Source organism: Pseudomonas sp. E6002 (assembly GCF_013385565.1).
Taxonomy (GTDB): domain Bacteria; phylum Pseudomonadota; class Gammaproteobacteria; order Pseudomonadales; family Pseudomonadaceae; genus Aquipseudomonas.
Window position 1 is genome coordinate 1 of record NZ_JACAPT010000010.1, and the last position, 112,478, is coordinate 112,478.

A 112,478-nucleotide genomic window follows, 5' to 3' on the forward strand; every position below is an offset into this window, starting at 1 on the left:
CACTCAAGCCGGCCGGTAGGCCGCTGTGCTCTGCTTTTGATCTGCTTTTGATTTTGATCTGCGGGCCCCGTCAACCACGATGGCCGCAAGTAGGCACGGTGGAGCGGGTAAATCGGCAAGGATGCCGATTTAGCCGCGCCGGGCCATGGATGGCCCGTCGCGGCGGCCCGCGGAGCCGTGCCGGAGTGCGGGCATGCCGAGCCTAAGCGAGGCACCGAGTGGTGGGGCAAAGACCTTTTGGTTACTTTTGGGGCGTTTGCCAAAAGTGACCCGCTGTAAGAGCGGAACCATAAGCCGCCGTTACCGAAGAAACGGATATGTACTCGGTCCCCCTCCCTCAGGCCACTTTTCCAGCCGCCTGGCGCTCCCGCTCAGCCACCAACTGCCGAGTCAGCGGAATCAGCCTCTTCCCGTAATCAATAGCATCATTCAGCGGATCAAACCCACGAATCAAAAACGTCGTGATACCCAGGTCGTAATAATCCAGCAACGCCTCGGCCACCTGATCGGCCGTACCCACCAGCGATGTAGAGTTACCCTGGGCCCCCAGCAACCCCGCAATCCCGGTCCACAACCGCTTATCCAACCGCGACCCCTGGGCCGCCGCCGCCAACAGCCGCCGCGACCCCTCATTCGGCGGTTCACGCCTCACAAACCCATTCTTCTCAGCCAACGCCGTCGCCTGCTCCAGAATGCTATCCGCACGCTCCCAAGCCAGCGCTTCAGTCTCTGCCAGAATCGGCCGCAACGACAAACTGAAGCGAACCGTACGCCCATGCCTGGCCGCCTCAGCCCGCACCTGTGTGACTACTTCCTTCACCTGCTCGTAGGTCTCACCCCACAGCGCATACACATCCGCATGCTTGCCCGCCACCGCAATGGCCGCCGCTGAAGACCCGCCAAAATACAACGGTATATGCGGCTGCTGCGGCGACTTCACCGTCGAAAACGCACCCTCGTACCGGTAGTAAGTGCCGTGATGGTCGAAGGGCTTTTCACTGGTCCATTCCTGCCGCACCACGCTCAAGTACTCGTCGGTGCGCGCATAACGCTCATCCTTGTCGATATGACTGCCATCGGCCCGCAGTTCACGGTCGTCGCCGCCGGTGATGATGTGCACCGCGGTGCGCCCGCCGTTGAACACATCCAGCGTGGCGAACTGCCGCGCAGCGAGGGTGGGTTGGACGAAGCCGGGCCGGTGGGCAATCAGGAACTGCAGCTTTTTCGTCACGCTGGCCGCATGGGCAGCGATCAACGTACTGTCCGGGCTGTTGGAATGGAAGGCCACCAGCGCGCGGTCGAAGCCGGCCTCCTCGTGGGCGCGGGCCACGGTCTCCACGTAGTCGGGCTGCAAGGTCGGGCCGCTGCGAGGGTGGATCTCGGAGGCGTGGTGGCCGCCGATATAGCCGATAAATTCGATGCTCATGGTCAGTCCTTGTTGAGGGCAGGAATAAAGCTGCTATCGAAAATAGAGGCCGTACCCGAGCCTGTAAAATGCCGATTGGTTCTATCCTAATTATAAAAATACAGAATCATAGTTTTAGATTGTTATCAGTAATGCGCATTTTAATCGTATTAGGTTATTCCCAAATAGAATTTCACTGAGGTTTTTTATGCGAATAGCATGAAACCGCAGCGGCGCTCCTGGCCGTGTTCTTGATGAGGAAGGAAGCCCGATGACTGAAAAGTCCCTTAACGCCAGTTCGTTTTCCGTCGACAAGGCCGAGGGTCAAGCCGGCGTTGCATCCCGCTTGATTCCGCGCTGGCTGCGCAACTGGCGCACCCCCGATGTGTTGCTGCGGCTGGTCAGCCCGATTGTGTTGCTGTTGCTGTGGGAACTGGCCTCCGAGCTGGGCTTGATCCCGGCACGGATCATCGCCGCGCCTTCTCAGATTGGCGGCACCCTGTGGGCAATGATCGTCTCCGGAGAGCTGGGCAAGCACCTGCTGGTGTCCCTGCAACGGGCGCTGCTGGGCTTGAGCATTGGCGTGAGTATCGGGGTGGTGGCCGCGTTGATCACCGGCCTGTCGAAGCGCGGCGAGGTAATCCTCGACTCACCGATGCAGATGCTGCGCACCATTCCTTCCCTGGCACTGGTGCCGTTGTTCATCCTCTGGTTTGGCATCGGCGAGTTCACCAAGATCGCACTTATCGTTACCGGCACCACCTTTCCGGTGTACCTCAACCTGTTCGCCGGCATCCGCAACATCGACCCCAAACTGATCGAGGCCGCCAACACCCTCGGCCTCAACCGTCGCGAGCTGATCTGGCACGTGATCCTGCCGGGCTCGTTGCCTTCGTTTTTTGTCGGCCTGCGCTATTCCCTGGGCATCTCCTGGCTGGCCCTGGTGTTTGTCGAGCAAATCAACACCACCGCCGGTATCGGCTACCTGGCCAGTGATGCGCGGGACTTCATGCGCACCGACGTGATCGTGATCTGCCTGTTGATCTATAGCGTGCTGGGCCTGCTGATCGACGGCTTGATCCGCACCCTGGAACGTTTTGCCCTGGCCTGGCGCCCATCGTTTGTGAGGAACTGACATGTCGATTCTCGAAGCTTCAACAGCACCGGTGCAGTTGCGCAATGTGGTGCGCCAGTTCGGCCAGCAGCGGGTCATCGACGGCCTGGACCTGGATATCGCCCCGGGGGAGTTCGTTGCGTTGCTGGGCGCCAGCGGTTCCGGCAAGACCACCTTGCTGCGCAGCCTCGCGGGCCTGGACAGCATCGACAGCGGCCAGTTGCGCGTGCCCAAGGCTCGGGCGGCGGTATTCCAGGAGCCACGCCTGATGCCGTGGAAGCGCGCCTGGAAAAACGTGATTCTCGGCCTGCGGGTTCCCGACGCCAAGGCCCGTGCGGTGCAGGCGTTGACGGAAGTCGGGCTGGCCCATCGGCTGGAGGCGTACCCGGCGACCCTCTCCGGCGGCGAGGCCCAGCGCGTGGCATTGGCCCGCGGCCTGGTGCGCGAGCCCAAGCTGCTGTTGCTCGACGAACCGTTCGCCGCGCTGGATGCGCTGACCCGCATCAAGATGCATCGCCTGATCATCGAGCTCTGGCGCAAACACACGCCGGCCGTGTTGCTGGTGACCCACGACGTCGACGAAGCGATCCTGCTGGCCGACCGCGTGATCGTGCTGGCGGAGGGCAAGATTGCCGAGCAACTGCGCATCGACCTGCCCCGTGCACGGGATACCGGCCAGGACGGTTTCCAGGCGATTCGCGCGCGCTTGCTGAGCCTGTTGGGGGTTGAAGTGGACGCCCCGGCCGCCCAGCCTGCGAACGCCAGCGTCAGGCGGTTTGCCCATGGTTGAATTCAGAACCCTTTGTCTGTTGGCGGCTGCACTGCTGATGGGCGGCTGCGACAAAGCCGCTGAAGCGCCGAAGTCTGCATCGGATCTGTCGGGTGTGACCCTGATCCTCGGTGACCAGGCCAAGGGCTTGCGTACGGTGGTGGAGGCCGCCCACGCCCTGGATGGCATCGACTACAAGGTCCAGTGGGCCAACTTCCAGGGCGCCGCGCCGCTGTTCGAGGCCTTGCGCGCCGGCGCCGTGGACCTCGGCCCGGCCGGGGATACGCCGGTGCTGGCGGCTGCCACCGGAGGCACGCCGCTGCGTATCGTTGCGGTGCGCCGCAGTCAGGCGCGCAGCATTGCGATCCTGGTGCCGCCCGATTCACCGATCCACAGCGTGGCCGATCTGAAAGGACGCAATGTGGTGGTGTCGTCGGCCCGTGGGAGCATTTCTCAGTACCTGCTGATCCGCGCCCTGGCGAATGCCGGCGTGGATGAAAAGGACGTCAACGTCGGCTTCGTGCTGCCCACCGATGCATTACCTGCGTTCAACGCCGGCAAGATCGAAGCCTGGGCGACCTTCGGGGTGTACCAGGCGTTCGCCGAACAGCAGGGCGTGCGGGTGCTGATCAGCGGGGAGGGCATCAATACCGGCCTGACGTTTATTACCGCGTCCGATGAAGTGCTCACCGACCCGCTCAAGCGCCAGGCGTTGCGTGACGTTTTGCAGCGGTTCGCCAAGGCTTTTGAATGGGCGCAGCAGAACCCCGAGGAATACGCACGGGTGTTTGCCACGGTCAACGATATCCCGCTCAAGGTTTCACAGTTGCTGCGCACATGGGGTGATGAGTCGCTGCTGCCGGTAGAGGAGCGGGATGTGCAGGCGTTGCAGCAGGTGGATGATTTGTTTGTGGAAAAGAAGATTTTCCCGCACCGGGTAGAGGTACGGAAACTGACGGATACCGAGGTGTTTTCGCCGCAATCGCTGGCTGGCGCGCCCTGAAGTCGTTGTGTTTTGCCCGGACCTGAGGTCTCATGGGTCCGGGAAAAACTTGCGGGTAGGGAACAGCACTTGATACGGGAAGAACTGGCGCAATATGGCGGTATCACCGTCATGATTCCGGCCGCAGTGGTGATCGCCGTCTGGCTCTGGTATTCCCGGCCCCAGGCGGTCAAGTGGTGGCTGATGACCATCGCCTGCACCTATTCCATCGTGGCGTTCAGCAAGTTGCTGTTCAAGGGCTGGGGCGTGGCGCTCCAGCAGCTGGATATTGCGGTGCTCAGCGGTCACGCCATGAATACGTCGTTGATGGTGCCCGTGGCGATGAGCCTGGTGGCGCGCCGGGTCAACCCCGAGTGGCGCTGGCCCGCAGCTATCGCCGGGATGTTGATCGCCGGCTGGTTCAGTGCCTATTGCGTGGCACCCTATATTCACCCACTCAACGAAGCACTGGCCGGTGGCTTTTTGGGCGGCATGGCGGCACTGGCGTTTCTATGGCGCCTTGAGGTGGTTGAAGTGCGGGTTTCCCCATCGTTGATCGGTGGGGGAATGGTGATTCTGTTGTTAAGTGCGATGGCACCCAAGTACAACGCCGAGAAGCTGCTCAACCATGTGGCAGTGGCCGTATCAGGTGCCGACCAGGCCCATCAGGAGCCTTCCTGGCGGACCTCTTCCATGCAGTTGAACGCCGAGTAAGTGGCCAGGTCCAGGGCCAGGTTACTTTCCACCAGCAGCTCCAGCAGGACCGTCTGGCAATTGAAGCGCCGGGCATCGCCACGGCGCTGCGAACGCTTCATCTGCTTGAACAGCGTGTCGGTTATGTCCTGCGGTGAGATGCCGCGCAGCTGATCCAGCCAGTGGGACATGATCCGGGTGTTGCGCGCATATTGCTCCGCCGGCAGTTGTTCGTGCGGTGCCAGGCCCACGAAACCTTCAAACGTGTTCGTCAGCCTTTTCAAGGCGTAGGCCCGTTTCAGATCCTCATAAATGCTCATGGCCGCTCCTCGGTGCAGGAAATATTCGCCAATAGTTCGGCCGTCTTCATTTGCATCAGGTGGCTGTCGCCGCGGCTCTCCACGCACAGGCAGATGGACAGGGGATTGCTCACCTGCAACTTGAAGCGCCAGTCGGCAAACACCATTGAAAGCCCGGTACAGGATTCGTCACTGTCCAGGGAATGGCCGGCGTATAACACCTGCATGCGTTCTACAACGGTGGTTGAACTATTAACCTTGACGTGAATGTCTCCCGAAGAAGGAAACAGGCCGATACGCTCTACCAATAGCTTTGAACTTTTCATGGCCGTCCCTCGCTGTTAATTCACGTATTACTTTATTCTCAAGAGGTGAAAAAGTAAGCGGATGTTATTTTTAGTCTGTTATTAAATTGAATGTTATTTCTTGTCTGTTCAGCGCCGCTATCAGTCACTTCTTTGCACTCGGCTGATTTCTGCCAATGGCAAGTTGATGCGTTGTTCCCGTTGCAGGAAGTTCATCAGCAACACCACACGTTCCTCACCGTCCATGGCCAGGAAGACCGCTTCAAGTTCGGCAAACGGCCCTTCATTGATGCGCACGCTTTCGCCGGGCTGCAACAGGGCGCTCACCACGGCCTGGTGGTCGCGCTCCTGGAGTTCGTCCACCAGCGTGTCGCTGATGGGCAACGGGTGCGCGCCGAATGCCACCACCCGCGACACACCGCGGGTCGAGCGCAGTGAGCTCCAGCTGTCCTGCTGGCTCATTTGAATAAACAGATAACCGGGAAACAACGATTCACGGGTGGTCCTGCGCTGGCCCTTCAACAGCCGTTCGCGTTTATAGGTAGACCGGAAGCAGGTATAGCCCTGGCGCTGGAGGTGCTCCTCGGCGCGCTCGTCCTGCCGGGATTTGCACTGGACCAGGTACCAGGCTTTGTTGGCATTTGCGCTCATGGGAGTTCCTCTTCCTATATAAGGCGATACGTGACAAGGCTGTAATTTAAAGCCGATTGGGGTGATGAAGTAATGAATGTTATAAATTGTCGGGTTGAAGGCGGTGGTTGTTATTTTTCGTCCGGAGATAATTTTGGGGGAAGTAAGGGTTACGTGTTAATAAATACTGCCGTGAAGTAATGAAGTTGAAGAGGTTGCTTCATGGGGTAATGGATGGCCCGGGGATAGTGCCTTGTTTAAAAGAGTGTTGATTGTCTGTATTGGCAATATTTGCCGTAGTCCCACCGCGGAAAGTCTTTTGCGTGGCGCACTCCCGTGCTCCGATATCAAGATCAGTTCTGCAGGTATTGCCGCGTTGGTCGGCAAGCCGATTGAAACCACCGCGCGTGCGGTACTCGAAGCCCACGGTCATCCGGCCGACAAGCACCAGGCCACCCAGTTGGCGCCACAGGCGATCAGTGAAGCCGACCTGATCCTGGTCATGGAACGACAGCACATCAATGCCGTACTCAGCATGGCGCCCGAGGCACGAGGCAAGGTCTTGCTGCTGGGCAAATGGCAAAACGAGCGAGAGATCAGCGACCCGTACCGTCAAGGCAAGGCCGCGTTTGTGCACGCTTATGCGTTGATCGAAGAAGCTGTAAACGCATGGGCGCAGCGTCTTGCACGCTGATCGCCACTACTTTTTGAATCGAAATAAAGGCTAAGAATCCGACTTATGCAGCAAACGCCAGCAGTCACCGTACAGGAAGACGATAACGGGGAGATTGATCTCCTCGGTCTGTTTGGAACACTGATCGACCATAAATGGCTGATCGCTGCGGTGACCGGTGCCTTTATGGTCACTGGCGCCGCCTATGCGGTGCTGGCAACCCCGGTCTACCAGGCGAATGCCCTGCTGCAGGTCGAAGCGAAAAAGAACGACTTGCTGGGCTTCTCGGACATCGGCGGGATGCTGGGCAAGGAGTCGCCGTCGGCCACCGAGATCGAGCTGATCCAGTCCCGCTACGTGATTGGCAAAACCGTCGACAACCTGAAACTCGATATCGTCGTACAGCCGATGTACTTCCCGGTGGTGGGTGAGTTCCTGGCGCGCCGCTTCCAGAAGGCCAACCCCGGTGCAATCGCCGAGCCGCTGCTGGGCCTGGACGGCTTCGCCTGGGGCGGCGAGTCGCTGAAGATCTTCAAGCTGGACCTGCCCGACGGGCAATTGGGCAAGAAGCTGACCCTGACCGTGGGTGAAAACGCGCACTACACCCTGGTGGATGAAGATGACCAGGTGCTGGCGGCCGGCGAGGCCGGGCAGCCGTTCGAGCAAAATGGCGTGGCATTCCAGATTGAAGAACTGCGCGCCAAGCCCGGCACGCGTTTCCGGGTGATCCGCAATGCGCGACTGACCAGCATCCTCGACTATCAGGAGAACCTGGATGTGGTCGAGCGAGGGAAGGAGTCGGGCATGATCGGCCTGGCGCTGGAAAGCACCGAGCCGGACCAGGCGATCAAAATCCTCAATCAGATCGCGGCGATCTACGTGCGGCAGAACGTGGAGCGCACCTCGGCTGAGGCGGCGCAAAGCCTGGCGTTTCTCAAGGAGCAACTGCCGGAGGTCAAGAAGGACCTGGAAAAAGCCGGGAAGGCCTTGAATGAATACCAGACCCGCAGCAAGTCGGTGGACATCACCCTGGAAACCAAGGCGATTCTCGACCAGATCGTGGGCCTCGATACCAGCATCTCCGAGCTGAAGCTGCAACAGGCCGAGATGGACCGCAAGTTCACCCGCCAGCATCCCGCGTATCGCGCATTGCTGACCCAGATCGGCGAGCTGACCAGCAAGCAGCAGAGCCTGGCGAGCCGGGTCGAGAGCCTGCCTTCCACCCAGCAGGAACTGCTGAGCCTCACCCGGGATGTCGAGGTCGGCACGGCCATTTACACCCAGTTGCTCAACAAGTCCCAGGAACTCGATGTGATGCGCGCGGGCACCGTGGGCAACGTGCGCCTGATCGACACCGCAGACGTCAATTTCTTCAAGCCGATCAAGCCGAAAAAGATCCTCATCGTGCTGATCGCGACGCTGCTGGGCGGCTTCCTGGCGGTGACGCTGGTGCTGCTGCGCAAGGCGCTGAACCGTGGCCTGGAAAGCCCCGAGGCCATCGAGCAACTGGGCTTGCCGGTGTACGCGTCGATTCCGTACAGCACGCTGCAAAAGGTCGAAGAAGACAAAATCAGCCGCGGGCGTGGGCGTGCCGATGCCGGTTCTTCATTGCTGGCCATCAGTCACCCCACGGACCTGGCAGTGGAGGCCTTGCGCAGTTTGCGCACCAGTTTGCACTTCGCGATGCTCGAGGCGCCGAATAACCGGATCATGATTTCCGGCCCCAGCCCCGAGGTGGGTAAAACCTTTGTCTCGGTGAACCTGGCGGCGGTCATCGCGCAAACCGGGCAGCGCGTGTTGTTGATTGACGTGGATATGCGACGGGGCTACCTGCACAAAGTGCTGGGTGTGCCGGCCAAGGATGGGCTTTCCGACATCCTCTCCAATCAATGCACCCTTGAATCCGCCATCCACAAAACCGGCATTGAAAACCTCGACATCATCAGCCGCGGGCAAATACCGCCGAATCCTTCCGAGCTGCTGATGCACCGCAACCTGACCGAGCTGTTGGCGCAGGTCAGCGAACGGTATGACCTGGTGATTCTGGATACGCCACCGCTCTTGGCCGTGACCGACGCAGCCATCGTGGGACGGCAATCGGGGACCAACCTGATCGTCACCCGCTATGGCTTGAACCCGGCAAAAGAGATCGAGCACACCATGCGCCGATTTGCCCAGAACGGCATCGTGCTCAGGGGCGCGATCTTCAACGGCGTTGAAAAGAAAGCGTCGGCCAAATATGGCTACGGCAACTACGGGTATTACCAGTACGAGTACCAGGCTGATCGGAGCTGATTCACCACTGTAATTGCAGGATAGAGGTCACGTTTTCAGGAAATGAACGGAAAATCCTGGGGCGGTAGCGTGCCAAATTCAAATCAGCATAAAGAATACCCAGCCATGTTTTACCTGTTATCCCTTATCGCGCTGTCAGCGGGTTTGCTCGCGGCGAAAAATCCAAAATACTCAATCGTAGTGTTCGGGATAATGCTGGCTGTTATTCCCACGGGTAACTCCTACAGCGAAATAATCTCGCTCAAGGGTATCTACTTCTTTGACTTTTATATCGTGGGCGGGCTGGGCGCACTGCTGATCCGGCAGGTGGCTACACAGAAGAAACAATTGACGGTGCCGGGCGGCCTGCTTTTTGGGTGCGGGCTGTATGTGGTGTTACTCGCCTGCGGCCTGCTGGAGTCCTCGAACAAGTACCTGTTGAAGGATGTTCGGCCGTTTATAATGATCCTGTCATTTATCGTGCTCTCGAACATCGCGACCCTTGCCGCAAAAACGCTTAAGTTGCAGACAGTGCTCCTGCTATTGATCGCAATGACTGCCTTCAATGTGCTGGACATTGCCTGGTTACGCTTGGGCTTGTACAAGTTTCAAGACGTCTACTATGAAGAAAACGCCTACCGCTACCTGGACGGCGGTACGTACGCCGCCGTGGCCTATCTGATTTATTACTTCATAGACCCACGGCTGTTCGAACACAGGAAAAAGCTCGCAAGCATTTGCCTGGCCACTTCATTCATCTGTTTGTTCATTGCCAACTCTCGCTTCATCTTTGTCTCGGTGTTTGCGGCGATCATCATTCACCAATACACCCGGCCGGCCCGCATGATAGGCGTTGCCCTGGCCGGGGCGGTGGTGCTGATGGCGTTCATTGGCATCAGCAATATGATCGGGGCTGATCGAATCAATGATGGTTTGTCGTCCGAAGGCATGGCCGCCCAATTGGCCACACGCTTCAGCCCGGCGCTGGAGTTGATCCGCGGCATGAACCCGCTGCATTACTTTGTGGGACTGGGCGCGGGCACGCCGTTCGAGATTCCCTGGTTCGAGTACCGTGGCCTCGATGACAAGAACTCGAATATCGACAGTGCCTACCTAACCTACTTCGTTAAGTACGGGCTGATCGGCGTGTACTTGCTGTACGTGTTCATTACCTCGATTACCCAGCACATGAACAGCCGGGTGGCGGTTTCGATCGCCATCTTTCTGGGGGTGATGTTCGTTGTCTCGGCCACGCCTTATCAGCCGTACGCCATCGGTATCGCGTATGGCGCGATTGTGCTGCGGGTCTGTTCCGAACACACCGCCAGGCAACGCAAAAAGATCCTCAAGCCTGGCCAGCCGCTGATAACCACACCCTTGCAGGTGAATGCCGGATGAACAGCACACTGTTGAAAAAGTTCGTGTCCAGTACGGCATGGAGTTTCGTTTCTGCCGTGGCCACCAAAGTGTCGGTGGTCATCACCGGCATCCTGGTTGCCCGGGTATTGGGTGCGCAATCGTTTGGCGAGTATGGCTTGATCCAGAGCGCGATTGTGATGCTTGCCAACGTCGCCGCCCAAGCCACCACCACGGCGACGGCCAAGCATATCGGGCAGTTCAAGGAGACCTGTCCCGAGAAGACCGGCAGGGGCATTGCGCTGACGCTGCTGTTCTCGGTTGTGTTCAGCGGGATGATCATCGGGACAGCGCTGTTTTTCCCGCACTTTTTCTCCAGCGTTATCCTTGGGGCAGACAGCCTCAGCGCTGCATCGCTGATCGTATTGAGCACCATCACGTTGATTATCCTGTCGGGATGGACCCAGGGCTGCCTGACCGGTTGGGGCCAATACCGGACAATCGCGACCATCAATGGAATCATTGCGATTGTCGCGATTCCGGCGACGTACTTCCTGACCCTGCAGTTCCGACTTAACGGTGCGCTGCTGGGCTTGGCCGGTTCTCAATTGCTGATCGTGTTCTTCAGCGCACTGGCCTGCTGGAAGACATTGAAGGCCCGAAATACCACGCTGAGTTTCAAAGGTGCAATGACTGAAAAGCACGCAGTGCTGTCGGTTGGCCTGCCGGTATTGCTGACGGGGTTGATGGTCGCCCCGATGAACTGGTTCGCCAACAAGTTGCTGGCGGAAACAACTAACGGCCTTGCCGCATTGGGCATGTACGCCGCCGCGATGCAATGGAACGCGATCTTTTCCCATGTTTCCGTGGTGTTGGGCTCTGTGCTGGTGCCGATGCTGGCCGCCGCGCTGGGCGGTAAAAGCCGCAAGTTGGACGCCTTGAACTTTCTGTCGGGCTGGCTGGTGGTGTTGGTGATCATACAGCCGGTGATCATGTTCCCCGAGTTGCTGGCCAAACTGTATGGCAGCAGTTTCCTGGGGCGGGATTTTGAAGTGACATTAGTCCTGGTAATCCTGGGTTCGCTGCTCAGTGCATTCAAGTCCGGTATTTCAAGAAAGATGATCGTGATGAACCTGGCCTGGTTCAGTGTGATGAGTAACATTCTATGGGGAGTGTTATTCGTTGCCGGAGCACTGTGGCTTCGGGAAGAAGGTGCAATCGGGATTGCCAAGGCATTTATCGGTTCGCAGTTTATTCACTTCCTGCTGGGACTGCCGTATTTCGTCTACAAGAAGATATTACCTCTGGAGTTGCTCGTATCTCCCAGGATCCTGATCTTGTGGGCATTGCCTTTCATCAGTTTCATATCAAGCGCCTATGTCGAAAGTGTGCTGTATCGATTAATGATCATGGCGCTGATATTTATCTACATTCTCGCAACAACGTTTGCCTTGAATGCCGTGTTTAATGACCCCGTGGAAAATGGAAGCCCAGCATGAATGTCAGCAAAGTATATATCCGGGGGGCATACGGTCCTGGTAATTTGGGTGATGACGTATTAATGCTATGCGTGATCAATATTCTGAAAAAACGCTTTAAGGAATCGGATATAGCGGTGGGTGTCGATCATCCGCAGATCGCCAGGAACTTCAACCCGCGTATCAAGTGGCTGCACATCAAGGAGCCGGTCAAGGCTGACCTGGTGGTGTTGGGCGGTGGGGGCCAGTTCTTCTCGTTTATCCCGCCGGCCAAAGAGGCGGCTGCCAACAAAGGCATCGTGGCGAAGCTGTGCAAGAGCATCAAGGCGCAGACCGACCTGAAGTCCACGCTTCTGCGTTTGTATGTCGGGTTGCGCGGTGGTGTCGACAGGATCTATTTCCACCGGCGCCTGGCAGCGTTCTGTATTGGCCTGGGCCCCTTCGATGGCGGCGGCAAGCTGCTGACCCGCGCCGTCAGCGTGATCAATCGCTGTGACTACATTTCCGTGCGGGACGGTACCAGCCAGCAGCATTGCAAGGCCTTCGGAAAGTCCGACGTCGAGGTGTACACCGACCCCAGCCTGCTTTCCGACCTGTGGATCTCCAGCAAAGACCTGGAGGTCGGCAGCCTCAAGAAGGGCAAGTACCTGTCCTTCATCCTGCGCGACTGGCCCCATGACGCGAACGGGCAACAGTTCATCAAGGCGATGGTCCAGACCGCGGATGAGCTCGCCAAGCGTGGCGAGCAGGTACGCCTGGTCTCGCTGTACAAGGAACGTGACCAGCACCTGATCGACAAGTACCACACGTTCGAATGGTTGTGCTGGGACGCGGCGGGCGATACGCCCGAAACCTTCATGGCGAAACTGATCGTCGAGTCCGACGTGATCATCAGCGCCCGTGCACACGGTGTACTGCTGCCGGCTTCCCTGGGCTTTCCCACCATCGCGGTTGAAATCGAAAACAAGCTGAAAAAAGTCCATGAAATGCTGCCGCAGGGCACCCGGCTGGTTAGCACCCCAGACCCTGAGGTGATCAAGGCCACCATCAGCGAATTCCGGCAATCCAAGGCGCAAATGGCCGAGCACCTCAAGCAGGAGATCGCCCAGCGTTCTTCCCTTGCGCAAAAAGCGGTCGACGACTTTTTGAAATGGGTCGATGAAAAATAAAGTGGAGGGGCAACCGACGTGAAAAAGACAGCCTCGACGCTACTCATTGTGGCGTTCGCCCTGCAGGTGGCTGCCAGCGGCGCATCTGAGTTGAACGACCGTTGCGAGCCAGGCATCAAGAACATCTACCCGTCACTGCCGGACATTTCGCAGATGGCCGACGGGCCCCAGGCGCAAAGCAGCATAAAGGGCAGGGCCAATCTGACGAACAAGGCCTACAGCCAAAAGATCAAGGACATTGCCGTGCATTTTCCGGCCGGCTCCTATGACCCGGGTTCGATGGTGCGGCTTGGGTTGCCCTACGGCGGCATTGAATTCAAATCCCCATTGCCGCAACCGGGCAGGGAATGCCTGGTACTGACCTATGAGTTGAAGTTCGACAGGAATTTCGACTTTGTAAAAGGCGGCAAGCTCCCGGGCCTCTACGGTGGCACCGGCAATACGGGCGGCAAGATACCGAACGGCCATGACGGCTTTTCCACGCGCTACATCTGGAAAGAAAAGGGCGCCGGCGCCATTTACGCGTATTTGCCCACCAGTAAAACCTGGGGCACGGCAGTCGGGTTGGGTTCCTGGATCTTTACGGTGGGGCAATGGCACAGGTTGGAGCAACTGGTGAAGTTGAATACGCCGGGGCAGGCCGACGGTGTGATTTCCATTTGGTACGACAACCAGCTGGTGCACTCGGAAACCGGGCTGACGTTTAGAGACACGCCGGAGATCACCATCGACGGCTTGCTGTTTTCGACGTTCTTCGGTGGCAATAACCCGTCTTTCGCCACGCCGGTGAGTACCAATATCCGCTTCAGGAATTTTGTGATGAGTTCACAGCGCGTAACGGATACTTCAGGGCAGGGCGAGTAGATGAAGAACCTGAAACTGAACATCAAGAAGGCCGCTGTTGCGCTGTTCAATACGCTGCTCAGCCTGGCGTTGTTTTTCAATCTGCGACGCGCGTTGCTCCGGGCAACCGGATGCCGGGTGGGCGCCCGGACCACGATCCACCGCAACGTGGTGTTTTTCTCCTTCGGCAACTTCTCGGTCGGGAAAAACTGCACGGTCAATTACGACTGCTACCTGGATAACCGGGCGGGCATCCGCATCGGCGACAACGTCAATATTTCCCATAACACCCGGATTTATACGCTGGGCCACGATATTGATGACCCCATGAGTTGCCTGGTGGGGAAGCCGGTGTTGATTGAAGACAATGCCTGGATCTTTCCCAATGTGATGGTGATGCCAGGCGTCACCATCGGAACAGGCGCGGTTGTTTATCCGGGCAGTGTGGTCACGCGCAACGTTGCAGCGTATTCGATCGTGGGTGGCAACCCGGCCAAACATATCCGCTTCAGAAACAACACCATTCGATACAACGCCGACTTTCCGATCTGGTTTGCAGTGTAAGCAATCTCACTGGCCCCACCTTTATTTATGCAGGACTCTGACGTGAAATCATTAATGATTGCATGGATTGGCTATCAACGACGCGCCGATACCATGAAGCAATACTGGGCGTATGACATTCTGCATCTGCCCAACCAGTTCAAGAAGAAATCCGCGCGGCCGCTGGATTACTTGATCAAGTCGTTTAAAACCCTGAAGACCCTGTTGGCCGGTTCGCCTGACGTGCTGTGGGTGCAGTTGCCGCCGAGCCCGGTATTGCATATAGCACTGGCCTACAAGTTTATATTCAACCGGCGGCTGAAGATTATCGCCGATGCCCACAACAGCCTGTTGCGCAAACAATGGATAGGCTTTCCGGGCACGGTAGCGCTGTTGAATAGAATCGATGCCGTCGTCGTTCATAATTTTAAAGTCAAAGAAGAGTTGGCCGGCCTGGGCGTCAAGGACACCAATATCTTTATCCTGGAAGACTTGCCGTGTGACTTTCACGCGGCGCCCGCCAGTGAGCGCGAGACACCCTATGTACTGTTTCCGTGCTCGTTTGATATCGATGAACCGATCGAGATCGTGATCAACGCCGCCCGGGAAATGCCCGGTGTCGACTTCCTGATCACCGGCAAGCATCAGGGCAAGCTCTCCGAGGAGCTCGTGGCGTCACTCCCCGAGAACATCAAGCTGACCGGCTTCCTCAGCAAGGCGACCTTTGAACAGCTGCTGTGCCACGCGAATGTGGTGCTCGGCCTGACCACCCGCGACAACGTCCAACTGAGCGTGGCCAACGAAGCGGTCAGCGCCGGCAGGCCGATGGCGCTTTCGAATACCACGGTACTGCGCTCGTTGTTTTCCGAGGCGGCGGTGTTTGTCGACACCCTGGACCCGCTGTCCATCAAGGCCGGCGTCGCGCAGCTCATCGCCAATCAAGAAACCTATAAAGAGAAATCGGCCTTGCTCAAAGCCAAGCGAATAACCCGCTGGAAAGGCCAGGCCCAACTGTTAAGAACTGCCGCCACTATTTAATGATGTCTATTACACCTGACAGGAAGGGAACCGTCATGAGTCAATCAAGTGATGTTTTATTGATTTGTTCTGGAGGTGGGCACTGGGTACAAATGAGCAAGTTGCTGCCTGCCTTCGACGGTCAAAAAGTTACCATCGCCACCGTGGATATCAGCATTGGCTCGCAGTATCCAACCCATGCCTTCGCGCAAGTCCCGGACTTTAATCGCAGTGAACCGTTGAAGATCATCAAGGGCTTTTGCCAGATCTTTGCGATCGTTTACCGCAGCAAGGCCAGGTACGTGATCTCCACCGGGGCGGCACCGGGGTTGCTGGGGCTGGTCGCGGGAAAACTGATGGGCAAAAAGACCCTGTGGATCGACAGCATTGCCAATCCCAAGAAGCTCTCGTTGTCCGGCAGGATCGCTGTGTATTTTGTCGATGAGTTGCTGACCCAGTGGCCCACGCTGTCGCAAAACAGCCGCGCCCAATATAAAGGGAGGATTGTATAAATGATATTTTGCAGCGTTGGCACTCAAGCACCCTTTGAAAGAATGCTCGGCTACTTGCATGAGTGGAGTCATGCAAACCCGCAGGTCCCGATTGTTGCCCAGGTGGGCAATAACGAAAATGACCTGGGGCGCATTACGGCTTACAAGACCATCGCCGAGCCGCTGTTTTCCAAAAACTTCAATGCGTCAAAGGTGATTGTTTCCCATGCGGGCATGGGCAATATCATTCGCTCCCTTGAACTGGGCAAACCGATTGTTATTGTCCCGCGCGACAGTCGGCGCGGTGAACACATCAATAATCATCAGTACGACACCGCCGAAAACTTTTCAGACCTTCCCTCTGTGTTTATCGCCCATGATAAAGATGCGTTCTTTTCGGCGATTGATTCGGCGCTTAACTACAGCAGTGCCGAAAGTTCACTGGACTTTACCGAAAGGGACCGCTTGATCAGTTATGTGAAGTCATTCACTTCTTAAGTTTCGGCTGTTTGTCAATCCGCTCTTATTGCCTTTAATCATCGAGTAATCGTTATGATCCCAGTTATATTGTCTGGCGGTTCAGGCACGCGCCTGTGGCCGCTTTCAAGAGCGCTTAAACCAAAGCAGTTTATTGCGCTGCACGGTGACTTGAGTTTGTTTCAAGCCACCTTGGATCGCATCAAGAACCTGTCGATAGAGGGCGAGACCGTCAGCCCGCCGATCATTGTGTGCAACGAAGAACACCGTTTCATCGTGGCCGAGCAAAGTCGATCACTGGACGTGATCCCGCAGAAAATCCTCCTTGAGCCGACCGCCCGCAACACCGCCCCGGCGATTGCGGCGGCAACCCTGTCGGCGCTGGCGGATGGGGACGATCCGATCCTGCTGGTGCTGGCGGCGGACCATGTGATCGGCGATACCCAAGCCTTTAATGCGGCCTTGACGCTGGCCAAGGTGGAAGTCAACAAAGGCAAGATCGTCACCTTCGGGGTTGTGCCCACCAAGCCGGAGACCGGCTACGGCTATATCCGTACTCAAGCGGCTGCGGTGGACGGCGCCGCGCATGTCGATGCCTTCGTGGAAAAGCCCGACCTGGCGACCGCGCAAGGCTACCTGGAACAAGGCAACTACTTCTGGAACAGCGGCATGTTCATGTTCCGCGCCTCGGTGATGAAGGCCGAGCTGGAGCGCCTGAGCCCGGAGATCATGGTGGCCGCAGAACTGTCCCTCTCCAACGCGGCCCATGACCAGGATTTCACCCGGCTCAGCCAGGTGGATTTTGTGAACGCGCCCAGCGTGTCGATCGATTACGCGGTGATGGAAAAGACCCACATCGCGTCGGTGGTCATCCTCGATTCGCCGTGGAGCGACCTGGGCGCCTGGGACTCAGTGTGGGAAGCGGGCCTCAAGGATCAGAACCAGAACTGCACCCAGGGCGACGTGCTGCTGCAGGACGTCACCAACAGCTATGTGCATGCCAGCCACCGCCTGGTCACGGTTGCAGGGATCAATGATGTGGTGGTCGTCGAGACCGCCGACGCGATTTTGGTGACCACCAAGGACCACGCGCAAGACGTCAAGAAAATAGTTGCGCAGCTGACTGAAAAGCACCGGATCGAGAGCACCAGCCACCGCGAAGTCTATCGGCCGTGGGGCAAATATGACTCGGTGGACCAGGGCTATCGGTACCAGGTGAAGCGGATCACGGTGAAGCCGGGGCACAAGCTGTCGGTGCAACTGCACCACCACCGGGCCGAGCACTGGATCGTGGTGTCCGGCACCGCGAATGTGCAAATCGCCGACAAGCAAGTGCTGCTGACCGAGAACCAGTCCACCTACATCCCCATTGGCGTTGTGCACTCCCTCGAAAACCCGGGGCGAATCCCGCTGGAGCTGATTGAAGTCCAATCGGGCTCGTACCTGGGCGAGGACGACATCATCCGCTTTGAAGACCGCTATGGCCGCCTCGAGCTTGTTTAAAGGAAGATTGAAATGAATGTAACTGTATTTGGAATCGGCTATGTGGGCCTGGTGCAGGCAGCGGTGCTGGCCGACGCGGGGCATGAGGTGTGTTGTGTCGACGTGGACGCGACTAAAGTCGAGAACCTCAAGGCCGGCATTATTCCGATCTTTGAGCCCGGGCTGAGTGCGCTCGTCCAGAAGAACCATGATGCCGGACGCTTGCACTTCACCACCGACGCCGCGCAAGGCGTGCGGCATGGAGAGGTGCAGTTCATCGCCGTGGGCACCCCGCCTGATGACGATGGCAGCGCCGACATCAAGTACGTGCTCTCCGTTGCCGCGACCATTGCGCTCAACATGACCGAGCCGAAGATTATCGTTAACAAGTCCACGGTGCCGGTGGGGACGGCGGACAAGGTCCGGGCAAAGGTGTCCGAGGTGTTGACGTCGCGGGGGCTTGAGGTGGAGTTCCACGTGATCTCGAACCCCGAGTTCCTCAAGGAAGGTTCGGCGGTCGCCGACTGCACCCGGCCCGACCGGATCATCATCGGCAGCGACAGCAGTTACGCCGTGGACCGCATGCGGGAGCTGTATGAACCCTTCAACCGCAACCACGAAAAGATCATCACGATGGACATCAGGAGTGCCGAGCTGACCAAGTACGCGGCCAACTGCCTGCTGGCCACCAAGATTTCCTTCATGAATGAAATGGCCAATTTCGCCGAACGCTTGGGCGCCGACATTGAGGCGGTTCGTAAAGGCATTGGCTCCGATCCACGGATCGGCTACGACTTTATCTACCCAGGCTGCGGTTATGGCGGCTCGTGCTTCCCGAAAGATGTGCAGGCGCTGGAGCGCACCGCGTCGTCGATCGGCTATCAGGCAACGCTGTTGTCTGCCGTCGAGGAAGTCAACAAGCGCCAGAAGCAGCACCTGTTCGGGCATATTCACCACCACTTCGGCGGCCAGCTGGAGGGCAAGACCTTCGCCATCTGGGGCCTGGCCTTCAAGCCCAATACGGATGACATGCGCGAAGCCTCGAGCCGCGTGTTGATCGAACAACTGCGCAGCGTGGGTGCCAGGGTCCAGGCATTCGACCCCGAAGCGATGGCCGAGACCCAGCGCATTTACGGGATGAACGAAGACCTGTTGCTGATGGGCACCAAGGAAGCGGCGTTGCAAGGTGCCGATGCGCTGGTGATCGTGACCGAATGGCGGGAGTTCAAGGCCCCGGACCTGGACTTGATAAAAGAAAAACTGAGCACGCCGGTGATCTTTGACGGCCGCAATATATTTGATCCGCAGCGTATGAAAGCCAATGGTTTCGAGTATTACGGTATTGGTCGCGGGTTATCGGTACGCCCCGTTGTTTAATCCTGACGATTATTAACATTGGTGGTTTGAGCTATCCACAAGTGAGATGATTTCGAGGAGGTTAAGTGCGTGATCCAACAGGATCTTTGCGCAGTTTGCATAGCCTGTTTATCTCCGTTCCATCACTACGCCCTTATTGCATTATTTGATAAGGGGTAAATATCGAGAAGGAGTCTGATATGAGGAAAATACTGTTGGCCGGCGTGCTGGCCTTTAGCAGTACTGCGGCATTGGCGGCAGGTGAAGTCGCGAGCGAGGCCTTGAGCGATGCGGCCGGCGCGAGCGAGCCCCTGTCGTTGAGCACCCCGCTCGTGGGCGGCGTGACGCTCGGTGAAACCGTCGGGGTCGGTACCGCGGTAGTCGGCGCTGCGGCGGCGGCTTCCAACTCGGGCGGCAGTTCCAATGGCGGTACTTCCGGCACCGGCGGCACCACCGGTACAGGCGGTACCACCGGTACCAACTAATAACCCGCAATGTGTGTTGTTCAAGATCACCCGGAACTTCTGGGTGATCTTTTTTAGACTCGCCCTCGACTAGCGTAGTGCCATTATGATTCGTAGGTTACCTGTTCTTTTGCTGGCAAGTTTCAGCTTGCACGGCTGCATGTTTTCGCCTGGTCAACATATGGACACCAGTCAAATGTCCAGTGAGGGTTCTTCCGAAAGTACTCGGGTAGAGTTGATTCCCATCACCCCCAAATTGATTGCCATGGATGCCGCCACGCATGTTCGTGAATCGGTGCCGGCAGAACTGTTGTCTTATGTGCCCGGTGGCTATCGCGTCGGTGCCAATGACCTGTTGTTCATCACGGTTTGGGACCATCCCGAGTTGACGGCACCGTCCGGGCCGCAACAGCAGATCGACGCCAACGGGCGCCTGGTTCGCCCCGATGGCACGTTGTTTTATCCGTATATCGGCAACGTCCCGGTGGCCGGCAAGACCATCGAAGAGCTGCGGGCCTTTATCGCCGGGCGCTTGTCGCAATTTATTGAAAGCCCACAGGTCGACGTCAGCGTCCTGCGGTTTGCCAGCCAGACAGTGGTGGTGACCGGGGCGGTGATCAAGGCCGGGCAACAGCCGATCACCACCACGCCATTGAGCGCCGTCGAGGCCATTGGCGCTGCCGGTGTCGACCCCACGAATGCCGACCTCTCGAGCCTGACCCTGACGCGCGACGGCCGTGAGTACACGCTTGACCTGGACAGCCTCAATCGCCAGGGCTCGCAACTGCAGGGCATCTACCTCAAGGGCGGCGACCGGTTGTACCTGCCCTATAACGACCAGAAACGTGTCTACCTGATGGGCGAAGTCAATCAGCCCCGGGCCCTGAGCTTCAAGGGCAAGTCGATCAACCTGACCGATGCCCTGGGTACCGTAGGCGGCTTGAACCAGACCACTTCCAATGGCAATGCGGTCTATGTGATTCGCGGCGTGGACAACCTGGAAGCCGAACCGGCCAAGGTGTTCCAACTCGATGCCCAATCACCTTCCGCGCTGGTGCTGGCCACCCGGTTCGACTTGCAACCCCAGGACATCGTGTACGTCGGGCCGGCCGGCGTGACGCGCTGGAACCGCCTGATCAGCCAGTTGCTGCCGACCGCCAGTGCCATTGGGATTGGTGCCCGATCGGCCAATGACCTCAGTGAAGTCAACAGCAGATAAGGCGTTATCCCGTGGTGAAAATGTTGCCTACCAGCGCCTGCCTGTCGATGGCGCTCTTGTTGTGCGGGTGTAACCCGTTGATGAGGGCGTCGTGGTACACCCTCGAAACCTCTGTGACGGGCCCGGCCCCGATCAACGTGACCCGCGCCCAGGTCGACGCGGTGCCATACCCGCAGATCCTGGTGACCACCGCCGTCAGCGAGGGCGTGATGGCCATGGCCCGGCGCCGGGGCGACCTGCAGTTTTGGGTCGCTTCCGGCAAGCAAGTGGTGATGATGCGTGACGGCCTGGTGGTACGCACTGTCGGGCTGGGTGTTTCCCTGGATGGCACGCGTTTCAGTGGCGAATCGCCGTTCAAGCGCGGGCTCCAGCATCTGCCCGACGGCTACACCGGCACACGCTGGATCGACCTCTACGACGGCAACCGAATCGGTATCGCGGTCAACAGCCGTTTCAGCAGCCACGGTATCGAGACCCTCCGCATTCTGGACAAGGATTACGCCTTGCTGCGCATCGACGAGCAGGTGGACGCTCCCACCTTGAATTTCCGCGCCACCAACCATTATTGGGTCGACCCGCAGGATGGTTTCATCTGGCGCAGCGAGCAGCATTTGACGCCCCGGTTGGCCCTGAAAATCGTGCAGTTGCGTCCCGACCGGGAGGCAGCCCGATGAAGTGTTCGAAGCTTTTATGGCTGGGCCTGTTGCTGATCGGCCCCGGCACTGGCCAGGCGGCCGTTACAGTCAATGGCGATGTGCGCAGCCCCGGCGCCTTCGAGGTCAAGCCGGGGGCGCGTTTGCTGGACGTTATTCGTGTGGCCCAACCCAATGCAGAAAGCTACTGGTTGGGCGCCGCGTGGCTGCACCAGTCGTTGGTGAGCACGCAGGAACGCTTGAAGGCAGGGGTTTTGTTCGATCTGAAACTGCTGCAACGAGGGGCCTTGCTGGATGACCGTGGCTCCCGGGCGGACTTGAGTGCGCGTCTGTATCGACAGGTCGAACAGTTGCCGGTCACCGGCCGCCAAGTGCAAGTGCTGGACCCGATCGCCGTCGAGGCGGGGTTCGCGCGCAACGCGTTGCTGGATGACGGGGACCGGCTGGTCTACCCCGTGAGGCCGTCCACCGTGCACGTGCTCGGCGCGGTCGCGCAGTCCTGTGATGTGCCGTACCGAGCCATGCGCGAGGTGCGGGATTATGTTGGCGACTGCACGGTCCTCGATGACGCCGAGCGCGATGACCTGTGGCTGATCCAGCCCGACGGCCAGGTACGGCGTGTGGGCGTGGCGGCGTGGAATCGCGAGGACGGCGTGGTGGCGGCCCCCGGCAGCAGGATCCTGGTGCCGATCCGCAGCGACGACCTTGAGACGCCGACCCCTGATCTCAACCAACAACTGGCCGAGTTTTTCGCCACTCAACCGTTGGCTGAGGTGAACCCTTGAATTTACGTTTTGCGGCTGTACTGCTATTGCCTTGCGGGTTGGCTCACGGTGACCCCCGTTACACCCAAAATGATTTCGGCGGCGTGGGCCTGCTACAGACCCCCACCGCACGCATGGCCCCGGCGGGAGAGTTGAGCGCCAACGCCAACCGCACCGATCCCTACTCGCGCTACAGTTTTTCCCTGCAACCGTTCGATTGGCTGGAGGGTTCGTTTCGTTATACCGCCATCAGCAACCGCCGGTACGGCGCCGAGGCGTTGAGCGGAAGCCAGAGCTTTAAGGACAAGGCCATCGACTTCAAGGCGCGGCTCTGGGAGGAAAGCCGCTGGGCACCGCAGGTGGCTTTCGGTGCCCGGGACATCGGCGGTACCGGGCTGTTTTCCAGCGAATACTTTGTCGCCAACAAGCGCCACGGCAACCTGGATTTCAGCCTCGGCATCGCCTGGGGCTACCTGGGAAACCGAGGCGACTTCGGCAACCCGCTGTCGGTGTTCGGCAGCAAGTTCAACGACCGGCCCAAGAGCACTGCGGTCGTCGCCAGGGCAGGGGACGTGAACTCCAACGCCTATTTCAGGGGCCGCCCTTCGTTGTTCGGCGGGATCGCCTATCAAACGCCCTGGGAACCCCTGAGCCTGAAACTCGAATACGAGGGCAATGACTACAAGCACGAGCCGTTGGACAACCCGATCAAGCAGGACTCACCGGTAAACATTGGCGTGGTCTATAAGCTGGCTGACAGCGTCGACCTGAGTGCGGCCTGGGAACGCGGGAATACCGCGATGTTCGGCATCACCCTGCACACCAACTTTGTCAGCCGCAAGGCACCGGTCAAGACCTATGACCCGCCCGCCGAACCGTTGCCGGCGCGCATGCCCACCACCCCGGCCGACCAGGTCAACTGGGCCAACGTCGCCGACAGGCTGCAGCAGAATGCCGGCTACAAGGTGGAGCGCATTGCCCGGCGCGGCTCGGAATTGATGGTGTATGGCGAGCAGCAACGCTACTTCTATTCAGCCAAGGCCGTGGGACGCGCCAGCCGGATTCTCGACAACAGCGCCAATCAGGATATCGACTGGTTCACCCTGGTGAACAAGCGCTATGACATGCCCATTGAAGAAACCAGCGTGCCCCGTGCGACCTTCCGTGCCGTGGTGAACAACCAGCAACCGTTGACGGAGCTGCACCGTAATACCGAGGTCAATCCGGCGATTGCCCATCGGGAAACCACGCTCTACAGCAGACAATCCGAGCCGTTCAACTATGGCCTCGGCCTGGGTTACAAACAGAACATCGGTGGCCCCGACGGCTTGCTTTATCAGTTCACTGCCGACGCCGACGCGGAGTACCGTTTTACCCGCAATACCTGGTGGAGCGGCTTGCTCAGCGCCAACCTGCTGAACAACTACGACAAGTTCACCTACGACGCACCCAGCGGGTTGCCGCGAGTACGCACCGACCTGCGCCAATACATGACCACGTCCGATGTGACGATGCCGAACTTCCAGGTCAACCATGCGCAGCGCCTGGACCGCGACCTGTATGGCATGGTCTACGGCGGCTACCTGGAGTCCATGTACGCCGGGGTGGGCGGCGAGGTGTTGTTCCGGCCGGCGGGCAAGCACTGGTCAGTGGGCGCAGACCTGAACTTCGTGCGCCAGCGTGATTTCAACCAGGGCTTCGGCCTGCGGGATTACCAGACCATCACCGGCCATGTCACCAGCTATACCGAGCTGCCCTATGACACCCTGGCCGCCGTCAGTGTGGGGCGTTACCTGGCGCGGGACTGGGGCACCACCGTCGACATCTCGCGCCAGTTCAAGAACGGCGTGAAGTTTGGCGGCTGGGTGACGCTGACCACCGCCTCGAAGGAAGAATATGGCGAAGGCAGCTTCGACAAGGGTATCTATATTTCCGTCCCCTTCGACGAATTGATGAGCACCTCGACGATGCGTCGGGCCAACGTCGTATGGGCGCCACTGACCCGTGACGGCGGCGCACGCCTGAACCGCGGCTATTCGCTGCAGACCATGACCGACGGGCGTGACAGCGAGTTGTTCTACAACAACTTCGAGAAGATCACTGAGTGACGGTGCGGCATCTGCCGACCAGGTTGTCGACTGCCCGGCGTTGAATGCGCCGGGCAGTCGCCACGCCGAACGCTACAGCGCCAGGTGCAATGCCGGCGCGCAACACTTGCCTGACTTTCCTCTTTGATGACTATGCGAATGGCCCGGGCCGGGCGTTGCTGTGGGCGCTATCGTTGCGCCTTGCGGGGAGTGGTGGCGGGGAGGGCGCAAAGCGCGCCTGGTGCCCCGCGCCGCCGATGCAGCGGCACGGGGAAGGGCGGGGTCAGTAGATGTCTTTGGACAGCAGGGTAAACGGCGTCTTGAACAGGATCTTGATGTCCAGCCACAGCGACCAGTTGTTGATATAGCGCAGGTCGATATCGACGCGTTGCTGCATCTTCTCCAGGGTCTCGGTTTCACCCCGGCAGCCATTGACCTGCGCCAGGCCGGTGATGCCGGGCTTGATGCGATGCCGCGCCATGTACGCGCGAATCTTGCCCGAGTAGTAGTCATTGTGGGCGACGGCATGCGGGCGTGGGCCGACCAGTGCCATATGCCCTTGCAGCACGTTGAACAGCTGGGGCAGCTCGTCGATGGAGGTGCGGCGGATAAATCGCCCTACGGGGGTAATGCGTGAGTCGTTGCGGCTCGCCTGGCGCACTTCGTGGTCGTCATGCACGCGCATCGAGCGGAACTTCCAGACCTTGATCACCTCGCCGTTCCAGCCGTGACGATCCTGCTTGAAAATTACCGGGCCGGGAGAGGTGAGTTTGATCAGCAGGGCGAACAGCAGCAGCAACGGGCTGAGCAGGATGATCGCCAACAGGGCCAGGCTCTTGTCCAGCAGCGACTTGCTCAGTGCGGCGGTCGGCCGGCTGGTCAGCGGGCTTTCATTGAGGAAGATCGCGGGCAATCCATCCACCTCGGCCACGCTGTGGTTGAGCAGCAGCATGTTGTTGAGGTCGGGCACCCAGATCACGTCCACGCTGATCTCCAGCAGGTTGAGGTACAGCGCCTCGATGTGGGTCGCTTCCTGGAGAGAGTGAGTGATGTACAGGCGGCGGATACCGTGCTGGCGGATCAGCGCGGGAAGATCGGGCAAGTCACCGAGGATCTGAGGCTGGGTGCCGGCCTGGGGGGAGGTGGTGCGGGGACCTACGAGACCGACCAGAGGGGAGCGTTTTTGCCTGGCGAGAGTATTGGCCAAGTCGGTTGCAAGTTTTCCCGTACCAATAATCAGCGATTTCTGGCGCTCATGTAGTTGCCGGTGGTAGTACCTGGATAGACTGTGAATGGGAATGTAGCAAAGGGCTAGTATTGGATAGCTGACAGCAGCCCAGAGTAGCAGGATCTCGAAGGGAAACAGCGAACTGGCATTACAGGCTATGCCGACCGCGAACAATATGCCCAGGGTCAATAACCAGCCGGTGAATAATCGTCCCAGCCCAACAAAAAAGTCATCTTTTTTGCTATAGACGTCACATAACATGTAGGCCGGTATAGAGGCCAGTATTGTAATGGCTGCCAATATCCGGTAGTGGGATTCCAATTGCCCGGTCTTGAAAAGTACCAGTGAAAACAAAAGTACAACGACCACACTCAGGGCAATTGCCCACTGTCCCCAAAAGGTCAGGCCTTTGGGTGTAAGGTTACGATGCATTCTTCTGTTGTTAAGCATACTTCTGCTCCCTGTGGTATCCACTCACGTGCTGGCAGGTTAAAGCGAGGCGTGGTTTTAATGACTATCAAATGGCAGGCGCACGCGTAGGCGTGCGTATTGATAGTAATAAATGGCAGGGAGCAATGGCTGACGACTTATAACGCGGTCATGTTGTTATAAAATGGCAGATAGAAAGGCGTTCTAATAGGCAGGGTGAATTGTAATTTTTATGAAATAATTATTGTTCTGTGACGTTCGCGCGACTGCTCAGCGGGCTTTTTATTTTTTGTGTCAGGCAGTAGCCACGGTTACGCACCGCGCGGAACAGGCGTTCGCCATCATTCACGCGTTTGAACTTGTCCTGCAATCGGCTAAGGCACATTTCAAGCCCGCGATAGAGGTCGGGCTCACGTCCGATGTTGCGGATAAGTTCTTCCTTGCTGACCACACGTTCTTCATGGTTCAACATTTTCTTGATCAATGCCGACTCAATAGTGGTCAAGGAAATGCGTAGCCCACCTTTCACCAGCGCACGATCTTGCTGGGTAAGTAGCCAGACATCGGGGCCGCGTAATGCAGAGGATGAGTTAACTGTTTCCGCGGTGGTGTTATTCAGGTCCGGGTGTGTGACGTCTGATTTTAGAACCGTGATGTTAGGTTTTTTTGATGCGTCGTAAAGTTGTCGGGTCAGCCGATTACTGGCTTCGTAAAGTCTTTTGGCGGCGACATAGTTACTGAGCCACAGATTGAAATTCTGCTCTTTGGTAACGGCGTAGGAACTGGTCGAAGCGTCCGATGTTTTTTCCACGGTTTCGATCAGCGGCCCGCTGTCGACGTCGTAATGTAAAAATGCCACATTTGGCGTGAAATCGTGCAGTGCGATTGACGGGTACGTCGATGTAAATGTGTGTTTCTTGAGAGAACTCATGGCATTCACCGATTCCAGGAAAGTACGGGGGTTCATAAACTATCAGCAGGGGAGAAGTAGGGGCCCTGAAAATAGTCAAAAGGCAAGCGTCTGGCGAGAAGTGCGCTGTCGGCGTGCTCGACGTTGTCGGCGATGAAGGAGACCCGGGTGGTGCTCATCAGCCCCAGCATCTGGTCGTAAAGCCGGTCGAACAGGCCCGAGCGGGTGTTCAGACTGAGCCTGAGGGCCGAGTCTGGAAAAGGCATTTTTATATAGTCATAAAGACTCAAGTCGATCAGCAGGTCGGTGTCTTTTGTATTTAATGTGTAATTGTTATAGGCAAGCTTCAGGTTGCTCTGGTCTTTCAGGCTATACAGTTGACGGATCATGCTCCGGCGTTCCAGCGGGCCCGGAAGGGTGTCCAGTGTATTTTCAACGCTGACAATGAGTTGTTGTCTGTTTTTTTCCAGCGTGTGTGAAGTATCGATAATTTCCTTGAGCAGGTCCTCATTCATCAACAGCGATTGCTCAATTCGGAAAAACTTGTGGAGGCCCGGGCTTTTATCCGCGCGCAAACGTTTACTTGTGCGGGCAAATGAACTCGGTCTGGCATGTTGCAGGGCTTCGCTGTAGGCGTCTTTAAGTTGTTCGGAATAAAACGGGCAGGCGTCATCACGCGGGCTGTCGAGCGCAGGCTCGGCGTGGACGCGGATCTCACTGCCCCACAGCGTGCAACTTCGTTCAAGTATCGCTTGCCGCGAAAAGGTGAAGCAGGCTGACGCCTCACGTAATAAGGTTCCGCTATTCACGGTTCGACCGCTCCCTGACGGGGTGGATATGATTAACCGAAGCCAGCCCTCTGCTTAGTTTGTAGCCGTAACCGCGAATGCTCTGAATTATATTGCTTCCGTAATGTGATTTTATTTTGCCACGTAACCGGCTAATCGATTTTTCGAGGGCCCTTGAATCATAAAATCGGGGATTCAGCCCCATTACCACGGCGATTTCATCATGGCTGAGCAATCGATTATGAATGAGCGCTTCCAGTACTTTCATTTCGACAAAGGACACTTCGAGCTTTTTGCCACCCCCGTAGATGCACATGCGGTCCTGATCGAGTAGCAAATCAGTATTACTTAGCCAGTATGCCTCGCTGAGGAACGCGGCAAACAGGGCAAGTTTTTTCTCGGGCGAGCTCTCGACGACCTTTATGCAGTAATCGGCGCCTGCGAGATAATATTTGGTTTTGCTTAGTGTAGTGGCGAAGGTGACAACCAGGAAAATGGTGCTGCCAGGATTTTCCGATCTGGTTTTTTTAATGATGTCCAGCGTTTGGGTGCTGGCAGAGGGGGTGTCGATCTCTATGATGATGGCACGGTAATGTCCATGGCTTGCATAGGGACCGATTAGTTGGCCGTAGGAGCGTGTATCGACTTTTAGATTTTTCGGTACAGTACGAACTATAAGCTCGCTGAAGTCCTCGGATTTCGATGGGGTCCGTGCAATAGCGAGGACGTTGGAAAAATGCATCACGTTGCTCCCTTTTCCGGCATGCGAGGCCGTCAATTCAATCGCTGCAGGCGTTTAGATGTTAATCGAATTGAATACGCCAAAACGTGACAAATTTTAACATTCGGCACTTTATTTGCGGGGGGTAAGGCGGATTTCAGGCGGGTGTTGAGAGCGGGTTTGTGGACCGGGGTACTCATATGCTAGTGCAAATTTTTTAGTGTGCGATAAGTATTTTAGGCGGGTTGATTTTTTTTGGCTGGAATGATTTAAGCCTTCTAGTCCCTTAGCTCTAAAAATGCTTATACGTGACTATTTATAATAATCCAGCAAGGCGATAGCGGGCGTCGTGTGCTGGGGGATGCTCGCGCGGTCGGCCAGGTAGCGCGCCGGCGGTTGGCCGATGGCCTTGCGGAACATGGTGATAAAGCCGCTGGCGTTTTCATAGCCGAGGTCCAGTGCCACCGTCTGCACACTTTCGCCTTTCGCCAGGCGCTGCAGTGACAGGATCACATGCAGTTGCCTGCGCCAGCGGCCGAAACTCAGGCCGATCTCCTCCAGCAACAAGCGCGTCATGCTGCGTTCGCTCATGCCGATGCGTACGGCCCATTCGCCCAGGGTGGCCTTGTCGCTGGGGTTGGCCAGCAAACTGTCGGCCAGGCGCCGCAGCCGAGTGTCCCGGGGCATGGGCAGGTGCAGGGCCTCCACCGGTGCCAGTGCCAGTTCGTCCAGCAGCGTGGCCACCAACCGGCCCTGGGCGCCCTCGGTGTCGTACAGCGGCGGGAAGCTGACGGCCTTGCTGATCAATTCGTGTAACAACGGCGATACCGCCAGGGTGCAGCATTGCCGGGGCAGGGCGCCGGCAGCGTCGGGGTCGACCAACAGACAGTAGACATCCGCTGCCCCCGACCCGCGCGCGGCATGGGAAAGGCCGCCCGGAATCCACAACGCGCACTGGGGGGGCACGATCCAGATACCTTCTTCGATGACGCAATGAATCACCCCGCGCAACGTGTACATCAACTGGCCCTTGCGGTGCTGGTGCGGTGCGTGCTCCCAACTCGCAGAGGTGCTTGAAGCGCTCACTGCAACCACCGCACGGGGAATTGCATCGGCGAGGGCCGGGCGCAAGGGGTCACGGGTTTCGAGTCGGTGGTTGTACATGGCGGCGCGGCGTCTTGGCTGGAATGCGAAACATTCTGGCCATTCTGTGCAATGGCGTCCAGTGATGGCATGGCTATCATGAGAAACATTCTCGTTAAAGGAGCTTCCCATGCAACTCGACAGTTCAACATTCCCCGTGGTGAAAATCGTGTTTGACGCCCCCAGCGACACTCCCCCGCAAGATACCTTTGGCGCATTCGAGGCCTTGTTGCAGCGCGAGGAACCCTTCGTCCTGCTGCACGAGAAAGCCGTGGATGAAAGCACTCACGAGCATTCACACGAAGAACGCAAACAGGCCTCGATCTGGATGAAGAAGCACAAGGTGGCCCTGCGTACTTTCGTCAAAGGCATGATCCAGGTGGAGCCCAGCGCAGCCAAGCGCCTGGCGCTCAAGCCGTTTGCCGTGATGTTCGGCAAGGCGTGGGGCTACCCGTTGCTGGTGGTGGAATCCACGGATCAGGCCTGGGCATTGGCGCGGGATGTGCTGGATACCCAGGTGTCGGATGTGGCGCACTATTGAGTGTGGGGCGCTGCCGTGCTGCCGCGTACTGTGAGTTCGAACGGCACTACAACCTGACGCTCCGACAGCGGCGTTTTCTCGATCAGTGCGATGAGCATCTCGACCGCCTTGCGGCCGAAGATTTCGGCAGGCTGGGCAATGGTGGTCAGGGGCGGGTCGCAGTAGGCCGCGAAGGGGATGTCATCAAAGCCCACCAGGGAAATATCCTGGGGCACGCGCAGGCCCTGTTGCTTGATGCGCTTCAAGGCGCCGATGGCCATTTCGTCGTTCTCGCAGAACAGCGCAGTGGGCCGCTCGGGCAGGGCGAGCATGTTGCCTGCGCCCTCGAAACCGGCGTGCAGGGTGAAGTCGCCGTGGCAGATAAGCGCCGGGTCGCGGGGGATGCCCGCCGCGAGCAAGGCATCTTCATAACCGGCCACGCGGTCACGGGTCAGTGGGCTGCTTTTCGGGCCTTTGATCAAGCCGATGCGGCGGTGGCCGAGGTCGATCAAGTGCTGGGTCATGGCCCGGGCGGCGCCACGGTTGTCGAGGCTGATGGTGGGGTGGCGACCGTCCTGGATCACCTCGCAGGCGTTCACCAGTGGCGGTGAGTCGCTGCAGTCGCTGAATGGGTCTGAGGCCCGCAACTGAATCACACCGTCGGCCTGATGGGCGTGGACCAGTTCGGCGAACTGTTTTTCGATTTCTGCCTGGCCCCGGGTGTCGCACAACAGCAACCGATAACCCGATGCCTGCGCCGCTTGCTGTGCACCGCTGATGACCCGAGCGAAAAACGTGTTGGCAATCGCCGGCACCAGGATCACCAGGTTGCCGGTGCGCCGCGAACGGAATTGCACCGCCATGCGGTTCGGCCGGTAGCCGGTCTGTTCCACGGCGGCGTTGACCTTGTCGCGGGTCTCGGGCAACACGCGTTCAGGGCTGGCCAGGGTCCTGGACACGGTGGCCACCGAGACCCCGGCCAGCCGGGCGACTTCACGAATATTGGACAAGACCACCTCGTTATCAGAACAGCAGCCTGCAAGTTTACCGCAGTCGGGGTTTGACACCGCGAGCAACCAGGCCTAAATTTCCGGCACGATGTAACCGGTTACATCATGATCGGTAATTGCCCATAAAGAGAAGACTTGCGATGACGGTTGCTGTGCAAAAAATAAGAATGGGCTTTGTTGGCGGCGGCGAAGGCGCCTTCATCGGCCAGGCTCACCGCCAGGCGGCGGGGCTGGATGGGTGTTATGAACTGGTGTGCGGTGCCTTCAGCCGTGAGCCCGAGAACAACCGGAGCACCGGCAATGCGCTGGGCCTGCCCGCGTCCCGCTGTTACAGCGAATGGCAGCAGATGCTCGCCGCCGAACAGGCACTCCCGGCCGAGCAGCGCATGCAGCTGCTGGTGATCGTCACCCCCAATCATCTGCATGCACCGATTGCGACCCAGGCGCTGCAGGCGGGCTTCCACGTGTTCAGCGAGAAGCCGGCCGCGCTCAATCTTGCTGAAGTGCAGGCGCTGGCAGACGTTGTCAAAAACAGTTCCGGGCTTTATGGGCTGGCACACACCTACCTGGGTTACCCGATGGTGTGGCAGGCCCGCGACATGGTGCGCAATGGCGTGATCGGCGCGTTGCGCAAAGTGATCGTCGAGTACCCACAAGGCTGGCTCAGCCAGGACGTGGGCGGGCAGGGCAACAAACAGGCGGACTGGCGCAGCCGGCCCGAGCTGTCGGGACTGGGCGGCTGCATCGGCGACATCGGCACCCACGCCTTTTCCCTGGCCGAGTTCATCGCCGAACAACCGATCGAACAGCTTTGCGCGAGCCTGGGCATCCATGTACCCGGTCGGCAACTGAATGACGATGCCGCCATGCTGTTCAAGATGGCCTCCGGCGCGAGCGGCGTGCTGATCGCCAGCCAAGTGTGTGCCGGTGAAGAGAACCCGCTGAAGATCCGCCTCTATGGCGACAAGGGCGGCCTGGAATGGCGCCAGGAAGAACCCGCCAGTCTGATCCATCGTTCCCTCGACCAACCGCTGCGCATCCTGCGTTCCGGCGTCGGCCAGCCCTGGCTGTGCGACGGGGCATTGCAGCGCATGCGCCTGCCCGCCGGGCATCCCGAGGGTTACCTGGAAGCCATGGCCAACCTCTACCGCGACTTCGCCAAGGCCATTCGCCAGGGCACCGAGGCCGAAGGTGTACCCGGCATCGAAGTCGGCGTGCGCGGCATGGCCTTTATCGAAGCGGTGATCGCCAACCATCGCGGCGAGGCGAAGTGGACCACCCTGGCGAACCACCCATGAAGGAGACTACAGACATGCGCGGCCCAGGCATTTTTCTCGCCCAGTTCATCTCGGACGAAGCGCCTTTCGACACCCTGGCCAACATCGCCCAATGGGCGGCGTCCCAGGGCTACAAGGCGATCCAGTTGCCCACACTCGGCACCCGCTACATTGACCTGGCCCGCGCTGCAGAAAGCCAGGCCTACTGCGATGAACTCAAGGCGACCTGCGCCCATGCCGGCGTCGAAATCAGCGAGCTATCGACCCACCTGCAGGGCCAACTTGTGGCCGTGCACCCGGCATTCGACACGCTGTTCGACGACTTCGCCCCGGCCCATCTGCGCGGCCAGCCCCAGGCACGGACCGAGTGGGCCATCGACCAATTGAAACTCGCCGCCCGCGCCAGCCAGCGCCTTGGCTTGACGGCCCACGCGACCTTCTCCGGCGCGCTGCTCTGGCCGTACATCTACCCCTGGCCACAACGCCCCAGCGGCCTGGTGGAGCAAGGCTTTGCCGAGTTGGCCAAGCGCTGGCTGCCGATTCTCGATTGCTTCGAGGCGGCCGGCGTCGACCTGTGCTACGAAATCCACCCCGGCGAAGACCTTCACGACGGCGCCTCTTTCGAGCGCTTCCTCGAAGCCGTCGACCACCATCCCCGGGCCAACATTCTCTACGACCCCAGCCACCTGCTGCTGCAGCAAATGGATTACCTGGGCTTCATCGACCGCTACCACGCGCGCATCCGCATGTTCCACGTCAAGGACGCCGAGTTTCGCCCCGACGCGCGCTCCGGCGTGTATGGCGGCTACCAAGGATGGGTCGACCGCCCTGGCCGTTTTCGCTCATTGGGCGATGGTCAGATCGACTTCAAATCGATCTTCAGCAAGCTCACCCAATACGACTTCAACGGTTGGGCCGTGCTGGAGTGGGAGTGCTGCCTGAAGGACGCGCAACAAGGCGCGGCAGAAGGGGCGGAGTTCATCCGCCAGCACATGATCCGCAAGACCAGCAAGGCATTCGATGACTTCGCCGGCGTGACATCCGACGAGCAATCCAACAGACGGCTGCTGGGCCTGCCCGACGCCTGAACAGCGCTTCTGCCCCAAAATAACAATAAAACGGTGACCACAATGAAAGCGCGACTGAGCGTCATGATGTTCCTGCAATTCTTCATCTGGGGCGGCTGGTTCGTCACCCTCGGCACCTTCCTCGCCAGCAACCTGGGGGCCAGCGGCGGGCAGATCGGCATGGCGTTTTCCACCCAGTCGTGGGGGGCGATCATCGCCCCGTTTATCATCGGCCTGATCGCCGACCGCTACTTCAACGCCGAGCGCATCCTGGCGGTGCTGCACCTGATCGGCGCGGTGCTGCTGTACCAGCTGTACCGCGCGCCGGACTTCGTCGGCTTTTATCCCTACGTGCTGGCATACATGGTCATCTACATGCCGACCCTGGCACTGGTGAACTCGGTGGCCTTCCGGCAAATGAGCGACCCGGCCCAGGAGTTTTCGCGCATCCGTGTGTGGGGCACCCTGGGCTGGATTGTTGCGGGGCTGGTGATCAGCTTTGTGTTCGCCTGGGATTCGCAGCAGTCGATCACCACGGGCGCGTTGCGCAACACCTTCCTGATGTCTGCCATCGCGTCAGTGGTCCTGGGTTTCTACAGCTTCACCTTGCCGCGTACCGCGCCCTTGAAAGCCGAGGCGGGCAAGGGTGATATCAAGCAACTGCTCGGGCTGGATGCGCTGGGGTTGCTCAAGGATCGCAGCTACCTGGTGTTCTTCATCGCCTCGATCCTGATCTGCATTCCCCTGGCGTTCTACTACCAGAACGCCAACCCGTTTCTCGCGGAAATCGGCGTGACCAACCCCACGGCAAAAATGGCCATTGGGCAAGTGTCCGAGGTGCTGTTCATGCTGCTATTGCCGCTGTTCATCCAGCGTTTTGGCATCAAGGTCGCGCTGTTGGTGGGCATGCTGGCGTGGGCGCTGCGCTATGCGCTGTTCGCCTACGGCAATAATGGCGAGCTGGCCTTCATGCTGTTTACCGGGATTGCGCTGCATGGCATCTGCTATGACTTCTTCTTTGTCTCGGGGCAGATCTACACCGACGCCAAGGCCCCGGAGCGCTTCAGGAGTTCGGCGCAGGGGCTGATTACCCTGGCTACGTACGGTGTGGGCATGTTGATTGGGTTCTGGGTGGCAGGGCAGGTGACCGACCACTATGTGGCGGCGGGTGGCAGCCATGACTGGCGCAGCATCTGGTTGTTTCCGGCGGGGTTTGCGCTGGTGATCTTTTTTTGTTTTTCGCTGGCGTTCAAGGGGCGGGAGCGGGTGGCAGCAGAGCCGGCTGATTGACGCATGGCGCCCGCAAAGCGGCGTTGCGCAGCGTTGGTATCGCGCTAGAATGGCCCGGCGCAGCGAGTCGACTGTGTGGCCAGAATGTTTGAAGGAGACGCTAATTGCTGTGCAACCAGTGCGAAGAAGAACACCGGATTGACGAGATGGAGCTGGCGTTTCGACGTCCTGATGCCGTTATGGCGCTATCGCAAGACGACAGAGAGAGTGGGGTCCAGGAGAACAATGACCTGGCCATCATCGGCGGTAAGCAATTTTTCATTCGTGCGTTGCTGCCATTGCCGGTGCTGGGTCGCGAGGAGGTTTTTCACATCGGTATTTGGGTCAGGATCGAGCAGTTGGATTTTGAGCGGGTTTACGAACTCTGGGATGACCCGCAGCAATCAAGCGAACCACCGTTTTCGGTGACGATTGCCAATGACATCCCGGATCTGCCTGCAACATGTGGGCTCCCCGCCATGCTGAACCTGACTGACCCGGCTAACCGGCCAAAGGTGACGCTGATCGCGAGTAACCATCCGCTGTCGCTTGAGCAATGCCGAGGCATTACGGCGCATCGTGCACACGAATATGTGGTGTGGACACGTTGACGCCACTGCCAGTAGAGACCATAAGAAACGCTGCGACCGAATGCCCGACTCTTCATGGATCGACCAACAGTTAAAGTCTGAATAAACGAAGACCTCGTTGTGCGCGCCTGCGCGTTTCTACCCCCTGGGTTTCAGGTATCCTCCGCGCCCGCCAATCACTATTTTCCAAACCATGCCAGAACACAACATGCAGGCCCTGTTGGAGTCGATCCTCGACGAAGTCCGTCCACTGATCGGCCTCGGCAAGGTCGCCGACTACATCCCCGCACTCGCCGACGTGCCGGCCCAGCAACTGGGCATTGCCGTGTATGGCAATGACGGCTCGTCCTACTGCGCGGGCGATGCCCACACGTTGTTCTCCGTACAGAGCATCTCCAAGGTATTCAGCCTGGTGCAGGCCATCGACCATGGCGGCGAGAGCATCTGGGAACGCCTGGGCCACGAACCCTCGGGGCAGCCGTTCAACTCCATGGTGCAGCTGGAGTTCGAGCGCGGGCGGCCACGCAACCCGTTTATCAACGCCGGTGCGCTGGTGATCTGCGACATCAACCAATCGCGCTTTGCCGTGCCGATTTTGTCCATGCGTGATTTTGTGCGGCGGCTGTCGGGCAACCCGCAGATCCTGGTCAACAGCGTGGTGGCCGAATCCGAAGCCCAGCACGGTGCGCGCAATGCCGCCATGGCGTACCTGATGAAGTCCTTCGGCAACTTCCACAATGACGTGGATGCAGTGCTGCACAGCTACTTCAACTACTGCGCGTTGCAGATGAGCTGCCTGGACCTGGCCAAGGCGTTTTGCTTCCTGGCGAATGAAGGCGTGTGCACCCACAGCGGCGAGCAGATTCTGACGGCGCGCCAGACCAAGCAAGTGAACTCGATCATGGCCACCAGCGGGCTGTATGACGAGGCGGGGAATTTTGCGTATCGCGTCGGGTTGCCGGGCAAGAGCGGGGTAGGCGGCGGGATTCTCGCGGTGGTGCCGGGGCAGTTTACGGTGTGCGTGTGGTCGCCGGAGTTGAATGCGGCAGGCAATTCGCTGGCGGGGATGAAGGCGTTGGAGTTGTTGAGCGAGCGTATCGGATGGTCGGTTTTTTGAAGAGACTTGATCGCTCCCACGCTCTGCGTGGGAGCGCTGCCCTGGACGCTCTGCGTCTGCCTTTGTGACGCGGAGCGTCACGGTCTGCATTCCCACGCGGAGCGTGGGAACGAGCTCAGCGCGGGCTGGTTTGCGCGCATCGATCCAGCGCTTTGTCGACCAGCATCTGCACACCTTCCAGCATCCGGCAAATGCCCAGCGCCACGTTGCGCTGGGTACCATCGACTTCGAAGGCCAGGTGAGCGGCGATGACATTGATCGACGCCAGGTCTTGTGAGGCATTGGCCAGCAAGGTTTCCGTGTCCAGGTCCGTACGCACGGTAAATAATCCATCGAACGGTAGCTCGGTGGGTTCAGGCGGTTGGGGTTGGGCGTCAGGTTTCAGATAGTGGTGAATGGCGCGGTAAGCGGCTTCTTGAAGCCGGTCGGTGTGCGGTGGGGGATTGGGGCTGTCTTTAATCATGGTGAAGCTCCGTCGATAAGTGGAGCCACCACCGTTCGCGGTCAAACGAGGAGGGTGGCAGCTGTACGCGGGTTGACCGACCGGTTATCAACGAACCCGGCATACCCGAAGGTATCCCGCGCACAGCCGCCGCGACACGATACCTCAGGCATAAAAAAAACGCCTGGAATAGGTGTGGGCGTTGCAGTCGTCGATTGGTCGGACGGTCAAATCCGGTCGCTGAATTGGCAGCGACTGCGGGAGGTTAGTCAGCCCGGGTCCGACCGACAACCTGAAACAGTTGTCGGAAAAATCCGAGCATGTCTCCCTCAGTCAGAGACGGTCCATGTTGCACAATCGTGTGGTCCTGGCCACCGCCAAGTCGGTGCTCCGGCTATTGATCGCTCCCACGCTCTGCGTGGGAGCGCAGCCCTGGACGCTCTGCGTCTGCCTTTGTGACGCGGAGCGTCACCGTAGGCATTCCCACGCGGAGCGTGGGAACGAGCTTAAAATCCGAGTGCGTCTCCCTGTCGAGGAGAGTGCTGCTACCATCGACGCAATCCCTCATCAGTCAGAGACAATCCATGTTGCCTAATCGCGTGGTCCAGGCCGCCGCCAAGTCGGTGCTGCAGCAGCTCGTTACGCGGATCACGCCACAGTCCACCGAAGCCTCCATCGCCGAAATGGCGACGCAGATGCTCGCGGATTCCGGCTATCCGCAGACCTGGTATTACGACTGCCCGGCCTTCGTATTGCTGGGTTCGCGCAGTGCGCTTTCGGTGTCGGGACGCGACTATCGGCCCAGTGATGAAGCCGTTGGTTTACACAATCTGATCACGGTGGATTTGAGCCCGAGAGCAGGCAATGTGTGGGGCGACTGTGCCCGCTCTTTCTATGTGGAGGAGGGCGTGTGCCGGGCGGTGCCGGTGGGGGCCGAGTTCAGCAGGGGTCATGAAGTCGAGCACCTGCTACACGCGATGATGCGCACATTCGCCCGGCCTGAAACCACGTTCAACGATCTCCACGCGTTCGCCAATGACCTGATCGCATCCGAGGGTTTCGAGAACCTCGATTTCGCCGGCAACGTCGGCCACAGCATCTGCGAGCAGCGTGACCAAAGGCTCTACATCGAGGCGGGCAATCATCGGCGCCTGGAGGAGGTAACGTGCTTTACCTTCGAGCCGCATGCTCGCGAGCGAGGCGGTCGCTGGGGCTACAAGCATGAAAATATCTATTTCTTCAGCGATGAGGGAAAGGTCTGCGAGCTTTGACGAAGGCGCCGGTCTCCTGAGGACACGCGGCGCCTTCGGTTTTTTCGCGAGCAAGCTCGCTTCTACAGGGAGAGGCGATCCAGCAGGCTGTACCACGCCACGCCCGCGCCGATGTAGAAGCGTTGCAAGCCATGCAGTGGCAACCGCTGCAAAGGCGTTACCGGGTAAGCGAAGTCGGAGCGGCTGTCACACAAGCGCCCGGCCAATTGCTGGCCGAGGCTGGTGCACAGGGCTATCCCGCGTCCGTTACAGCCCAATGCCAGGGTCAGGCCGGGTGCGGGCTCGTGGACGTGGGGCATAAAGTCCCGGGTGATCGCGATCCGGCCCGCCCAGCGGTACTCGAAGTCCAGCTTGCCCAGCTGGGGAAACAACAGTGCCAGCGAGCGCTCCAGGTGCGCAAAATCCGCGGGCCCGGTGGGATCTTCGAACAACCCGCGCCCGCCCATCAGCAGGCGGCCATGGGCATCCTTGCGAAAGTAAAGCAACAGGCGCTGTGCGGTTGAGACGGTTTCCTGCCCCGGCAAAATGCTCTCGGCCGCAGGCCCGCTCAAGGGCCGGGTGGCGACGATAAAACTGTTGGCCGCGAGCACACTCTGGGCCATGCCGGGCCACAAGTCGCCGCTGTAGCCGTTGGTGGCCAGTACCACCTGGCCGGCCGACACCTGCGCGCCGCTCGCGGTCTGCAACTTCCAGCCCGCGCCCGCCTGTTGCATCGCGGTCACTGCGCTCTGCCCATGAATGCGCACGCCCGCCGCCTGGGCTGCACGCACCAGGCCCCGAGCATAGGCCAAGGGTTGGATGGCGCCCGCGCGACCGTCCAGCCAGCCACCGGCAAACGCCTGGCTGCCCATGCGGGCGGACACCGCGCCGGCATCCAGGCGCTGCACCGGCACCCCGCGACGTGCCCACTGTTCGGCCCGGGCGTGCAGGCCCGCCACGCCTTTTTCGGAATAGGAAACCTGCATCCAGCCCTTGCGTGTGGGCGCACAGTCAATGCCATGGCGCTCGATAAGGTTGAACACCAGGTCGGCAGAGTTGGACACGATGTTGATCAGTGGCTCGGCGCGCTCGGCACCGTACATCTGCACCAGTTGATCCGGGTCGTATTTGAGTGTCGGGTTGACCTGCCCACCATTGCGCCCGGACGCGCCCCAGCCGGGCTCGTTGGCCTCCAGCACGCACACGCTCACGCCGCGCTCCGCCAGGTGCAGCGCCGTGGACAAGCCGGTATACCCGGCGCCGACGATGGCCACGTCCACCTTCAATGACTCAGCCAACGCGGGTGTTTGCGGTGCAGCGTGCGCCGTCGCGGCCCAGAGTGACTTCATGGCAGGCTCCGGGTGTTGGCCGTCGGGTGCAGCACGCGGCGCAGGAAGTCCTGGGTGCGCGGTTGTTGCGGGTTGCCCAGCACCTGCTCGGCCGGCCCGCTCTCCACGATGTAGCCGCCGTGCAGGAAGCACACGCGGTCGGCCACTTCCCGGGCAAAGCCCATTTCGTGGGTCACCACGATCATGGTCATGCCTTCGTCCGCGAGGGTGCGCATGACCTCCAGCACATCGCCCACCAGTTCCGGGTCGAGGGCCGAAGTGGGTTCGTCGAACAGCATGGCGTCGGGTTTCATCGCCAGTGCGCGGGCGATGGCAACCCGCTGTTGCTGGCCGCCGGAGAGTTGTTCCGGGTAGGCATCGGCCTTGGCCGACAGGCCGACTTTATCCAGCAGCGCCAAGGCTTCTTCCCGGGCCTGTTGCAGCGGTTCGCCCTTGACGTACACCGGGCCTTCCATCACGTTTTCCAGCACGGTGCGATGGGGGAACAGGTTGAAGCGCTGGAACACCATGCCCATGCGGCTGCGCAGGGCGTGTACGGTCTTGCTGCCACGTTGCACGGTTTCGCCGAACACGTTGATGGTGCCGCCGTCGTAGGCTTCCAGGGCGTTGATGCAGCGCAGCAGGGTGGATTTGCCCGAGCCGGACGGGCCGATCAGGCACACCACTTCGCCCTTGGCCACGTCCAGGTCGACGCCGTGCAGCACGCGATGGGTGCCGTAGTGTTTTTGCAGTTGGCGAATCTCGATCATGCTTTTTTCCTCCGGCCCAGGTGCTGTTCCATGCGGCGCAGGCCATACACCAGCGGCAGGCTCATCAGCAGGTAGAGCAGGGCGACCAGGGTGTAGACGGTCATGTTCTGGAAGGTGGACGAGGCGATCAGTTGGCCCTGGCGCGTCATCTCGGCCACGGTGATGGTCGACACCAGCGATGAGTCCTTGAGCATCATCACCAGGGTGTTGCCGTAGGGCGGCAAGGCGATGCGAAACGCCTGGGGCAGGATCACCCGGCGCATCATCAGCACCGAGCGCATGCCCAGGGCTTCGGCGGCTTCACGCTGGCCCTGTTCGACGGCGATGATGCCGGTACGGAAGTTCTCCGCCTGATACGCCGAGTAGGCGATGCCCATGCCGATCACACCCGCCTGGAATGCACTGAGGTGCACGCCCATGTCCGGCAGCACGAAGTAGATGTAGAACAGCTGCACGATGATCGGCAGGCCGCGAATCACATTGATCACGGTGCTCGCTGCCCACGACAGCGCCTTGATCGGCGACAGTTTGAGCAGCGCCAGCACCAGGCCGATCGCGCTGCTGAGCAGGAACGACAGCACGGTGATCTGGATCGTCACCCAGGCGCCTTGCAGCAGGATCGGCAGGAAGTCCTGGGCGTTTTGCAGGAATTCAGCCGGGTTCATGGCTGCACCTGGGCATCAAGCCCCCACTTCTTCAGGATCGCGTCCAGGGTGCCGTCGGCCTTGATGCTGGCGATGGCCTGGTTCAGGCGTTCGAGGGTTTCGCTGTCGCCTTTGCGCACCACCAGGCACACCTCGCCGACGTTCACCGGCTTGTAGTCGGCGGCGAGCTTCACGCCCTTGAACAGCTTCTGGCGGATCTGGTACGCCACCACCGGCTGGTCACCCACGGCGGCCTTGATGCGGCCCAGGCTCAGGTCGCGGACCATTTCGCCGATGGAGTCGTAGGTGCGGATTTCCTTGAAGATCCCCAGCTTGTTGAGCATGTCGTAGAAGATCGTGCCGGCTTGTACGCCCACTACCTGGTCCTTCAAGGAGCTGAGGTCGGTATAGGTCGCATTGTCGTCGGCACTCACGATCAGCCCTTCACCGTAGGCGTACACCGGCGCGCTGAAGTCCACCACCTGGGCACGCTCCGGGGTCTTGAGCATGCCGGCGGCGATGAAGTCGAGCTTGCCCGAGGTGAGGGACGGGATCAGCGCGGCAAAGTTGGTCTGCTCGATTTCGCTGGTGAAACCACCGGCCTTGCCCACTGCGTTGGCGACGTCGACCATCACGCCCTGGATGCTGTTGCTCTTGATGTCGAGGAAAGTGAACGGCGAACCGCTGGCCGTTGCACCGACTTTGTACGAGGCTGCACCGGCGGCGTGCACGGTGGCCACGCAAAAGGTGGCGCAAAGACCGAAGGCGAGGCGGCGAAACAAGGGCGAAAGACTGTTCATCGGGTTACTCCAGAAGGAAAACGGATCGTCAGTACCGCGAGCGGTTACCGAGCAAACCGCAAGCTCTGTGCCATTTCGATTAAATAAAATCGTTTTACGCTACTGAAATTAAACAAAATGAACCATTCGTATCGGTATGCGATTTTTAGTGGTCGAATTTCGCGATTTCGTGTAGAAATATCGCCACGCTTGATCGACCTGACCGCGAGTTCGCCATGTCCGAAGAACGCAACAGCTTGCACAACCAATCCCTGGAAAAGGGCCTGTCGGTGCTCAAGGCATTCAGCGCCCAGCGCCGCAGCATGAGCCTTGCAGAGGTGGCCGAGGCTGCCGGCATGACCAAAAGCTCGGCCCAGCGCATGGTGTTTACCCTCGAGAGCCTGGGTTACCTTCGGAAACACTCGCGCACCCGTCATTACCAACTCACACCACGGGTGCTGGAGTTGGGCTTCAGTTATCTGGATGCGCATTCGCTGATTGAAGTGGCCAACCCGTTCCTCTCGGAATTGACCCGCCTGACGGGAGAAACCTCGTGCCTGACCGAGCCTGCGGGTTACGACATGACGTATATCGCGCGGTTTGTCAGCTCGGGCTTCGTGCCGGTACACATGCCGATTGGCTCGCGGGTGCCGATGTATTGCACGGCGTCGGGGCGCGCGTATCTGAGTGCGTTGCCGCAGGATGAGGCGCTGGCATTGATCGAGCACAGCCAGCGGGTGGCGCACACCAGCCAGACGTTGACTGAGGTCGACAGGATCATGGAGTCGTTGCAGCAGGTGCGCGAGCAGGGCTATGCGGTGAATGGCCAGGAACTGTTCCTGGGCGACATGACCATCGGCGCGCCGGTGCTGGGGGCGAATGGTCGGCCGGTGGCAGCGGTGCATGTGGTGGCGCCGACCAGTCGCTGGAGCCGGGCGGATGCAGAGAAGCAGTTGGCGCCGGCGTTGTTGCAGTGCTCAAGGGCGTTGAGCAATTCGGCGCGTAACCTGGAGTAACCCGCTCTCAAGAACACAGCAAATCCAAAATGTGGGAGCGGGCTTGCTCGCGAATGCGGTGTATCAGTCGCCAGATGCAGTGACTGGCACACCGCATTCGCGAGCAAGCCCGCTCCCACATTTTGATCTTCATCATTCTTTGAGATTGGTGTGAGCCCCAACAAAAAATGCGCCCCTGAGGGCGCATTTTTTTGTTCGGTCAACTATCGCCTGTCAGGCAATCGCATCCCAGGCACGGTCACCGTTCTCGTCTTTGATCCGAGTCGGCAAGCCCATCACGTCCAGCGCCTTCAGGAACGGCTCAGCCGGCAGTTCCTCGACGTTGGCCATGTGCTTCACGTCCCACTCGCCACGGGCAACCAGCAGCGCTGCGGCTACCGGCGGTACGCCGGCGGTGTAGGAAATACCCTGGCTGTCGGTCTCGGCGAAGGCTTCTTCGTGGCAGGCCACGTTGTAGATGAACAGCTCGCGTGGCTGGCCATCCTTGGTGCCCTTGACCAGGTCGCCGATGCAGGTCTTGCCGGTGTAGCCAGGCGCCAGCGACGACGGGTCGGGCAGCACGGCCTTGACCAGTTTCAGCGGCACGACTTCCAGGCCTTCGGCGGTGGTGACCGGTTTTTCGGAGAGCAGGCCGAGGTTTTTCAGCACGGTGAACACGTTGATGTAGTGTTCGCCGAAGCTCATCCAGAAACGCACATTGGGCACGTCGAGGTTTTTCGACAGCGAGTGCACTTCATCGTGGCCGGTCAGGTACAGGTTCTGCGAACCGACCACAGGCAGGTCGTCGGTGCGTTTGACTTCGAACATGGTGTTGCTGGTCCACTGGCTGTTCTGCCAGCTCCACACCTGTCCGGTGAATTCGCGGAAGTTGATTTCCGGGTCGAAATTGGTGGCGAAATATTTGCCATGGGAGCCGGCATTGACGTCGAGAATGTCGATCGAATCAATACGGTCGAAATGCTTTTGTTGCGCCAGCGCTGCATAAGCGTTGACCACACCCGGGTCGAAGCCCACGCCAAGGATGGCCGTGATGTTCTTCTGTTTGCACTCTTCCAGGTGGTTCCATTCGTAGTTGCCGTACCACGGCGGGGTCTCGCAGACCTTGCCCGGCTCTTCGTGGATGGCGGTGTCGAGGTACGCCACGCCGGTGTCGATGCAGGCACGCAATACCGACATGTTGAGGAACGCGGAACCGACGTTGATGACGATCTGCGATTCAGTCTCGCGGATCAGTGCCTTGGTCGCTTCCACGTCCAAAGCGTTCAGCGCGAAGGCCTGGATGTCGGCGGGTACCTTGAGGCTACCCTTGGCCTTGACGCTGTCGATGATGGCCTGGCATTTGGAGATGTTGCGCGACGCGATAGCAATACGACCGAGTTCGTCGTTGTGCTGCGCGCACTTGTGGGCCACCACCTTGGCGACACCTCCTGCACCAATGATAAGAACGTTCTTTTTCAATTGCTTTATCTCTCCTTTATCTGTCCGCTTTACGAAAGGCTGGACAGGTAGTCGTCGTAACCAAATTCACGAACCACTTCGACTGTACCGTCGAGTTGTTTCACTACGATGGACGGCATTTTCAGGCCGTTGAACCAGTTTTTCTTGACCATGGTGTAGCCTGCCGTGTCGATGAACGACAGTCGATCGCCGATGGCCAGCGGCTGATCAAATTGGTACTCACCGAAGATATCCCCGGCCAGGCACGACTTGCCGCACACCATGTAGGTGTGTTCGCCATTGCTCGGCGCCAGCTTGGCGTTGAGGCGATAGATCAGCAGGTCCAGCAGGTGGGCTTCGATGGAGCTGTCTACCACGGCGAGGTTCTTGCCGTTGTAGAGGGTGTCGAGCACGGTCACTTCCAGGGAGGCGCTGTTGGTGATCGCCGCTTCGCCGGGTTCCAGGTACACCTGCACGTCGTACTTCTGCGAGAACGCCTTGAGGCGCTGGCAGAAGGCGTCGATGGCATAGCCTTCACCGGTGAAGTGGATGCCGCCGCCGAGGCTGACCCAGTTGACCTTGTGCAGCAGCGCGCCGAAGCGTTCTTCGATGGTGTTGAGCATCTGGTCGAACAGGTTGAAATCACCGTTCTCGCAGTTGTTGTGGAACATGAAACCGGAGATTTGCTCGATCACACCTTCGATCTTCACCGGGTCCCACTCGCCCAGGCGGCTGAACGGGCGCGCCGGGTCGGCCAGCAGGTAGTCGGAGCTGCTCACTTGCGGGTTGACGCGCAGGCCGCGGGTCTTGCCTTCGCTGCGCTCGGCGAAGCGCTGCAGCTGGCTGATGGAGTTGAAGATGATCTTGTCGCAGTTGTCGAGCATCTCTTCGATTTCATCGTCGGCCCAGGCCACGCTGTAGGCGTGGGCTTCACCTTCGAACTTCTGGCGACCCAGCTTGAGCTCGTACAGCGACGACGAGGTGGTGCCGTCCATGTATTCCTGCATCAGGTCGAACACCGACCAGGTGGCGAAGCATTTGAGGGCCAGCAGAGCCTTGGCGCCGGACTGTTCGCGCACGTAGGCGATCTTCTGCATGTTGACCAGAAGCTTCTGTTTGTCGATGAGGTAGTACGGCGTTTTGATCATTTTCAGAGCCTGCGGCGGTGCCTGCCAAAAAAGGACACGCATTGTGCCCGCACTTGGGACAGATCGAAAGGTTAGTCAGCGGAATTTGCTGGCCCGGTTATAAGCTGGCCTGTGAATATGACAGCCCGTAGGTATGATGAGCCGCTTTGATAACGGACCACGGCTTGGGCGACGAGAGGTGAGAATGGACGCATGGACGCTGCATTGGCTGGAAGCTTCGGGGAGCCTGGCGCAGTTTCGCCCGGAGTTGATCCGAGAGTTTGAGGTTGCCTACGAGGCAATCGCGCAACTGCTGCCGCCGCCGCGGCTGGACATCCTGATCCAGCGGTTGCCGGGGGAGACCCTTCCGGAACTCGGCCTGGTGGGCCGTGCTTATCGCAGCACGATGTTCAGCATGACCCTTGATCCCGATAACCCGAATTTCCTCACCAGCCTGCAAAGCGGTGCATTGCGTCGACACGTGGTGCATGAGGTGCACCATTGCCTGCGCATGGCGGGCCCCGGTTATGGCTGGACGCTGGGGGAGGCGATGGTCAGTGAGGGCCTGGCCGGGCAGTTTGTGCGGCAGGTGCTGGGCAGTGAGCCGGAGTTGTGGGAGCGGGCGCTTGCCCCCCAGGAACTGCTGAGTGCCCCGGTAGACCGCCAGCTTCTCGAGGCCACGTATTACGACCACAGTGAATGGTTCTTTGGTACCGGCGCGCGGCCAAGATGGCTGGGATACACGCTGGGCTACCAGATGGTGGAGGCCTGGCTGGCAAAACAGGGCGACGTGGACGCCGCCACATGGGTCAATGTACCCGCCCAAGACATACTCGCCAATGCCGCCAAAGCGGGGTTGGTGGCCTGACTTTGAAACACAAGCCCACCAAACAACCCCTATCCCCTGTGGGAGCTGTCGAGCCTCAGCGAGGCTGCGAAGGCGGCGGCACAGCCGATAAAATAAGCTGCCTGACACACCGCTATCGCAGCCTCGCTAAAGCTCGACAGCTCCCACATGACAAAAACGCACCCACACTGACATCAAACCGTCATCTCCCCCCGAACGTATTCAGGCCGGTTGTCGTTGATCACCTGCATGAAGCCTCCTGATCAATTAATGATTTAGCGTGAGTTGCATGTTCGTCCTGTACCGGCTCAAACCCGCAGCGCAGATAAAAGCTTGCGCCCTCGTGGGTGTCGGTAGACAGGCGCACGACATGGAAGGATTGCGCCGCGCGTGCCAAAAGCTGGCCCACCAACGCTTTGCCCACCTGGCGTCCCCTTGATGCCCGTGCGACGTACACCCGGCGCAGCCTGCCAACCTCCGGACCGGCGTAAGGGTCATGGGACAAACCGCCAACGGCGATCAACTGCCCGTTGCTGAATACACCCAAAAGACATTCGCCTGGCTGGTCAAAACGGTTGGCGCCGCTGGACCACTCTGCAACGAGTCGCGTGAGAAACCTGAATCCTTCGGCGACGGCTTCTGCTTCCAATACCAGGATCTCTTCGGGCAACGCCGAGAGGGTGCGTATCGACAAACCGTCCTCTGATTCAGCCACTGCGATTCTCCAGATCCAGCCAAGCGGCCTTGGAGTCAACGCAGGAGTGCTCCTGCTTGCCAGGCAAGAGCGGCGTATCGAGTGTAGCGATTGCTATCGAGACCCAGTCTGGGTAAACACCATTGATATCGGACCAGAACATCGACGAGCCGCAGCGTGAGCAAAACTCACGAAACACACCCTCGGAAGATTCATAAGCCTTGAGCGTTTGCAGCGAAGACTCGATGTGCACCGACGATTTCGGAGCACTCGCGTATGTCGCGAAGGCGGAGCCATGACTCTTTTGGCATTTTTTGCAGTGGCAATGCGTCACAGCTTTCAGCGGTGTCGATACTCGGTAGCTGACCGCGCCGCACAGGCAGCTACCCTGGTGAAGTCCTTCCATGTTGATTCAATCCCAAGCTCAATGGAGTGACTATACCGCTCTCCCATGAGCCTTGAGCAAGTCCGGTTTTCGGTATCACGTATTGGTCTTCAACTTGGTCCACAACCGAGTGGCCAGCCGCGCAATCGCTGGCGGCAGATCCTCCACGATAAACAGCTTGTCCATCACGCTTTTCGGCGGGTAGATCGCCAGGTCTTGCTTCACCTCAGGGGTCACCAGCTCATCCGCCGCGCTGTTGGGGTTGGCGTAGTGGATGCTGTTGCTAATGTTGGCAATCACCTTGGGCTCCAGCAGGTAATTCATATAGGCATAGCCGTTTTTCTCGTGCGGTGCACCCTTGGGCATCACCACCATGTCCAGCCACAATGTCGAGCCTTCGTCCGGGATCGAGTAGGCGATGCTGATACCGTTTTTCGCTTCCCTGGCGCTGGCGGCAGCCTGTACCACGTCGCCGTTAAAGCCGATCACTGCGCAGATATTGCCGTTCGCCAGGTCGCTGATGTACTTGGAGGCATGGAAGTACTGGATGTAGGGGCGGATTTTCAACAGCGCCTGCTCGGCCTTTTTGTAGTCGGCCGGTTCGTGGCTGTGGTGCGGCAGGCCCAGGTAGTTGAGGGTGATCGGCAGGATCTGCGTGGGGTTGTCGATAATCGCCACGCCGCAGGCGCTGAGTTTCTTGATGTTGTTTTCATCAAAGAACAGGCTCCAGGAATGGGTGACGTCGGTGGTGCCGAAGATCGCCTTGATCTTCTCGACGTTGTAGCCAATCCCCGCCGTGCCCCACATATACGGGAAGCCGTACTGGTTGCTCGGGTCGTTGGTCTCCAGCTTTTTCATCAGCAACGGGTCGAGGTTTTTCCAGTTGGGCAGTTGGCTTCGGTCGAGCTTCTGGATCGCCCCGGCCTTGATCAGCCGCGAGAGGAAGTGGTTGGACGGGCTCACCACGTCATAACCGGTATTGCCGGTCATCAGCTTGGATTCCAGCACTTCATTGCTGTCGTGAATGTCGTAGGTCGCCTTGATCCCGGTCGCTTTGGTAAAACTGGTCAAGGTGTCATCGGCGATGTAGCCGTTCCAGTTGGAAATGTTCACTTCTTCGGCGGCGTACACAGCCGCCGGGAGCGCGCTGAGGATGACCGCCAGGGACAGACTGTTGATGTGCATGTGAATCACCTTTATCGAGGTTTCTTGTTCTAGATTTCTGTCCGTGCTCGAACCGTTTCCACGCCCATACGCAGCATGGCACCGATGCCGAACAGCGGCCGGGGTGGCAGCCAGCCGGGCTGTGCCCTGTGCATCACAGAGTGCAGGAGCGAGGAAGTCTGGCCCGACGCCCACTCGGCCAGCAGTCGACCCCACAGCGTGCCGCGGGCCACGCCTGAACCGTTGCAGCCCGCGACGGCATACAGGTTGCTTTCGACCCGCGCGAAATACGGTTGACCGCTGCGGGAGGCGCTCAAGTGGCCGGTCCAGGTGTAGTGGATGTCTTGTTCGGTCAGCCACGGGAAGCGTCGCTGCATGCCCTTTACATGGTGTTGGCGCCGGTGCAACAGGTCGCCGTTGGACAAGTCCCGGGTGCGGTACTCCGCTGTGTTGCGGATCATCACCCGATGGTCCGGTGTCAGGCGCACCGTGGCACCCAGTGGCCGCGTGGACAGCACGCCCCACGGTTCCACTGCGCCGATCCGGCGGTATTCCTCATCGCTGAGAGGGCGGGTGAGGCTGGCGCTGAGTTCCATCGGGAACGTCGCACTGGCCTCAAGGCCCACCCGTGGAATAAAGGCGTTGAGGCACACCAGCACCTGGCCGGCTTCAATGCAGGCGTCCAGGCCGTTGGCGCGAATGCCGCCATTGGCCATGCGCTCAAGGCCGGTGATGTCGGTGTTCTCATAAAGCGTCACGTTGTCCGGCAGCGCTTCGAGCAAACCCTTCACATACTTCGCCGGTTGCAGCAAGGCGTTGCCGTGGCCGCACCAGATGGCGGCCTGGTAATGCTCGGTGCCGAGTGTCTGCGCGAGTGCGGCACCTTGCAGGAACTGCGCTGAAGCACCCGCGGCACGCAAGGTCGCCAACTTGGCATCCACATGCGCAAGCTTGTCGCGATCGTGCACGGCGAAGTAGTAGCCGCTGTCCCGAAAGTCGCAGTCGATGGCATGGCGGGCGATGCGCTCGCGCACTTCATCGCTGGCTGCGCGGGAGATCGCGGTGTCCACCTCAAAGTCAGCGAAGCCTGCGTTGCCCATCAGTTCACTTGCAGCGGGATGCTCATGGGCCACCACAAAACCGGAATTACGCGCTGAGGCACCTTGGGCGGCGCGCTGGCGGTCGACGATCACGATGCGCGCCTCGGGGTGCATCTCGGCCAGGTTGTGCGCCGCACACAAACCGGTGATGCCGGCGCCGATCACCAGCCAGTCGGCTTTTTGTAGGCCGGTGAGTCGGTCCCGGGCGGGGAGGCTTTCAGTCTGGGCAATCCAGCCACATGTGTTTTCCATGAAGATCCTCGGCTGTATGCGTTGTTGGCATAAATAAGTTCGGGCTGCAGCTGGAATCTATAGGGCCTGCGGTGATACAACCAACGTTATAAAATCATCCAGCCATTCGGAAAACGCATGGATAACATCCGTCACGTGCCTTCGCTGCAGGGCCTTCAGGCGTTGGTTGAAGTCAGCGACTGCGCGAGCTTCACCGTGGCTGCGCAGAAGCTGTGCCTGACCCAAAGCGCGGTGAGCCGCAAAATCCAGCAACTGGAAAGCCATTTCGGCGTGCCGATGTTCACCCGGACCAGCCGCAGCCTGCGCCTGACCTCCGAAGGTGAGCAGGTGCTGGCCAGTGCCCGGAGCATCCTGGCGCAACTGAAGGGGCTGGAGGATCGGCTCTCGCCTCGTAAACGTCCGTTTCGCATCCGCCTGCATGTGTCGCTGGCGGTGCGCTGGCTGCTGCCCAAGCTCAGCGATTTCTATCGCAACCATCCCGATATTTCCCTGGCAATCGAGACCGTCGCCACCGAGGTGGTCGAGCCGGCGAGTGACAGCGATGCCTACATCCTTTACCTGCCCAAGCCCGACAACGATCCTGCGCGGCTGACCTTGTTCCACGAATCATTGGTGCCGGTCTGCGCGCCGGGTTTGGGGCCACTGGCTTCCGTGGAACAGCTCGAACACTTTGCGCTGCTGCATCGTTCAGCCGACAAGCAGGACTGGATGACCTGGCTGGCGGCCAATGGCGCGCGGTCGCTGGACGACTACCGGCATATCCCGTTCAACCTTGACGAATTGGCGCTGGATGCCGCCGCGCGCGGGCTTGGGGTGGCGATGACGGATCTGACGCTGGCGGCCGAGTCGATCGAACGGGGTGTGTTGGTGGTGCCGTTTGGTCAGCCGCTGGTGACCGGCGGGGTGTATGCATTGTGCTTGCAGTCATCGGCGGCGTCACACCCAGGCTGCGTGCTCATCATGCAGTGGTTTGGTCAGCAGGCGCGGCATGCTAACGTCACGTCTTGACTCTCTATCGCCAGCCCATCCATGAAAATGCCCGATATCGACGCCATCCAGGCGTTCGTCCTGGTCGCCGAACTCAAGAGCTTTACCCGCGCTGCCGATGCCATCGGCGGCACCCAGGCGGCTATCAGCCTGAAGATAAAACGCCTCGAAGAAAGCCTTGGCCGCAAGCTGCTGGAGCGCACGCCGCGACGGGTCACGCTGTCGGCCCATGGCCAGATGTTTTTGGCCAGCGCCCGCCGCTTGCTGGACAACTACCAGGATGCGATGAATTGTTTTGGCCCGCAGAAACGCACCTTGCGCGTGGGCGTCAGCCACCACATTGTCGGCGCCGATCTCAGCCTGTGGCTGCGACGTTTGGCGACCACCGACCCGGACGTGATCGTGGCGTTCAGCCTCGGCACCTCGCGGGATATGTTGATGAACTACGAGCAGGGCAAGCTGGATGTGGCGATGATCCTGCGGCACGACAACCGTCGCCAGGACGGCGAAGTGGTGGGCATCGAACGCTTTGGCTGGATGGCTTCCCACGACTTCGAATTGCGCCAGGGCGGGGCGTTGCCCCTGGCGATCCAGCCGGAACCCTGCGGCATGCGCAGCATGGTGATGGCGGCGCTGGCCGAGCAGAACCGTGCCTGGGAAGAGGCGTTTGTGGGCAGCGGGATCCTGGCGATCGGCGCTGCTGTGGTGGCGGGGATTGGCATCGGTGCGATGGTGGGGCGGATGGCGCCCGGTGGCTGCGTCGACGTGGAGCAGCGTTTCGACCTGCCGCCGCTGCCCAGTCGTGAAGTGGTGCTGTATACGGCGCAGCGGGACTCTCAGGCGCAAGCGTTGATCCGCACGTTGAGCGCCGATATTCCCGCCGATTGAACTAGAAAATCAGGCGCCCGGCCCAAGCCATCAGCAGCGCCAGGCTGCCGATGCCGAGGAGTGTGAGCCCAAGGGCTACGAAGTGAACGAGGAGGGTGGTCAGTGGCGGCTGCTGTTCCATGTGGGGGCTTCCTTGGGGCTTGGGAAGCAAAAGTATGCTGAGCGGCCGAGCACCGAAACAGACGCCGCCAGCTATTTCAGTGATAAGCAAAACGAAGGCCCACCCACTCCCGCGCGCGTGGAGCATGAGCGCCGCGCGATCACTCAAGCCTGGGCGGTGCATTTCATCATGAGTGGAACTTGTGATCATCTCAAATAAAATGAGTTTGTCTCACTATCACTCGATCCCGACAATGGCTCCCATACAAACACATTGGAGCTTTACGTCATGGCTGTTGCCCATTCCCTTGGATTCCCGCGCATTGGTCGCGATCGTGAACTGAAAAAAGCGCAGGAAGCGTTTTGGAAGGGCGAGCTCGACGAAGCCGGCCTGCGCGCCGTAGGTCGTGAACTGCGCAAGACGCACTGGGACCTGCAAAAGAAAGCCGGCATCGAACTGTTGCCCGCCGGTGACTTCGCCTGGTACGACCAGGTACTGACTCACTCGCTGATGTTCGGTGTGATCCCCGAGCGTTTCCGCCCGGCCGACGGCAAAGCCACCCTGCACACCCTGTTCGGCATGGCCCGTGGCGTCAGTGACAACTGCTGCGGCGGTGCCCACGCCCAGGAAATGACCAAGTGGTTCGACACCAACTATCACTACCTGGTCCCTGAATTCAGCGCCGACCAGCAATTCCAGCTGGGTTGGGAGCAACTGTTCGAAGAGGTCAAGGAAGCCCGTGACCTCGGCCACACCGTCAAGCCAGTGGTCATCGGCCCGCTGACCTACCTGTGGCTGGGCAAGGCCAAGGGTGGTGATTTCGACAAACTCGACCTGCTGGACCGCCTCCTGCCGCTGTACGGCCAGATCTTCCAGCGCCTGGCGGACCTGGGCGTGGAGTGGGTGCAGATCGACGAGCCGATCCTGGTGCTGGACCTGCCGCAGGATTGGAAAAACGCCTTCGAGCGTGCCTATAACCTGATCCAGCGCGACCCGCTGAAGAAGCTGGTGGCCACCTATTTTGGCGGCCTGGAAGAGAACCTCGGCCTGGCAGCCAACCTGCCGGTGGACGGCCTGCACATCGACCTGGTGCGTGCACCGGATCAGTACCCGACCATCCTCGATCGCCTGCCGGCTTATAAGGTGCTGTCCCTGGGCGTGGTCAACGGCCGTAACGTATGGCGCTGCGACCTGGAAAAAGCCCTGGCCACCTTGCAGCATGCTCATGAGCGCCTGGGCGATCGCCTGTGGGTGGCGCCATCCTGCTCGTTGCTGCACAGCCCGGTAGACCTGGGCCGTGAAGACAAGCTGGATGCCGAGCTGAAAAGCTGGCTGGCGTTTGCCGTACAGAAGTGCGAAGAAGTGGCGGTGCTGGCCCAGGCCGTGAACCAGCCTGAAGCGCCGAACGTGATCGCTGCCCTGGCCGACAGCCGTGCCGTGCAGGCGGCCCGTGCCGCTTCGCCGCGTATCCACAAGCCGGCGGTGCAAGCCCGTGTGGCGGCGATCACCGCCAAGGACAGCCAGCGTGACTCGCTGTTTGCCCAACGTATCGAGAAACAGCGTGCCGGCCTGAACCTGCCGCTGTTCCCGACCACCACCATCGGTTCGTTCCCGCAAACCGCTTCGATCCGCCTGGCTCGCCAGTCCTACAAGGCCGGCAAGTTGAGCGAAGCCGAATACGTCGAAGCCATGCACAGCGAGATCCGCCACGCTGTCGAAGTGCAGGAAAACCTTGGCCTGGACGTGCTGGTGCATGGTGAAGCCGAGCGTAACGACATGGTCGAATACTTCGCCGAACAGTTGGACGGTTATGTATTTACCCGCTTCGGCTGGGTGCAGAGCTACGGTTCCCGTTGTGTGAAACCGGCGGTGATTTTCGGTGACCTGAGTCGTCCGAAAGCCATGACCGTGGAGTGGATCCGCTACGCCCAGGGCCTCACCAACAAGGTGATGAAGGGCATGCTGACCGGCCCGGTGACCATGCTGATGTGGTCGTTCCCCCGTGAAGACGTGAGCCGCGAAGAACAGGCGCGGCAACTCGCCCTGGCGATTCGTGACGAAGTGGTGGACCTGGAAGCCGCCGGGATCAAGATCGTGCAGATCGACGAAGCCGCGTTCCGCGAAGGCTTGCCGTTGCGCCAGGCGCAGTGGAAGGAATACCTGGACTGGGCCACCGAAGTCTTCCGCCTGTGCGCCTCCGGTGTGCGCGACGAAACCCAGATCCACACCCACATGTGCTACAGCGAATTCAACGATGTGATCGAGTCTATCGCGGCGATGGATGCCGACGTGATCACCATCGAAACCTCGCGCTCGGACATGGAGCTGCTGGAGGCATTCGAAGCCTTCGCCTACCCGAACGACATTGGCCCTGGTGTGTACGACATCCACTCGCCACGGGTGCCGGATGCCTCGGAAATGGCCAACCTGCTGCGCAAGGCAGCCAAACGCATCCCGGCCGAACGCCTGTGGGTCAACCCGGATTGCGGCCTGAAAACCCGTGGCTGGCCGGAGACGGAAGCGGCACTGATTCACATGGTGACTGCGGCGCGTCAATTGCGGGCCGAACTGGCCTGATCCAACACCCGGAATCATACGCCGGGTGAAGCTCAAAAATGTGGGAGCGGGCTTGCTCGCGAATACGGAGTATCAGCCGCTGGAGATGTCGACTGACCCACCGCATTCGCGAGCAAGCCCGCTCCCACATTGGGTCACCGGCGTTATCAAAATCATGAAATTGCCAGCATTACCCCGCGCAGACTAGAATGCGATCAATTCTTAATTACGCTTGGGCCCCACCGCCCGGCGCGCCCCGGTGATCGGCATGTCGTCTCCCCTCAATCTGCATATCCAGGACCTGTACTGCGAACACCATGGATGGTTGCACCGTTGGCTGGACCGCAAGCTGGGCAACGCCAGCGATGCCGCCGACCTGGCCCATGACACGTTCATGCGCCTGCTCACCCGGCAAACCAGCACCCACCTGGGCGCCGAACCACGGGCGTTGCTGACCCATATCGCCAAGGGCCTGATGATCGACAGCTGGCGCCGCCAGGAAGTGGAACGCGCCTACCTGGAAACCATCGCCCACCTGCCCGAACAGCATGTACCTTCGCCGGAAACCCGCTGGCTGATCCTCGAAGCGCTGTACCGCATTGAGGCGATGCTGCGGGATCTGCCGGAAAAAACCCGCCAGGCCTTCCTGATGTCGCAGATCGACGGCCTGACCTATCAGCAGATTGCCGATGCCCTGGGTGTGTCGCTGATTTCGGTCAAACGCTACATGCGCGATGCCTTCCTGGCCTGCCTGAGCGTGGCATGAGCCAGTCGATTGATCCGCTGATCCTCGGTGAAGCCGCCGACTGGATGGTGCAGTTGCAGTCCGGCAGCGCCACCGATGAGGACCGCCGCGCCATCGCCCAATGGCAGGGCCGCAGCGCCCAGCATGCCCAGGCCTGGCAACGGGCGCAGGCGATTCTGGGGGACTTCAACAGCGTGCCGGCGGCGATTGCCGGCGATACCTTGAAGCGCATCGGGCGCAAAAAATCCCTCGGCCGACGCCAGGCGCTCGGGTTGTTGCTGGCGGCCGGCCCGGCGGCCTGGCTGGCGTATCGGCAGGTGCCGTGGCAGCAGTGGACCGCCGACCAGCACACGGCCATCGGCGAACAAAGGAACCTCACTTTGCCCGACGGCACTCGCTTGCTGATCAACACCGGCAGCTCGCTGAATATCGCGTTCTCCGAGCAGGTGCGGCGTATCGAGCTGCTCAAGGGCGAAGTGCTGATCACCACCGCCAAGGATTCGGCCCATCGCCCGTTCATCGTCCAGACCCGCCACGGTACCGCCAGGGCCTTGGGCACCCGATTCAGCGTGCGGGTGGGTGAGCAGGCAAGCCGAGTGGCCGTGACCGAAGGCGCGGTGGAGTTGCTGGCGGCGCATGCCGGCCAGGGGGTGATCGTCAAGGCGGGCGAGCAGGGCGCCTTCAGTGTTGACCGGGTAGCCGCCGTCGAGCCGCTGGACGTCAGCACCCTGACCTGGGAGAACGGCATGCTGCTGGCCCAGCATATGCGCCTGGCGGACCTGCTGGATGAGCTGGGGCGTTATCGCGCCGGCGTATTGCGCTGCCATGCCTCGGTTGCCGACCTCACGGTGTCGGGTGCGTTTCCCCTGCGCGACACCGATGCCAGCCTGCACCTGTTGCAGGAAACCTTGCCGGTCAAGGTCAGCAGCCTGACGGGGTATTGGGTGACGGTCGAGCCGCGCTGATCTTTTTCAACTTTCGCTGATACCTTTTTCGTTGTCGCCCGGTGTAGGGGAGAACCCTCAACATTGCTCCGCGCCGACAGGAATGCCCATGACCGCCAGACCGCTCCCGTATTGCCCCCGTCCGTTGAAGGCACTGAGCCTGGCGGTCGCCCTTGCCGCCGTCGCACCGTTGCAGAACGCCCAGGCAGAAGACGCTGCGCCAAGCAGTGCGGCGCGCAGCTATAACATCGCGGCGGGGCCGCTGGGGAATGTGCTGGCGCAGTTTGCGGCGTTGTCCGGGGTGCCGTTGTCGTTCGATTCCACGTTGCTCAACGATCAACAAAGCCCGGGGCTGCAAGGCAGCTACAGCGCACAATCGGGTTTTGCCCAGTTGCTGCAAGGCAGCGGCTACACCCTGCAAGGCACCGGCACCAACGGTTATACCGTGGTGCCCCAGGCCAACGGCGGTGCGTTGGAGTTGGGCGCCACCACCATCAGCGGTGAAGCGAGCGGGGCGCAGGCAGACACGTATGCCGGTGGCCAGGTGGCACGTTCTGCACGCCTGGGCGTGTTGGGCAATCGGTCCATCAACGACGTGCCATTCAGCGTGGTCAGCTACACCTCGAAAACCATCGCCGACCAACAAGCGCGAACCGTCGGCGACGTATTGCTCAACGACGCGTCGGTGCGCCAGTCGTCCGGGTTTGGCAACTTCTCCCAGGTGTTCACCATTCGCGGGCTGCCGCTGAGCACCGATGACATCGCATTCAACGGCCTGTACGGCGTGCTGCCCCGGCAGATCATCACTACCGAAGCCCTGGAACGGGTGGAGTTGTTCAAGGGCCCGAATGCCTTCGTCAACGGCGTCTCGCCCTCGGGCAGCGGGATCGGCGGCAGCGTCAACCTGGTGCCCAAGCGCGCTGAAGACACGCCCACCCGCAGCGTCACCCTCGATTACGCCAGCGACAGCCAGGCCGGCGGCCACATCGACCTCGGCCAACGCTTTGGCGAAGACAACCGCTTTGGCGCCCGGGTCAACCTGGCCCGGCACGGCGGCGAAACCGCCGTGGATGACGAAAACAAAAGTTCGCAGTTGATCGCCGTTGCCCTGGATTATCGCGGCGATCGTTTGCGGGTCTCCACCGATTTTGGCTACCAGAAAGAACGCATCAATAACGGCCGCTCGGTGGTCTACCTGACCGGCACCAAAGTGCCCAGCCCGCCGTCGGCCAAGGACAACTACGCCCAGGACTGGAGCTGGTCGCAGCTGGAAGACACCTACGGCATGGTCAACGCCGAATATGACTTGAACGATAACTGGACGGCCTACGCGGCAGGTGGCGCCAAGCACACTCGGGAGAACGGCCAGTATTCGTCGCTGTATGTCGCCAACGATGGCAGCGCCAAGGTGGGCTTCCTCTATTCACCCCATGACGAAGACAACAAAAGCGCCATGGCCGGCTTGAACGGGCACTTTGCGACGGGGCCGGTGACCCATCAGATGAACTTCGGGCTGTCGGGGATCTGGGGCGAGCAGCGCTCGTCCTACGAGGCGATCCTGCAAGCCAACCGCCAGCCCGGCAACCTGTACGACCCGACGCAAACGCCGCGACCTACCAACACCTATTTCGGCAGTGATATTCACGACCCGCGGGTTGTCGGCAAGAACCGCATCAAGAGTGCGGCGGTGTCCGACACCCTGGGCTTTTTGGATGATCGGGTGCTGTTGACCCTGGGCGTGCGGCGCCAGACCATCGAGGTGGACAGTTGGAACACGGCCACGGGGGCACGGGGTACACCGTACTCCGAGTCCATCACCACACCGGTCTATGGCCTGGTGATCAAGCCATGGGAGCACGTATCGTTCTACGCCAACCGTATCGAAGGCCTGGCCCAGGGCCCGACGGCGCCACTCACGAACGTGACCAACCCCGGCGAAGTCTTCCCGCCCAAGCGCAGCAAGCAGACGGAAGCCGGGGTGAAGCTGGACTGGGAAAACTATGGCGCCACGCTGGGTGTGTACCGCATCGAACAGCCGAACAACGCGACCACCCGGTTCCCGGGCCAGAAGTTCGACACCTTCACTGTCGACGGTGAACAGATCAACAAAGGCGTGGAACTCAACGTGTTCGGCGAGCCCATCGACGGCCTGCGCCTGCTGGCCGGCGCCACCTGGATGGACACCGAACAGAAGAGCACTTCCAACGGTGCCACCGACGGCAACCGCGCCGCGGGTGTGCCGCGCTTCCAGTACAACGTCGGTGCGGATTGGGATGTGCCGGGCATCCAGGGTGCGGCGGTCAGCGCACGGATGCTGCGCACCGGTGGCGAATACGTCAACGCCGCCAACAGCCTGAGCATCCCGGCCTGGACCCGCGTCGACCTGGGGGCGCGTTATGGCTTCAAGGCGGATGACAAATACATCACCCTGCGCGCCAACGTCGAAAACGTAGCGAACAAGGCGTACTGGTCGTCGGCGTCGACGGCCAATAACTACCTGACCCAGGGTGAGCCGCGGACAGTGAAATTGTCGGCGACGGTGGATTTCTGAACCTGCGAAAACCTATCAGGTGATGAACAACCCGTGGCGAGGGAGCTTGCTCCCGCTGGGCTGCGAAGCAGCCCCAAAAAAAGGACACGGTGTTCTTTCAGGTGGCTCTCGATTGCCTTATTGGGGCCGCTTCGCGACCCAGCGGGAGCAAGCTCCCTCGCCACAACAAGGCTGAATGTCCCTCGGTCAACCCGCGTTCACTTCAATCCGGTCAAAGCCCTTGAGGCGATACAGCATCACCGAGATCGCCCAACTGGCCACGAAGATCCCGATGATCATGTAGCCCAGCATCCCGAAACTGTCGTTCAGCGAGCCGATAAAACTCCAGAACGATCCCTTCAGGTCCAACTGGTCACCCATCAACCCCAACGCCTCGATACTGCCGATCACCACCGCAACCACCACCGATACCAGGGTGATGGTCATGTTGTAGTAGATCTTGCGGATCGGCTTCATGTACGCCCAGCCGTATGCCCCCAGCATCAGGTGGCCGTCCAGCGTGTCCACGAGGGACATGCCGGCGCTGAACAGCAGCGGGAACACCATGATCGCCCACGGCGACAGCCCTTGAGAGGCCTGGGTCGCAGAAATCCCCAGCAGGCCGATCTCGGTGGCCGTATCAAAGCCCAGGCCGAACAGGAAACCCAACGGGTACATGTGCCAGCTGCGGCTGATCAGGCGAAACACCGGGCGGAAAATCCGCGCCATGAAACCCCGGTCCGCCAGCAGCAGGTCGAAGTCGTCCTCCACATACGCACCGCCCTGGCGCACATGGCGCCAGGCCTTGTAGATCGCGTGCAGGATCACCAGGTTCATCAAGGCGATGACCAACAGAAACGAGGCCGAGACCGACGTGCCGATCACCCCGCCGATGGCCTTGAACCCTTCAAACCGCGCCTGCATCACCGAGGCCGCAAACGCGACGCCAATGGATGCCAGGACCACCACCGAAGAATGTCCCAGGGAGAAAAAGAAGCCCACCGCCACCGGACGTTTCTTTTCCTGCATCAGCTTGCGGGTCACGTTGTCGATGGCGGCGATATGGTCGGCATCCACCGCATGCCGCAGCCCGAAACCGTAGGCCAGGAGCGCGGTGCCGAGCAACACCGGGTGCTCATGGAACGCCACCAGCGCCCAGATCCAGGCGACCACGTTAATGCCGATCAACAACCCGTAGATACCAAACAGCTTGGCGCGAACCTGGGTGCTGGAGTCACTGAAAATCTGGGCAAGGCGTAGGATCATCAACACTACCTGTGTGCGTTGGAAACATTCAGACACGTTCCGAAACTTTATAGATTTTGTTTAGAGTGATGATGAAATTTGTGGAGTGAGTGAGGAGAGGATTGTGACGACGATCGAAAATGCAGCAATGGCGGTTATTGAGTTCTGGAAACAGGCGGGGCCCAAGCTCTGGTTTGCCAAGGATGAAGGGTTTGACCGGCGTTTTCGCGAGGCTTTCTACACCACGCATTTGCAGGCGGCCCGGCGCGAACTGGAGAGCTGGATGCAAACGCCGGAAGGCGCGCTGGCGTTGCTGTTACTGCTGGACCAGTTCCCGCGCAATACCTTCCGTGGCACGGCGCATATGTTCGCCACCGACCCGCTGGCGCGTTTGTACGCGCGGCAGATGGTCGAGGCGGGGATGGACAAGTCGATCGAAACCCCGTTGCGGGCGTTTTGTTATTTGCCCTTCGAGCATTCTGAAGATCCCGGGGATCAACAGCTGTCGGTGGCCCTGAACAAGGACCTTGATGCCAATACCTACCGCTGGGCCAAGGAGCACGCCCGCATCATCGAGCGGTTCGGGCGCTTTCCTCATCGTAATGAGGTGTTGGCCAGGGTCACGACAGAGGAGGAGCGGGCGTTCCTGGAGGACGGTGGCTTTTCGGGCTAGGCCTCGGGTTCAGCCACTAAGTCTCTGACGCCCGCCTGGCGAAAACGCCGCACCCCCTTGAGATCAATCGCCCAGCGCAACGCTTCAGTCGCCGACGGACGTTCGCCCTGGGTAATCGCCGCGTCATCGGTGGTCAGTTTATTCAGGTAGCCCTTGGCGCCGCCGCGTTCGCTCCAGTAATGGGTGTGGCTGAGCCAGGACCTGGCGAGCCAGCCTTTCCATTTGCCCACGCTGACCGGCAGGTCCAGTACGCCGGGGCCCATCACCGGGCTGACCGGGCCGCCGACGATGTCGCCAAACAGACCCAGGGGCGCGGGGAAGTAGAGGTTGGTCCAACGGGTCACGGCGAAGGCCGCAGCATGGTGCAAGTACAGGGGTGAAAATGGGCGACCGCCCACGGTGACGGGCAGCCGGCCGCTGTAGCCGTAGCCCTTATCGTCGTGCGTCGGCGGGCAGGCGGGGGCTTCGCGGCGTTCGATGCGGCGCTGGAAGTCGCTCACGCTGCGGCCCAGCAACAGGCTGGCGTGGGCCATCGGGCTGCCGAGGGTGACGAGGTCGGTGATGCGCCACGGGTTGCCGAGGTTGCGTTGTTCGATAAAGGCTTCGGCTTGCTGTTCGCGGAACCTGAGGAGGCTTTGCAGGCGGCCGTCGAGGGCGTTTCCAGCCTTTGGCAGCGTGTCCTGGACCACCGGTTGCAGTCGCTCGTGATTGGCGTAGCGGGCGGCGAGTTCCGGGCCGCCGGGGCGTAACTGATCGTGATGCTCGTGCCACAGGTAGCCGACGATGTCGTAGGCAATCACGCTGCCCAAACTGTGGCCGACGACGATGATGCGGTCGTAATCACCCTTGTCATGCAGGGCGCGCAGCAGGTCGACGCCATCGGCGCGGATCTGTTCGCGCACCACCACGTTCTGCGGGTTGGGGCTCAGGTAGCGGGCGGCATCGCCAAGGTATGACAGTGCCGAGTACTTCAGGGCCAGGCCGATCACCGCCAGCAGCACCGGGATCAGGGCGAAGGGGTTGTCGCTGTGGGGGAATCGGCCATACAGCGTCGCCAGGGTTCCGCTGACCAGCAGCACGAGCAGGGCCAGCAAGGCCCAGCGCGTGGCGCGCCAGATCGGCACGATGGCCGTCGGGATATCCCGGCGCGGGCGCTTGAAAATGTCCCATAGCCAACTGAGCAGGTGCCCGACCTTGGTGCCCTGCATCTTGTGGGCCCAGTAGTACTCGTAGAAATCGGTGGTGTTGCGACCCGCCGACTTCAACACGCGCAAATCGAAGTTGCGCGAAAACCGGTCGGGTTTGCTCCAGTAGAAAGGCGTCGCCTCGGGGGTGTCCGCCGGGATCGCCGCTTCGACGAAGCCACGCAGGGTATCCATCGGGCGCTGCTCGCCGATTCCGTGGATGACGACAACCGCTTGTTTCATCTAGTGATCGTTCCTTGATCCGCTTTTCGGGGCGTTACGGGTGGGGTTGAAGGGGCCATAGTATTGCCATTATCGATGGTATTCCAGCCAGGAATGCCCCCATAAAAACCGCGCATTTCATTTGCGCGACGCGATCTCGTAGTGTGGTGCTCCCACCAAGGAGATGTCGCCGTGAACCATCGCCCGCTGAGCCTGTACGTTGACGCCCATTTCACCAGTCCCTACGCGATGTCGGCGTTTGTGACCCTGCGGGAAAAGGGCCTTGAATTTGAACTGCTCACGTTGAACCTCGACACGGCCGAGAACCAGACTGACGCGTACACGCACTTGTCGCTGACGGGGCGCGTACCGACCCTGGTGCAGGGTGAGTTTGCGCTGTCCGAGTCGTCGGCGATCACCGAGTACCTGGAGGATGTGTTCCCGCAGGTGCCGGTGTACCCGGCCGAACCCCGCCAGCGGGCGAGGGCGCGGCAGGTGCAGGCGTGGTTGCGCAGTGACTTGATGCCGATTCGGCAGGAACGCTCGACCCTGGTGGTGTTTTACGGGCTCAAGGGCGAACCGCTGTCGCCGGTTGCTGAAGCAGCGGCCCACACGCTGATCAACGCGGCGCAGGCGCTGTTGGCCGACGGTCGCGACTACCTGTTCGGCGCGTGGTCGATTGCCGACATGGACCTGGCCGTGATGCTCAACCGGCTGATCCTCAACGGTGACAGCGTGCCCGCCAACCTGGTGGCGTATGCCCAGCACCAATGGCAACGGCCTTCGGTCCAGGAATGGGTCAAGCAGGCACGACCGTCGCTGTAGTCACCTCCTTAATTACTAAGTGAATCCTGATCCATGAATATACTGTCGAGTGACTCCCGCCTGCCGCTGTACCAGCGTTTTCGGGATCATCTGATTGAGCAGATTGCCAATAATCACTGGCGTGCCGGTGCGGCTATTCCCCCTGAAGCGGTGTTGTCCACCCAGTACCAGCTGTCTACCGGCACCGTGCGTAAAGCGATCGAGGCATTGGTGGGCGAGGGCATTCTGGAGCGCCAGCAGGGCCGTGGTACGTTTGTGCGCCGCCCGAAGTTTCAGTCGTCGTTGTTCCGGTGTTTCCGCTTCCAGGGCCCGGGCGGTGAATGCCAGCTGCCGCAGAGCCGGATCCTGTCGGTCAAGCCGGTGAAGGCGCCGTTGTCGGTGAGCGAGGTGCTGGGGCTGGCAGCGGATGCGCCGGTAATCTGCATCGTGCGGGTACACGTGCTGGACACCGGGCCAGTGCTGGCCGAGGAAATCTGGCTGCCGCGCGAGCGGTTCCAGGCGCTGCTGGACGTGGATCTGACCCGGCAGGGATTGCTGTTGTACCCCACTTACGAAGAAGTCTGCGGGCAAGTAGTCGCTTCTGCCGAGGAAGCCCTCACCGCCGAGTCCATCGATGACGTGTGGGCCCGCTGGTTGCAGGTGCCGGTGGGCAGCCCGGTGATGGTGATCGAGCGGCTGGCCCGGGATTACGCCGGCCAACCCCTGGAGTTGCGACGCGGCCGTGGCCACGCCGAACATTTCCGTTATCGCGTGGATATACGCTGAGCTTGAGGCGCGGTGCTATTCGGCTTTGAGCAGCACCAGCCAGCTTTGCACCACCCGGCGGTCAAGGTCTTCCCAGTCGGCCATGCCCAGCACCCGGGTGGTGTTCAAGCCGCGCAAGTAGCCACGCAATTGCTGGGCAATCGCGTAGACCACTTCCGGTTCGGCGGCGTTGTCCAGCAGCACTTCCTCATAGTCGACCAGGTAATCGGCAACCCGCTCGCGAAACTCCGGAAGCACAGCTTCACGGATGCGATCGAAGGTTTTCTGGTGGGGCTTCATAGGCGTTCCTTATCATTTTGTGTGAGGCGGCCTGCACGACACTATTGCTCTAGATAATAGTCACCATCAAGTATTGCGAGTTCTGTTTTTCTGAAAAAGGAGGACAATTGCCATCATTGAACATGATGTGCAAGGACCCTGCGATGAGGACTTTTACCGGTTTGGCCCTGGTGGCGCTGCTGATGAGCACAATGGTTGGCTCTGCGTCGGCCGGGGGGCTTCAAGCCAGCCACCTGGCGCCAATCGTCGCCAGCCCGGTCGGGTTGCAGCATTCGCAATCGGTCGGCGTGCTCTACAGCGACAACACCCTCGACAACCTTGAGTACCTGGCGCGCTACCACGCCATGGCGGTCAATGGTGCCAAGGGCCAGCTGGACGAGCAGATTCGCCAGGCCTTCGTCGACAGTTCCGACCCGGACCTGGCGATTGACTGGCTGATGGCGTCGTTGCGGCACACCTTTGCCTCGGTCACCCGTTACGACAACCTTGATGCGCTGTTGCAGGCGCACCCGGATGTGGTGGTGATGCTCGATACCTACAACCAATTGCTGACCCAGCGTAATGATCGGGTGGAAGCGCGGTTTGTTGCCAAGTTCTATGACCTTGACCTGCAATACATCGCCAAAGCCGAGGGTTCGATGCAAATGCACTTGCCTAATGTGTGGGTACATGACAAAACGGCGCCCCAGATCGCTGCACAGATTGGGCAGCAGCGCGACGTTCAGTTGAACGCATTAAAGCAGTTCGATGCCTCGCTCAAGGCGTTGGTCGCTGCCGGTTAGCCCACTTCGTTTATTTTTCAGGAATTTTTATGCGCGTGTTGTTAGTGCCAGCGATGGCTTCTGCTTCTTTATTGATGACGGGCTGTGCATCCGCCCCCAATGCCCCAACCCTTACCCTGCAAACCGCCAAGGACCCTGAAGCCTACGTGCAGTGCGTGGTGCCCAAGTTCGAGAAAAACGGCATGACCTCCACGGTCACGCAGAATTCGCGGCATGCCCGGATCGTGGTGAGCAGCAAGATCGCCGCGGACAACATCCTCGAAGTCTACAAGTCCCAGGACGGCGGCAAGGTGTTCCTGTACGAGCGCAAGCCGTTGGCATCGACGTTCAAGCCGTCGCGGTTCGAGCATGCGGCGCAGGATTGCCTGTAATCGACTGGGGCCAGTCTGTGGGAGCTGTCGAGCCCCAGCGAGGCTGCGATAGCATCGCTGCGGTATGACAGTGACACCGAGGTGATCCCATCGCAGCCTCGCTTAAGCTCGACAGCTCCCACAGTTGATCTTCATTGTCTTGAGCGAATGATTCAGCTCGGCTTTGGCTCGCTGCTGAACGTATCGACCGCTTTCACCAACCCCTTGGCCGCCAACGCCACCAACTCACCGCCTTTTTGCGGGGTGGCCAGCGCCGGGTCTGAACCCATGCGCCCATCCGGGAATCGCGCGCGGAAGTCGCGGGCTTCGCGGATCGGGCCGGTGTTGGCGATTTGCGGCGAGTAGTCAGCCGACTTGATCGCGTCCGGGTAGGCCCATTGGGTCACGGCAATCTCCGACGGCGTGGCATGGCTGCCATGGCCCACCGGGAACTGCTGGTGCGCCAGTTCGTTCACGCCTTCCAGGTCCCACCAGTTGCACAGTTTCAGCGCATAACCCGACGGGCGCCCGCTGAAGCTGGCTTCGGCATACAGCTCGGAGAACGCCGCTTCGATCGAGGCAATATTGCCGCCGTGGCCATTGAGAAACAGGATCTTCTCGAAACCATGGCCTGCCAACGAACGTACCCAATCGCCAATCGCCGCGATAAAAGTCGAAGGGCGCAGGGAAATGGTGCCCGGGAAGCCCAGGTGGTGCTGGGCCATGCCGATGTTGAAGGTCGGGCCGATCAGGATGTCGGCGTTCTTCTGCGCTTCATGGGCAATGATTTCCGGGCACATCCAGTCGGTGCCCAACAGGCCGGTGGGGCCGTGTTGTTCGTTGGAGCCGATGGGAATCACGATGCTGCGGCTGCGTTCCAGAAACTGGCCAATCTCGATCCAGGTGGATTGATGTAAAAGCATCTCAGGTTCTCTCTCTCATCAAGCCCAGGAACACGGTGGAGTTCCTGGTGGCGTGAGCCGCATGGTGCACGGCAACAGCGAGAGCATCAACCGCCTTTGACAGTACCGGCACTCGCCATCTGGCGCGGCTTGCAGTTGAGGTAAGCCGAGGACTTCAGCCAGCGCTGGTCGGGGTACCAGGAAAACATGAACTGGCCGTCCTTGAGTTTGTCCACCACCTGGCGCGCTACCTGCGGGCGTACGGCGGGGCAACCCTGGCTGCGGCCGATACGGCCTTCGCGCTTGCTCCACAACGGGCTTACATAGTCGGCGGCATGGATCACGATGGCGCGGTCCCGTGCACGGTCATTGAAACCCGGTTCCAGGCCGTCCATGCGCAGCGAGTAGCCATGGGCGCCTTCGTAGCTCTCCTGGGTGCGGAACAAGCCAATGCTGGACTGGTAACTGCCTTCACGGTTGGAGAACTGGGTGGCGAAGTTTTCCCCGGATTTTTGTCCGTGGGCCACCAAATCCCGCAGCACTAATGTCTTCTTGCGCAGGTCGAAGATCCATAGGCGACGAGCGGTCGAAGGTTGGGAATAGTCGATCACCGCCAGCCGGTCGGACTGTTCGATGCCATTGCCCACCGCGCATTGCATGGCGCTCAAGGCTCTTTTCAGTACATCGGGGTTGAGTTCTGGAGCGGCGTGGGCGAGGCTGCTATACAGAGTAAGAGGTTTACCCGTGTCTGCGAGCGCAACGGTGCTCAGCGAGGCAAAGGTCGAGATGATCAGGCCGAGTCGGCAGCAAAAGGTCAGCATGTATAAAGCATCTCCGCCGTGGATGGGAGCTAAGCGATTGTTCAAAAAACACGCATGTTACTTGAGCATTTGCCTGCTCGTTGCACCGCTGGTCGCGACAGCCGAAGACCTGTTGGTGGTGTCGCCGGCCCCGGTGCAATTGGCGCTCTCGCAATTGTCGACCGTTTGCCCAGGCCCGGCCGGGCAGGTCGATGCGCCTTCCCTGGCGCGTTTGCAGGCGTTTTATCAGCAGCAGGGCGACGTGGTGCTGTGGTCCGAGGGGGATCGCCGCGCCGCATTGCTAGCCCAACTGCAGTTGCTGGCCGACGATGGCCTGGACCCGACTCACTATAGACTGCCCCCGGCGGATGCCACGGGGAACGTGCTGTGCATCGATATCGGTACCAGCCAGCAGTACCTGCAAGCCCTGCAGGACCTGCATTTCGGCCGCTTGCAGCAGTCGCGCTTCGAGCCCGTCTGGCATTCGCAACCGGCCCCGGACCCCGACACCCAATTGCTCGCCATGGCCGAGGCCGGCATGCAGAACGTCGCCCAAGCCTTCGACCAGGCCCGGCCGAGCGCGCCGCTATACCTTGGCCTGCGCAGTGCCTACGCCGCCTTGCGCCAGCAACCGTTGCAGCATTGGGAGGCCGTGGCCAGCGGCCCGTTGTTGCGCCCGGGCATGGACGATTCGCGGGTGCCGCAACTGGCGCGGCGAATGGTCAATGGCGGCTACCTGAGCGCCACCTCCGCGGGGACGCAATACCGTGGCGAGTTGGTCAACGCGGTCAAGACCTTCCAGCAAAGTCATTCCCTGCAAGCCGACGGCGTGATCGGCCCCGGCACGGTCACCGAGCTGAACATCAGCCCGGCGATTCGCCGCGAACAATTGCGCATCAACCTTGAACGGTTTCGCTGGCTGTCCCGGGACCTGGAACCCGAGGGCGTGCTGGTGAACGTGGCCGCGGCGCAACTGAGCTTCTACCAGGGCGGCGTGCCCGTGTGGCAAACCCGCCTGCAAGTCGGCCGCGCCGACCGCCAGACGCCGCTGCTGAAGTCGCGCATCACCCGGCTGACCCTGAACCCCACCTGGACCATCCCGCCCACCATCATGCGCGAGGACAAGCTGCCGGCGATCCGCCTGAATCCCGAATACCTGCGCCAGCAGAACCTGCAAGTGCTCGACAGCCAGGGCAACCCGCTGGCACCGGAACAGGTCGACTGGTCGCACCCCGGCAACATCCTGCTGCGCCAGGGCGCCGGCCCGCGCAACCCGCTGGGCCGGATCGTGCTGCGCTTTCCCAACCCGTATTCGGTGTACTTGCACGACACGCCGAGCCAGCCGCTGTTCTCCAAGGGCCCGCGGGCCTTCAGTTCGGGATGTGTGAGGGTTGAGCAGCCACTGCTGCTGCGGGACTTGCTGGTGAGCCCGGCGGAGAAGATCCGCACCGAAGAACTGCTGGCGACGGAAACCACCCACGAGTTCCGGCTCGCGACGCCGGTACCGGTGCTGCTGGGGTATTGGACGGTGCAGGTCGATGGCAAGGGCGCGTTGCTCTACGCGCCGGACATTTACGGGCGCGACCCGGTGTTGATGAAAGCGATGGAGAGTGCGCTCTAGGCGCTTAGCTGAGCGTTGATCAAGGTCAGCGCCTCATGGGGAGACACGCGCGCCGTATCGACGGTCAATGGCGACTCGGCCCATGGCTCATATTCATGGGCCAGGACGGAGTGCCAGGTGGGCGGCGTGAGCCCCGCAATATCGCTGGTGCGTGACTCCACGCGGCGTTCGTGTTCGTGTGGGTCGGAGCACACCACCTGGATATTCACCAGCGGCTTACCGGCGCTTAGCGCAGTGTTGCTCCACGCCTGACGACTTTCAGCCACCGGGTTAACGCAATCGACGACAACCGTGCGGCCCAGCAACAGGTTGCTCAACGCCAGCGCATTGGCCACCTGGTAACCGCTGCTGCCCACACCTTGCTCCAGGACCCCTGCATCGCGGATGGCCTGCTCGATGGTGTCGATGCGCAGATACACGGCGCCGGATTGGCCGGCAAGGGCCTTGGCAATTGTGGTCTTCCCGGTGCCGGGCAGGCCGCTGAACACAATAAGCATGGTCGATCCTTCGAAGGGGTGAGTCGGCTCAGTCTACCGGGCGACTCACTTCAAATAACAGGCGCTGATCCAGTCCGAAGGCTTGGGCGCGAGTTGTTCGGCCACTGGCAGATACCGGGCGTCCAACTGCGCCGCCAGCCAGTACAGCGTATTGCTGCTTTTCGGGTTCCATTCGCCGCTGTAGCCAGGCTCACCTACGCGGGCCCGGTCCCGGTCGAACTGCACGTGGGTATGCACGAACTCTTCGTGGCTGCGCTGGCCTTTGGCATACGGCGCCAGCCAGTCCAGTGCTTCGCTCAGCGAGCCACCGTGGGGCGCGGTGACGTCCAGCCAGTTGCCGCCAATGCCGTAGGGCTTGGCCGCCAGCGCGGCCTGCACCAGCGGCTCCAGGTCGTAGACCACATAGTGCAGGGCGTCACGGTCCTGGAAGTCGCTCACCGAGCCGTCGGGCAGTACGTTGTCGTTGATCTGTTGCCGGAACAGCTGGAAGGCCTGTTCGAGCATCTCGCGGTCGCCCAGTGCGGCGGCGGCCACCGTGACCAGTTTTACGCGGTGGCTCTGCCAGTTATTGGTGTTGGTGGCTTTCTTTTCGCCGTGGAACTGCTTGATGCGCTCGATATAGCCATTGCCCAGGTTGGTCAGCAGCGCGCGGGTGGCATCGCGGGTCTGGGGGCGAAGGTCGCTGGCGGTGAGGGCGTAGGCGCTGATCAGCATGTCGAGGTTGGTTTCGTCGATCGGGTTGAAGTCCGGCTGGTAGGTGCTGGCCCACGCGCTCAGGTAGTCATCCACTTGCTTGAGGTAGCGCGTGTCACGGCTCAGGCGCCAGGCCAGGGCCGCCTGGCGCATGACTGGCCAATCCTTCTCGGCGGCGATGCTTTGCTCGCGGATGCCGTGGTTCGGCAGGGTACCTTCGGTGTGCAGATGGGGCAGGGCGTCGGGCTGGTCGCCGAGGTGGCGCTGGGCGGCAGCCAGCAGCGATTTGGAGGTCGGATTCGAGGTGGCGGGCTGGCAGGCACTCAGGACCTGGGGCGCGGCAAAGGCGGCGTTGGCGAACGCGGCGAGCAGCGCGGCGAGGGCCACGGTGTGCAGAGGGCGTTGGAGCATGCTGTTCCTCAGGGATGGATTGACCCGATCGGGGCGCAGCCACGCTACCATGCCCGTGATGGGAGTTTGATGAAATACCCGCCAGCCCCCTATCCTAGCCCGCCAAGCCCGGTCGAGAACAGGACGCCCCATGACTTTGCAGTTCGTGAAGATGCACGCCCACGGTGATGATTTCATCGTGATCGACCGGCGCGGCCAGGATGACCCGATCACCGCTGAAATCGCCCGCCGCCTGGGTGACCGTCATCGCGGCATCGGCTTCAATCAATTGGCCGTGGTGCTCGACTGCACTGACGCGGCCGCCCGTATCACATTCTGGAACCCCAACGGCACCCCGCTCGACACCTGCGGCAGCGCCACCCGCGGGGTTGCAGACATGCTGATGCGCGAAGCCGGCACTGCCACCCTCGTGCTGCGAACCAACCGGGGGCTGCTGACCTGCGTGCGCGAATCGGCGCAGCGGGTGTCGGTGGACATGGGGCCGCCGTCATTGGGCTGGGAAGCTATTCCGCTGGCGCAAGCGATGGACACCGAACGCTTGCCGCTGGAGGGCAACCCGGCGGCGTGCAGCATGGGCAACCCGCACTGCACCTTCTTTGTCGATGATCTGGCGACGGTCGATATTGCGGCGGTTGGCCCGTCACTGGAAACCCACCCGTTGTTCCCCAACAAGACCAATGTGCATTTCGTGCAGGTACTCGACCGGTGTCATATCCGCCTGCGCATCTGGGAACGGGGCGGCGGCATCCCGCAGGGCTCAGGCTCGTGCTGTTGTGGCGCGGTGGTCAACGGGATTCGTCGTGGGCTGCTGGATAACACCGTCGACGTGCAATGCGATGGCGGTACCGTGACGGTGCATTGGGATGGGCGTGGCGGCGTGGTGTTGACGGGGGCTGTCCAAACCGTTGTTCACGGCACTGTGGCTGCCGCGCTCATGGGTGGCGCAATGGAAAGTGCACACTGAAGATGGTGCCCCGGTCCGGGCTTGAGCTCACCGAAACACCTCCATCATGGGCCTTGGCGATTTCCCGCACGATAAACAGCCCCAGGCCAACGCTACGCACCTCACTGTCTTGCTCCGTGCCTCGGGTCATGGGCTCAAACAAGCCAGCCATCAACGCTTCGGGAATCGCCGGGCCGTGGTTATGCACCGAGAGCCGGCTCTCTTGCGCGTCTTGGTGCGAGGTGATGGTAATCGGCTGTTGCAGGTCGCCGTACGCCACGCTGTTGGCCACCAGGTTGCCGATGATTTGTTGTATGCGGTCGGCATCCAGGAACGTGCGGGCGCTGCCCGTGGCGTGATGTTCGAGGGTCGCCGTGGGGAACGCCACCCGCAACTCGTCGAGACTGTCACGGGTGACGGCGTGCAGGTCGAGTGCTACGGGATTGATGCTGATGCCCTGGCCGACTCTGGCCTGGGTGAAGTCCAGCAAGTCGGCGATCATCCGCTGCGCCCGTTCGGTGGACAGGCCGATATGCCCCAGGAGTTGGCGCTCCTTGGGGCTGCGCTCGCCACGGGCGAGGAACTCCGAGGCCATCTTGATCGCGGTAAGCGGGTTCTTCAGGTCATGGCTGACAATCGCGACCATCTGCTCGGCAAACAGCGCCCGGCGCTGGGCGATTTCATAGGCGCTGCTCAGTTCGGCCTGGGCCTGATGCAGCGCGACTTCAGCGGCGGTCTTTTCCTGCAGCAAGGCTTCAGCCAGCTTGCGGGCGTTGAGCAGCTCGCGCTCGTACTTGTCGCGGTCGGTGGTGCCGAAAAGGGCCAGTTCGTTGTAGGCAATACCGGCATGTTCGTGCCTGACGCCGTTGAGCAATACCGTGACGGTGCGCCGGTCACGGTGCAGCAGGTCGAGTTTCACTTCGGCGATGGAGCCCTGCATTTTCATCAGTGGCCCCAAGTGCGTCTGATGGAAGATCCGCCCGCCCATCGTCAGCAAGTCCTGGAACCGTCGTTCTTTCAACTCATCGATGCTGAAGCCGGTCCAGTCGCTGAAGCACTGGTTGGCCTGCACGATGGTGCCGTCTTCCCGGGTGACTACCAAGGCGCAGGGCGCGCCGTCGAACAAACGTTGAGGATCCGGCAACGACAGGTTATCGACTGGCATCGGCACCTACCCATGGCAACAGGAAACTGTCCATGGCCGCTGAGCAGGCCCCAGGTGCACTCATGTGCGGGCAATGCCCCACGTTATCGACCAGGCAATACGTGCTGGCGGGCAACGCCGCGTGCAGGTATTCACCCACGCAGACCGGTGCGATCAAGTCGTCGGTGGATTGCAGAATCAGGGTGGGGGTCATCAGGCCGGCGATGTCCTGGCGGTTGTCCGACAGGAACGTCACCCGTGCGAAGCGCTTGGCGATGTCGGGCTCGGTGCGGCAGAAGCTGTTGGTCAGTTCTTCGCCGAGGGCCGGTTGCCCAGGCGCGCCCATGATCACCGGGGCCATGGTGCTGGACCAGCCGAGGTAATTGCTGTCGAGGGTATCGAGCAATGAATGGATATCCTCGAGGGTGAACCCGCCCGTATAGGCACCGGAATCGATATAGCAGGGCGAAGGGCCGATCATCACATGGGCGGCGATTTTTCCGGGGGCCTGGCGATCGGCCAGGGCGCCGATCATGGCGCTGACGGAGTGCCCCACCAGCACCACCGGGCCCGCGGCGTATTCATCAACAATCTCGCCCAGGTCATGGGCATAGCCGGCGAGTGAGCTGTATTTTTCGCTGTCGTACGCGCCCAGATCGGACTGGCCAGCCCCCACCAGGTCATACAGCACGACGCGGAAACGGCCGGTGAAGTGAGGAAACAGATAATTCCACATGGTTTGATCACACCCGAAGCCATGGGAGAAAACCAGGGTCGTGGGACCGCTGCCATACACCCTGACGTTGTTGCGCTGCTGAAGGTCCATGGCGTTCTCGTGTAGGGCGTGTGTGGGGGGGGCGTAAGTCTAGATAGTCGGTGGCGTCGGGTCACCTGTTTATAGCGTCGATAGGGTAAAGTCGGCCGATTCAGGATGAAACTTCAGGTAACAAAACATGATGGTGTTCCTACGGCAATGTGTCTTGGGCTTGCTACTGATCGTTTCCGGCTCGCAGGTGTGGGCCGATACCGTTCCCCCGGCGCCGGTCACGGTTGCGCTGGACCAGCGCGTGATCGACCTGACCCAAACCCTCGACGCTGCCACTCAATCGCGTATGACCACGCAACTCGCCGGTCTGGAACAACGCAAGGGCGCACAGGTGGCGGTGATGCTGCTGCCGAGCACCCAGGGCGTTGGCATCGAGGACTTCGCCAACCAACTGTTCCGTGCCTGGAAACTGGGGCGCAAGGACGTCAACGACGGCATCCTGCTGCTGGTGGCGAAAGACGATCGCAAGGTTCGGATCGAAGTCGGTTACGGCCTGGAGGGCGTGGTCACCGACCTGCTGGCCCACCGCATCATCGAGGAACACATCACCCCGGCGTTTCGCCAGGGCGATTACGCAGGCGGCGTGCAGCAAGCGGTGGACGACCTGACACTGTTGGTGGACGGCGGCAATTTGCCCGAGGTGGCCAAGGCCGGTTTCCCGCCTGAAGCGTATGCGGTACTCCTGGCATTCATGTTTGGCGGGGTGGTCGGGGTATTGATGGGGGCCGAAAAACTCCCTTGGCGCCGGGCCCTGATGGCGGTGGTCGTTGTCACCGTGGTGCTGGTCGCGGTTGCGGGCGGCAAGGACTGGCCGGTCTATTTGCTGTTGCTGCCCCTGTGCATGCTGATCGGTGGCGCTACTTTCGGCGCGTTGTGGCAGGCGAGGGCGGCGTTTTACACCGTGCTGGTGCTGTTGGGCTACATCGCCGGCGTGCTGCTGACCGATAACTTCGTGCGCGAGATATCCCTTATTCACTGGCTGGCTTATCCATTCGCAGGGTTGCTGGTCCTGGGCCTGTATCTCGGCCTGTTCCTGGTGATGAAGAGCATGTGGAAAGAGAGCCAGGGTGGCTTTATCGCGCGGCTGGTGGCGGTGCTGGTGGTGTACGGGATCGTGGGGGCATTGATTGACAAGGGCGCCACGGGATGGCTGCTGGCGTTTCCCTTCGCTTCGTTCGCGGCGCTGTTCATCTTTGCCCACGGTATCAGCGGCGGGTCGGGGTCGGGGTCTGGTGGGGGCTCCAGCTCCTCCGGTTCGAGTTCCAGTTCCAGCAGCAGCTCATCGGGTGGTGGTGGTTCCAGTGGTGGGGGTGGGGCGTCGGGGAGTTGGTAAGCCTCCCCCGGAAGCTAGGCGGGCTTGTAGGCAATCCAGCCCTTGAAACTGAAGCCCGCGTAGAACAGTTCCACACCTTCAAAGCCTGCCTCCCGTAGCAGCGCTTCATCATCGTTGGGTGACAGCACCGGCAAGTGGCTGCTGATGGCGGCAATCGCCCGCTGGGCATCTTCAGCCGGTACGCCGGAATCCACCGCATAGGCTGCATAACGCTTCAGCCAGCGCGCTTTTTCCTCTGGCGAGGATTGGGGGAAGCTGTGATGCGCCGCAATCAAAGGCGCGCCCGGCGACAAGCGCCGCCACAGTTCTTTCAAGGTTTGCAGACGCTCTTCGGCCGGGATGAAGTGCAAGGTCAGCAAGGACGTGGCGGCATCGAACGGCCCCTCGGGCGCGGTATCGATATAGCCTTCATGCAACTGCACCCGGGCCATCAGCTGACCCAAGGTGGCCTCGGCCAGCTTCAGCATCTCGGCAGACGGGTCCACCCCCACAAACTGCCACTCGGGCTGGCTGTCGGCAAACTTCTTCAACTCCAGGCCGCCGCCTGCACCGAGTACCAATACCTTGCCGGTGGCCGGGACGCTTTCGCGCAGCAACAGGGTGGTCATGCGCTGCAGGGACTCGAAACCCGGCACCAGCCTCACCGGGCCTTCGGCGTAGCGGGCGACAGCGTCGGGATCTGAAAACCAGGTCATTGCTGGCTCCTGTTGGCGGGGGAAGCGACAACCCTACTGGGGCAAATTCAGGCTGGCAATTGAAGAGATGTGCAGTTGTGTTAAAACGTTGCCTTTGCTGATTTTGAGAGTACCCCTCGAATGCTTCCCGACATGCTTATCCGCGATGCACGGCCTGAAGACGCGTTATGCGTTGGTGTGCTGGGCATGCAGGTTTTTCTCGATACCTACGCCACCGAAGGCATTCGCGACTCAATCGCTGCCGAGGCGCTGCAAGCGTTTTCGCCCCAGACGATTTCCGCGCTGATCGCCCAGCCGGGCACGGCCATCATCGTCGCTGAATCCAACGGGCATCTGGTGGGGTTTGCCCAGGTGGCGATGGATACCGGCCATGCGCTGATCTCAACCCCGAAGGCGGCGGAGTTGCAGCGGCTCTACATCCAGGAACGGTTTACCGGGCTCGGACTCGGCTACCGTTTGCTGCAAGCGGCTGAACAGCGCGCAGGGCAGGGTGGCGCTTCTTTGTTGTGGGCGACGGTGTGGGTCGGCAACGAGCGGGCGCTGGGTTTTTATCCGCGTCGTGGTTATGAGCTATTGGGGGCGCCTACGTATACGTTCCAGAATGAAACCCATGAAAATCGGTTGTTTGGTAAAAGACTTCAGTCTTAACGCGTGAGCAATTGCACTTAAGAAAATCGAAATAATGTCGATATGATGTCATCGCTCACAAGGACCGTTTATCCGATGAAAGTGTTAAAGCTCGCCGTTGCCTGTGTATTCCCGCTGCTCGGCGCCTGTTCCGACTACCACTACAAGAACTACCAAGGCGATTGGGCCCCGGAAAAAATGCAACCGGTCGACCTCTCCGACAACCACCCGAATGCAGCGCTGGTGTACTTCGAAACGTTCCGGGTACGTGAACTGGGCGTGCCGTTTCACCGCTTGGTGTTGGCCACGGAAGTAGACGGCGTTGCGCTCCCGGGCGCCGGTCGACGTTCAATCCTTGATGTGTCCGGTGAACAGGCGCTCAAGTTGGCTCCGGGCAAGCATTCATTGCGCTGGTGCAACGTGTCGATGAACGCCTTGGGCACCGGCGGCGCCTTCTGCAACAAAGGCGCCGATGATGTGGTGTTTGCCGGGGGCCAGCGGTATGTCGTGACCTTCCGCATGACCGCCAGCACCAAGGGCTACCCGGGTGCCTACAGCGTGGAGTACCGCACGTACTCGACGATCAAGAACCTGGATACTCAGGAAGTCATTTTTCCGTTGGAAGGACAGGGTGATGGCTGAGCGCCTCGCACTGGAGAAGTTGGCTTATCTGGAGTTCCTGCGCCTTCTTGAGGCGAGTCATTTTGAATCGCAGCGCACCGGCCAAGCGTTCTACAACCACTTCGACTTGCACCGGCTTTCGGATCAACAAGCGCTAGCTGGGTTGTATGCGGCGGATGGGCGTCAGGCGATAAAGCTGATTGAGCGTATGTTCGACATCGAGTGAAGTAAGTTCCTCAGAGCATTTTGCTCAGGAACACCCGGCTGCTGCCTTCCGGGTCGCACGGGATTTCACCAAACCGCACCCAGCCATTCTTCTCGTAAAACTCCGGGGCCTGGAAACTGAGGGTGTACAGCATCGCCGAGCGGCAGCCACGATGACGGGCTTCGTCTTCGAATGCTTTCAGCAGCGTTGTGCCCAGGCCTGAGCCACGCAGGGCCTCGGGCAGATAAAACAGGTCGAGAAAGGCCATGCCGAGGCTGGTTTTTCCGGTGATGCCGCCGAGGGTTTCACCGGTGTCGGGATCCTTGATCAGCACCGTCAACGGACGTCGGTCATTGGACCCGGTGACGTGCTCGTTGAAGGCGGCGAGGCCGCTGCCCAGGAGCTGCTCGGCTTTGGCGTCTGGCTGGTCGCCGACCTCAATCAGATGCGGCTTCATAGATCCATCACCATCTCATGCCACGCCATCCCGCCGTGGTCCGACGCCGACGGCTGCACATAGCGATAGCCCATGCGCTTATACAGCTCCACATGCTGGTCCTTGCACATCAGGTGAATGGTCTTCTTGCCCATCGCCTGCATGCGCTGCACGAACTCCGTCATCAAGCGCGTGGAGTAGCCCTTGCCTTGCTGGGCGGGATCCACCACCACCGACATGATCACCACATTCGGCGCATCGGCTGAATGCCCGACCAACTCCTTGAAGGCCTCATCCGACATCACCACTTCATCGGCGCAACCGCAGTTGATGAAACCGACCACAACACCATCCGCCTCCAGGATCAGAAAGCCTTGCGGGTACAGCGCAATGCGCGTGGCGATCTTTTCCAGGGTCGCGGCTTCGTCGCCTTCGTAGGCGGTGATTTCGATTTCGTAGCAACGGTTGGCGTCGGCGGGGTTGGCGTTACGGAAGGTGAGGGCGGGCATTGGGTTACCGGAGAAGTTGAACGACGGCCCCCATGATAAAGAAAGAACACCCCGACAGCACCGCCGAACACAAAACCCACTCACACCACCGACCCCCTGTGGGAGCCGTCGAGCTTTAGCGAGGCCGCGATGGCGGCCTTCCTGGAACCATCAATATTCGCCAAGCCGGATAACTGGAAAACCCGCAAATGCGGGTTTTCTCGTAACTGAGCCAGGCTCTATTAAACCCCACCCACCAACTTCCCCCCCTCCAACCGACGCTTATACGCACTGTCCCGACTCGCCAACCAGAAATACAACGGCGACGTCACCACCAACCCCACCAACCAGGACAAATCCGCCCCGTTGATATGCGCCGAAATCGGCCCGACATACAGCGGCGTATTCATAAACGGAATCTGCACCACAATCCCCACCGCATAGGCCACCAGCGCCTGAGGGTTGTACCGCCCGTAGATCCCTCCATCCACGCGAAAGATCGAACCGATGTCGTACTTGCCCTTATGGATCGCGTAGAAGTCGATCAGGTTGATCGCCGTCCACGGCACCAGCACCACCAGCAGCACCAGCACCATGTCCACGAAGTGCCCGATAAAATCCTTCGACGCAAACACCGCCGCAATCGAGCACGCCGCCAGCACCAGCACCGAGATCACGGCACGCGCCTTGGCGGTCGGGATCCAGCGGTAGGCAAAGGTCTGTACCAGGGTGATCAATGACAGCACGGCGCCGTACAGGTTAAGTGCGTTGTGGCTGATCACGCTGAGCAGGAACAGCAACAGCATCAGCGGTCCAATGGAGCCGGTCGCCAGTTTGACCGCGTCCATGGTGTCCATGCCCACCGGCGTAGCCAGTACCGCAACCGCACCAAAGATGAACGACAGGCTGGAACCGAGCACGGTGCCCAGATAGGTGGTCCAGAAGGTCGACGCCACCGGCACATCCGCCGGCAGGTAGCGGGAGTAGTCAGACACATACGGCGCAAACGCGATTTGCCACAGCGCGGCCAGCGACACGGTGGCCAGCCAGCCGGAGATGTTGAAGTTACCGCGCGTCAGGAAGTCGGCCGTCTGCACATGGGTGAAGATGTAGCCAAACCCCAGCACGATGCCCGCGCCCAGCACCCAGGTACCGATGCGGTTGAGGACGTGGATGAAGCGGTAGCCGATGATGCCGATGATCCCCGAGCCGATGGCGCCGATGACGATGCCTACCGGTACCGGGATCGCGTCGACGACGCCGTGCAGGGATTTGCCCGCCAGTACGATGTTGGAGGCGAAGAAGCCGATGTACATCACGCCGGCGATCACCACCACCAGCAGTGCGCCAAGGGAGCCGAACTGGGCGCGGCTCTGGATCATTTGCGGGATGCCCATCTGCGGGCCCTGGGCCGAGTGCAGCGCCATCAGCACGCCGCCGACGAGGTGGCCGACGAGGATGGCGATGATGCCCCACACCAGGTTCAGGCCGAACAGTTGCACGGCCAGCGCGCCGGTGACGATGGGCAACGGCGCGATGTTGCCGCCGAACCACAGGGTGAACAGGTCTCTTACCTTTCCGTGGCGATCTTCCGGGGGCACGTATCCAATCGTGTGTTTTTCGATAAGCGGGGCGGAGGATGTTGCAGTGGTAACCATGACGAGCTCCAAGGCAAGGTGAGTACGTTGACGTACTTCGCTGGGCGGCGCGTGTGCGTCGCTTTTGTTGTTGGAGTGATCATGTGCAATGGTCACAGGGAGGTAAATTAGTAAGTTTGTTGCTATAGACCTTAAAAATAATATCTCGCGGGTTTTTTTGCTCCGGTATGTTGCATGCACTTGAATCAGTGTGAAAAAGCCGATTTTCACGCACTTGTTTGGGGCGAAATCCCACGTTTATGGAGGTCCCGATGGCTGCCTATAACCTGCGCCAGCTCAGATATTTTGTAACCACGGCCGAGTGCGGCAGCGTGGCAGAGGCCTCGCGCAAGCTCTATATCGCGCAACCGTCGGTGTCGACGGCCATCAAGCAGTTGGAAGACAGCTTCGGTGTGCAGCTGTTTATCCGCCATCACGCCCAAGGGGTGTCACTGACGCCGAGCGGTGCGCGGTTCTATCGCAAGGCCCTGGAGCTGCTGCGGGTGGCCCATGAGTTTGAGCAGAACGCCCTGGCGGACAATGACGTGGTGGCGGGGCAGATCGATATCGGTTGCTTCGAAACCGTGGCACCGCTGTATTTGCCGCGCTTGATTGCCGGTTTCCGGGAGCGTTGGCCGGGGGTGGAAATCCGTCTGCGCGATGGCGAACAACAGGAACTGGTGCAGGCGCTGACGGCCGGCAGTATCGATGTGGCGATGCTGTTTGAGCATGACCTGGGCAGCGCCATCGAGACCACGCCGCTGATGCCGCCGCAGCAACCCTATGCGTTGCTGCCGGCAGATCACCGGTTTGCGCAGCAGGCCAAGGTGTCGTTGGCGGACTTGGTGCTGGAACCGATGATTTTGCTGGATGTGCTGCCGAGCCGGACGTACTTCGTGAGCATCTTTGAAGAGCGTGGGCTGACGCCGAATATTGTCTTCAGTTCGCCGTCGATCGAGATGGTGCGGGGGATGGTGGGGCGCGGGTTCGGGTTTTCGATCCTGGTGACCAAGCCGTTTTCGCCGTATTCCTATGACGGGCAGAAGCTGGTGTGCGTGCCGTTGGCGGAGACGGTGACGGGGTCGGGGTTGTCGGCGGTGTGGTTGCGGCGGGCGCCGTTGACCAAGCCGGTGCAGTTGTTTGTGGAGTATTGCCGGGAAGAGCTGGCGCGGTTGTTAGGTTAGACACAGAACTAAAAATGTGGGAGCGGGCTTGCTCGCGAAAGCGGTGGATCAGTCAATACATCGGGTGACTGTCACACCGCATTCGCGAGCAAGCCCGCTCCCACATTTGGCCCGCGTTTCAGGCGCGAATCGAGTCGAGCATGCGCAACAACATGGCATCGCAACCTTTCAGTTGCGCAACACTCACAAACTCATCCGGCTTATGCCCCTGGTCCATGCTCCCAGGCCCGCACACCACCGTCGGAATGCCCGCCGCATCAAACAACCCACCCTCGGTCCCGAACGCCACGGTGCCAAATTCCCGCGAGCCGCAAAACGCCGCAATCAGCTCCGCCGCCTGGCTGCGCTGGTCGGTGGCCAGCCCCGGGTACGCCGACAACTCACTGAAGCGAATCGCACTCTGCCGGCTCACCGCCTGCATCCGCGGCAACACCTGCTGCATCGCATAGGCTTGCAGCTCCTCGGCCACTTCACCCGGGTCCATCGAGGGCAGGGCGCGCACTTCAAAGTCAAAACGGCAATCGGCAGGCACGATATTCAACGCCTTGCCCCCGGAGATCACCCCGGTTTGCACGGTGCTGAACGGCGGGTCAAAGCGCTCGTCCTGATGCACCTTGAGGCGCTGGCCGATTCGCCCCAGCTCACCAATCAACTCGGCCGCATACTCGATCGCATTCACGCCCTGGGGCGCATACGCCGAATGGCAGGCCTCGCCATGCACTTCACAGCGCATGGCGAGCTTGCCTTTATGGCCCAGCACCGGCTTCAACTCGGTGGGCTCGCCGATAATGCACAGCAGTGGTTTCACCGGCCATTGTTCCAGCACCTTGAGCAACGAACGCACCCCAAGGCAGCCGACTTCCTCGTCGTAGGACAGGGCGATGTGCACCGGCATGCGCAAGTCTGCGCTTGCCAAGGCCGGCACCAGCGCCAGTACACAGGCGATGTAGCCCTTCATGTCCGCCGTGCCCCGGCCAAACAGCTTGCCGTCGCGTTCGGTCAACTCAAACGGCGGCAACGTCCACGGCTGGCCATCCACCGGCACCACATCGGTGTGCCCCGACAGCACAATCCCGGGCATATTCGCCGGGCCGAGGGTGGCGAACAGATTGGCCTTGCTGCGCTCATCGTTGTAGATCAACTCGCAAGGCACGCCGAACCCTGCCAGGTAATCGCGCACGAACTCGATCAGCTTCAGGTTGGATTCGCGGCTGGTGGTATCAAACCCCACCAGCGCCTGCAGCAGTTCGCGGCTGGTGCTCATCGGTCGTCTCCGGCCACGCCGTAGCCAGGGGAGCGGTCCGGGGCGAGGGCGCGGTCGATGTAGTCCTGCACCTGTGGACGGTAGGCGTCCCAGAGCTTTTGCAGCTCGGCGATCGGCTGCTCGTCGGCCCAATCCACCCGCAGGTTGATGATCGGCCAGGTCAGCTCGCCCACCACCACCAGCGCGGCGGAATGCACCGGCCCGGCTTCGCCCCCGGCGGCAATGGCCGCATGCATCGCGGCCAGCAGGCGGTCTGCCAGTTGGCCTTCGCCTTGCTCGAAGGCCTTGACCATCGCCTCGATCACCGCGCGGTCGGCGAGCATATTGCCGGCGGCCACGCACTGTTCGCCCGACACCGCATTGTGGGTGCCAAGGGTTTCGTTGCCGCTGAAATGCACCGTGCGCCCGAGGTGATCAATCGCCGTCAGTTGCCGGTATTGGCTGTAGCCGTTGCGGGTCAGGGCCTTGTCTACGGCATCGGCAGGGGCAAGGCCTTGCTCCAATAGATCGAGTACGTCCGGGCCCAGGGCGGGCAGGGTGATGTTCTGGGTCGAAACCGCACCCACGCCGGGCCGCAGCCATGGGCAGCGGGCGCCCACGGCGATGCTCGATGAGCTGATGGCAATGCCCATCTGGCCGGTTTCCGCGCAGCGGGCGACGATTGAAAAGGTCATGTCGTGCCTCCTTGGATTACTCGGGGATGACTGCAATCACGTCGATTTCCATCAGCCACTGTGGCTGGCCCAGGGCCGAAACCACCAACCCGGTGGAGATCGGGAACACGCCCTTGAGCCACTTGCCGACTTCCTGGTACACCGGCTCGCGGTAGCGCGGGTCGATCAGGTAGGTGGTGGTCTTGACGATGTGGCTCAGGTCGCTGCCGGCCTCTTCCAGCAGTTGCTTGACGTTTTTCATTGCCTGTTCGGCTTGCGCGCGCGGGTCGCCAAGGCCGATCAGGTTGCCGTCGAAATCGGTGCCCACCTGGCCCCGTACATACACCGTGTTTCCGGCGCGTACGGCCTGGCACAGGTCATTGTCCAGGCTCTGGTTAGGGTAGGTTTCCTTGGTGTTGAACATGCGGATGCGAGTGTGAGTAGGCATCAAAAAAACTCCAGAAAAAAGTGATCAGGCGCTGACAGGTGAGGTGTGAACAACCGGTGTGGGTTCGCGGTACTCAAGGTATTGACGCTGGATGGCGATATGGTCGGCCACGTACTTGGCGTCATGCCACACGCCCCAGATAAACGACGAGCCCCGGCGCGACTGCCATGGCAAACCGAGGAAGTAGATGCCTGACTCGCTGGCCACGCCGCGCTGGTGCTGCGGCTTGCCGGCGGCGTCAAATGCATCGACCTTCAGCCAGCTGTAATCCACGGCAAAGCCGGTGGCCCAGATGATTGAAGTGATACCGGCCTTGGCCAGGTCCAGTTCCAGGATCGGGTGCTTGATGCACTCGGCATCGGGAAACACACGACGCGCTTCGGGCTCTGGCGGCAGGTCGAGGCCGTTGCGCTCGATATAGGCATCCGCCGCATCCAGCAGGGCCAGGTAGTTCTCATCGCCGCGGGCCAGGTTTTCCACCAGGTTGGGCTGGAAGCTCGCAACGCTGCCGTTGAAGGATTGGGTCAGGCCGACCAGGGTCATGCCTTGCTGGGCCAGCTCGCGGAAGTCAATGGTCTTGCCGCCGTGGGCGCCGCTCACCGCAATGGTCACGTGCTCGCGGCCGGGTTTCATCGCGGCCTGGTCCCACTCACCCAACACGCCCAGCCACCAGCAGAAATCGCGGTTGCGATAGGCACGCGGTGGGCGGTCGTGAGCACCCACCGACAGGTACACCTGGCGCCCGGAGCGTTGCAGTTCGTCGGCGATCTGCACCCCGGAGGAACCCGCCCCCACCACCAGCACCGCGCCGGCCGGCAGTTGCGCGGGGTTGCGGTAGTCGGCGGAGTGGATCTGGTGCAGCGCGCTGTCTTGAGGGGCAATCGCCGGAATCACCGGCTTCTGGAACGGCCCGGTGGCCGCCACCACGCGGTTGGCTTCGATCACGCCTTCGCTGGTGTGGATGGTGAAGCCTGGGCGACCGACATTGCGCACCACCGAGGTCACGTCGACGCCGGTACGAATCGGTGCATTGAACTTGCGTGCATAGGCTTCGAAGTAGTCCGCCACACGCTCTTTCGGCGCAAAGCCATCGGGGGCGACGTTATCGAAGGCCAGGCCCGGAAAACGGTCATGCCAGGCCGGGCCGTTGGCGACCAGCGAGTCCCAGCGGCCGGTGCGCCAGCGCTCGGCGATACGGCTGCGCTCCAGCACCAGGTGCGGCACGCCTTGCTTGCTCAGGTGCTCGCTCATGGCAACGCCAGCCTGACCGGCTCCCACCACCAGCGTGTCTGTTTTTGTTATTGCTTGAGTCATGTGTCTGTCCTTGCGTAATGCAGTTGGATTCAGCTTGGGCATGGCTTCAAGGCTAGGGGGAGGGCGGTTTTTAATAAAATATTATTAAGCTGGGAAGTGAGCATAAATATCGGATGCAGGCTCACCCTATCGGGTGATTTCGAGGATGGAGCGGGTGTGCAACCATCCTTGCAGTTCTTTCAGCGAGTGTTTGAAGTGGAAAACGACCGGCTTTCTTCTGCGCAATGGTTCGAACAGATGGCCCGGGTGACCGATAGCATCGGGCAATCGGGGTTCGCCGCGACCTTGTTCGAGGCTCTCGGTTATCTCCAGCCGATCCAGGCCACCACGCTGTATTTCTACCCGCGCGGCGGCATGCCCAGTGCGCTGTTCGAGCTGGACGGGCCATGGTTGCCACAAGGCAATGTGCGCCAGTACCTGTCGGGGTTTTATCTGCTCGACCCGTTTTACGGGGCCTGTGTGGAGGGCGTCAGCTCCGGGTGTTACGAGCTGGCCGAGGTCGCCCCCGATCACTTCGAGCTCAGCGAATACTTCCAGTCGTTTTACCGCCACTCGCATCTGGAGGATGAGCTGAACTACATCCTGCAGTCGAGCAACGGCTCGAGCCTGGCGGTGTCGCTGGCCTTTACGCAAAAGCTCGACGCCACCATCACCGGCCAATTCAAACGCATCGCGCCGTGGGTGCTGGCGGTGCTGGGCAAGCATTTCGTTGGCCTGGATGCCCAGGGGGCGCGATTCGAAAACCTGCTGGAGCAGCGCATTCACTCGGCGCTGAACAACTTCGGCTCGTCGATATTGACCGAGCGGGAATGCCGGATCGCCCAACTGATCCTGCGGGGGCATTCCACCCGTTCGCTGGCCGAACGCCTCGATGTCTCGGAAGACACCATCAAGTCCCACCGCAAGCACATCTACACCAAGCTCGATATCGGCGCGCAATCGGAACTGTTTGCCCTGTTTATCGATTCGCTGGCCGAAGCCCAGGGCGTCCTGAGCAAAGACCCCCTTGAAAGCTACATGAGCAAGCACCGCTGAGCGGCGTTGCTCGCCCTTGCGTCACTACTAATAAGAGAGAAATACCATGAACGTACCCGCCCAACTGAACCGCCTGACCGAGGACTACCAGAAGTCGGATGCGGCCCACCACATCCATGCATTTGTCGATCAAAAAGCGCTGAATGCCGAAGGCCCGCGGGTGATGGTGCGCGGTGAGGGCCTTTACCTGTGGGACAGCGAAGGCAAGCGTTACCTGGACGGCATGTCGGGCCTGTGGTGCACCCAGCTGGGTTACGGTCGCAGGGACTTGACCGCTGCCGCCGCCGCCCAGATGGACCAGTTGGCGTACTACAACATGTTCTTCCACACCACCCACCCGGCGGTGATCGAGTTGTCGGAGTTGCTCTTCAGCCTGCTGCCGGGCCACTACAGCCACGTGATCTACACCAACTCCGGCTCCGAGGCCAACGAAGTACTGATCCGTACCGTGCGCCGTTACTGGCAAGTGGTCGGCCAACCGCAGAAAAAAATCATGATCGGGCGCTGGAATGGTTATCACGGCTCCACGCTGGCGGCGTCTGCCCTGGGCGGCATGAAGTTCATGCACGAGATGGGCGGCCTGATTCCCGACGTGGCACACATTGACGAACCCTACTGGTACGCCCATGGCGGCGAGCTGACGCCTGCCGAGTTCGGCCGCCGCTGCGCCTTGCAGCTGGAAGAGAAAATCCTCGAGCTGGGCGCTGAAAACGTCGCCGGGTTTATCGCCGAGCCGTTCCAGGGCGCGGGCGGCATGATCTTCCCGCCGGAAAGCTACTGGCCCGAGATCCAGCGCATTTGCCGGCAATACGATGTGCTGCTGTGTGCCGATGAGGTGATTGGTGGCTTTGGCCGTACCGGCGAATGGTTCGCCCATCAACACTTCGGTTTCGAGCCCGACACCCTGTCCATCGCCAAGGGCCTGACCTCCGGTTACCTGCCGATGGGTGGCCTGGTGCTGAGCAAGCGCGTGGCCGATGCGCTGGTGGAGCGCGGCGGCGTGTTTGCCCACGGGCTGACCTATTCCGGGCACCCGGTGGCGGCGGCGGTGGCGCTGGCCAACCTCAAGGCGCTGCGGGACGAAGGCATCGTGCGCCAGGTGAAGAACGACACCGGACCGTACCTGCAAAAAATCCTCCATGAAGTGTTTGGCAATCACCCGATGATCGGCGAGATCCAGGGCACGGGCTTGCTCGCGGCCTTGCAGTTCGCTGAAGACAAGAGCACCCGCAAGCGCTTCGAGAACGAAAACGACCTGGCCTGGCAGTGCCGCACGTTTGGTTTCGAAGAGGGCGTAATCATTCGCTCGACGCTGGGCCGCATGATCATGGCACCGGCACTGGTGGCCACGCGCACTGAGCTGGACGAGCTGGTTGAAAAGACCCGCATCGCCGTGGATCGCACCGTACGGATCGCGGGAAAACTCTGAAGTGACCAGCGCGCCACCCCAGGCGAGGGGTGGTGCGCAACCTCCATCAGGCAACGCTGAACGGCATCGATGCCATCGAATGCCGCGACGCCCTGCATCCCCATTTCCAGGAGTCACCCATGAATACAATAACAAACGTGACCGATACACCCGCTCATCAATCCTCACCCAAAGCCGCATCGTCCCGCCGGTTCCGTCAGCCGCTGGGTCTTATCGGGCTGGTGCTGTTCGGCCTGGCGTACATGGTGCCGCTGGCGGTGTTTACCACCTACGGGCTGGTGACCCAAATGACCAAGGGCCACTTGCCGACCGCCTACATGCTGACCCTCGCCGCCATGCTGCTGACGGCCTACAGCTATGGGCGCATGGTCCAGGCGCATCCCTATTCGGGCTCGGTCTACTCCTACACCCGCAAGGCGTTTGGCGCCTACTTCGGCTTCATCGCCGGGTGGACCCTGTTGCTGGACTACATCTTCCTGCCGTTGCTCAGCTATTTGCTGATCGGCATCTACATGTCCGAGTATTTTCCCGGGGTGCCGACCGCCGTGTGGGTGCTCGGCTCGATTGCCCTGGTGACCACGCTGAACCTGGTGGGCATCGAGTCCATCACCCGGGTCAACTGGATACTCATCGTCGCTCAGTTGGTGTTCATCGTGGTGTTCGTGGCGTTGTCGGTGCACACCCTGAGCGAGCAGTCCGCACCCGTGTCGCTGCTGGCGCCATTCCACCATGAAGGCTTCAGCGCGCCGCTGATCATGGCGGGCGCCGCGGTGCTGTGCCTGTCGTTTCTTGGCTTCGATGCGGTGTCGACCATGGCCGAGGAAACCCCCAACCCACGCCGCACCATCCCGTTGGCGATCATGGTGGTGTCGCTGTTCGGCGGCCTGCTGTTCCTGCTGGTTTCGTATTTCGCGCAAATGGTGTTCCCGCAATGGAACAGCTTCGTCGACCCGGATGCCGCCTCGGTGGATGTGATGCGCCGGGTGGGCGGCGAACTGCTGGTGACCGCCTTTACCGCAACCTATGTCGCCGGTTGCTTCGCCTCGGCGATGGTCTCCCAGGCCAGTGTGTCGCGGGTGCTGTTTGCCATGGGCCGTGACGGCGCGCTGCCCCGCGTGCTCGGCAAGCTGGTGACGAAAAAGCGCGTGCCCGCCACGGCCATCGTGCTGGTCAGCCTGTTCTCGCTGATTGCCTTGTTCATCACGCTGGATACCGTCGCCAACATGATCAGCTTCGGTGCGCTGTTCGCGTTCTCGGCGGTGAACCTGGCGGTGATCAAGCACTACCTGGTCGACCAGAAGTTGCGCGGTACCAGGAACTACTTGCTGTACGCGGTTGTGCCGGCGCTGGGGTTCCTCAGCACGATCTGGCTATGGAGCAGCCTTTCCAGCCTGTCGTTCACCATCGGCCTGTGCTGGATGGGGCTTGGGCTCCTGTGCCTGCTGGGCATCACGCGGGGGCTGCGCGTGAAGATGCCGGAACTGCAGATCGCCGAGTGAACCCCTCGTCTATCCATCGCCATTCATTGGGAGTACAACGTGTTCGACCTTAACTACTGGCAACAGCGTGTTGCCCGCCAGACGTTCATCAACACCGCCCTGATCGGTGGCCGCTCAGTGAATGCGGCATCCGGGGCGACCTTCGATGCCATTAACCCTGCGACCCAGCAGTTGCTGTCGCGGGTTGCAGCTTGCGGTGACGAAGAAGTCGACCTGGCCGTGCGCAGCGCACGCCAGGCCTTCGAGACCGGCCCCTGGCGACGGATGCCGCCGGTGGAGCGCAAGAAAATTTTGATCAGGCTCTCCGAATTACTGATGACCCACCGCGAGGAACTGGCGCTGCTCGATTCGCTGAACATGGGCAAGCCGGTGATGGACGCCTACAACGTTGACGTGCCCGGCGCCGCCAATGTGTTTGCCTGGTACGGCGAAGCCCTCGACAAGCTCTACGATCAAGTCGCGCCTACCGCGCACAATGCGTTGGCAACCATCACGCGTGAAGCACTGGGGGTGATCGCGGCGGTGGTGCCGTGGAACTTCCCGCTCGACATGGCCGCCTGGAAACTCGCGCCGGCGTTGGCGGCCGGTAACAGCGTGGTCTTGAAACCTGCCGAGCAGTCGCCGTTTTCTGCCCTGCGCCTGGCCCAGCTTGCCCTGGAAGCCGGTGTCCCGGAAGGTGTGTTGAATGTAGTGCCCGGCCTCGGCGACAGTGCCGGCAAGGCCCTGGGGCTGCACCCCGACGTGGATTGCCTGGTGTTCACCGGCTCCACTCAGGTGGGCAAATACTTCATGCAGTATTCCGCCCAGTCCAACCTGAAACAGGTGTGGCTGGAGTGTGGCGGCAAGAGCCCGAACCTGGTGTTTGAGGACTGCCAGGACCTGGACCTTGCGGCGGAGAAGGCCGCCTTCGGCATCTTTTTCAACCAGGGCGAAGTGTGTTCGGCCAACTCCCGTCTCTACGTGCAACGCTCCATCCATGACGAATTCGTCGAGCGCCTGATCGCCAAGTCGCGCGCCTGGATGCCGGGTGATCCGCTGGACCCCGGCAGTGCGGCCGGGGCCATCGTCGACAGTCAGCAAACCGCACGCATCATGCACGCCATCAGCCAGGCCCAGGGGGAGGGCGCCAGGCTGTTGTGCGGTGGCGAACAGTTGGCCATCAATGGCTCCTCCAACTTCATCCAGCCAACCATTTTTGCCGACGTGACCCGCGACATGGCCCTGTCCCGTGATGAAGTGTTCGGCCCGGTGCTTGCCGTCAGCGCTTTCGACACGGAAGAGCAGGCGATACAGCAGGCCAACGACAGCCTCTACGGCCTGGCGGCCTCGGTCTGGAGTGATGACCTCAACCGTGCGCACCGTGTGGCCCGTGCCCTGAATGCCGGGACGGTGTCGGTCAACACCATCGACGCCCTGGATGTGGCGGTGCCGTTCGGTGGTGGCAAGCAATCCGGGTTCGGGCGTGATTTGTCGCTGCACGCTTTTGACAAGTACACGCAGCTGAAAACCACCTGGTTTCAGCTGCGTTGACTCAAGCGGTTATCCGGTCGTGTATTTATGCGTGCGCGACCGGCACAACTACAGGCAAAATCAGTGCGAACTCAGAGGGCTTTGAACACCATGGTCACTATTCGCGTAATGAGCACTGCCGACTACGACGCCGTGCTCGAACTGATGCAGAAAACGCCTGGCATCTCCCTGCGCGATGCCGACTCCCGCGAGGCCACTGAGCGTTACCTGGAGCGCAATCCAGGCATGAGTTTCGTCGCCGAGGTCGACGGGGGGCTGGTTGGGTGCGTGATGTGCGGGCACGATGGCCGGCGCGGGTATTTGCAGCACCTGCTGGTGCTGCCCGCGTATCGGCGCCAGGGTATTGCGAGCGCGTTGGTTGAGCGCTGCCTCACCCGCCTGGCGCAATTGGGCATCCGCAAATGCCACCTGGATGTGTTCAAGTCCAACGACAGCGCTGCCCGTTATTGGCAGGGCCAGGGCTGGCAGCTGAGGACCGATATTGATCGCTATTCGTTTACCCGACCGGGTGACGAGAACGCCTGACGTCCATGGAGGGACAGATGCTCGAGATACGACGCGCCACGCTGGAAGATGCACAGGCAGCCTTCGACATTCGCCTGTTGGCCATACGCAGCCAATGCATCGGCGCCTATACGTCCGAGCAGATGATGTTGTGGACGCAAGGCGCAGCCAAGGACGGTTACGACACGCTGATGGACAAGCATTTTTACCTGGGCTGCGTGAACGCTGAACCTGTGGTCACCGGCATGCTGGATCTGGCGAACAACGAAATCGGTGCGCTGTTTGTGCTGCCCGGGTTTACCGGACGCGGGATTGGCAAGCAGATACTGGCGTATCTGGAAGCGTTGGCGCAGGAATTGGGGATCGAGGAAGTGATCCTGGACGCGACGTTGAACGCGGCGGATTTTTATCGACGGTGTGGGTATATGGGCGATGAGCAGGCGATCTACCACTCGCCATCGGGGTTGCAGTTGGCCTGTATTCCTATGCGTAAACACCTGCGCCGTTTGCGCTGACACGGAAAAACTGTGGTGAGGGCGCTTGCTGTGGCGAGGGAGCTTGCTCCCGCTGGGTCGCGAAGCGGCCCCAATAAAGCTATCGCAATCTGACTGAAAGAACTCGCTGACCTTCTTGGGGCTGCTGCGCAGCCCAGCGGGAGCAAGCTCCCTCGCCACAGGTCATGTGTCGTCCTGGGTATTGAACTCCGTACGCAAACACCTGATCACCTCGCTCACCGAAGCTCCTTGAACCACCGGCGGCGTAGGGCTCTCACCAAACTCCCGCCAGATAAAAAGCGTCAGCTCCGCACCGTCGGTAGCCTTCTGCTGCGTCCCGAAATCCTGCAACACCCGATAGCGCTCATCCTGCCAGAACAGCGCTTCAACCCATCCATACACCGGTATGAAATGAAAGTGCAGCGGGAAGCCCGGCATATGCCCGAACCGGCTGATGTAAAGCCACTTGGGCTTCAACTGAGCCTCCATGACCCGCTGGGTTTTGGCCAGCAACCCACCCAGCTCCGCGAGCGCCGCATCGGGCATCTCGGCCAGTGAGTCAACCGGCGCCTTGGCACCCAGCATCAGGTAGCCCGGCAGTGCGGATAACAGGTGATGATTGAGCAGCCAGTGCTCGGTCTCATGCACAACAAAGGATGGATCGATCTTCATCGACGGGCTTCCATGCGAAGAGGCTTGGCAGGATACCAAGAGTCATCGCCCTGTATCCCGCAAATGCAGCGGATCTGTCTCTATCGCGGCATTCACCTTATAGATACGGTTCATCCATACCTATTCAATGCCGAGAAAACCATGGACCTGACCGCAATCCCCTTTGGCACCACCGACTGGTCGACCCTCGAGCCGGTGATGCATCCCGGCGAAACCGGCAGTGCGTATTGGCGCACTTGCCAGTTCGGTTCAACCCGCGTGCGCATGGTCGAATACAGCGCCGGTTACCTGGCTGATCACTGGTGTTGGCGCGGGCATATCCTGCTGTGCCTGGAAGGTGAGCTGCACACCGAGCTGGAGGATGGCCGGCAGTTCACGCTGACTGCCGGGATGAGTTATCAGGTGGGCAATGACATGGAGGGGCATCGGTCATCGACTACCGTCGGGGCGAAGTTGTTCGTGGTGGATTGAGGCGTCAAGCCAGTCGCACAATCAACTTGCCGAAGTTGCGCCCCTCCAGCAGCCCGATAAACGCCTCAGGCGCTTGCTCCAGGCCCTCGACAATGTCTTCGCGCCACTTCAGCTTGCCCTGATCAATCCACTGCGCGGCTTCCTGCAAGAAGTCGTCCTGCTGCTCGTCAACAAACTCGGTCTGGATAAAGCCGCGCACTGTGAGGCTCTTGGCGAGGATGTCGTGCATAGTCGCCGGCAGTCGGTCGACCTGTTGCCCAGGCACCGAGCGGTCGTTGTAATGGGCGATCAGCCCACATACGGGTATCCGCGCAAAGTCATTGAGCAGCGGCCTCACGGCATCCCAAACCGCCCCCGAGACATTTTCGAAGTAAACGTCAATTCCATTGGGGCAGGCTTCGGCCAACTGCTGGGCAAAATCCGCTGCGCGATGGTCGATGACGGCATCAAACCCGAGTTCATTTTTCACGAATGCGCATTTCTCCGGCCCACCCGCGATACCCACCGCGCGTGCGCCCTTGATGCGGGCGATCTGGCCGACCACCGAGCCCACTGCGCCACTCGCCGCCGCCACTACCACGGTGTCACCGGGCTTGGGTTGGCCGATAGTGAGCAACCCCGAGTACGCGGTGAACCCCGGCATTCCAAGAACTCCCAGCGCTGTGCTGGGGTGGGCGATGCCCGGATCCAGAAGCCGCAGGTCGAGGCCGTCCGAGAGCGCAAATCGCTGCCAGCCGGCATAGGCAAGCACGATGTCGCCCTCTTGCCACAACGGGTTTCGTGAATGTTTGATCCGCGCGACCGTGCCGCCCACCATCACCTCGCCGATGCCCACTGGCTCGGCATAGGATTTGGCCGCACTCATGCGCCAGCGCATGTAGGGGTCGAGGGACAGATAGAGGTTTTCCAGCAACACTTCGCCTTCGGCAGGCTCGGGAATCGCGCTGTACTCCACGCGAAAATCGCTGGGTTGCGGGCGCCCGTCGGGGCGGGCGGCCAGTACGATGCGTTGGTTCTGGAGCTGGGTCATGAGGCTCTTCCTGGTTGATAACGTTCCAGCAGGGTAGTCATGCTCAAGCTATCGAGGTAGGGTGATAGCTGTTGATTCAGAGTTAACCCAAACATGATATCTGACGCGTTTGAACCCTATCTGCTACGAACCTTTATCTCGGTATGCCAGCACGGCAGCCTGAGTGGCGCAGCCCAGCAGGCGGGCAGGGCGCAATCGGCCCTAAGCGCACAAATCCGCCGGCTTGAGGAGTTGCTAGGCCAGCGGCTGTTGCGCAGAACAGGTCGGGGCGTGGTGCCCACTACCGAAGGCGAACTGCTGCTCACCTACGCGACGCGCATTCTGGCCTTGGGCGAGACGGTAGCAGCGCGCCTGAAAGAGCGCACGGTGATGGGCAATGTGCGCGTCGGGCTCTCGGAAGACGTGGCGGTATCGGCGTTGCCGGCAGCGCTCGGCCGGCTGCGGCGCGCCTGCCCGCATGTACACCTGGAGGTCGTTGTTGATCACGGCGACGCACTCGCCGAACGTTGGAGTGACGGCGAGCTGGACGTGGCCATTGGCGTCAGCTCATCGTTCAACGCCGACCCTGTGCACGCCTGGAACGTCGAGCTGTACTGGGTGTGCGCGATTGATGAAGAAATCGATGCGGCGCTGCCGCTGGATGTCATCGTGTATGCCGAACCCTGTGCCTGGCGGCGCTTGATGTTTGATGCCTTGCTGAACGCCGGGCGGGATTTTCGGGTCACGGTGACCAGCCCGAACATTGGCGTAATCACCGCAGCGGTGGAGGGCGGATTGGGTGTGGCCTTGCTGCCGGCGGAGAATATTCGGCCGGAGACCATGCGCATCATTTCCTTGGCTGAAAGCGATGGGCCTATTTTGAGTGTCAACTACGGCCTGTACGCCGTTCCACGGCAAAGCGACAGCATCCGCGCGGCAGTGGAACTGCTCACCGAGAGTTTTCACGCGATGACTCAACCCTTGCGATAAACCCCCGCCAACTCCCGCGCCAGCCCAATGAAATTCTGCAACGGCGTCGACGGATTGAACGCGCGCCGCACCAGGGTGATCGGTGCCAGCAACCTTGGCCGTGCATCGCTGATCCGGCAGTACACCACGCTTTCGCGATGCACGTCGCGCATCGACGCCGGCACCACCGAGATGCCTTCGCCTGCGGCCACCAGGCTGACGTTGGTCAGCATGCGCTCCACTTCAAAGGCAATCTTCGGCTCGAAACCGGCGTTCTGGCAGGCCTTGATCAGGTTGGCGTACATCCCCGGCGCGCCGGGGCGGCGGACCAGGATGAAGCGTTCGTCCTTGAGGTCGGCCATGGTGATTTTTGGCTCGGCGCCCTTGAGCAGCGCATGCCCGATGGGCAGGGTCAGCAGCATTTCTTCGTTGAGCAATCGGTGGAACGTGAGGCTCTGGTGGTCGCCCACCGGTGCGCGGAGGATGCCGATGTCGATGCGTTTTTCGATGGTGTCTTCGGTGACTTCCCGGGCGCTGCCTTCGTTGATCGAGAGCTCCACGCCCGGGTATTGCTCGCGGTAGGCGCGGATGATTCGCGGGATCAGCGGGTGGGCGGCGGCGGAACTGGTGAAGGCAATGACCAACGTGCCTTCGATACCCTGGGCAGCGCGAGCCGCCTTGAGGGAACCTTGCTCGACGCGGGCGAGGATCACTCGCGCTTCATCGAGAAACACCAGCCCGCCGGCAGTCAGGTCGACGCCCTTGGGGTGGCGCTTGAACAGGTCGAATCCCAGCTCTTGTTCGAGGGCACGTATCTGTTGGCTGAGGGGCGGCTGCTGCATGTTCAGGCGAGCGGCGGCGCGGGTGAAATGTCGCTCTTCGGCCACCATGATGAAATAACGTAAATGGCGAAGTTCCATGGTGGTATATCCCGTGACAAGACTTTATTATTTGTGGCCTGAGTGCGCCTTGGCGACCAATATGCCGAAAGTGGCCTGATCCGACAATAACAATAAATAAAAAGACCATGGAGCATTGATGCCAACCCGACTTGCCAATAATGCTACCTTGCCTATTTTGATTGCCATTGCTCTTGGCATGGTTGTAGGGCTGTTTTATCCGGGCGTGGCAATCGAGATGAAGCTGCTCAGTGACGCCTTTATAAAAGTGGTCGGGTTACTGATGCCATTTCTGTTGTTTGTGCTGGTGTCGACCGGTGTCGCAGGTATCAAGCGCGAGCCCCACCATCGGCATGTAGTGGGGCGGATCGTGGTGTATTTCCAGCTGATGTCCCTTGCTGCATTGGTGTTGGGAATGTCGACGGGGTGGTTGTTCAGCCTGGATCATACGGCAGTGGCCAACCTGGATTTTGATCATCTGACACCGCCTGCCGCGCCCGAAACGCTGTTGCACGAGCTGTCGATGACCTCGATTTCGTCCAGTCTTTACAAGGTTTTCACCCAAAGCCTGGTGCTCCAGGTGATGCTGGTGGCGGTGCTGTGCGGCCTGCTGCTGGGGCGTGGCGGCCAGGTCGCAAACCGCTGCCTCGGTTGGCTGGAAGCGGCGGTCGCCGGGTTGTTCTGGTTGCTGCGGTTTATCCTGAAGTTCGCACCGCTGGCGGCGTTTGGGGCGATGGCATTTGTGGTGGGAAAGTACGGTTTAAGTTCGGTGCTGCCGCTCTTGAAGTTCATTGTTGTTATTTGCCTGGTTTGCGCGGTGTTCGTCATTCTAGTGTTCGCCACGATTACCCGCCTGCTCGGCGTTAAATTGAGCCGGCTAATTGCTTACTTGAAAGAAGAGTTGTTGTTGGTGACGTTCACCGGCTCTTCAGTGGCCGCACTTCCAGGTTGCGTCAGCAAACTTGAGGCGCTGGGCTGTGATCGCCAATTAGTGCGCCTGGTGTTGACCACCGGGTATACGTTCAACTTGGCCGGTACCAATCTTTATCTGACTACTGCCATTATGTTCCTGGCGCACCTCGCCGGAGTGGAGATTGCCGTACCCGAGTTGCTGGCGGTGCTGGTGATCTGCCTGTTTACCTCGCTGGGGTCTACCAGTGTGGCGGGCTCGGCGCTGTTTACCCTGATTGCTACCTTGAACATCCTGCAACTGGTGCCACTGGAAGGGGTGGGTTTGTTGTTGGGAGTGGAGCGGCTGATGAAGTGTCGGTCGTTGACCAATGTGCTGGGCAATTGCGTGGCGTGCCTGGCGATATGCGGGTGGCAGAAGTCGATTGACCATGAGGTGTTGAAGCGGGAATTGAGTCACTGAGCCGAACATGCTTTCCAGACCCAAACGCGGTCAAATGTGGGAGCGGGCTTGCTCGCGAATGCGGTGGGTCAGCCAATAAATCTGCTAACTGATACACCGCCTTCGCGAGCAAGCCCGCTCCCACATTCAGATCGCATTTCAGCCCTTGGCGTTGAGCAACTTGTCGAACGCCTTGTCCAGGTTGCCTTCAGCACCTTTCAGCTTCTCACGACGCTCCTTCAACCAACTCTGGTCCGCGTCGAGATTCTTGCGCGCCTCCACCAGCATCCGCTTGACCTCTTCCGGCTGCGGCCCACCCGTACCCTTGCGAGTCTTGACCATCGTGGTCGGCGACAGCGCAGCACGGAAATCGGCCTCATCCAGCGGCAACGTATTCGGCGTCCATTTGTATTTGTCCGCGGCCTGGGTGTACAGCTTCTGCGCGTCCGCATACGCGAAGGTCTTCGGCGTGGTGCCATTGCTGCGCGCCTCGGTGACGATCAACGAGGCGAAGCTGTGGCCAATGCGGAACGGCACCTTGAACTGACGCTCCAGGGTGTCGGCCAACTCCATGGACGTGGTCCATTCCGACTCCAGCTCATCCAGCGCTCGCTGCGGGTTGATCTGCAGCGCATCGAGCACGGCATCCATGCTTTTGAACATGTCATCGGTGGACTGGAACAGCCCCAATGAATCGAACGCAAACTTGTAGTCGGTCATGCCGGTGGTGACGTTATGCGCGCGCAAGGTCACGGTTTGCGCCAGGCCCACCACGTCGGAGGCCGATTCCCGAGTGCGCATCAACAACCCCGGGTTGCGTTTTTGCGGCATCGCACTGCTGGTGTAGGTGGACTCTTCGTCCAGCAGCAACCAGGGGCGGATCTGATGGTACTGGGTATGGATATCGCCAATCATCGCGCCGATGCGGATCGCCGAAGACGCCGCGAGGTTGGCCGCCTCGATCGGGATGTCGTAGGTCGACACCTGGCTCGAATCCAGGGAGTTTTCCCGCACGCCGTCGAACCCCAGCAACTCGGCCAGGCGTTCGCGGTTCAGCGGGTAAGCGGAGTTCGCCAGTACCGCGGTGCCCATCGGGCTCAGGTTGAGGCGAGTGTAGAGTTCACGGATGCGTTGGCCGTCGCGATCAAATGCGGCTTCGAACGCCAGCAGGTAGTGCGCATAGCTGATGGGCATGGCCTGCACGCCGTTGGTGTAGGCGGGCACCAGGGTGTCGATGTTCTTGTCGGCGATGTTCAGGATACGTTGGCGGGTGGCGTTCAGTGCCTCGCTGTAGGCCAGCACCTGGGAGCGCAGTTTGGCCAGGCGGTAGGTGGCGAGCATGTCCTGGCGGCTGCGGCCGGAGTGGATCAGCGACGCTTCCGGACCGATCTTGTCGGTCATGATTTTTTCCAGTTGCAGCACGTCTTCCGGGCGCTTGCCATCGGGCTGGTCGGCCTGGTCGATGGCCAAGCGAACGCCGCCGGCGATCTTGTGGCCCATGTCCGGCTTGACGATGCCTTCTTCGGTGAGCATCACGATCGAGGCTTTGTTGATGCGGTTCAACCAGGCGAACTGGGTTTGGGTCGGGTCGCCCTTGGCCTTGTGGGCGCTTTGCGAGGAGCCCGGCGTGGCGCCGACTTTGGCCGCCTGGGCGGCGCATTCTTCGGTGGTTTTGCAGGGCAACGCGCCGGTGTCGGCGGCGTAGGCGCCGTAACTGCTGAACAGGGCAAAGGCGACGGCCAGGTGGATCAGGCTTTTTCTGCTATTCATGTGCAACGCTCCGGGAAAAATCACAGCAAGGGCAGGGTGTAGCTGACGATAAAGCGGTTCTGGTCGATATCGCTGCCGCTGCCATTGCTGCGATACGTGCCATTGCGCCATTTCACTTCAAGGTTCTTCAGGGCACCGCTCTGGAACACGTAGCCGATATCGGTGTTGCGCTCCCACTCGGTACCTTCCAGGGTTCGGGTACGCACGAAGTTGTCACCCTTGAGGTAGCGGGTCATGAAGGTCAGGCCGGGGATGCCGAGGGCGGCGAAGTCATAGTCGTAGCGGGCCTGCCAGGACTTTTCCTCGGGGTTGGCGAAGTCCGGCGAGATCATCACGTAGTTGACGAGGTAGGAGTCGGTACCGTCCAGGTGGGGGAAGCCGGTGGTGCCTTTCATACGCTGGTAGGCGGCGCCGAACGAGTGGCCGTGGAGGCTGTAGGTGAACTTGGCACCGAAGGCCTGGTTGTCGATGTTGCTGTTGCCTTCCTTGCTGGAGTCGGCGTAACGCAGGTCGGTCTTGAACGACTGCGCGTCACCCAGTGGCAGGGTATGGACCAGGTTGAAGATGTGTTGCTTGTAGTTGTTCTCGAGATTGGCGTAGTGGTAGCCGGTGACCAGGGTTTTGGTCCAGCTGTAGCTGGCACTGGCGAAGTCGAATTTATCGCTGGGCACGGCACCCTTGATGCCTTTGCCGTCGACTTCGATGTCTGCATGGCCGCTGTCGTTACGCAGGGTGTTGCTGGTCAGGCGCCCGGCATCGAAGGTCAGGCCGGCGATGTCCTGGCTGGTCAATTGAGTGCCGCGAAAGGTCTGGGGCAGCAGCCGGCCATCGTTGGGCAGTACGGTCGGCAGCTTGGGGATCAGCGTGCCGAATTTGAGCACGCTTTTGGAGATCCGCGCCTTGGCGGTGGCGCCCATTCGACTGTAGCTGTCCGGTGCGCCATCCTCGCCCACGGGAAGCAGGCCGGTGTTTTGGCGGTCGGGGCTTGAGTCCAGTTTCAAACCCTGCAGGCCAATGGCATCGAGGCCAAAGCCCACCAGGCCTTCGGTGTAACCCGACTGGTAATTGAGGATCAGCCCTTGGGCCCACTCATCGCGTTTGGACTGGCTCGCGTTGGGCTGGCGGTAATCGCTGTTGAAGTAGAAGTTGCGAAATTCGAGGTCGGCCTTGCTGTCTTTGAAAAAGTCAGCTTCGGCAAAGGTTGGGAAGGCGAGGGTCAAACCGAGGGTGGCCGAAGTCAAGCCCAGGGTAATGGGGGATTTGTTCATTGTTATTCCCGTTGTCTGCTGCTTATTTTTAGAATTATCTGGCCGGACGGCGACAGGGAGACGCGTCCGGCTTGCGCAGGCTAACGAGTTGTATTGCAGATTGAAAATATATAGAAAGTGTTGATGCGAGACGAAAAAAGTATGAAGCGGACGCCCGATTTTTCAGGCACTGAAGGGCCAATGTGGGAGCGGGCTTGCTCGCGAAAGCGGTGGATCAGTCAATACATCCGGTGACTGTCACACCGCATTCGCGAGCAAGCCCGCTCCCACACAAGCCCGCTCCCACATTTTGATCTGCGCTTTAGTGCATCTTGCTGTGATCCATGGTTTCCGTCGCATTCAACGCACGGGCTTGGGCCTTCACTTCGATCGACTGCTTTTCACCCTTGGCATTTTCCACGGTGACGGTCAGCGGCACCTGGTCGCCTTCCTTGATCTGGGCGGTGAGGTCGATCAGCATCACGTGATAGCCATCTGGGTCGAGCTTGACGGCCTTGCCCGCGGGCAATGGCACCGAGTCCACCGGGCCCATGCGCATCACGTCGTCCTTCATGGTCATCTCATGGATCTGCACGGTCTTGGCGACCGGCGAAGCCACGCTGAGCAGTTTGCTGTCGCTGTCGGCGGTGACGGTCATGAACGCACCGCTGGACGGCTGGCCCGGTACCGAGGCGCGTACCCAGGCGTCGGTGACCACTGCCTGTGCACTGGCGTGGGCGGCGAGGCCCAGCAGGGAGAGACCGAGGGCGAAGCGCTTTAGGTGTTGAACGGCAGTCATTAGCAGACCTCCATGACGGTGAGCAGGTCTTCTGCGCACTCTTTGGCGTTAAGCGAGGCAGACAAGCCCAGGCGCAGGGTGCCCCGGGTGTCGAACACAAAGCTGGTGGCGGTGTGGGAGAGGGTGTAGCTGTCGCCGGCGGGGATCTTTTCATAAAAGATCCCGAATTCCTTGGCGGCCACGGCGATTTCTTCCGGGGTGCCATACAGCGCCTGGAAGCTGGGGTCGAAGGCCTTGACGTAGGCGTCGAGTATCTTGGGCGTGTCGCGTTCCGGATCCAGGGTGATAAACACCACCTGCATGATCTTGCCGTCGCGGCCCATCAGTTTTTTCGCCTGGGCCATGCGCGCCAGGGTGGTCGGGCACACGGCCGGGCATTGGGTGAAGCCGAAGAACACCACCGGCATCAAGCCGCGGAAGGAACTCAAGGTGACGGTCTCGCCGTCAGTGTTCTTGAGCTTGAAGGTGCGGCCCATGATCTTGTCGCTCAGATCCTTGCCGTACTTGAAGTTCAGTTTCGGGCTGTTGTCACAGCCGGCCAGCAGGCCCAGGCCCAGCAATCCCATGCCGGAGAGGACTTTGCGGCGGGTGAATAACGTACTCATCAACTGTGCATCCTGTGAAGCGCCTGGGTACCACGAAGCGTTAAATCAGGCGAGGAGAGCGTGGCATTCTAACAACCCGGGCCTCTGGGCGTAATCTGCGACGTTCTGTCACAGGCCCTGCCGAGCAAGACCAAATGTGGGAGCTGTCGAGCTTGAGCGAGGCTGCGAAGGGATCGGCTCGGTATTCCTGCAAGACCGTGGCGCCTGCATCGCAGGCTCGCTAAAGCTCGACAGCTCCTACAGGGGGAATGGTAAAGTCGCCGCCATGAAACTCTCCCGCCCGGACCGTTCACTCATTGCCTGGACCCTGTATTTTTGCGTCCTGTTCAATGTGTTCGTCTGCGGTTTGGGCCATGGGCAGATGATGGGGCTTGAGCTCAATGGCCTGGGCGGTCAGTTCTGCTCAAGCCTGGGTACCAAGGCGCCGGCCTCGGATGCCGGCCTGGGCAATCCGACGGCCAGCAGCTGGTCGAACTTCTTCGCCTGCCCGGTGTGCTCCGCCGTGACCCTGGGCATCGTCTTCCTGTTTTGCCTGGCCTGGCTGTTGGGCCTCGGGCAAAAGCCGCGCCCGGCCCATGAGCGGCGCAACAAGGCCCCTCCACGGTATTCCTGGCCCTCGGCCAACCCTCGCGCTTCCCCTGCATTCTGACGTGTGCCCCGGGCCTCCTGATACCAGGAGGCGTTCTATCGTCACGAGTGTGAGTGCGTTCCATGAGCTCTATCCTGCCTTCCGGCGCTGCCCGTCTGGTCAGCAAGGCGTCGCGCCGTCCGTCCCGCAGCGACGTGTTGCTACCGTCTGTCGAATACCCGAGTAACGCCCGCTGTTTCGTCCACCTGGATGCACGGTTGCTGCCGTACTGGCACACCTTGTTCGACATCTGCCCCGGTTTGCTCAAGCTCGACCCGCCGGAGGGCTTGAACCTGTTTCGCAGCTTCATGACCTGGGCTTACCGCAACCGTCCCTCCCTGGACTGGACCTACCATGTAAACGTGTGCCGTTGGCTGCTCGGTTCGGTGTATCGCACGCAGATCGATGAAGAGCCCATCGAAGCGTTCATGACGGCGGCCGCGGCCCGTTGGGTCAGCGATGACACCAGCCAGGTCCGGGGCGTGGTTGTGGCCTGGCAAGGCGCGCCGCTTCAGGTGGTGGACTGGAAGCCGGGCAGTGGCGTGGCGCTGCAAAGGCTGCCGCCGCTGCCCTGGGATTTCGCCTGGTGCACGTTGGACAGCCAGGGGCAGTTCAGCGGGTGGTTGCCGGTGCCTTGAGGTTCTGCTCAATCCATTGGGCAACGCTGGTCACGGCGATCTGTTGTTGCCCATTGAAGGTAATGGCAGGGTCCCAGGCCACGCCGTTGCCTTGGGCGAAGGCCACCCGGTATTTCATCAGGTTGTCCTCGGGTGCAGCGGCCAGTTCCGCTTCCAGGTAGCGCACCGACCAGCGTTCGCGTTTGAGGGTGAGCCCCAGTTGCGCATCCACGGTATCGGCCAGCTCGCCGTAGGTCAGGGTGTCGCCGGCGGTGTACACCACCTGATTGGTGATCGGCGGCGTGCTGAACAGGATGCGTGCCGTCAGCAGGCCGATGTCCTCAGGCGTGGTGACGGTGACAGCGGTGTCCCAATCTCCCAATGCATGCACGGTATTCTGCGCCAGGTCGACGACGCCGAAGGACGGTTCAAACAGGAAGCTGGTGAACATCCCGGTGGAGACAATCACCCATTGCGTGCCTTGCTGGGAGCGCAGCAAGTCGCGCACGTCAAGCTGTTCATCCCAGAGGTCCTGGGCCGAACCGCGGCCGATCACGTCGTAGTCCACACCGAACTGCCACGGTACATAACGTTTCACGCCGCCTGCGATGACCGCGCGGGTCAGCTTGCGCTGAGTGCCGGGGCCTGCGGCAAAGCCGATGCAACTGATCACGGTGTGATAGTCGGCGAACACCGTTGCCAGCTCGGCCTCGGAGCCATTGGCCAGGTCACCCGCCAGCAGCTCAATGCCCAAGGCGCGCAGTTCGATGATTTCCTGCTGTTTGGCCGGGTCGGGGGAGTTCAGTGTGGCGGGGCGCAGCAACACCGTCACAGACACATTTTGCGGTGCAGCCAGGCGGGACAGTTGGCGCAGTACCGCCAGGCCCAGTTCGCCGGCGCCCAGTACAAGGATCGAAGCAGTCATAGGGGTCTCGGTTCAGGTGAAAGTCATGCCATGCTTGCAGAATTGCCGACCGCGCATAAGAAGGCACACCAGTGATACCGGGAGTAGAAGGTGGATAACGACGAGATCATCAGGCGCTCACAAGCCGCCTGTGAAGCCCTTAGCGCCGATGAAGACGGGCTCAAACGGCAGGTGCTGACCCATGCGGGAAACCGCTGGTCGTTGGGCATCGTGCACCTGTTGGGCGTGAACGGCCGGCTGCGCCACGCCGAGATCGGCCGACGCATGGAGGGCGTCACCCAGCGCATGCTCACGCGGACCTTGCGCCAGCTGGAGCGCGATGGCCTGGTGCTGCGCCATGACTTCCAGGAGGTGCCGCCCAAGGTCGAATACCAGCTATCGGAGTTGGGCAAACAGCTGCTGGTGCACATGATTCCGTTGTGGACGTGGGTGGTGGAAAATGCCGACGGATTCAGGCGATCCCGGGAGCAGTTCGACGCTGATCAGGCGCTGTGATCAAGACGTGGGCCGGCAGTCTGCACGTTTGCTCGCGGGCCCATCCTCGGGAAACAGGTGCGCATGCAGGTAGTCGATAAACACCCGCAGCTTGGGCGTTGGATGGCGGCCCGAAGGCCACATGATCCGGAAGTTCTCTGCTTCCGAACACGCCTCCAGCACCGGCACCAATTGTCCGCTGTCGAGCCATTCACGAATGGCGAAATCCGCCAGGTAGGCGATGCCGATACCTTGCACGGCAAAGCAGATGCGCGCTTCCAGGTTGTTGCAGACCATCGCGGCGGGCAGTGGGAAATCAGCTTCCACCCCGTCCTGGCGCAGGGGCCAGCGCTGCATTTTGCCGGTGTTGGGGTAGCGGAACTTGATGCATGCATGCTGAGCCAGGTCTTCCGGCCGTTGCGGCGTGCCGCGCTCGGCGAGGTAAGCCGGTGATGCTACCAGCAGCATCCGGTAGCCGCCGATCAGGCGCGATGTGAGGCGCGAGTCGGGCGCTTCACCGCTGCGCAGCACGGCGTCGTAACCTTCTTCCACCACGTCCACGCGGCGGTCGGTAAAGCTCAGGTCCAGCTGCACCTCGGGGTAGGCTTTCTTGAATTGCGCGAGCACCTGCAAGAACGGATGGCCCACCAGCGGCAGGCTGACCTTGAGCCGGCCACGAGGCGCCGACACGGTTTGCGAAAGCTCGGCTTCGGCTTCGTCGATCTCCATCAGGATGCGCCGGCTGCGCTCCAGAAACAGCTCGCCCTCGGCAGTCAGCGTGACGCTGCGGGTGCTGCGGTTGAACAGGCGCACACCCAGGCGTTCCTCCAGGCGTACCACGCTCTTGCCGACTGCCGAGGCCGTTACGCCCAGCACGCGCCCGGCGGCGACAAAGCTGCGGGTTTCGGCGACCTGCACAAAAACATTCAGGGTGTTGAGGCTGTCCATCGAGGCTCCGGTTTGGCTGAGGCGAGGCCTGGCTACCTTATCCCGATTGCGGAACAAAAGCTCCGTAGACAGTGGAGCCGGCGCCCCCTTAATCCCGTGAGGACAGGCCCATATCCTTGTGGCATTGCCCATTCACGAGGAATACCAAGATGACCGACACCATGAAACGCTGGGAAACACCTGCATTGGGACTGCACACACTGCGCCTTGCCGACGTGCCACGCCCCATCGCGAAGGCCGGGGAGGTATTGGTGCGCGTCGAGGCCGTCTCGCTCAATTACCGCGACGGTGAAGTGGTCGAAAACAGCATGGGTGCCGACCTCACATTCCCATTCACGCCGGCCTCCGACATGGCGGGCACGGTGGTCGCCGTGGGCGAGGGCGTTACGCGTTTCAAGGTGGGCGACAAGCTGCTGTCGACGTTTTTTGCCGGATGGGTCGATGGCGCTCCGCTGTCCTGGAGTGAAGCGCCGCCTCAGGGTGGCCCGCTCCCCGGCATGCTCGCCGAGTACGTGGCAACACCTGCCGAATGGTGCGTGCATGCGCCCCTCAGCCTCACCGCAGGGCAGGCCAGCACCTTGCCAGTGGCCGCCTTGACGGCGTGGATGGCGCTGTTCGAACTGGGCCACCTGCACGCCGGCCATACCGTGGTGGTGCAGGGCACCGGTGGCGTCTCGTTGTTTGCGGTGCAACTGGCTGCGGCCAATGGTGCCCGCGTTATCATCACCAGTAGCAGCGATGAAAAGATCGCGCGTGCCATAGAGCTGGGTGCCACCCATGGCATCAACCGCAGCCGGGTACCGGAATGGCACACGGCGGTGCAAGCGCTGACCGATGGGCGTGGCGCCGAACATATCCTGGAAATGGCCGGCGGTGACAACCTCACGCGTTCCCTGCACGCGGTAGCCAACGGTGGGCGCATCTCGGTGATCGGCCTGCTGGAGAGTGACCAATTGAATGCTCCGGTCATGGCCTTGCTGGGCAAGCGGGCCTCCATCATCGGCATCTCCGTGGGGCCGCGCCGCGCATTGGAAGATCTGATTGCCATGATCGACCGCCACGGCATCGAGCCGGTAATCGATCACACCTACGGCTTCGAGCAAGTGCCCGAAGCCTTCGCTCATCTCGGGCGCGGTGCCTTTGGCAAGATCGTGATCGAGGTCGGCCGGTGATCTACATCATTCTGGGTCTTTTCGGCCTGTACACCCTGGAGTTTGGTGTGGTCGGTATTTTACCGATGATCGTCGAACGTTTCGGCATCAGCGTGTCTCAGGCCGGGTTATTGATGGGCTTGTTTGCGCTGATCGTGGCGGTGCTGGGGCCTTTCCTGGTGCTGATGGCGTCGCGCCTGGCGCGCAAGAAAATCCTGGTGGGCGCGCTCTTTGGTTTTTCCGTGTGCAGCGTGCTGTCGGCGTTTGCGCCGAACTTCGAAACCTTGATGGCGTTGCGGGTAATTCCGGCGATGCTGCACCCGGTGTTTTTTGCCGCTGCGTTTTCCACCGCGGTGTCCTTGTACCCCAAGGACCGCGCGGCGCATGCCACGGCCCTGGCCGTGGTGGGCACCACCTTGGGCCTGGTGCTTGGGGTGCCGCTGACCACATGGGTGGGCGCGAGTATTTCCTATGAGGCATCGTTCTTCTTCTGCGCTTTGGCAACGGGGTTGGCAGGTGTCGGACTGCTGTTGAAACTGCCCCATCATGAACGCCCGATGCCGCTGAGTTTCGGCAAGCAACTGGCGGTGCTGCGCAGCCTGTCGGTGTGGCTGGCGATCATCGCGACGGTGCTGGTGTTCACCACGATGTTTTCGGTCTACAGCTATGCCGCCGAGTACCTCAGGACCCAGACCGGCATGGATGGCCAGGCCATCAGCATCATGCTGGTGATCTTCGGCGTGGGCGGTGTCACGGGCAACCTGTTGGTGGGCCGGTTATTGGGCAAAAGCATGGTGGCGACGGTGGTGCTGTACCCCATTGTGCTGGCGGCGGCGTACGTGGTCTTGTACGCGTTCGGCAGCCCGTCGTGGTGGTCGATGAGCTTGATTGTGCTGCTGTGGGGCGCTGCGCATACCTGCGGGCTGGTGGTCACGCAAGTCTGGCTGACCTCGTCGGCGCCCGAGGCGCATGAGTTCGCAACCAGCCTGTATGTGTCCTCGGCGAATGCCGGCGTGGTGATCGGGGCGTCCGTGGGCGGGCTGTTTATCAATGCATTCGGCACCACCGGAGTGATCGGCTGCGGCTTGATATTTGCCGCACTGTCATTGCTTGTGATTGGGTGGAAGGCCTTGGCGTTCGGAGGCGCCAAGGCATTGCCCGCAGACCTGTGCGCTGCGCATTAGGCCTGCGGGGCCATGGTCAACGCAGGGTGTAGCCGCCGTCGACCACCCAGTCCTGGCCAAACACACTGCGTGCGCCCTGGCTCAACTGGAACAGGATCACATCGGCAATAGCGCCCGGCTCCAGGAATTGCCCATTGAGCAGGCGCTGATTGACTGTGGTGGCAACGCCGCCCAACGCTTCGTCACTGAGCCCCAAGGTGCTCCAGATCGGCGTGGCGGTGGGGCCGGGCGATACCATGTTCAGACGAATGCCATGGGGCGCCAGCTCCACCGCCAGGGTGCGCATTTGCGCCCGCAAGGCGGCTTTCGAAGCAATATACGCGGCGAGCCCAGGGAAGGTCGCCAGCTCCAGGAATGTACCGATAAATACCACCGACGCCTGGGCGGCCATTTGCTCGCGTAGGCTGCCGAGGGTGTTGAGAGCCGCGGCTCCATTGACGGCCCATTGCCGGTCAAAGGCGGCCAGGTCCAGGCCATCGGCCAGTTGTGCGATCCCGGCATTGGGCACGAGGTAATCCACCGGTCCGATGGACGCCGTCAACTGCGCCAGGCGTGCCTGGTCGGCAGCCTGGGTGACATCCCCCGCCAGCCAGTAGAGCTGCTCGCCAAAACGCTCCGCCAATGCGCCCAATTCGCCAATCTGTCGCGACATGGCGACCACTTGCGCACCTTGTTCAAGCAGCTTGCAGGTGACAGCCAGGCCGATACCTGAACTGGCACCGGTCACTACGGCAAGGCGGTGGTTGAAGTCATTGTTCATGGGGTTCTCTTTATAGATTGCCAAAGGGGCGCGCAGCACTGATCAGGATTCATGCCATATGAAAAGTTCCTATAAATCAGTTGGATATATTTTTTGTAGTCGATATGACACGAGTGTTATGTAGTCCTTATGACGTGCTGTAGTCGTTATGACCAAGGCCCGTTTTCGAGCTGATCGAAGGCTTGGCTTTTTTGCGATAGTTGTTGGCGTTATCGCGATGACGGCGCTGGCACTTTCCTTGGTTAATGGCGGCTGTTTTCTCTACGTCAGGCTCATTACGTCATGTCGCTTATTCCGCGCAAAAAAGTCATTCGCCAGGTGATCGCCACCCGTCAACGCTTGCAAGCCATCAGCGTGCTGGGCGCTACCGGTTCGGTGGGCGTCAACGTATTGGACGTTATCGCGCGTCACCCCGAGCGCTATAAAGTCTTCGCCCTCAGCGGGTTCACCCAACTGGAGCTGTTGAAAAAACAATGCTTGTTGCACCGTCCGGACTACGCCGTGGTGCCCACGCCGCAAGCCGTGGCGACGCTGCAGAAGCAACTGTTGGAGGAGGGCTCTCAGACTCAGGTAGTGGGCGGCGAAAGCGGTCTGAAATTCGTCGCCGGTCACCGGGATGTGGACACGGTAGTGGCCGCTATCGTCGGTGCGGCGGGCTTGAATGCAACGATGGCCGCCGTCGAGGCCGGCAAGAAAATCCTCCTGGCCAACAAAGAGGCACTGGTGATGTCCGGTGCGTTGTTCATGCAGGCGGTGCGCAGCAGTGGGGCGGTGCTGTTACCGCTGGACAGCGAGCACAACGCAATCTTTCAGTGCCTGCCGTCCCATGCTCAACACGGCCTGGCCCACGCGGGCGTGCGGCGCATTCTGTTGACTGGCTCCGGCGGGCCGTTTCGCCAAACGCCGATGGCGCAACTGCACAACGTAACGCCGGACCAAGCCTGCGCTCACCCGAAATGGTCCATGGGCCGCAAGATTTCGGTGGACTCGGCAACCCTGATGAACAAGGGACTCGAACTGATCGAGGCCTGTTGGTTATTCGGCGCCAGGCCGTCCCAGGTCGAGGTAGTGATCCATCCGCAAAGCGTCGTCCATTCGCTGGTGGATTACGTCGACGGCTCAATGCTCGCGCAGTTGGGGAACCCGGACATGCGCACGCCCATCAGCCATGCCCTGGCCTGGCCGCAACGGATCGATTCAGGGGTTGAACCACTGGATTTGTTCAAGGTGGCCCGGCTGGATTTCGAAGTACCGGACGAGAAGCGCTTTCCTTGCCTGGCCCTGGCGCGCGAGGTGGCGGATGTGGGCGGCACGGCACCGGCGTCGCTCAATGCGGCCAATGAAGTCGCGGTGCAGGCCTTTCTGGACGGACGCATCGGCTTCATGCAGATCGCCGAGTGCATCCGGCATGTGCTGGACAAGGAGCCGGTGGTGGCGGTGACGGACCTGTATGGCGTCATGGAGGCCGACGCCAGTGCCCGCCGGTGGGCACTCGGATGGCTGAATCAGCACTATCAGCGATGATCAGCCGTAGCTGACCCGGTCGCGAATCTTCAGCACAGCCTTATGGTCGGCCAGCACTTCCGGGAGTGAACTGCGCAGGTACTCCACCCAGGTTTTGATTTTTGCATCCAGGTAGTGCCGGGAAGGGTAGATGGCGTACAGGCTCAGTTCTTCCAGGCGGTACTCGGGCAGGACTCGCACCAGAGTGCCGCTGCGCAGCCCCTTGATTGCCGCATGCACCGGCAGGATGCCCACGCCCATGTCGTTGCTGATGGCGGTCTTCATGGCGTCGACCGAGTCCACCAGGAACGGCGAGCTGCTGATGGTGACGCTCTCCTGGCCACGGGGGCCGTCGAACGTCCAGTCTTCCAGCGGGATCACCGGGCTGACCAGCCGCAGGCAGGCGTGGCTGAGCAGGTCTTGCGGCGTTTGCGCGGCACCATGGTTTTTTATGTAGGACGGTGAGGCGCAGACGATGCTATAGGTCGTGCCCAGTTTCTGTGAAACGTGGCTAGAATCGGGCAGGTCAATGGCCAACACAATCGACACGTCGAACCCTTCGTTGACCAGGTTCGGCGTGCGGTTGCTCATGCTCAGGTTGAACGTCACGTCGGGGTAGTTCTTGCGGTAGCGTGCGATGGCGTCCACCACGTAGTGCTGGCCGATGCCTGTCATCGAGTGCACTTTCAACTGGCCGGTAGGGCGTGTGTGGGCGTCGCCGGCTTCCAGCTCCGCTTCCTCGACGGAGCGCAGGATTTGCTCGCAACGCAACAGGTAGCGTTTGCCGGATTCGGTCAGTGCGGTACGGCGTGTGGTGCGGTTGAACAGGCGGGTTCGCAGGTGGGTTTCAAGGTTGGAAATGGAGCGCGAAATATGGGTGGTGTTGCTATTCAACTGCACTGCCGCGCCAGTAAAACTGCCGACTTCGGCAACGCAGCGGAAGATGCGCATGTTCTGCAGGATGTCCATCGATGCTCTCCAGGTGGAACGTTTTTTAGTGTGGCATGAACTCATCCACGGCTGTAAACGCTATTTATTGTGGATTTTTACGTAACAGTCATTCACGTTTCTGATGACTTACCGGGGCGCATGGAAGCCCCTAGAGTCGCCGCCCCATTTCCCGTCAGCCGGAAGGTCGCGTGCCTCGACTCACTGTTCGTCGTTTCAATATCGCCGGTAGAGCGGGCCGCTGGCTGGTGTCGCTGCCCTGGCGCCGGGGCTTCATGGAGTGGGCCCGCAGCGATGGGGTGATGTGGATCTACCTGGGCAAGGTATTGATCGCCTCGTACCTGACCCTGTGGCTGGCGATGCGCCTGGAACTGCCACAACCGAGCACCGCGATCACCACTGTGTTTATCGTGATGCAGCCCCACAGCGGGCACGTCCTCGCCAAGAGTATCTATCGCTTCATCGGCACGTTGGTGGGCTCATCGTTCATGGTGCTGTTGATGGCCCTGTTTGCCCAGAGCACCGAGCTGTTTCTCGCGGGCCTGGCATTGTGGGTGGGGTTGTGTTCCGGTGGTGCCGCGCGCAATCGCAACTTCCGCGCCTATGGATTTGTGCTCGCCGGCTACACGGCGGTGATGGTCGGGCTTCCCGTGGTGGGCCATCCGCAGCAGGTATTCATGGCGGCCGTCTGGCGAGTGCTGGAGATCACCTTGGGGATCGTCTGCGCGACGCTGATCAGCGCCACCGTATTGCCTAAAACCTCCAGCGTGGCGATGCGCAACACGTTGTACCAACGCTTTGGCCGCTTTGCCGGATTTGTGCGGCAGCGCCTGCGTGATACCGGTGACCAGGCGGCCTTCGAGAGCGCCAACCTGGGGTTTATCGCCGAGGCCGTTGGCCTGGAAGTAATGCGCAGCGTCAGCGTGTTCGAAGACCCTTACATGCGCCAGCGCAATGGGCGAATCAACCGCCTCAACAGCGAGTTCATGGCGATCACCACGCGTTTCAACGCGCTGCATCAACTGCTTGAACGGGTTCGCCTGCGCGGTGGCGTGGAGGTGGTCCAGGCCGTCGATCCGGGGTTGATCGCGTTGGCCGAGCTGCTCAAACCCTTCGCCGGGCACCCATTGACGGACCGTGACGCGGCCGTGCTGTCCACCGAACTGAAAGTCTACAAAGCCGGCTTGCCAGACCGGGTCCGGCGCCTGCGTGCGGCGTTGCAACATACCGCTCCCGTAGCCGATGACCTGCTGGACTTTCACACCGCGTATGAACTGCTCTACCGCTTTGTCGACGAGCTGCACAGCTACGCCCAGACGCATGCGTCCCTCGCCGATCACAACCATGTGCGAGAGCAATGGAACGAACCGTTTCAACCTCGGACCAACTGGCTGGCGACCCTTGCGGCCGGGTTGCGCGCCGCGGTGGTGTTACTGGTGCTCAGTACGTTGTGGATTGCCACCAGTTGGCCCAGCGGCGCGGCCATGACCCTGGTGTCGGCGCTGACCGTAGGCCTGTCGGCGTTCTCTGCCAACCCCAGGCGCATGTCGTTTCAAATCGCCTGCGGTACGCTACTGGCAGCGGTGATTGGCATTTTCGAAGTGTTTTTCGTGTACCCGATGATCGACGGTTTTCCGTTGCTGTGCGTGGTCATGGCGCCGGTGATCGTACTGGGTTCGTTCTGGCTGGCGAGGCCGCAATTGGCCGGCTATGGCCTGGGCATGCTGGTGTTTTTCGGCACCAGCTCAGTGCCTGCCAACCTGACGCTGTACAACCCCTACGGGCTGATCAATGACTATCTCGCCATGGTGTTTGGCATGTTGGTGTGCGCCGCGGCGGGGGCGATTATCCTGCCACCCAACAGCCCTTGGCTGTGGCGCCGGCTGGAACAGGATCTGCGCCGCCAGGTGGTGGTTGCCATCAGCGCGCCGTTGCCGGCGCTGGGCTCCGGTTTCGAAAGCGGCACCCGCGACCTGCTCAACCAGGCCTACAACTTTGCGGCGGGCAGGGCATCGGTGCAGCATCGCCTGCTGCGCTGGACGTTCGTGGTACTGGACGTGGGGCACGCGATCATCGAGTTGCGCCGCGAGCAGGCCCGGTTGCCGGCGCAGGCCTGTTACGCCGAGAGCATGCCCTGGCGCCTCGCCATCCGGGCAATGGGTCGCGCACTGGTGCGGTTGTTCGTCAAGCCTGGGCCCGGTTATTTGCAGCGCGCGCTGGAGGCTGTCGAGCACGCCATTGAGTGCGTGCAACAGACCGATGAGCCATTCGCCGGGAACTTTGAGACTTCAGCCCTGAGACGGGTGGAAAGCTACCTGCACTTCATCCGCACCTCGCTGCTCGACCCGCAATCGCCGCTGGTCCACTACAACCAGCCGGGAGAAAAAGTGGCGCAATCGAGCGACTAGTTGGCGGGCCGGAAGGAGTCTGGGTGAGCATCAATCTCCATACTCGAGGGGCATGATCTTTCAGGAGTGGCCCATGTACGCCGGTCTTTGCAATCACGCCTGGGTCGCCTCGATCATCGATGGCATTCGTGAACAACGTAGCGCGATCCGCGACCACCTGGAGGCCCAGTACCTGCTGGAAGTCGAAACCGCCCGACTCGCTGCGCGCCGTCGCACCCTGGAGGATATCCGCCGGTTGTGGCACGCTCTGGCGCGGCGTGGCGAATATAACCTCGGGGATCAACTCGACGATTTCGTCGACCGCGACCAGGCCTTGCACGGTGCGGTGGCCGTGGCTTCCCACAACGTGGTCTTGCAGTCGATGTACCGCGCATTCAGCTCTTCGTTCCACAGCCAGTATCTGGCGATTTTTGCCGACAACGAGTTGTATGAGCCGGGGCTTGAAGCCCATGCGCAAGTCGTCCAGGCGATTATCTTTGGCGATGAAGACGCGGCAGTCGAGGCGGTACGCGCGATGTTCGATCCCATGCTGGAAAAGCTCCGCTGGCTGTCGGAGCGAGACGGCACTGCAGCGTGAGTCGTTGTACTCGCAGTTGACTTAAGACCCTCGTGGAAAGCCCGTTCCAGACGCCTGCGCGTCGTCCTCATTGTTACAAAAACTGGAAAAGTGAATGCCCGTTTTGGCGGCTGTTTTCACAACCGCCAGGCCTATATCGTGCGCGCCTCCCGTCGAATGAAAACACTGCAACACACAATAAAAAACGGCTGCCATCACTGGGTCGACGGGACAGTCGTGTTCACTGTTCGGAGCCTTCATGAACCACAAGACTTACCTGGCCCTGGCCGTTTCTTTCGGCGTTGTACAGCAGGCGGCTGCATCGGGTTTTATCGACGACAGTAAAGCGACCCTGGACCTGCGCAACTTCTATCTCAACCAGGACACGCGCAATGCCAAGGGGGCCTCGGACCGGGAATGGGGCCAGGC

115 protein-coding genes (1 of these 115 running past the window's edge) are annotated in these 112,478 nt (G+C 60.7%); 66 read left to right on the top strand and 49 right to left on the bottom strand.

Annotated elements, in window-relative coordinates:
• Window positions 1-337: 337 nt before the first annotated feature.
• On the bottom strand, window positions 338-1,426 hold the full coding sequence (locus HX815_RS09950; RefSeq protein WP_003211314.1) for an LLM class flavin-dependent oxidoreductase: 1,089 nt from the start codon (window positions 1,424-1,426) through the stop codon (window positions 338-340).
• Window positions 1,427-1,676: 250 nt separating this feature from the next.
• On the opposite strand from HX815_RS09950, the gene HX815_RS09955 reads away from it, so the two are divergent.
• The 4 genes from HX815_RS09955 to HX815_RS09970 all read left to right on the top strand — a co-directional run bounded on the left by HX815_RS09955 (window position 1,677) and on the right by HX815_RS09970 (window position 4,984).
• Window positions 1,677-2,540, top strand: a complete 864-nt coding sequence (locus HX815_RS09955) for an ABC transporter permease (protein WP_003211316.1) — start codon at window positions 1,677-1,679, stop codon at window positions 2,538-2,540.
• A gap of 1 nt (window position 2,541) precedes the next feature.
• Window positions 2,542-3,309 (top strand): ABC transporter ATP-binding protein, encoded by a 768-nt coding sequence (locus HX815_RS09960; protein WP_008435484.1) that lies wholly within the window; start codon window positions 2,542-2,544, stop codon window positions 3,307-3,309.
• Complete coding sequence (locus tag HX815_RS09965) at window positions 3,302-4,291, top strand: ABC transporter substrate-binding protein (RefSeq protein ID WP_177028134.1); 990 nt, start codon at window positions 3,302-3,304, stop codon at window positions 4,289-4,291. Before HX815_RS09960 ends, HX815_RS09965 begins: the two co-directional genes overlap by 8 nt.
• A gap of 69 nt (window positions 4,292-4,360) precedes the next feature.
• Complete coding sequence (locus tag HX815_RS09970) at window positions 4,361-4,984, top strand: hypothetical protein (protein ID WP_008435482.1); 624 nt, start codon at window positions 4,361-4,363, stop codon at window positions 4,982-4,984.
• Here HX815_RS09970 and HX815_RS09975 read toward each other — a convergent pair.
• From HX815_RS09975 to rfaH, 3 genes are all read right to left on the bottom strand, one after another.
• Window positions 4,936-5,283, bottom strand: a complete 348-nt coding sequence (locus tag HX815_RS09975; protein WP_003211325.1) for a hypothetical protein — start codon at window positions 5,281-5,283, stop codon at window positions 4,936-4,938. The genes HX815_RS09970 and HX815_RS09975 overlap by 49 nt on opposite strands.
• Window positions 5,280-5,588 (bottom strand): phosphomannomutase, encoded by a 309-nt coding sequence (locus HX815_RS09980; RefSeq protein WP_256351082.1) that lies wholly within the window; start codon window positions 5,586-5,588, stop codon window positions 5,280-5,282. Before HX815_RS09980 ends, HX815_RS09975 begins: the two co-directional genes overlap by 4 nt.
• Window positions 5,589-5,708: 120 nt before the next feature.
• Complete coding sequence (gene rfaH, locus HX815_RS09985) at window positions 5,709-6,218, bottom strand: transcription/translation regulatory transformer protein RfaH (protein WP_003211330.1); 510 nt, start codon at window positions 6,216-6,218, stop codon at window positions 5,709-5,711.
• A gap of 232 nt (window positions 6,219-6,450) precedes the next feature.
• Between rfaH and HX815_RS09990 the strand changes: the two genes are divergently transcribed.
• The 17 genes from HX815_RS09990 (at window position 6,451) to HX815_RS10070 (ending at window position 24,564) form a co-directional block, all read left to right on the top strand.
• Window positions 6,451-6,891, top strand: coding sequence for a low molecular weight protein-tyrosine-phosphatase (locus tag HX815_RS09990; protein WP_032899408.1), 441 nt, complete (start codon window positions 6,451-6,453; stop codon window positions 6,889-6,891).
• A gap of 45 nt (window positions 6,892-6,936) precedes the next feature.
• Complete coding sequence (locus tag HX815_RS09995) at window positions 6,937-9,165, top strand: polysaccharide biosynthesis tyrosine autokinase (RefSeq protein ID WP_177028135.1); 2,229 nt, start codon at window positions 6,937-6,939, stop codon at window positions 9,163-9,165.
• A 105-nt stretch (window positions 9,166-9,270) separates the two neighbouring features.
• Entirely contained in the window at window positions 9,271-10,542 is a 1,272-nt protein-coding gene (locus tag HX815_RS10000) for a DUF6369 family protein (protein WP_008435476.1), read from the top strand.
• Window positions 10,539-11,999, top strand: a complete 1,461-nt coding sequence (locus HX815_RS10005) for an oligosaccharide flippase family protein (protein WP_177028136.1) — start codon at window positions 10,539-10,541, stop codon at window positions 11,997-11,999. Before HX815_RS10000 ends, HX815_RS10005 begins: the two co-directional genes overlap by 4 nt.
• Window positions 11,996-13,147: a polysaccharide pyruvyl transferase family protein gene (locus tag HX815_RS10010; RefSeq protein ID WP_177028137.1), complete on the top strand. Its 1,152-nt coding sequence runs from the start codon at window positions 11,996-11,998 to the stop codon at window positions 13,145-13,147. Before HX815_RS10005 ends, HX815_RS10010 begins: the two co-directional genes overlap by 4 nt.
• An 18-nt stretch (window positions 13,148-13,165) precedes the next feature.
• Entirely contained in the window at window positions 13,166-14,011 is an 846-nt protein-coding gene (locus HX815_RS10015; protein ID WP_371135989.1) for a polysaccharide lyase, read from the top strand.
• Window positions 14,012-14,554, top strand: coding sequence for a DapH/DapD/GlmU-related protein (locus tag HX815_RS10020; protein ID WP_102368815.1), 543 nt, complete (start codon window positions 14,012-14,014; stop codon window positions 14,552-14,554).
• A gap of 54 nt (window positions 14,555-14,608) precedes the next feature.
• On the top strand, window positions 14,609-15,571 hold the full coding sequence (locus tag HX815_RS10025; RefSeq protein WP_087694223.1) for a hypothetical protein: 963 nt from the start codon (window positions 14,609-14,611) through the stop codon (window positions 15,569-15,571).
• Window positions 15,572-15,663: 92 nt separating this feature from the next.
• Window positions 15,664-16,062: a polysaccharide biosynthesis protein gene (locus HX815_RS10030; RefSeq protein WP_003211350.1), complete on the top strand. Its 399-nt coding sequence runs from the start codon at window positions 15,664-15,666 to the stop codon at window positions 16,060-16,062.
• Window positions 16,063-16,539 (top strand): glycosyltransferase, encoded by a 477-nt coding sequence (locus HX815_RS10035; RefSeq protein ID WP_003211352.1) that lies wholly within the window; start codon window positions 16,063-16,065, stop codon window positions 16,537-16,539.
• Window positions 16,540-16,593: 54 nt separating this feature from the next.
• Window positions 16,594-18,021, top strand: coding sequence for a mannose-1-phosphate guanylyltransferase/mannose-6-phosphate isomerase (locus HX815_RS10040; protein ID WP_177028138.1), 1,428 nt, complete (start codon window positions 16,594-16,596; stop codon window positions 18,019-18,021).
• 12 nt (window positions 18,022-18,033) lie between these two features.
• A complete protein-coding gene (locus HX815_RS10045) occupies window positions 18,034-19,377 on the top strand; it encodes a UDP-glucose/GDP-mannose dehydrogenase family protein (RefSeq protein ID WP_003211357.1) in 1,344 nt (447 codons plus the stop codon).
• 179 nt (window positions 19,378-19,556) lie between these two features.
• A complete protein-coding gene (locus HX815_RS10050) occupies window positions 19,557-19,841 on the top strand; it encodes a hypothetical protein (protein WP_003211359.1) in 285 nt (94 codons plus the stop codon).
• Between the two features lie 85 nt (window positions 19,842-19,926).
• A complete protein-coding gene (locus tag HX815_RS10055; protein ID WP_143495494.1) occupies window positions 19,927-21,039 on the top strand; it encodes a polysaccharide export protein in 1,113 nt (370 codons plus the stop codon).
• 14 nt (window positions 21,040-21,053) lie between these two features.
• Window positions 21,054-21,713 carry a YjbF family lipoprotein gene (locus tag HX815_RS10060; protein ID WP_032899416.1) on the top strand — a complete coding sequence of 220 codons (660 nt, stop codon included), beginning with the start codon at window positions 21,054-21,056 and terminating at the stop codon, window positions 21,711-21,713.
• A complete protein-coding gene (locus tag HX815_RS10065) occupies window positions 21,710-22,477 on the top strand; it encodes a capsule biosynthesis GfcC family protein (protein WP_177028139.1) in 768 nt (255 codons plus the stop codon). The genes HX815_RS10060 and HX815_RS10065 overlap by 4 nt, the downstream gene beginning before the upstream one ends.
• Window positions 22,474-24,564 carry a YjbH domain-containing protein gene (locus tag HX815_RS10070; protein WP_177028140.1) on the top strand — a complete coding sequence of 697 codons (2,091 nt, stop codon included), beginning with the start codon at window positions 22,474-22,476 and terminating at the stop codon, window positions 24,562-24,564. Before HX815_RS10065 ends, HX815_RS10070 begins: the two co-directional genes overlap by 4 nt.
• 262 nt (window positions 24,565-24,826) lie before the next feature.
• Here HX815_RS10070 and HX815_RS10075 read toward each other — a convergent pair whose 3' ends face one another.
• From HX815_RS10075 to HX815_RS10095, 5 genes are all read right to left on the bottom strand, one after another.
• On the bottom strand, window positions 24,827-26,221 hold the full coding sequence (locus tag HX815_RS10075; RefSeq protein ID WP_087694227.1) for an undecaprenyl-phosphate glucose phosphotransferase: 1,395 nt from the start codon (window positions 26,219-26,221) through the stop codon (window positions 24,827-24,829).
• 220 nt (window positions 26,222-26,441) lie between these two features.
• Entirely contained in the window at window positions 26,442-27,131 is a 690-nt protein-coding gene (locus HX815_RS10080; protein WP_177028141.1) for a winged helix-turn-helix domain-containing protein, read from the bottom strand.
• Between the two features lie 32 nt (window positions 27,132-27,163).
• Complete coding sequence (locus HX815_RS31505) at window positions 27,164-27,919, bottom strand: hypothetical protein (protein WP_177028142.1); 756 nt, start codon at window positions 27,917-27,919, stop codon at window positions 27,164-27,166.
• Window positions 27,912-28,640 carry a winged helix-turn-helix domain-containing protein gene (locus HX815_RS10090; RefSeq protein WP_177028143.1) on the bottom strand — a complete coding sequence of 243 codons (729 nt, stop codon included), beginning with the start codon at window positions 28,638-28,640 and terminating at the stop codon, window positions 27,912-27,914. Before HX815_RS10090 ends, HX815_RS31505 begins: the two co-directional genes overlap by 8 nt.
• Window positions 28,641-28,931: 291 nt before the next feature.
• The gene (locus tag HX815_RS10095; RefSeq protein ID WP_008435424.1) at window positions 28,932-29,783 is read right to left on the bottom strand and encodes a helix-turn-helix domain-containing protein; all 852 of its coding nucleotides are present in this window, start codon (window positions 29,781-29,783) and stop codon (window positions 28,932-28,934) included.
• A gap of 109 nt (window positions 29,784-29,892) precedes the next feature.
• Here HX815_RS10095 and HX815_RS10100 point away from each other — a divergent pair, with 109 nt between their 5' ends.
• Entirely contained in the window at window positions 29,893-30,303 is a 411-nt protein-coding gene (locus HX815_RS10100; protein WP_003211385.1) for a hypothetical protein, read from the top strand.
• Here HX815_RS10100 and HX815_RS10105 read toward each other — a convergent pair.
• Window positions 30,297-31,292: a LacI family DNA-binding transcriptional regulator gene (locus HX815_RS10105; RefSeq protein ID WP_087694229.1), complete on the bottom strand. Its 996-nt coding sequence runs from the start codon at window positions 31,290-31,292 to the stop codon at window positions 30,297-30,299. The genes HX815_RS10100 and HX815_RS10105 overlap by 7 nt on opposite strands.
• 167 nt (window positions 31,293-31,459) lie before the next feature.
• Here HX815_RS10105 and HX815_RS10110 point away from each other — a divergent pair, with 167 nt between their 5' ends.
• The 5 genes from HX815_RS10110 (at window position 31,460) to glsB (ending at window position 36,612) form a co-directional block, all read left to right on the top strand.
• Entirely contained in the window at window positions 31,460-32,590 is a 1,131-nt protein-coding gene (locus tag HX815_RS10110; protein ID WP_177028287.1) for a Gfo/Idh/MocA family protein, read from the top strand.
• Between the two features lie 14 nt (window positions 32,591-32,604).
• Window positions 32,605-33,657, top strand: a complete 1,053-nt coding sequence (locus HX815_RS10115; protein WP_008435420.1) for a sugar phosphate isomerase/epimerase — start codon at window positions 32,605-32,607, stop codon at window positions 33,655-33,657.
• 42 nt (window positions 33,658-33,699) lie between these two features.
• Window positions 33,700-34,926: a nucleoside permease gene (locus HX815_RS10120; RefSeq protein WP_087694232.1), complete on the top strand. Its 1,227-nt coding sequence runs from the start codon at window positions 33,700-33,702 to the stop codon at window positions 34,924-34,926.
• Window positions 34,927-35,030: 104 nt separating this feature from the next.
• Window positions 35,031-35,516, top strand: a complete 486-nt coding sequence (locus HX815_RS10125; protein ID WP_102605798.1) for a DUF2199 domain-containing protein — start codon at window positions 35,031-35,033, stop codon at window positions 35,514-35,516.
• Window positions 35,517-35,703: 187 nt separating this feature from the next.
• Entirely contained in the window at window positions 35,704-36,612 is a 909-nt protein-coding gene (gene glsB / locus HX815_RS10130; protein WP_003211397.1) for a glutaminase B, read from the top strand.
• 115 nt (window positions 36,613-36,727) lie between these two features.
• On the opposite strand, the gene HX815_RS10135 is transcribed toward glsB, so the two are convergent.
• Complete coding sequence (locus tag HX815_RS10135; protein ID WP_003211399.1) at window positions 36,728-37,075, bottom strand: DUF6124 family protein; 348 nt, start codon at window positions 37,073-37,075, stop codon at window positions 36,728-36,730.
• A 563-nt stretch (window positions 37,076-37,638) separates the two neighbouring features.
• On the opposite strand from HX815_RS10135, the gene HX815_RS10140 reads away from it, so the two are divergent.
• Window positions 37,639-38,325 (top strand): M24 family metallopeptidase, encoded by a 687-nt coding sequence (locus HX815_RS10140; RefSeq protein WP_177028144.1) that lies wholly within the window; start codon window positions 37,639-37,641, stop codon window positions 38,323-38,325.
• Between the two features lie 62 nt (window positions 38,326-38,387).
• Here HX815_RS10140 and HX815_RS10145 read toward each other — a convergent pair whose 3' ends face one another.
• Genes HX815_RS10145 through HX815_RS10160 form a run of 4 tightly spaced genes read right to left on the bottom strand, consistent with a single transcriptional unit; the run spans window position 38,388 to window position 41,846 of the window.
• Window positions 38,388-39,653: an FAD-binding oxidoreductase gene (locus tag HX815_RS10145; RefSeq protein ID WP_177028145.1), complete on the bottom strand. Its 1,266-nt coding sequence runs from the start codon at window positions 39,651-39,653 to the stop codon at window positions 38,388-38,390.
• Window positions 39,650-40,402, bottom strand: a complete 753-nt coding sequence (locus HX815_RS10150; protein ID WP_087694235.1) for an amino acid ABC transporter ATP-binding protein — start codon at window positions 40,400-40,402, stop codon at window positions 39,650-39,652. Before HX815_RS10150 ends, HX815_RS10145 begins: the two co-directional genes overlap by 4 nt.
• Window positions 40,399-41,067: an ectoine/hydroxyectoine ABC transporter permease subunit EhuD gene (ehuD, locus tag HX815_RS10155; protein ID WP_008435412.1), complete on the bottom strand. Its 669-nt coding sequence runs from the start codon at window positions 41,065-41,067 to the stop codon at window positions 40,399-40,401. The genes HX815_RS10150 and ehuD overlap by 4 nt, the downstream gene beginning before the upstream one ends.
• Window positions 41,064-41,846, bottom strand: coding sequence for an ABC transporter substrate-binding protein (locus tag HX815_RS10160; RefSeq protein ID WP_102605802.1), 783 nt, complete (start codon window positions 41,844-41,846; stop codon window positions 41,064-41,066). The genes ehuD and HX815_RS10160 overlap by 4 nt, the downstream gene beginning before the upstream one ends.
• 215 nt (window positions 41,847-42,061) lie before the next feature.
• Here HX815_RS10160 and HX815_RS10165 point away from each other — a divergent pair, with 215 nt between their 5' ends.
• Window positions 42,062-42,841, top strand: a complete 780-nt coding sequence (locus HX815_RS10165; protein ID WP_008435411.1) for an IclR family transcriptional regulator — start codon at window positions 42,062-42,064, stop codon at window positions 42,839-42,841.
• Window positions 42,842-43,054: 213 nt separating this feature from the next.
• On the opposite strand, the gene HX815_RS10170 is transcribed toward HX815_RS10165, so the two are convergent.
• Together HX815_RS10170 and HX815_RS10175 are read right to left on the bottom strand one after the other, a co-directional pair.
• Entirely contained in the window at window positions 43,055-44,299 is a 1,245-nt protein-coding gene (locus tag HX815_RS10170; RefSeq protein WP_003211412.1) for a saccharopine dehydrogenase family protein, read from the bottom strand.
• A 29-nt stretch (window positions 44,300-44,328) separates the two neighbouring features.
• Window positions 44,329-45,426 (bottom strand): carboxynorspermidine decarboxylase, encoded by a 1,098-nt coding sequence (locus tag HX815_RS10175; RefSeq protein ID WP_003211413.1) that lies wholly within the window; start codon window positions 45,424-45,426, stop codon window positions 44,329-44,331.
• Between the two features lie 184 nt (window positions 45,427-45,610).
• On the opposite strand from HX815_RS10175, the gene HX815_RS10180 reads away from it, so the two are divergent.
• Window positions 45,611-46,273 (top strand): DUF2268 domain-containing putative Zn-dependent protease, encoded by a 663-nt coding sequence (locus HX815_RS10180; RefSeq protein WP_177028146.1) that lies wholly within the window; start codon window positions 45,611-45,613, stop codon window positions 46,271-46,273.
• Window positions 46,274-46,493: 220 nt separating this feature from the next.
• Here the strand turns inward: HX815_RS10180 and HX815_RS10185 are convergent, their stop codons facing one another.
• From HX815_RS10185 to HX815_RS10200, 4 genes are all read right to left on the bottom strand, one after another.
• Entirely contained in the window at window positions 46,494-46,967 is a 474-nt protein-coding gene (locus tag HX815_RS10185; protein WP_102605998.1) for a GNAT family N-acetyltransferase, read from the bottom strand.
• Entirely contained in the window at window positions 46,960-47,352 is a 393-nt protein-coding gene (locus HX815_RS10190; RefSeq protein ID WP_003210231.1) for a GFA family protein, read from the bottom strand. Before HX815_RS10190 ends, HX815_RS10185 begins: the two co-directional genes overlap by 8 nt.
• A 75-nt stretch (window positions 47,353-47,427) precedes the next feature.
• Window positions 47,428-48,516: a polyamine ABC transporter substrate-binding protein gene (locus tag HX815_RS10195; RefSeq protein WP_177028147.1), complete on the bottom strand. Its 1,089-nt coding sequence runs from the start codon at window positions 48,514-48,516 to the stop codon at window positions 47,428-47,430.
• A 29-nt stretch (window positions 48,517-48,545) separates the two neighbouring features.
• On the bottom strand, window positions 48,546-49,847 hold the full coding sequence (locus tag HX815_RS10200) for an FAD-binding oxidoreductase (protein WP_177028148.1): 1,302 nt from the start codon (window positions 49,845-49,847) through the stop codon (window positions 48,546-48,548).
• A 117-nt stretch (window positions 49,848-49,964) separates the two neighbouring features.
• Between HX815_RS10200 and HX815_RS10205 the strand changes: the two genes are divergently transcribed.
• From HX815_RS10205 to HX815_RS10230, 6 genes are all read left to right on the top strand, one after another.
• Window positions 49,965-50,855, top strand: a complete 891-nt coding sequence (locus HX815_RS10205; protein ID WP_003210225.1) for a LysR substrate-binding domain-containing protein — start codon at window positions 49,965-49,967, stop codon at window positions 50,853-50,855.
• Between the two features lie 21 nt (window positions 50,856-50,876).
• Complete coding sequence (locus tag HX815_RS10210) at window positions 50,877-51,722, top strand: LysR family transcriptional regulator (protein ID WP_256344163.1); 846 nt, start codon at window positions 50,877-50,879, stop codon at window positions 51,720-51,722.
• 388 nt (window positions 51,723-52,110) lie between these two features.
• On the top strand, window positions 52,111-54,399 hold the full coding sequence (gene metE / locus HX815_RS10215; RefSeq protein WP_177028149.1) for a 5-methyltetrahydropteroyltriglutamate--homocysteine S-methyltransferase: 2,289 nt from the start codon (window positions 52,111-52,113) through the stop codon (window positions 54,397-54,399).
• Window positions 54,400-54,646: 247 nt separating this feature from the next.
• On the top strand, window positions 54,647-55,144 hold the full coding sequence (locus HX815_RS10220; RefSeq protein ID WP_093210076.1) for a sigma-70 family RNA polymerase sigma factor: 498 nt from the start codon (window positions 54,647-54,649) through the stop codon (window positions 55,142-55,144).
• Window positions 55,141-56,088, top strand: a complete 948-nt coding sequence (locus HX815_RS10225) for a FecR domain-containing protein (RefSeq protein ID WP_177019939.1) — start codon at window positions 55,141-55,143, stop codon at window positions 56,086-56,088. The genes HX815_RS10220 and HX815_RS10225 overlap by 4 nt, the downstream gene beginning before the upstream one ends.
• A gap of 88 nt (window positions 56,089-56,176) precedes the next feature.
• Entirely contained in the window at window positions 56,177-58,618 is a 2,442-nt protein-coding gene (locus HX815_RS10230; protein ID WP_177028150.1) for a TonB-dependent receptor, read from the top strand.
• 186 nt (window positions 58,619-58,804) lie between these two features.
• On the opposite strand, the gene HX815_RS10235 is transcribed toward HX815_RS10230, so the two are convergent.
• A complete protein-coding gene (locus HX815_RS10235; protein WP_087692446.1) occupies window positions 58,805-59,863 on the bottom strand; it encodes a HoxN/HupN/NixA family nickel/cobalt transporter in 1,059 nt (352 codons plus the stop codon).
• 127 nt (window positions 59,864-59,990) lie between these two features.
• Here HX815_RS10235 and HX815_RS10240 point away from each other — a divergent pair, with 127 nt between their 5' ends.
• Entirely contained in the window at window positions 59,991-60,515 is a 525-nt protein-coding gene (locus HX815_RS10240) for a DUF924 family protein (protein ID WP_008435398.1), read from the top strand.
• Here the strand turns inward: HX815_RS10240 and HX815_RS10245 are convergent.
• Window positions 60,512-61,942: a hypothetical protein gene (locus HX815_RS10245; protein WP_177028151.1), complete on the bottom strand. Its 1,431-nt coding sequence runs from the start codon at window positions 61,940-61,942 to the stop codon at window positions 60,512-60,514. The genes HX815_RS10240 and HX815_RS10245 overlap by 4 nt on opposite strands.
• A 171-nt stretch (window positions 61,943-62,113) precedes the next feature.
• Here HX815_RS10245 and yfcF point away from each other — a divergent pair, with 171 nt between their 5' ends.
• The gene (yfcF, locus tag HX815_RS10250) at window positions 62,114-62,746 is read left to right on the top strand and encodes a glutathione transferase (protein WP_177028152.1); all 633 of its coding nucleotides are present in this window, start codon (window positions 62,114-62,116) and stop codon (window positions 62,744-62,746) included.
• 33 nt (window positions 62,747-62,779) lie between these two features.
• Window positions 62,780-63,511 (top strand): GntR family transcriptional regulator, encoded by a 732-nt coding sequence (locus tag HX815_RS10255; RefSeq protein WP_003210205.1) that lies wholly within the window; start codon window positions 62,780-62,782, stop codon window positions 63,509-63,511.
• A 15-nt stretch (window positions 63,512-63,526) separates the two neighbouring features.
• On the opposite strand, the gene HX815_RS10260 is transcribed toward HX815_RS10255, so the two are convergent.
• Complete coding sequence (locus HX815_RS10260; protein WP_008435390.1) at window positions 63,527-63,790, bottom strand: hypothetical protein; 264 nt, start codon at window positions 63,788-63,790, stop codon at window positions 63,527-63,529.
• A gap of 143 nt (window positions 63,791-63,933) precedes the next feature.
• On the opposite strand from HX815_RS10260, the gene HX815_RS10265 reads away from it, so the two are divergent.
• Together HX815_RS10265 and HX815_RS10270 are read left to right on the top strand one after the other, a co-directional pair.
• Window positions 63,934-64,572 (top strand): hypothetical protein, encoded by a 639-nt coding sequence (locus tag HX815_RS10265; RefSeq protein WP_023658765.1) that lies wholly within the window; start codon window positions 63,934-63,936, stop codon window positions 64,570-64,572.
• A gap of 29 nt (window positions 64,573-64,601) precedes the next feature.
• Window positions 64,602-64,943, top strand: coding sequence for a hypothetical protein (locus HX815_RS10270; RefSeq protein WP_003210199.1), 342 nt, complete (start codon window positions 64,602-64,604; stop codon window positions 64,941-64,943).
• Between the two features lie 152 nt (window positions 64,944-65,095).
• On the opposite strand, the gene HX815_RS10275 is transcribed toward HX815_RS10270, so the two are convergent.
• Complete coding sequence (locus HX815_RS10275; protein ID WP_102368837.1) at window positions 65,096-65,845, bottom strand: creatininase family protein; 750 nt, start codon at window positions 65,843-65,845, stop codon at window positions 65,096-65,098.
• Window positions 65,846-65,931: 86 nt separating this feature from the next.
• On the bottom strand, window positions 65,932-66,645 hold the full coding sequence (locus HX815_RS10280; protein ID WP_023658766.1) for a murein L,D-transpeptidase catalytic domain family protein: 714 nt from the start codon (window positions 66,643-66,645) through the stop codon (window positions 65,932-65,934).
• Between the two features lie 37 nt (window positions 66,646-66,682).
• Between HX815_RS10280 and HX815_RS10285 the strand changes: the two genes are divergently transcribed.
• The gene (locus HX815_RS10285; protein WP_003210192.1) at window positions 66,683-68,245 is read left to right on the top strand and encodes a murein L,D-transpeptidase; all 1,563 of its coding nucleotides are present in this window, start codon (window positions 66,683-66,685) and stop codon (window positions 68,243-68,245) included.
• Here HX815_RS10285 and HX815_RS10290 read toward each other — a convergent pair.
• Together HX815_RS10290 and HX815_RS10295 are read right to left on the bottom strand one after the other, a co-directional pair.
• Window positions 68,242-68,742 carry an AAA family ATPase gene (locus HX815_RS10290; RefSeq protein WP_177028153.1) on the bottom strand — a complete coding sequence of 167 codons (501 nt, stop codon included), beginning with the start codon at window positions 68,740-68,742 and terminating at the stop codon, window positions 68,242-68,244. The genes HX815_RS10285 and HX815_RS10290 overlap by 4 nt on opposite strands.
• Window positions 68,743-68,787: 45 nt before the next feature.
• Window positions 68,788-69,846 carry an alginate lyase family protein gene (locus HX815_RS10295; RefSeq protein ID WP_008435376.1) on the bottom strand — a complete coding sequence of 353 codons (1,059 nt, stop codon included), beginning with the start codon at window positions 69,844-69,846 and terminating at the stop codon, window positions 68,788-68,790.
• A gap of 130 nt (window positions 69,847-69,976) precedes the next feature.
• Here HX815_RS10295 and dapF point away from each other — a divergent pair, with 130 nt between their 5' ends.
• Complete coding sequence (gene dapF / locus HX815_RS10300) at window positions 69,977-70,810, top strand: diaminopimelate epimerase (RefSeq protein ID WP_177028154.1); 834 nt, start codon at window positions 69,977-69,979, stop codon at window positions 70,808-70,810.
• Here dapF and HX815_RS10305 read toward each other — a convergent pair.
• Window positions 70,779-71,954 carry a PAS domain-containing sensor histidine kinase gene (locus HX815_RS10305; protein ID WP_177028155.1) on the bottom strand — a complete coding sequence of 392 codons (1,176 nt, stop codon included), beginning with the start codon at window positions 71,952-71,954 and terminating at the stop codon, window positions 70,779-70,781. The two genes, dapF and HX815_RS10305, sit on opposite strands and share 32 nt — an antisense overlap.
• Window positions 71,941-72,759, bottom strand: coding sequence for an alpha/beta fold hydrolase (locus HX815_RS10310; protein ID WP_177028156.1), 819 nt, complete (start codon window positions 72,757-72,759; stop codon window positions 71,941-71,943). Before HX815_RS10310 ends, HX815_RS10305 begins: the two co-directional genes overlap by 14 nt.
• A 127-nt stretch (window positions 72,760-72,886) precedes the next feature.
• On the opposite strand from HX815_RS10310, the gene HX815_RS10315 reads away from it, so the two are divergent.
• Complete coding sequence (locus HX815_RS10315) at window positions 72,887-74,092, top strand: YgcG family protein (RefSeq protein WP_177028157.1); 1,206 nt, start codon at window positions 72,887-72,889, stop codon at window positions 74,090-74,092.
• A gap of 14 nt (window positions 74,093-74,106) precedes the next feature.
• On the opposite strand, the gene HX815_RS10320 is transcribed toward HX815_RS10315, so the two are convergent.
• The gene (locus tag HX815_RS10320) at window positions 74,107-74,787 is read right to left on the bottom strand and encodes a class I SAM-dependent methyltransferase (protein ID WP_177028158.1); all 681 of its coding nucleotides are present in this window, start codon (window positions 74,785-74,787) and stop codon (window positions 74,107-74,109) included.
• A gap of 132 nt (window positions 74,788-74,919) precedes the next feature.
• Here HX815_RS10320 and HX815_RS10325 point away from each other — a divergent pair, with 132 nt between their 5' ends.
• The 3 genes from HX815_RS10325 to HX815_RS10335 all read left to right on the top strand — a co-directional run bounded on the left by HX815_RS10325 (window position 74,920) and on the right by HX815_RS10335 (window position 76,261).
• The gene (locus HX815_RS10325) at window positions 74,920-75,435 is read left to right on the top strand and encodes a GNAT family N-acetyltransferase (RefSeq protein WP_168197530.1); all 516 of its coding nucleotides are present in this window, start codon (window positions 74,920-74,922) and stop codon (window positions 75,433-75,435) included.
• A 75-nt stretch (window positions 75,436-75,510) separates the two neighbouring features.
• Window positions 75,511-76,056 (top strand): hypothetical protein, encoded by a 546-nt coding sequence (locus HX815_RS10330; RefSeq protein ID WP_017475120.1) that lies wholly within the window; start codon window positions 75,511-75,513, stop codon window positions 76,054-76,056.
• Window positions 76,049-76,261 (top strand): hypothetical protein, encoded by a 213-nt coding sequence (locus HX815_RS10335; RefSeq protein WP_087692434.1) that lies wholly within the window; start codon window positions 76,049-76,051, stop codon window positions 76,259-76,261. Before HX815_RS10330 ends, HX815_RS10335 begins: the two co-directional genes overlap by 8 nt.
• 10 nt (window positions 76,262-76,271) lie before the next feature.
• Here the strand turns inward: HX815_RS10335 and HX815_RS10340 are convergent, their stop codons facing one another.
• From HX815_RS10340 to HX815_RS10350, 3 genes are all read right to left on the bottom strand, one after another.
• Entirely contained in the window at window positions 76,272-76,697 is a 426-nt protein-coding gene (locus HX815_RS10340) for an N-acetyltransferase (RefSeq protein ID WP_087692433.1), read from the bottom strand.
• Entirely contained in the window at window positions 76,694-77,185 is a 492-nt protein-coding gene (locus HX815_RS10345; RefSeq protein ID WP_177028159.1) for a GNAT family N-acetyltransferase, read from the bottom strand. The genes HX815_RS10340 and HX815_RS10345 overlap by 4 nt, the downstream gene beginning before the upstream one ends.
• Before the next feature lie 221 nt (window positions 77,186-77,406).
• Entirely contained in the window at window positions 77,407-78,822 is a 1,416-nt protein-coding gene (locus tag HX815_RS10350; RefSeq protein WP_003210161.1) for a cytosine permease, read from the bottom strand.
• A gap of 251 nt (window positions 78,823-79,073) precedes the next feature.
• Between HX815_RS10350 and HX815_RS10355 the strand changes: the two genes are divergently transcribed.
• Window positions 79,074-79,985 (top strand): LysR substrate-binding domain-containing protein, encoded by a 912-nt coding sequence (locus HX815_RS10355; RefSeq protein WP_003210159.1) that lies wholly within the window; start codon window positions 79,074-79,076, stop codon window positions 79,983-79,985.
• Window positions 79,986-80,103: 118 nt separating this feature from the next.
• Here HX815_RS10355 and argE read toward each other — a convergent pair whose 3' ends face one another.
• From argE to HX815_RS10375, 4 genes are read right to left on the bottom strand one after another with little or no spacing between them, the layout of a single operon-like run.
• Entirely contained in the window at window positions 80,104-81,249 is a 1,146-nt protein-coding gene (gene argE, locus HX815_RS10360; RefSeq protein WP_177028160.1) for an acetylornithine deacetylase, read from the bottom strand.
• Window positions 81,246-81,923 (bottom strand): DUF1028 domain-containing protein, encoded by a 678-nt coding sequence (locus HX815_RS10365; RefSeq protein WP_003207324.1) that lies wholly within the window; start codon window positions 81,921-81,923, stop codon window positions 81,246-81,248. The genes argE and HX815_RS10365 overlap by 4 nt, the downstream gene beginning before the upstream one ends.
• Before the next feature lie 16 nt (window positions 81,924-81,939).
• A complete protein-coding gene (locus HX815_RS10370) occupies window positions 81,940-82,350 on the bottom strand; it encodes a RidA family protein (RefSeq protein WP_003207327.1) in 411 nt (136 codons plus the stop codon).
• Between the two features lie 24 nt (window positions 82,351-82,374).
• Window positions 82,375-83,706, bottom strand: coding sequence for a flavin-containing monooxygenase (locus HX815_RS10375; protein ID WP_371135990.1), 1,332 nt, complete (start codon window positions 83,704-83,706; stop codon window positions 82,375-82,377).
• 153 nt (window positions 83,707-83,859) lie between these two features.
• On the opposite strand from HX815_RS10375, the gene HX815_RS10380 reads away from it, so the two are divergent.
• The 6 genes from HX815_RS10380 (at window position 83,860) to HX815_RS10405 (ending at window position 90,176) form a co-directional block, all read left to right on the top strand.
• Window positions 83,860-84,699 (top strand): helix-turn-helix transcriptional regulator, encoded by an 840-nt coding sequence (locus HX815_RS10380; protein WP_177022031.1) that lies wholly within the window; start codon window positions 83,860-83,862, stop codon window positions 84,697-84,699.
• Window positions 84,700-84,745: 46 nt separating this feature from the next.
• Window positions 84,746-86,128, top strand: a complete 1,383-nt coding sequence (locus HX815_RS10385; RefSeq protein ID WP_177028161.1) for an aspartate aminotransferase family protein — start codon at window positions 84,746-84,748, stop codon at window positions 86,126-86,128.
• Window positions 86,129-86,247: 119 nt separating this feature from the next.
• The gene (locus HX815_RS10390; protein WP_023658770.1) at window positions 86,248-87,627 is read left to right on the top strand and encodes an APC family permease; all 1,380 of its coding nucleotides are present in this window, start codon (window positions 86,248-86,250) and stop codon (window positions 87,625-87,627) included.
• A gap of 39 nt (window positions 87,628-87,666) precedes the next feature.
• The gene (locus HX815_RS10395) at window positions 87,667-89,157 is read left to right on the top strand and encodes an aldehyde dehydrogenase (protein ID WP_177028162.1); all 1,491 of its coding nucleotides are present in this window, start codon (window positions 87,667-87,669) and stop codon (window positions 89,155-89,157) included.
• Between the two features lie 27 nt (window positions 89,158-89,184).
• Window positions 89,185-89,682: a GNAT family N-acetyltransferase gene (locus tag HX815_RS10400; RefSeq protein WP_256351084.1), complete on the top strand. Its 498-nt coding sequence runs from the start codon at window positions 89,185-89,187 to the stop codon at window positions 89,680-89,682.
• Window positions 89,683-89,699: 17 nt separating this feature from the next.
• Window positions 89,700-90,176: a GNAT family N-acetyltransferase gene (locus tag HX815_RS10405; protein ID WP_177028164.1), complete on the top strand. Its 477-nt coding sequence runs from the start codon at window positions 89,700-89,702 to the stop codon at window positions 90,174-90,176.
• A 162-nt stretch (window positions 90,177-90,338) separates the two neighbouring features.
• Here the strand turns inward: HX815_RS10405 and HX815_RS10410 are convergent, their stop codons facing one another.
• Window positions 90,339-90,827, bottom strand: coding sequence for an HIT family protein (locus tag HX815_RS10410; RefSeq protein WP_177028165.1), 489 nt, complete (start codon window positions 90,825-90,827; stop codon window positions 90,339-90,341).
• Window positions 90,828-90,968: 141 nt separating this feature from the next.
• Between HX815_RS10410 and HX815_RS10415 the strand changes: the two genes are divergently transcribed.
• Window positions 90,969-91,298, top strand: coding sequence for a DHCW motif cupin fold protein (locus HX815_RS10415; protein WP_003207343.1), 330 nt, complete (start codon window positions 90,969-90,971; stop codon window positions 91,296-91,298).
• A 4-nt stretch (window positions 91,299-91,302) separates the two neighbouring features.
• Here the strand turns inward: HX815_RS10415 and HX815_RS10420 are convergent, their stop codons facing one another.
• Window positions 91,303-92,328: an NADP-dependent oxidoreductase gene (locus tag HX815_RS10420; RefSeq protein ID WP_003207345.1), complete on the bottom strand. Its 1,026-nt coding sequence runs from the start codon at window positions 92,326-92,328 to the stop codon at window positions 91,303-91,305.
• Between the two features lie 93 nt (window positions 92,329-92,421).
• Here HX815_RS10420 and HX815_RS10425 point away from each other — a divergent pair, with 93 nt between their 5' ends.
• Complete coding sequence (locus HX815_RS10425; protein ID WP_032899387.1) at window positions 92,422-93,297, top strand: LysR family transcriptional regulator; 876 nt, start codon at window positions 92,422-92,424, stop codon at window positions 93,295-93,297.
• On the opposite strand, the gene HX815_RS10430 is transcribed toward HX815_RS10425, so the two are convergent.
• Window positions 93,282-94,196 carry a LysR substrate-binding domain-containing protein gene (locus HX815_RS10430; RefSeq protein ID WP_177028166.1) on the bottom strand — a complete coding sequence of 305 codons (915 nt, stop codon included), beginning with the start codon at window positions 94,194-94,196 and terminating at the stop codon, window positions 93,282-93,284. The two genes, HX815_RS10425 and HX815_RS10430, sit on opposite strands and share 16 nt — an antisense overlap.
• A gap of 118 nt (window positions 94,197-94,314) precedes the next feature.
• Between HX815_RS10430 and HX815_RS10435 the strand changes: the two genes are divergently transcribed.
• A complete protein-coding gene (locus tag HX815_RS10435) occupies window positions 94,315-95,547 on the top strand; it encodes a cation:dicarboxylate symporter family transporter (protein ID WP_177028167.1) in 1,233 nt (410 codons plus the stop codon).
• Between the two features lie 138 nt (window positions 95,548-95,685).
• On the opposite strand, the gene HX815_RS10440 is transcribed toward HX815_RS10435, so the two are convergent.
• The 4 genes from HX815_RS10440 to HX815_RS10455 form a co-directional block, all read right to left on the bottom strand.
• Complete coding sequence (locus HX815_RS10440; RefSeq protein ID WP_177028168.1) at window positions 95,686-97,296, bottom strand: argininosuccinate lyase; 1,611 nt, start codon at window positions 97,294-97,296, stop codon at window positions 95,686-95,688.
• 20 nt (window positions 97,297-97,316) lie between these two features.
• Entirely contained in the window at window positions 97,317-98,564 is a 1,248-nt protein-coding gene (locus HX815_RS10445; RefSeq protein ID WP_008435327.1) for an OprD family porin, read from the bottom strand.
• 301 nt (window positions 98,565-98,865) lie between these two features.
• The gene (locus HX815_RS10450) at window positions 98,866-99,342 is read right to left on the bottom strand and encodes a copper chaperone PCu(A)C (protein ID WP_003207356.1); all 477 of its coding nucleotides are present in this window, start codon (window positions 99,340-99,342) and stop codon (window positions 98,866-98,868) included.
• Window positions 99,342-99,947, bottom strand: a complete 606-nt coding sequence (locus tag HX815_RS10455; protein WP_003207358.1) for an SCO family protein — start codon at window positions 99,945-99,947, stop codon at window positions 99,342-99,344. Before HX815_RS10455 ends, HX815_RS10450 begins: the two co-directional genes overlap by 1 nt.
• A 265-nt stretch (window positions 99,948-100,212) precedes the next feature.
• Here HX815_RS10455 and HX815_RS10460 point away from each other — a divergent pair, with 265 nt between their 5' ends.
• Both HX815_RS10460 and HX815_RS10465 read left to right on the top strand, forming a co-directional pair.
• On the top strand, window positions 100,213-100,596 hold the full coding sequence (locus HX815_RS10460; RefSeq protein WP_003207359.1) for a DUF2946 domain-containing protein: 384 nt from the start codon (window positions 100,213-100,215) through the stop codon (window positions 100,594-100,596).
• Between the two features lie 62 nt (window positions 100,597-100,658).
• Complete coding sequence (locus HX815_RS10465; RefSeq protein ID WP_087692422.1) at window positions 100,659-101,213, top strand: putative natural product biosynthesis protein; 555 nt, start codon at window positions 100,659-100,661, stop codon at window positions 101,211-101,213.
• On the opposite strand, the gene HX815_RS10470 is transcribed toward HX815_RS10465, so the two are convergent.
• A complete protein-coding gene (locus HX815_RS10470) occupies window positions 101,188-102,117 on the bottom strand; it encodes an aromatic alcohol reductase (protein WP_177028169.1) in 930 nt (309 codons plus the stop codon). The two genes, HX815_RS10465 and HX815_RS10470, sit on opposite strands and share 26 nt — an antisense overlap.
• Window positions 102,118-102,207: 90 nt before the next feature.
• Between HX815_RS10470 and HX815_RS10475 the strand changes: the two genes are divergently transcribed.
• On the top strand, window positions 102,208-102,612 hold the full coding sequence (locus HX815_RS10475) for a helix-turn-helix domain-containing protein (protein ID WP_003207365.1): 405 nt from the start codon (window positions 102,208-102,210) through the stop codon (window positions 102,610-102,612).
• Here the strand turns inward: HX815_RS10475 and HX815_RS10480 are convergent, their stop codons facing one another.
• Window positions 102,613-103,539, bottom strand: a complete 927-nt coding sequence (locus HX815_RS10480; RefSeq protein WP_003207367.1) for a LysR family transcriptional regulator — start codon at window positions 103,537-103,539, stop codon at window positions 102,613-102,615. It abuts the gene before it with no gap.
• Between the two features lie 149 nt (window positions 103,540-103,688).
• Here HX815_RS10480 and HX815_RS10485 point away from each other — a divergent pair, with 149 nt between their 5' ends.
• Complete coding sequence (locus tag HX815_RS10485; RefSeq protein ID WP_003207368.1) at window positions 103,689-104,711, top strand: NAD(P)-dependent alcohol dehydrogenase; 1,023 nt, start codon at window positions 103,689-103,691, stop codon at window positions 104,709-104,711.
• Window positions 104,708-105,874, top strand: a complete 1,167-nt coding sequence (locus tag HX815_RS10490; protein WP_003207370.1) for an MFS transporter — start codon at window positions 104,708-104,710, stop codon at window positions 105,872-105,874. The genes HX815_RS10485 and HX815_RS10490 overlap by 4 nt, the downstream gene beginning before the upstream one ends.
• Window positions 105,875-105,890: 16 nt before the next feature.
• Here HX815_RS10490 and HX815_RS10495 read toward each other — a convergent pair whose 3' ends face one another.
• Window positions 105,891-106,634, bottom strand: a complete 744-nt coding sequence (locus tag HX815_RS10495) for an SDR family NAD(P)-dependent oxidoreductase (protein ID WP_003207372.1) — start codon at window positions 106,632-106,634, stop codon at window positions 105,891-105,893.
• A 282-nt stretch (window positions 106,635-106,916) separates the two neighbouring features.
• Between HX815_RS10495 and ispC the strand changes: the two genes are divergently transcribed.
• Window positions 106,917-108,158, top strand: a complete 1,242-nt coding sequence (gene ispC, locus HX815_RS10500; protein ID WP_087692420.1) for a 1-deoxy-D-xylulose-5-phosphate reductoisomerase — start codon at window positions 106,917-106,919, stop codon at window positions 108,156-108,158.
• Here ispC and HX815_RS10505 read toward each other — a convergent pair whose 3' ends face one another.
• Complete coding sequence (locus HX815_RS10505) at window positions 108,159-109,106, bottom strand: LysR family transcriptional regulator (RefSeq protein WP_003207376.1); 948 nt, start codon at window positions 109,104-109,106, stop codon at window positions 108,159-108,161. It abuts the gene before it with no gap.
• Window positions 109,107-109,360: 254 nt separating this feature from the next.
• On the opposite strand from HX815_RS10505, the gene HX815_RS10510 reads away from it, so the two are divergent.
• The 3 genes from HX815_RS10510 to HX815_RS10520 all read left to right on the top strand — a co-directional run.
• Window positions 109,361-111,493, top strand: a complete 2,133-nt coding sequence (locus HX815_RS10510; RefSeq protein WP_087692419.1) for an FUSC family protein — start codon at window positions 109,361-109,363, stop codon at window positions 111,491-111,493.
• 73 nt (window positions 111,494-111,566) lie between these two features.
• Entirely contained in the window at window positions 111,567-112,070 is a 504-nt protein-coding gene (locus tag HX815_RS10515; RefSeq protein WP_003207381.1) for a FadR/GntR family transcriptional regulator, read from the top strand.
• Window positions 112,071-112,308: 238 nt separating this feature from the next.
• Window positions 112,309-112,478, top strand: the 5' portion of a protein-coding gene (locus HX815_RS10520) for an OprD family outer membrane porin (RefSeq protein WP_003207383.1). It continues 1,147 nt past the right edge of the window; 170 of the gene's 1,317 nt are visible here — the first part of the coding sequence; the start codon lies at window positions 112,309-112,311; its stop codon lies beyond the right edge, outside the window.

Coding starts and splice junctions, on each gene's coding strand:
- HX815_RS09950 (WP_003211314.1), bottom strand. CDS start 1,426: ATGAGCATCGAATTTATCGGCTATATCGGCGGCCACCACGCCTCCGAG.
- HX815_RS09955 (WP_003211316.1), top strand. CDS start 1,677: ATGACTGAAAAGTCCCTTAACGCCAGTTCGTTTTCCGTCGACAAGGCC.
- HX815_RS09960 (WP_008435484.1), top strand. CDS start 2,542: ATGTCGATTCTCGAAGCTTCAACAGCACCGGTGCAGTTGCGCAATGTG.
- HX815_RS09965 (WP_177028134.1), top strand. CDS start 3,302: ATGGTTGAATTCAGAACCCTTTGTCTGTTGGCGGCTGCACTGCTGATG.
- HX815_RS09975 (WP_003211325.1), bottom strand. CDS start 5,283: ATGAGCATTTATGAGGATCTGAAACGGGCCTACGCCTTGAAAAGGCTG.
- HX815_RS09980 (WP_256351082.1), bottom strand. CDS start 5,588: ATGAAAAGTTCAAAGCTATTGGTAGAGCGTATCGGCCTGTTTCCTTCT.
- rfaH (WP_003211330.1), bottom strand. CDS start 6,218: ATGAGCGCAAATGCCAACAAAGCCTGGTACCTGGTCCAGTGCAAATCC.
- HX815_RS09995 (WP_177028135.1), top strand. CDS start 6,937: ATGCAGCAAACGCCAGCAGTCACCGTACAGGAAGACGATAACGGGGAG.
- HX815_RS10000 (WP_008435476.1), top strand. CDS start 9,271: ATGTTTTACCTGTTATCCCTTATCGCGCTGTCAGCGGGTTTGCTCGCG.
- HX815_RS10005 (WP_177028136.1), top strand. CDS start 10,539: ATGAACAGCACACTGTTGAAAAAGTTCGTGTCCAGTACGGCATGGAGT.
- HX815_RS10010 (WP_177028137.1), top strand. CDS start 11,996: ATGAATGTCAGCAAAGTATATATCCGGGGGGCATACGGTCCTGGTAAT.
- HX815_RS10020 (WP_102368815.1), top strand. CDS start 14,012: ATGAAGAACCTGAAACTGAACATCAAGAAGGCCGCTGTTGCGCTGTTC.
- HX815_RS10025 (WP_087694223.1), top strand. CDS start 14,609: ATGATTGCATGGATTGGCTATCAACGACGCGCCGATACCATGAAGCAA.
- HX815_RS10030 (WP_003211350.1), top strand. CDS start 15,664: ATGAGCAAGTTGCTGCCTGCCTTCGACGGTCAAAAAGTTACCATCGCC.
- HX815_RS10035 (WP_003211352.1), top strand. CDS start 16,063: ATGATATTTTGCAGCGTTGGCACTCAAGCACCCTTTGAAAGAATGCTC.
- HX815_RS10040 (WP_177028138.1), top strand. CDS start 16,594: ATGATCCCAGTTATATTGTCTGGCGGTTCAGGCACGCGCCTGTGGCCG.
- HX815_RS10045 (WP_003211357.1), top strand. CDS start 18,034: ATGAATGTAACTGTATTTGGAATCGGCTATGTGGGCCTGGTGCAGGCA.
- HX815_RS10050 (WP_003211359.1), top strand. CDS start 19,557: ATGAGGAAAATACTGTTGGCCGGCGTGCTGGCCTTTAGCAGTACTGCG.
- HX815_RS10055 (WP_143495494.1), top strand. CDS start 19,927: ATGATTCGTAGGTTACCTGTTCTTTTGCTGGCAAGTTTCAGCTTGCAC.
- HX815_RS10065 (WP_177028139.1), top strand. CDS start 21,710: ATGAAGTGTTCGAAGCTTTTATGGCTGGGCCTGTTGCTGATCGGCCCC.
- HX815_RS10075 (WP_087694227.1), bottom strand. CDS start 26,221: ATGCTTAACAACAGAAGAATGCATCGTAACCTTACACCCAAAGGCCTG.
- HX815_RS10080 (WP_177028141.1), bottom strand. CDS start 27,131: ATGAGTTCTCTCAAGAAACACACATTTACATCGACGTACCCGTCAATC.
- HX815_RS10090 (WP_177028143.1), bottom strand. CDS start 28,640: ATGCATTTTTCCAACGTCCTCGCTATTGCACGGACCCCATCGAAATCC.
- HX815_RS10095 (WP_008435424.1), bottom strand. CDS start 29,783: ATGTACAACCACCGACTCGAAACCCGTGACCCCTTGCGCCCGGCCCTC.
- HX815_RS10100 (WP_003211385.1), top strand. CDS start 29,893: ATGCAACTCGACAGTTCAACATTCCCCGTGGTGAAAATCGTGTTTGAC.
- HX815_RS10110 (WP_177028287.1), top strand. CDS start 31,460: ATGGGCTTTGTTGGCGGCGGCGAAGGCGCCTTCATCGGCCAGGCTCAC.
- HX815_RS10115 (WP_008435420.1), top strand. CDS start 32,605: ATGCGCGGCCCAGGCATTTTTCTCGCCCAGTTCATCTCGGACGAAGCG.
- HX815_RS10120 (WP_087694232.1), top strand. CDS start 33,700: ATGAAAGCGCGACTGAGCGTCATGATGTTCCTGCAATTCTTCATCTGG.
- glsB (WP_003211397.1), top strand. CDS start 35,704: ATGCAGGCCCTGTTGGAGTCGATCCTCGACGAAGTCCGTCCACTGATC.
- HX815_RS10135 (WP_003211399.1), bottom strand. CDS start 37,075: ATGATTAAAGACAGCCCCAATCCCCCACCGCACACCGACCGGCTTCAA.
- HX815_RS10140 (WP_177028144.1), top strand. CDS start 37,639: ATGTTGCCTAATCGCGTGGTCCAGGCCGCCGCCAAGTCGGTGCTGCAG.
- HX815_RS10145 (WP_177028145.1), bottom strand. CDS start 39,653: ATGAAGTCACTCTGGGCCGCGACGGCGCACGCTGCACCGCAAACACCC.
- HX815_RS10150 (WP_087694235.1), bottom strand. CDS start 40,402: ATGATCGAGATTCGCCAACTGCAAAAACACTACGGCACCCATCGCGTG.
- ehuD (WP_008435412.1), bottom strand. CDS start 41,067: ATGAACCCGGCTGAATTCCTGCAAAACGCCCAGGACTTCCTGCCGATC.
- HX815_RS10160 (WP_102605802.1), bottom strand. CDS start 41,846: ATGAACAGTCTTTCGCCCTTGTTTCGCCGCCTCGCCTTCGGTCTTTGC.
- HX815_RS10165 (WP_008435411.1), top strand. CDS start 42,062: ATGTCCGAAGAACGCAACAGCTTGCACAACCAATCCCTGGAAAAGGGC.
- HX815_RS10175 (WP_003211413.1), bottom strand. CDS start 45,426: ATGATCAAAACGCCGTACTACCTCATCGACAAACAGAAGCTTCTGGTC.
- HX815_RS10180 (WP_177028146.1), top strand. CDS start 45,611: ATGGACGCATGGACGCTGCATTGGCTGGAAGCTTCGGGGAGCCTGGCG.
- HX815_RS10190 (WP_003210231.1), bottom strand. CDS start 47,352: ATGGAAGGACTTCACCAGGGTAGCTGCCTGTGCGGCGCGGTCAGCTAC.
- HX815_RS10195 (WP_177028147.1), bottom strand. CDS start 48,516: ATGCACATCAACAGTCTGTCCCTGGCGGTCATCCTCAGCGCGCTCCCG.
- HX815_RS10200 (WP_177028148.1), bottom strand. CDS start 49,847: ATGGAAAACACATGTGGCTGGATTGCCCAGACTGAAAGCCTCCCCGCC.
- HX815_RS10205 (WP_003210225.1), top strand. CDS start 49,965: ATGGATAACATCCGTCACGTGCCTTCGCTGCAGGGCCTTCAGGCGTTG.
- HX815_RS10210 (WP_256344163.1), top strand. CDS start 50,877: ATGAAAATGCCCGATATCGACGCCATCCAGGCGTTCGTCCTGGTCGCC.
- metE (WP_177028149.1), top strand. CDS start 52,111: ATGGCTGTTGCCCATTCCCTTGGATTCCCGCGCATTGGTCGCGATCGT.
- HX815_RS10220 (WP_093210076.1), top strand. CDS start 54,647: ATGTCGTCTCCCCTCAATCTGCATATCCAGGACCTGTACTGCGAACAC.
- HX815_RS10225 (WP_177019939.1), top strand. CDS start 55,141: ATGAGCCAGTCGATTGATCCGCTGATCCTCGGTGAAGCCGCCGACTGG.
- HX815_RS10230 (WP_177028150.1), top strand. CDS start 56,177: ATGACCGCCAGACCGCTCCCGTATTGCCCCCGTCCGTTGAAGGCACTG.
- HX815_RS10235 (WP_087692446.1), bottom strand. CDS start 59,863: ATGATCCTACGCCTTGCCCAGATTTTCAGTGACTCCAGCACCCAGGTT.
- HX815_RS10240 (WP_008435398.1), top strand. CDS start 59,991: ATGGCGGTTATTGAGTTCTGGAAACAGGCGGGGCCCAAGCTCTGGTTT.
- HX815_RS10245 (WP_177028151.1), bottom strand. CDS start 61,942: ATGAAACAAGCGGTTGTCGTCATCCACGGAATCGGCGAGCAGCGCCCG.
- HX815_RS10255 (WP_003210205.1), top strand. CDS start 62,780: ATGAATATACTGTCGAGTGACTCCCGCCTGCCGCTGTACCAGCGTTTT.
- HX815_RS10260 (WP_008435390.1), bottom strand. CDS start 63,790: ATGAAGCCCCACCAGAAAACCTTCGATCGCATCCGTGAAGCTGTGCTT.
- HX815_RS10265 (WP_023658765.1), top strand. CDS start 63,934: ATGAGGACTTTTACCGGTTTGGCCCTGGTGGCGCTGCTGATGAGCACA.
- HX815_RS10270 (WP_003210199.1), top strand. CDS start 64,602: ATGCGCGTGTTGTTAGTGCCAGCGATGGCTTCTGCTTCTTTATTGATG.
- HX815_RS10275 (WP_102368837.1), bottom strand. CDS start 65,845: ATGCTTTTACATCAATCCACCTGGATCGAGATTGGCCAGTTTCTGGAA.
- HX815_RS10280 (WP_023658766.1), bottom strand. CDS start 66,645: ATGCTGACCTTTTGCTGCCGACTCGGCCTGATCATCTCGACCTTTGCC.
- HX815_RS10290 (WP_177028153.1), bottom strand. CDS start 68,742: ATGCTTATTGTGTTCAGCGGCCTGCCCGGCACCGGGAAGACCACAATT.
- HX815_RS10295 (WP_008435376.1), bottom strand. CDS start 69,846: ATGCTCCAACGCCCTCTGCACACCGTGGCCCTCGCCGCGCTGCTCGCC.
- dapF (WP_177028154.1), top strand. CDS start 69,977: ATGACTTTGCAGTTCGTGAAGATGCACGCCCACGGTGATGATTTCATC.
- HX815_RS10305 (WP_177028155.1), bottom strand. CDS start 71,954: ATGCCAGTCGATAACCTGTCGTTGCCGGATCCTCAACGTTTGTTCGAC.
- HX815_RS10310 (WP_177028156.1), bottom strand. CDS start 72,759: ATGGACCTTCAGCAGCGCAACAACGTCAGGGTGTATGGCAGCGGTCCC.
- HX815_RS10315 (WP_177028157.1), top strand. CDS start 72,887: ATGATGGTGTTCCTACGGCAATGTGTCTTGGGCTTGCTACTGATCGTT.
- HX815_RS10320 (WP_177028158.1), bottom strand. CDS start 74,787: ATGACCTGGTTTTCAGATCCCGACGCTGTCGCCCGCTACGCCGAAGGC.
- HX815_RS10325 (WP_168197530.1), top strand. CDS start 74,920: ATGCTTATCCGCGATGCACGGCCTGAAGACGCGTTATGCGTTGGTGTG.
- HX815_RS10330 (WP_017475120.1), top strand. CDS start 75,511: ATGAAAGTGTTAAAGCTCGCCGTTGCCTGTGTATTCCCGCTGCTCGGC.
- HX815_RS10335 (WP_087692434.1), top strand. CDS start 76,049: ATGGCTGAGCGCCTCGCACTGGAGAAGTTGGCTTATCTGGAGTTCCTG.
- HX815_RS10340 (WP_087692433.1), bottom strand. CDS start 76,697: ATGAAGCCGCATCTGATTGAGGTCGGCGACCAGCCAGACGCCAAAGCC.
- HX815_RS10345 (WP_177028159.1), bottom strand. CDS start 77,185: ATGCCCGCCCTCACCTTCCGTAACGCCAACCCCGCCGACGCCAACCGT.
- HX815_RS10350 (WP_003210161.1), bottom strand. CDS start 78,822: ATGGTTACCACTGCAACATCCTCCGCCCCGCTTATCGAAAAACACACG.
- HX815_RS10355 (WP_003210159.1), top strand. CDS start 79,074: ATGGCTGCCTATAACCTGCGCCAGCTCAGATATTTTGTAACCACGGCC.
- argE (WP_177028160.1), bottom strand. CDS start 81,249: ATGAGCACCAGCCGCGAACTGCTGCAGGCGCTGGTGGGGTTTGATACC.
- HX815_RS10365 (WP_003207324.1), bottom strand. CDS start 81,923: ATGACCTTTTCAATCGTCGCCCGCTGCGCGGAAACCGGCCAGATGGGC.
- HX815_RS10370 (WP_003207327.1), bottom strand. CDS start 82,350: ATGCCTACTCACACTCGCATCCGCATGTTCAACACCAAGGAAACCTAC.
- HX815_RS10375 (WP_371135990.1), bottom strand. CDS start 83,706: ATGCCCAAGCTGAATCCAACTGCATTACGCAAGGACAGACACATGACT.
- HX815_RS10385 (WP_177028161.1), top strand. CDS start 84,746: ATGAACGTACCCGCCCAACTGAACCGCCTGACCGAGGACTACCAGAAG.
- HX815_RS10390 (WP_023658770.1), top strand. CDS start 86,248: ATGAATACAATAACAAACGTGACCGATACACCCGCTCATCAATCCTCA.
- HX815_RS10400 (WP_256351084.1), top strand. CDS start 89,185: ATGCGTGCGCGACCGGCACAACTACAGGCAAAATCAGTGCGAACTCAG.
- HX815_RS10405 (WP_177028164.1), top strand. CDS start 89,700: ATGCTCGAGATACGACGCGCCACGCTGGAAGATGCACAGGCAGCCTTC.
- HX815_RS10410 (WP_177028165.1), bottom strand. CDS start 90,827: ATGAAGATCGATCCATCCTTTGTTGTGCATGAGACCGAGCACTGGCTG.
- HX815_RS10415 (WP_003207343.1), top strand. CDS start 90,969: ATGGACCTGACCGCAATCCCCTTTGGCACCACCGACTGGTCGACCCTC.
- HX815_RS10420 (WP_003207345.1), bottom strand. CDS start 92,328: ATGACCCAGCTCCAGAACCAACGCATCGTACTGGCCGCCCGCCCCGAC.
- HX815_RS10425 (WP_032899387.1), top strand. CDS start 92,422: ATGATATCTGACGCGTTTGAACCCTATCTGCTACGAACCTTTATCTCG.
- HX815_RS10430 (WP_177028166.1), bottom strand. CDS start 94,196: ATGGAACTTCGCCATTTACGTTATTTCATCATGGTGGCCGAAGAGCGA.
- HX815_RS10435 (WP_177028167.1), top strand. CDS start 94,315: ATGCCAACCCGACTTGCCAATAATGCTACCTTGCCTATTTTGATTGCC.
- HX815_RS10440 (WP_177028168.1), bottom strand. CDS start 97,296: ATGAATAGCAGAAAAAGCCTGATCCACCTGGCCGTCGCCTTTGCCCTG.
- HX815_RS10445 (WP_008435327.1), bottom strand. CDS start 98,564: ATGAACAAATCCCCCATTACCCTGGGCTTGACTTCGGCCACCCTCGGT.
- HX815_RS10450 (WP_003207356.1), bottom strand. CDS start 99,342: ATGACTGCCGTTCAACACCTAAAGCGCTTCGCCCTCGGTCTCTCCCTG.
- HX815_RS10455 (WP_003207358.1), bottom strand. CDS start 99,947: ATGAGTACGTTATTCACCCGCCGCAAAGTCCTCTCCGGCATGGGATTG.
- HX815_RS10460 (WP_003207359.1), top strand. CDS start 100,213: ATGAAACTCTCCCGCCCGGACCGTTCACTCATTGCCTGGACCCTGTAT.
- HX815_RS10465 (WP_087692422.1), top strand. CDS start 100,659: ATGAGCTCTATCCTGCCTTCCGGCGCTGCCCGTCTGGTCAGCAAGGCG.
- HX815_RS10470 (WP_177028169.1), bottom strand. CDS start 102,117: ATGACTGCTTCGATCCTTGTACTGGGCGCCGGCGAACTGGGCCTGGCG.
- HX815_RS10480 (WP_003207367.1), bottom strand. CDS start 103,539: ATGGACAGCCTCAACACCCTGAATGTTTTTGTGCAGGTCGCCGAAACC.
- HX815_RS10485 (WP_003207368.1), top strand. CDS start 103,689: ATGACCGACACCATGAAACGCTGGGAAACACCTGCATTGGGACTGCAC.
- HX815_RS10495 (WP_003207372.1), bottom strand. CDS start 106,634: ATGAACAATGACTTCAACCACCGCCTTGCCGTAGTGACCGGTGCCAGT.
- ispC (WP_087692420.1), top strand. CDS start 106,917: ATGTCGCTTATTCCGCGCAAAAAAGTCATTCGCCAGGTGATCGCCACC.
- HX815_RS10505 (WP_003207376.1), bottom strand. CDS start 109,106: ATGGACATCCTGCAGAACATGCGCATCTTCCGCTGCGTTGCCGAAGTC.
- HX815_RS10510 (WP_087692419.1), top strand. CDS start 109,361: ATGGAGTGGGCCCGCAGCGATGGGGTGATGTGGATCTACCTGGGCAAG.
- HX815_RS10515 (WP_003207381.1), top strand. CDS start 111,567: ATGTACGCCGGTCTTTGCAATCACGCCTGGGTCGCCTCGATCATCGAT.